The sequence below is a fragment of the Nocardia crassostreae genome (genome assembly GCF_001613405.1).
GTDB classification, from domain to species: Bacteria; Actinomycetota; Actinomycetes; order Mycobacteriales; family Mycobacteriaceae; genus Nocardia; species Nocardia crassostreae.
Window position 1 is genome coordinate 1 of record NZ_BDCH01000008.1, and the last position, 85,199, is coordinate 85,199.

Sequence of the window (85,199 nt, forward strand, 5' to 3'; positions counted from 1 at the left end):
ACGGCCAGCAGCAGGGCGGCTATGCCGACCAGGGCTACGGGCAGCAGCAGGGCTATGCGCAGCAGCCCGGGTACGACCAGGGCGGCTACGGCCAGCAGGGCTACGGGCAGCAGGGTTACGACCAGTACCCGGATCAGGGCGGCTACGCCGACGATCAGGCCTACGGTCAGCAGCAGGCCTACGGTCAGCAGGGCGGGTACGCGGCCCCGGCGGGCGGCTCCGGCTACTCGGCCACGCTGCAGCTGGACGACAGCTCCGGCCGCACCTACCAGTTGCGCGAGGGCAGCAACATCATCGGCCGCGGCCAGGACGCCCACTTCCGGTTGCCCGATACCGGGGTCTCGCGCCGTCATATCGAGGTCCGCTGGGACGGCCAGACGGCCATGCTCTCCGACCTCGGTTCGACCAATGGAACGCTGGTCAACGGGTCGCCGGTACAGGACTGGCAGCTCGCCGACGGGGATGTCATCCGCGCCGGGCATTCCGAGATCCTGATCCGGATCGTCTGATCCCGTAAGCTCGCGGTGCAGGTCACGATATGGCACGAGATTCCTCGGTCGTATCGTGATCGCAACCGGTCGACGGCCCTATGATGCTGCCAACACTCGCGGCGGCAGGCCGAAGCGCACCGGTTGGGGGTCACGGAGCTTTTTCCGTAACGACTGCCCGTACCTACGACACGGTCGAACAGGAGGTGGAGCACCGTGCAGGGACTGATCCTGCAATTGACCCGCGCGGGGTTCCTGCTGTTGCTCTGGCTGTTCGTCTGGGCGGTGCTGCGAACCTTGCGCAGCGATATCTACGCGGCCTCCGGCATCCGGGTCGCACCGCGCGCCGCAGGCGGTTCCGCGGTGCTCCCGTCCTTGCGCCGGGGCCAGAAGGGCGCCAAATATCTCGTGGTGACTCAGGGTTCACTCGCAGGCACCCGCATCTCACTCGGCTCACAGCCGGTGCTGATCGGGCGCGCGGACGACTCCACACTGGTCCTCACCGACGACTACGCCTCCACCCGCCATGCGCGCCTGTCGCCGCGCGGGGAGGACTGGTACGTCGAGGATCTCGGTTCCACCAATGGGACCTACCTCGACCGGTCGAAGGTCACCACCCCGGTCCGAGTTCCGCTCGGCACCCCCGTCCGTGTCGGTAAGACAGTGATCGAGCTGCGATCGTGACACTTGTTCTCCGCTACGCAGCGCGTAGCGACCGCGGTCTCGTCCGAGCCAACAACGAGGACTCCGTCTATGCGGGAGCGCGGCTGCTCGCGCTCGCGGACGGCATGGGCGGTCACGCCGCCGGTGAAGTCGCCTCCCAGCTGATGATCGCGGCGCTGGCGCATCTCGACGACGACGAACCCGGCCCGGATCTGCTGGGCAAGCTGGATCGCGCTGTCCGCGAGGGCAATGCGTCCATTGCCGATCAGGTCGAGGAGGAGCCGGAACTCGACGGTATGGGCACCACGCTCACCGCCATCTTGTTCGCGGGTTCCAAACTCGGCCTCGCCCATATCGGCGACTCCCGCGCCTACATGCTGCGCGGCGGCGAGCTCTCCCAGATCACCCGCGACGACACCTTCGTGCAGTCGCTGGTCGACGAGGGCCGCATCACGCCCGAGCAGGCGCACACCCATCCGCAGCGCTCGCTCATCATGCGGGCGCTCACCGGCAACGAGATCGAGCCCACCCTGGTGGTGCGCGAGGCGCGCGCCGGGGATCGGTATCTGCTGTGCTCGGACGGCCTGTCCGATGTGGTGAGCGATGAGACCATCGCAAACACCCTGCGCGAGGGCAGCACCGACGAGGCCGCCGACCGGCTCATCGAATTGGCTTTGCGCAGTGGCGGTCCCGACAATGTGACGGTCGTGGTCGCCGATGTCATCGATCTGGATTACGGCCAGTCCCATCCGATCGTGGCGGGCGCGGCCTCCGGCGAGGACGACGACACACCGCCGCCGAATACCGCCGCCGGGCGCGCCGCCGCCATGAGACCGCCGCGCGCCGCACCGCGCCGCGCGGTCAGCACGCCCGAGCCGGAACCGCCGAAGAAGAGCCACAAACTGCGCTGGCTGGTCCTGTCGCTAGCGCTGCTGGTGGCCGTGGGCGCCGGACTTACCGTGGGCTACAACATGATTCGCGGCAACTACTACGTGGGCGCCGACAACGGCCGGGTGGTGGTGCTGCGCGGGCTACCGGGCTCGGTGCTCGGCTACTCCATTCGCGATGTCGATCAGGTCGGCTGCGTCACCCGCACCGGCGACCTCCACCTGTCCGCCCCGGGCGCCGGTTTCCCGGCGGGCTGCCGGGAACTGAAGCTCACCGATCTCAAGCCCACCGGCCGTGATTCGGTCGACAAGGGTCTGCCGCCGGGCTCCCGCGACGATGCCGTCAAGCAGATGCAGGCGCTGGCGCAGAGCGAACTGCTGCCGCCGTGCGAGAAGGCCGCCCAGGGCCAGCCCACCACCCCGGCCACCGATCCGGGCCAGACCCCTCCCGCCACCACACCGGTCGCGCCGACCACCACCACCGTGCCGGGCGTGCCGGGCGCCGGTGAGCAGACCGGCGAGGGCCGTCCGCTGGAACCGCGTTCCCCGGGCGTCAGCGAGCAGCCGACGCCGCCGGTCACCACCACCACGACCGTGCCGCAGACGCCGGTTCAGAACTGCAGGGTGACGGACTGATGTCCGCGCCGGCACAACCGTCCGCTGGGGCCTTTCCCAGTCCGCCGGGCGGATTCGCACCCGCGCCGCCGCCGTCCACCCGGCGCAATGCGGAACTGCTGCTGCTCGCCCTGGCGGCGGTGGTCACCACGGTGTCGCTGGTGCTGGTCGAGGCCAGTCAGGAACTGTCCATCACCTGGGACATCGCCAAACTGGGCGCGTCTTATCTGGCCCTGTTCGGGGTGGCGCACCTGGCGGTGCGGCGCTTCGCCGCCTTCGCGGACCCGCTGCTACTACCGATCGTGGCGCTGCTCAACGGGCTCGGGCTGGTCCTGATCCATCGGCTCGACCTGTCCGAGAAACAGGATGCCGCGTTCTCCTCGACGCCCATCCCCTCCCCCGACGCCAATCAGCAGGTGCTGTGGACGGGGCTGGGGATGGTGGTCTTCATGGCGCTGCTCATCGTGCTGCGCGATTACCGCACGCTGGCGCGCTATGCCTACACCCTGGGTCTGATCGGGCTCATCGCGCTGGCCATACCGGCCGTGCTGCCGGACCGGTTCTCCATGGTGAACGGCGCGAAGATCTGGATTCGCCTGCCGGGCTTCAGCATGCAGCCCGGTGAGTTCGCCAAGATCCTGCTCATCATCTTCTTCGCGGGCGTGCTGGTCGCCAAGCGGGACCTGTTCACCGCGGCGGGCAAGCACGTGTTCGGCATGGAGCTGCCGCGCGCCCGCGATCTGGGCCCGATCCTGGTGGTCTGGGTGGTGTGCCTCGGCGTGCTGGTGCTCGAGAAGGATCTCGGCACCTCGCTGCTCATCTTCTGCACCGTGCTGGTGATGCTCTACATCGCCACCGAGCGGGTGGGCTGGGTGATCATCGGCCTCGGACTGCTGGCGCTGGGATTCGTATTCGCCTACAACGCCTTCGGGCATGTACAGGTGCGCGTCGAAACCTGGCTGCACCCCTTCGACGACTACAACAACACCGGCTACCAGATCTCGCAGTCGCTGTTCGGACTCGCCACCGGCGGTCTGGCCGGTACCGGGCTTGGCAGCGGGCGGCCCTCGCAGGTGCCCTTCGCCAAGACCGACTTCATCATCACCACCATCGGTGAGGAGCTGGGTCTCATCGGCCTGGCCGCCATTCTGATGTTGTTCTGCGTCTTCGTCATTCGTGGCCTGCGCACGGCGCTGGCGGTGCGCGACAGCTTCGGCAAACTGCTGGCCGCGGGCCTGTCGTTCACCATCGCCATCCAGTTGTTCGTGGTGGTCGGCGGTGTCACCAAACTGATTCCGCTGACCGGTCTCACCACGCCGTTCGTCTCCTACGGCGGTTCCTCGCTGCTGGCCAACTACGCACTGCTGGCACTGCTGATCAAGGTCTCCGACGCCGCCCGCGCACCCGCCCCGGTGCGCAAGCGGACGCCGGACCAGCCGATCGCGGACGCGCCCACCGAACTGGTGAAGCGGCCGCCGAAGGGGGGCGTCGCGTGAACACACCCCTGCGCCGGGTCGCCATGGCCGTCATGGTCATGATCGTCGCGCTGCTCGCCAATGCCACCTATGTGCAGGTCATCAAGGCCGACAGCCTGCGCAGCGATCCCCGCAATGTGCGCGTGCTGCTCGACGAGTACGCCCGCCAGCGCGGCCAGATCTCCGCCGAGGGCACCGTGCTGGCCAGTTCGGTCGCCACCGACGACCGCTACAAGTACCTGCGCACGTATCCGACCGATCCGCTGGCCTATGCCCCGGCGACCGGTTTCTACTCCATGCAGTACGGCAGCATCGGGCTCGAGCACGCCGAGGATTCGGTGCTCAACGGCTCGGACAATCAGCTGTTCGGGCGGCGGCTCATCGATATGGTCTCCGGCCGGGATCCACGTGGCGGCAATGTGATCACCACGCTCAACCCGGTCATGCAGAAGGTGGCCTACGAGCAGCTCTCCGCCAAGGGCTACACCGGTTCGGTGGTGGCCATCGAGCCGAGCACCGGCCGCATCCTGACCATGGTGTCCACGCCGTCCTACGACCCGAACCTGCTGTCCACCCACGACGGCACGGCGGCGGGCGAGGCCTGGAAGACGCTGCAGACCGATCCGCGCCAGCCCATGCTGAATCGCGCGGTGTCGCAGACCTATCCGCCGGGCTCCACCTTCAAGGTGATCACCACCGCGGCGGCGCTGTCCAGCGGTATCGCCCAGCCCACGGATCAGTTCACCGCGGCGCCCCGAATCACCCTGCCGGACACCACCACCACGCTGGAGAACTACAACGGCAGCCACTGTGGTCCCGGCGACGGCGCGACCGTCTCGCTGACCGAGGCGTTCAAGTACTCGTGTAACACGGCTTTCGTGGACCTCGGTATCAAGGTGGGGGCCGCGAAGCTCAAGGACGAGGCGGCCGTCTTCGGCATCGGCACGCATCCCAACATTCCGATTCCGTGGGCGGACAGCACCGTCGGTACCATTCCGGATAATGCGGCGCTCGGCCAGAGCAGCATCGGTCAGCGCGATGTGGCGCTCACCCCGCTGGACAATGCGGTCATCGCGGCCACCGTCGCCAATGGCGGCGTGCGGATGCAACCGCATCTGGTGGATCAGCTGCAGGCTCCCGACCTGTCCATCCTGGAGACCGTCAAACCCATGTCGGTCGGTCAGGCCATCAGCGCGCCGGTGGCCACCCAGCTGACCAATCTGATGATCGAATCGGAGAAGAACACGCAGGGAGGCTCACAGCCGCGTGGCTACCAGATCGCTTCCAAGACCGGCACCGCCGAGCACGGCAGCGATCCTCGCAACACCCCGCCGCACGCCTGGTACATCGCCTTCGCGCCGGCACAGAACCCGACGATCGCCATTGCGGTGATCGTCGAGAACGGTGGCGACCGGGCTTTGGCCGCCACCGGCGGATCGGTCGCCGCGCCCATTGCGCGCGCGGTGCTCGACGCCGGATTGCAGGGGGGCTGAACGATATGAACGTGCAAGGTAGACAGGGTCTCGAATGCTGAACAACGGTGCGATTATCGCGGACCGGTACCGGCTGCAGCGCTTGATCGCCACCGGTGGAATGGGCCAGGTCTGGGAAGCGCTCGACACCCGGCTGGATCGCCGGGTCGCGGTGAAGGTGCTCAAGGCGGAATTCTCCGCCGATCCCACCTTCCGGCATCGGTTCCGCACCGAGGCGCGGACCACCGCGCAGCTCAATCACCCCGGCATTGCCGGAATCTACGACTACGGCGAGACCCTGGACCCCTCCGGCGGCGAAACCGCCTATCTGGTCATGGAACTCGTCCAGGGCGAACCGCTGAACGCGGTGCTCAACCGGATGGGGCGGCTCTCGGTCGCCCAGGGGCTGGACGTGCTGGAGCAGACCGGCCGCGCGCTGCAGGTCGCGCACGCGGCGGGCGTGGTGCACCGGGATGTGAAGCCGGGCAATATCCTCGTCACACCGACCGGTCTGGTGAAGATCACCGACTTCGGCATCGCCAAGGCCGTGGACGCCTCGCCGGTCACCAAGACCGGCATGGTCATGGGCACCGCGCAGTACATCGCGCCCGAACAGGCCACCGGTGAGGAAGCCACCTCGGCGTCGGATGTGTACTCCCTCGGCGTGGTCGGTTACGAGGCGCTCGCCGGGCAGCGGCCGTTCACCGGCGACGGCGCGCTCACCGTCGCCATGAAGCATGTGCGCGACGCGCCGCCGCCGCTGCCCGCGGATCTGCCGCCGAACGTGCGCGAGCTCATCGAGATCACCATGGCCAAGGATCCGCAGCTGCGGTACACCAGCGGCGGCGAATTCGCCGATGCGGTGGACGCCGTGCGCTCCGGCCGCCGCCCGCCCGCCACCGGCGGCATTCCGACCGGTATTGCCACCGGCGCCACCCGCATCCTGCCGCCCGGGCCGACCATGGTGATTCCGGGCGCCAACAATGCCGACCAGGCCACCACGCGCTATCCCACGCCGCCGCAGCCCATGCGGCAGCCGCCGCCCCCGCCGCCCACCGGAGCGACGGTCATGATGTCGGGTCCGCGCACGCCCGTGGGCGGCCCGCCCGCACCCGCCAAGATCGGCGGGGACTCCGGCGGCGGCCGGTTCACCAATAGCCAGAAGGCGCTGGCCGGACTCGGTATCGGCGCCCTGATCCTCGGCGCCGCAGCCGCTTTCGTGCTGCTCAGCGGCGATCCGCCGGAATCGACGCCGACCACCAAGACCAGCGTCGTCGTCGCGCCGCCGCAGGTGCCGCCGAGCACCACCACGACCACGGTGCCGCCCACCACAAAGCAGCAGCCGCCGCCGGTGCAACCCACCTACGAGCCGCCGACGACGACCGAGGCGCCGCCGACCACGACACCTCCGCCGGTGACCACCACGGTGCCGCCGACCACCAAACCGGAGAAGACCACGACCGCCCCGCCGACGACGACGGTGGACAAAACCACCGTGCCGCCGACGACGACCACCGGTCGCTTCCCCGGGATCACCATTCCCTCGCTAACCTTTCCTGGGGGAATCGGAAACGGTGGCCGCGAACCCGCATCATCGCCGGACTACATCGCTCCCTCCAGCCCTCGAGGACTGCCATGACGACCCCGAAGAACCTCTCGTCTCGCTACGAGCTGGGCGAGATCATCGGGTTCGGCGGCATGTCCGAAGTGCACAAGGCGCGCGATCTGCGGCTCGGCCGCGATGTGGCGATCAAGGTGCTGCGCGCGGATCTCGCCCGTGACCCCACGTTCTATCTGCGCTTCAAACGCGAAGCCCAGAATGCGGCCGCGCTGAACCATCCGGCCATCGTGGCGGTCTACGACACCGGCGAGGCCGAGATCGACGGCGGGCCGCTGCCCTACATCGTGATGGAGTACGTCGACGGCGACACCCTGCGCGATATCGTGCGCGGCAAGGGCCCGCTGCCGCCCCTGCGCGCCATGGAGATCATTGCCGATGTGTGTGCGGCACTGGACTTCTCGCATCGCAACGGCATCGTGCACCGGGATATGAAGCCCGCCAACATCATGATCAACCGCGCGGGCGCGGTGAAGGTGATGGACTTCGGCATCGCGCGCGCCATCGCCGACAGCTCCAATCCCATGACGCAGACGGCGGCCGTCATCGGCACCGCCCAGTACCTGTCGCCCGAGCAGGCCCGCGGCGAGCAGGTGGACGCGCGCTCGGATGTGTACTCGGTGGGCTGCGTGCTCTACGAGATCCTCACCGGCGAACCGCCTTTCACCGGTGATTCGCCGGTCGCGGTGGCCTATCAGCACGTGCGGGAGAATCCGCGGCTGCCCTCGCACGTGCATCCGGGCGTCCCGCGCGAGCTCGACTCGGTCATTCTCAAGGCGATGAGCAAGAACCCGGCCAACCGGTACCAGACCGCGGCCGAGATGCGCGCCGATCTAATCCGGGTGCTGGGCGGGCAGAAGCCCACCGCGCCCATGGTCATGACCGAGGAGGAGAGCAGCAGCTTCCTCGACGACGAACTGCCGCCGCCGCGCACCTACCGCACCATCGAGCGCCGTGACGACACCACCGAACAGGAGATCGTCGAACCGGGTTCCGGCTCCCGGCGCACCGCGCTGGTCGCGGGCCTCGGCGCGGTCGCGGTCATTCTGATCGGCGCGCTGCTCTGGATGCTGGTCGGTCCCGGCTCGCGCCCGGATCAGATCGCGGTGCCGGATCTGGCCAATAAGAACGCGCAACTGGCGCAACGGGATCTGGAGAAGCTCGGCTTCAGCGTGGCCGTGCAGGACAAGGCCGACTCCAAGATCGCGCAGGGCAATGTCATCGCCACCCAGCCGCTCGGCGGCTCGCGCGTGGACAAGGGCTCCACCATCACCCTGCAGGTGTCCACCGGCCCGGCGCAGGTCTCGGTGCCGCGGCTGGCCGGGCTGACCCAGCAGCAGGCCGAGCAGTCGCTCAAGGCGCAAGGGCTGCAACTCAATCCGGATGTCAAGCGGGAACCGTCCAGCGCCGAGGAGAAGGACAAGGTCACCAACCAGGTGCCCGGCGAGGCGCAGAAGATCGATGCGGGCGGGCAGGTCACCATCACCCTCGGATCCGGACCGGAGAAGGTGCGCGTCCCGGATGTGGTGGGCCAATCCATCGATGTGGCCAAGCCGAACCTGGCCGACAGCGCGGGCTTCAAGGTCGTCATCGAGGAGGTGCCGAACTCCCAGCCCAAGGGCACGGTGGTCGACACTGATCCGGCCGCGGGCACCACGGCGGACAAGGGCTCCACGGTGACCGTGCAGGTCTCCACCGGCGATCAGATCTCCATGCCGGACCTGCGCGGGCTGACCCCGGCGCAGGCGGCGGATCTGCTCCGTCAGCGCGGCTGGGCCGGGCAGATCACCCAGACCACACAGAGCACGCTGAACACCGGTGAGGTCGGGCGCATCATCGCCCAGCAGCCGAGCGCGGGCTCCTCGCTGGGCAAGACACAGACGGTGACGATCACGACCGGCGTGCTGTCGCTCGGTCCGCCGTGAGATGTGGGGGTGTGGGGGCTAGGCCCCCACACCCCCATACCTACAGCCGCAGATGCCGGTTCATCGACATGGCTTCATCCGCGAGGTCGGGCAATTCGACCACTTCGACCCCGTGTTCGCGCAACCGCTCCACGCCCACGCAGTTGTCCACGAATGTGCCGGGCTCGCGCCAGGCGATAACCACGCGCCGGATTCCGGCCGCCAGAATGCGATCCGTGCACGGCGCGCGATCCTTGCTCCCTCGCACCGAACAGGGTTCCAGGGTGCTGTAGATGGTCGCGTACGGCAGGCGCGGATCATCGGATTCCAGCTTGTTCAGCGCGGATTCCTCGGCGTGGACCTTGTCGTCGGTCTCCCGGGACCAGCCGTGGGTGATCTCCACGCCGTCCGCGCCCACGATGACCGCGCCCACCGCGAAGGCGGTCGTACTACGCGGGCACAGTCGCGCCAGGCCGATGGCGTGCCGCATCCAGCCGCGATCCAGCCGGGCCTCATCCGACGACATTCGACTCCTCCTTCGGCAGATACGTCAGCAGCGCCATATCGCCGACCCGGCCGACGTCGGCCAGCCGCATGCGGTGTCGCGCGCCGCCGGGAAAATCTGCGGGCCCGAGAAAGCGGGGCGCGGCCGGATCGCCGACCGCGATCGGGGCGACGGCCATGCGGATCTCGTCGGCCAGACCGGCCGACAGGAACGCGGTGTGAATGGAGCCGCCGCCCTCCACCATGAGGCGCGCGATCTTGCGTATGGCGAGATCGTCCAGGACCGCCTCGAAATCGATTGCCGCGCCCAGGGATACCACCTCGGCCTCGCCGAATATCCATTCGTCGAGCCGCGCCGCGCCGGAATCGGTGGTGTAGATCAGCCGTTCGCCGCCGAAATGCCAGAACCGCAGATCCGGGTCGAGATCGCCACGCGCGGTGACGATCACCCGCAGCGGATACTCCGGCTGCCCGGCGGCAATGCGCCGCAGCCGCCGGTCCTCGTCATTGATCAGCAGCCGCGGATTGTCGCGCCGCAGCGTCTCCGCCCCGATGAGAATGGCGTCGGACTCCGCCCGCAATGCATCGACCCGATCGAAATCGGCGGCATTGGACAGCAGCAGCCGATCCGGCCCCGCATCGTCTATATAGCTGTCGATGCTCACCGCAACCGACAGCAGCACATGCGGTCTAGTCAGGCCCTTCACACCAGCGCCGCGACCTCCGCCTCCAGGGTCTGCACGAGCCCCTCGGCGGGTCGCTCGCCGCACACGCCGAGCCAGTTGGCCAGCATGCGATGCCCGCCCTGGGTGAGCACCGATTCGGGATGGAACTGCACGCCGTGAATGGGCAGCGTGCGATGGCGCATGGCCATGACGATGCCGGATTCGGTGCGGCCCAGCACTTCCAGCTCGGGCGGCATGGTCTCCTCGAGCACGGTCAGCGAGTGGTAGCGGGTGGCGGTGAAGGGATCCGGCAGACCGGCCAACACGCCCGCGCCGATATGGAAGACATCGCTGGTCTTACCGTGCAGCAACTCGGACGCCTTGGTGACGGTCGCGCCGAAGGCCGCGCCGATGGCCTGATGCCCCAGGCACACGCCCAGCAGCGGCGTTTCGTGCCGTGCGCAGGCCTTCACCAGTTCCATGCTGGCCCCGGCGCGCTCGGGGGTGCCCGGTCCCGGGCTGATCAATACGCCGTCGAAGTTCTGTACGACGGCGTCCAGATCCGCGAGTTGCGGGTCGTCATTGCGCCAGACCACCGCTTCGACACCCAGCTGTCCGAGATACTGGACCAAGTTGAAGACGAAGCTGTCGTAGTTGTCGACGACCAGAACACGCATATGTCGAGAGTAGTTGTCGCACCCGCGAACGTCGCACGCAATACCGCCGAACGGCTCCCCAAGTCGCCTTTCCCCAGGGTGCCCGGGATAACCTGTAACCAGACCACACGCCAAAAAAGAGGACGTCATGCCCAAGTCGAAGGTCCGGAAGAAGACCGATTACACCATCAACCCGGCCAGCCGGACGCCGGTGAAGGTGAAGGCCGGGCCGTCACCGGTCTGGTACGTCACCATCATGCTGGGCTTCATGCTCGCGGGCCTGGTGTGGCTGCTCGTCTACTACCTGGCGGCCGAGCAGATCACCTGGATGAACGATCTGGGCGCGTGGAACTTCCTGGTCGGTTTCGGCCTCATGGTCGTGGGTCTGATCATGACCATGCGCTGGCGATGAGTGCCTTACATCATTGTTATTCATACACATCTGTGGATGACCTTGTGGACAACTCGAGGATGGAGTGCGGACAGTGACGACGCCGACCGACTCACGTCTCTCCTGGTCCACCCCCACCGCGGCGGTTGTCGCCTGCGGAATCGGCGGCGTCGTACTCGCGGCGGCCGCCGTCCTCTCCAACGACGCCCCGGCCAAACTGCTCATCGGCCTGGCCGCGGCGGCCGTGCTCTTCCTGGCCTTCATGGGCGTGCGGCAGCGCCCGCGCCTGGCTGTCGAACCCGGTGATCCGGTCCAACTGGTGGTACGCGGGCTGACCGGGCCGCAGCGCTATACCGCCGATCAGGTCATGCGCGCCCGCGTGGTGCACTACCGGCGGCTGGGCCGCCGCCTGCCCATGCTGGAGCTGGATGTGGACCACGACGGCGTCGAGAAGCTGCTCATCTTCGGCCGCTGGGATCTGGGCACGCGGCCGGAGGAAGTCCTCGACACGCTGCGCACCCATCTCTCCGGTAAATAGCCGCTAGAAGATCAGCGTCGGCGCGCCCAGCACCATGATCACGACCGCGCCCACCGCCACGGTCGCCAGCACCGCCCAGCCGATCGCCGCGGCCGCGCCCTGGGTGCGGGCGCGCAGCCAGCGCGGCAGGTACAGGATTCCGGTCGTCGCAATGGTTCCGGCCACCAGGCCGCCCAGATGCGCCCAGATCGAGATGCCCGGCACCGAGAAGGTGATGATCAGGTTGATCACCAGCAGCACCAGGATCTGGGTGAGGTTCTGCCGCGTCCGCAGCATGATGATCGCGACCGCGCCGAACAGGCCGAAGATCGCGCCCGAGGCGCCCGCCGACGCCGTCAGCGGATCCGACAGCACGGTCACCGCCGCCGAACCGCCCAGCAGCGACACCAGATACACCGCGAGATACCGCGTCCGGCCCAGCGCCGCCTCACAGTAGGGGCCGAGCATGTACAGCGCGAGCATGTTCACCGCCAGGTGGATCGCGCCGTAGTGCAGGAATCCGGACCCGACCACCCGCCACCACTGGCCGTCGCCGACCAGCGCGGGCGCCAGCACCCAATCCATGAACAGGTCGGAGTACCGGTTCTCCATGACGCTGCGCGCCTGGAACGCGGTAATGGCGTAGACGATCACATTGAGCGCGATGAGCGTCCAGGTGACGAAGGGCTGCGCGAGGGTCGACGCCACCGCCCCGGCCTGATTGCGCACCGGCCGCACATCCTGGCGGCCCTGCCGCACGCATTCCACGCAGTGCTGGCCGACGGCGGCCGGGGTGAGGCATTCCGGGCAGGCCGGACGCCCGCACCGGGTGCACCCCAGGCCGGTGGTGCGGTCGGGATGGCGGAAGCAGGTCGGTGCGGGCTGGTACGGGTTCATATCGAATTCTCTTCGGGTCCGGCCGGATTCAGGAGATGGTGATTCCGGAGATCACGACCTCGTCCTTGGGCCGATCGTTGCGGTCGGTCGCCACCGCCCCGATCGTGTCGACCACCTTGCGCGAATCCGGATCGAGGACCTCGCCGAAGATGGTGTGCTTGCGATTCAGATGCGGCTGCGGGCCCAGCGTGATGAAGAACTGGGAACCATTGGTCGCCGGTCCGGCATTGGCCATGGCCAGCAGGTACGCGCGATCGAACCGCAGTTCCGGATGGAACTCGTCCTTGAACTCGTAGCCCGGGCCGCCGCGGCCGGTGCCGGTGGGATCGCCGCCCTGGATCATGAAACCGTCCATGACCCGGTGGAAGATCGCATTGTCGTAGAACGGGCCGGACTGGGCGCCGGAGGCGTTCTTCGTGGTGTACGGGGCGGAACCGTCGGCCAGGCCGAGGAAGTTCGCCACCGTGCGGGGAGCGTGGTTACCGAAGAGCGAGATCTTGATATCGCCGTGATTGGTGTGCAGCGTCGCCACGGCGGTCTGATTCGGTGAGGTCACGCCGCCCAGCTTAGGTGTGCGCGCGTTCCGGCTGGTCCACGGCACGCACCACGAGCAGCAGGAATGGCGTGCATGTGACTTTCTGCCCGAATTCGGGCAGAAATATTGGCGAAACCGCGATCATGCGGCAGGCTCGTGCGGGTGACTGACGGGGTTCCCCAGGATCTGATCCGCCATGTGGCGGCCTCCACAGGCCTGCCGCCTGCGGTCGCCGCCCGGGTGGTGGCCGATGTGGTCGGGTATTTCGACGAGTCCGCGGAGCAGTTCGTGCGCCGCAGGCATGCCGAACTACAGCGGCGGCAGGTGCGCAATGCCGAGATCTGGCAGCGCATCGCCGCCGAACTGGCGCAGCGCCGGGTCGCCGCCCCCGAATTCACCGAACGACAGCTGCGACGACTCGTCTACGGGTGACAGGAGACCGAACGCGCAATGTGTGGAATCGTCGGATACATAGGCCACCGGGATGCCGTCCCGGTGCTGCTGGAGGGCCTGCACCGGCTCGAATACCGCGGTTACGACTCGGCCGGACTGGCGGTGCCGCACCGCGGGCGGCTGCGGATCACCAAAACCCAGGGCCGGGTGCAGGATCTGCGCGACCGGGTGGACGCCGAGGGTGCGCGGCTGCGCGGCGCCGTGGGCATCGCGCACACCCGCTGGGCCACCCACGGTGAGCCCAGTGACGCCAATGCGCACCCGCACACCGATACCGCCGGGCGGATCGTCGTGGTGCACAACGGGATCGTGGAGAACGCCGAGCAGCTGCGGGCCGAATTGACGGCCGCCGGAGTGGAATTCGTCTCCGAGACCGATACCGAGGCCATCGCGCACCTCATCGCCGCCGCGCTCGACGAGGCCGAATCCCTGGAGGACGCCGTGCGCACGGCACTGCGCCGGGTGGAGGGCACCTACGGGCTGCTGGTGCTGGATCCACGCCGCGCCGACGAACTGGTGGTGGCCCGCAATGGCAGCCCCATCGTGCTCGGCGTGGGCGACGGCGAGATGTTCGTGGCCTCCGATGTGGCCGCGCTGGTGCACCACACCCAGCGCGTGGTGTTCCTCGACGACGGCGAGCTGGCCACCGTGCGGGCCGGTGAATTCCGCACCAGCACATTGGGACTCGAGGCCCGGCGCACCGACAAGACGCCGACCACCATCGATATGGCGGCCGAGGACTACGCGCTCGGCGGCTACCCGGACTTCATGCGCAAGGAGATGGCCGAACAGCCCGACGCCGTACGCCGCGCCCTGCGCGGGCGGCTCGACGAGCGCTTCGCCACCCCGGTGCTGGGCGGGCTCAATATGGACGCGCGCGAGCTGCGCGGAATTCGCAAGGTGGTCTTCCTGGGCTGCGGATCCGCCTACTACGCGGGGCAATTGGGCGCCCAGCTGGTGGAGGAGCTGGCCCGCATTCCCGCGGTGGCCGAACCCGCCTCCGAATTCCGCTACCGCAATCCGGTGGTCGATCCGGACGCCCTCTACATCGCCATCAGCCAATCCGGTGAAACCCTGGATACCCTTGCCGCCGTTCAGGAATTGCAGCGCAAGGGCGGCCGCGTCATCGGCGCGGTGAATGTGGTCGGCAGCGCCATCGCGCGCGAATGCGGCGCGGGCGTCTTCCTGCACGCCGGACCCGAGGTCTCGGTGGCCTCCACCAAGGCGCTCACCAATATGACCGTCTCCTTCGCCATGCTCGCCCTGCTGCTGGGCCGGGTCCGCGACCTGTCCACCGCGGCGGGCGAACGCGTCGTCTCCGGCCTGCGCGCCCTGCCCGACGCCATCGACGCGGTGCTCGCGAACGATGCCGCCATTGCCGAGATCGCCGCCCGCTATGCCAAGGCCCGCAGCATGTTCTACGTCGGCCGCGTGCGCGCCTGGCCGGTGGCCCGCGAGGGCGCGCAGAAACTCAAGGAGATCTCCTACATCCACGCCGAGGCGTACCAGGGCTCCGAACTCAAACACGGCCCCCTCGCCCTCATCGACCCGGATATGCCCAGCATCGTCCTGGTCCCCGACGACGAACTCCTCGCCAAGAACCTCACCACCATCGAGCAGATCAAGGCCCGCGGCGGCCCGGTCATCGCCGTCACCAACGCCACCCTCCCCGACGGCGTCGCCGACGACATCATCCGCGTCCCCACCATCGGCCCCGAGCTCGACCCGATCATCCTGACCATCCCCCTCCAATTGCTGGCCTACTACACCGCGCTGGCATTGGGCCGCGACGTAGACAAGCCCCGCAACCTCGCCAAGAGCGTGACCGTGGAGTGAATCGGACCTGGCGTTGCGAAAGGCGACGACTGATTTCGTGCCGCCAGGGGTACCTCGTCGGGTACGTCCAAAATCGGGTTGGCACCCGACCGCCGGCACGCGTGCAATACGGACCACGGCACCCAGCCGTGCGCTGAAGTTTCGGGGAGGCGGGCGGTGCGCGAATTGTCTTGCTGTGTCAGAGTGGTCGCATGGGCCTGGGTAGTTCTCGCACTCGATTGGTTTTGGCCGCACTACTCGCCGTCACCGGCGGGGTCGTGGCGTTCTTCGTGAGCCGCCGCCCGCAACCTCCGGCCCCGGCCGCGGAACCGCCGCGCCTCGGCTACTCGCGCAACGGTTCCGCTCCGTCTCCGGATTACTCAGCGGCTCACTGACCGCTTGTACTGGCGCACGGCCAGCGGCACGAAGATCACCAGGATCACCACGACCCACAGCAGGGTCGTCGCCACCGGATGCCGCATGGACCAGGTGTCCGGCGGCGGGAACGCCGGACTGGTATTGCCGAACAGCACGCGCGTGGCTTCGGTCAACGCCGACACCGGATTCCATTCCGCGAACACCTTGAGCGGACCGGGCAGATCGTTCAACGGCACGAAGGTATTGGCCAGGAAGGTGAGCGGGAAGATCACCATGAACACCGCATTGTTGAACACTTCCGGCGCCCGCACTATCAGGCCGATCACCGCCATGATCCACGAGACCGCGTGGGCGAACAGCAGTAGCAGCACATACGCCAGCACCGCGTCCAGGAACGAGCCGCGAATCCGCCAGCCGACCACCAGACCGGCCAGCGACATGACCACCAGGCTCACCACATTGATGACCACATCGGCGCCGGTGCGCCCGATAAGCACGGCCGCGGATTCCATGGGTAGCGACCGGAAGCGGTCGATGATCCCCTTCTGCATATCCTCGGCCAGGCTCAGACCGGTGAAGGTGCCGCCGAAGACCACGGTCTGGGCGAAAATGCCCGCGATGAGGAATTCGCGGTAACCGCCCTCCAGCCCGGGAACCTTGATGGCCGTACCGAATACGTAGGCGAACAGCAGCACGAACATGATCGGCGACAGCGTCGTGAAGATGAGCACGTCGGGCACGCGCTTGATCTTGATGACATTGCGCTTGGTAATGGTCAGGCTGTCGCTGACGAGCATGGCGGCCCGCTGTAGGAGCGAGGGCTTCTCGGCGGTGATCAGGGTGGCGCTCATCGGGCTCCTCCGTCCGTGGCCAGGTCTTCCGCACCCTTCGCGCCATTGATCAGTTCCTCGGCCTCGTGTCCGGTGAGGGTCAGGAACACATCGTCGAGCGAGGGGCGGCGCAGGCCGACATCGTGAATGGCCACCTCGTGTTTGGTGAGCTGCCCGATGGCGTCGACCAGTGCCTGCGAGCCGTCGTTCACCGGCACGATGATCCGGCGCAGACCGGGTTCGAGCCGGATCTCGCCGCCCGCCAGACCCGCCAGCGCGCGCTGCGCGACGGCCAGATTGTCGACATGGTCCACGACCAGTTCGATGCGGTCGCCGCCGACCATGGCCTTCAATTCGTCGGAGGTGCCCTCGGCGATGACGTGCCCGTGGTCGATGACCGCGATGGAATCGGCCAGCCGATCGGCCTCCTCCAGGTACTGGGTGGTCAGCAACAGTGTGGTGCCGCCCGCCACGAGTTCCTCGATGACATCCCAGAGATCAAGGCGCGCACGGGGATCCAGGCCGGTGGTGGGTTCGTCCAGGAACAGCACCGGCGGATTCGCGACCAGCGCGCCAGCGAGGTCCAGGCGACGGCGCATACCGCCGGAGTAGCCCTTCACCGGCCGATCACCGGCATCGCTGAGCCGGAAGCGTTCCAGGAGTTCGCGGGCGCGCTCCTTACTGCGCTGCACGCCCATGTGATAGAGCCTGCCCACCATTTCGAGATTCTCGAAGCCGGTGAGGTATTCGTCGACGGCCGCGTACTGGCCGGAGGTGCCGATGCGGGAGCGCAGCAACTGCGGATCCTTCAGCACATCGACATTGGCGACGGTGGCGCGCCCGGCGTCCGGGATCAGCAGGGTGGTGAGCACCCGGACCGCGGTCGTCTTACCTGCGCCGTTGGGGCCCAGCAGGGCGGTGACAGTTCCTTCTGGTACCGATAGGTCGAGGCCGTCGAGAGCGGCAACCTTGCCGTACCTCTTGACCAGACCCTCGGCGACTATGGCGTCGGGCATGATTCTCCTGATGTCTCGAAAGTTCGTCGTGGCAGGTGCCCTGAGCTGCATCGATGCTGCCGAACAAGACCGGACATTCCGAGCAAGTATCGCCCTTCGGACTTCGGTCGGTCATCCGAATTACCGGATGTGAAAAAGCTGTAATACAGCGAAGGCCGCATCCTGCTGGGGGTCCGGCGGTGCTCGGGGGTGCCGGTGCAGGATGCGGCCGATTCAAGTTTCCGCCCGGTCAGCGTGCGGAAACCCGAGTAGCTCACTACTCGACTTCGCTGGGTCGGAACCAGTCTCGCGGTCACCTCTGCATCCTCGCACCGGGGTACGACATCTTTTCCGCGAAAAAATCTTGGAACGCGATGCCCCGATGGCCACACAATCGCCCGCTGTCGCGTAGGATCGTTTTCGTCGGCCCCTCCCCCCCGGGCCGACCTTACGCGGGCCTCGGCTAACTCCCCCCCCCCTTCGCCGAGGCCCGCCCCTATTCCCGGACCCGGTCGTTGTCACCGAATCGGGTCGGCTCAGACCAGCGGTCGAATCTCATTCCGGCGCAGCACATATCCGTGCAGCCGATTGATACCTTTCACCCGCACGGTGCGCAGATTGCGCAATTCGAATTGCGCATCTCCGGCCACCGCCAGCGCCGCGCTCTCATCGATCAGAACGGTGCCCGGCCGCGCCACACCGGTGAGCCCGGCGGCCACGTTCACCACCGACCCGTAGAGGTCGCCGAACCGTTGCAGCACCTCGCCGTAGGCCAGCCCGAACCTCAGTTCCTGGGTGACGCCGTGCGAGGCGGTCGCGGCCTCCTGCACGGCCAGCGCGATGCGCGCACCGTCCTTGGCGGAATTGGCCGCGAACATGACTTCGTCACCGACGTTCTTGATCACCCACCCGCCGTTGGCGATGATCGCATTGCTGGTGGCGGTCTCGAATGCCTCCAGCAGCGCCGACAGTTCGTCCGGCTCCAGGTGCCGGGTCAGGCGCGTGTAGCCGACCATATCGGCGAAGCCCACCGCCAGCACCCGCATGGTGTCACCGGCGACCGCGCCCTCGTCGAGCGAGCGGGCCAGCGCCGCGCTCAGATGCCGCCGCCAGGCATAGGACATGAGCGCCTCGAAATCGGCGACCACCTCCTCGGTGGCCACCCGCGCCACCTCCTCCGGATCGGCCTTCGGATCCTCGGCGGTGCGCTGGGCAATGCGGTCCAGGATCTCCTCGGTGACCAGATCCACCTGCCACTCCGCCAGCCGCGCCATGGACCGCCCCAGCGTCCGTGCCGCCGTGGTCTGCCGGTGAATATCGGCCGAGGCCAGCACATTCAGCCGACTGAAGGTCTTGGCCGCCTCGATATCGGAATCGCTGTACTCCAGCGCGTGATCATCGGGATCGGCCGGAAAGCCCAGCGATACCCAGAGCCTTCTGGTCAGCGAGGTCGGCACCTTGGTCTTGGCCGCCACCTCCCGCCGGTTGTACTTGCGCTTACCGTTCAGCAGATACGGCTCCACCACCGCCTGAACCAGCTTGGAGATCTCAGTGGACGCCATCTCGCCACCTTACGTCCGGATCAGGCCGGAAAAGCGCGTGATGTCCCGTGTCACAGGGCTCGTTTCGTGTTCCTGTCCCGCTTCACCGTCGTCACGATGAGCACGACGATGCCCCCGAACAGGCCCACGAATCCCATGCCCAGAGCGGCCAGCAATCCGGTGACGAACGACGACCCCAGACCGGGTCCGATGGCGACCGCGATCCCCGAGGGCCCCTGCGTCGTCACCCGGTATTCGCCCGCCTGCTCGGCCTCGAACGAGAACACGGCCCGGCCGTCGTGCACGCCGATCGAATACTCCATGCTCGAGCCGTAGTCGCGCAGCGGCACCTCCGCACCCCGCGGATCGGTGAGCAGCACCCGCACCGTGCCGTCGGTATCCGCGCCCGGATACTCGAAATACACGGTGTATCCGCCGGATTCGCGCAACTCCACGGTCCCCAATCCCGGTACCGCGACCCGCTGGAAATCGTCGATCGTCGAGCTGAACCGCATCAGCCCGGCGACGCCCACCCCGACACCGCCGAGCACCCCGGCGATGCTGAGCAGCACGCCCACCGCGAACCACCACCGCGACGGTGTGACGCGCCGCGCATCACCCGGCAGCGGCGGTATTTCGTACGGCGAGTGGTCCACACGGCAAGGATGACAGAAAAAAGCCGCAGGCTTGTGGCCTACGGCTTCGTGAGTGTGGAGCCTAGGGGAATCGAACCCCTAACCCCTGCCTTGCAAAGGCAGTGCTCTGCCAATTGAGCTAAGGCCCCGGACGGGGTTGGTACCCCGAAGTTTTGATCAGCGGGTGGTGACCTCGTGCCAGAGGTCCGCGTCATTGCGCTGACGCAGTTTGCTGATTCCGAAGATCACCGCGGCGACAATACCGATCGTGAGGAGAAATTTCATGAATCCCACCCTACTGTGATTCTCGGGAGTGGGCCTAGGAGGACTTGAACCTCCGACCTCTTCGTTATCAGCGAAGCGCTCTAACCGCCTGAGCTATAGGCCCTAGTTCGGCTTCGGGGATGTTTCCCGAGCCGAGGCAAAAGGTTACCGGATCGGCCGAAGATAACCAAAACGGCCGGTCAGCGGCCTGCGAGCGCAGAACTGACCGGCCGTTCGGCACATCCCTAATCCGGGTCCGCGAGGGTGACCTGGATGCCGCCGACCAGATCGGTGCACTGGTTGTAGACAAAGACGCCGACCGTGGAGAGCGCGGTCAGCAGCACCACATTGATGAGGCCGATAACGCCCGCGTAGCCGAAGACCGTGCCCGCGTCGATGAGTGCGGTGGAGGAGCTGTCCGACACCATGTCGGTGAAGGTGGAATTCAGCCGCTCCCATACGCCCATGCCCTCCAGCACGAGGTACAGCAGGCCGACCGCGAGCATCCACACGAAGAACATGGCGACGCTGATGACCAGCGACACCTTCAGCGTGGACCACGGATCGATATGGCGCAGTTGGACTGTCGCGCGCAGCGGCTCCCCGGTGGCCGCGGCCTGCGCCACCGCCGCGGGGGCGGAGGGCGAGACCGGACCGGCCGGGGCAATGGGCTCCGGCGGCGGCAGCGGATGCCGCATTTCCGACAGATCCGGCAGATCCTTCACCAGTTCCGGCCGGGCGATACTGCGGGTGGGCCTGTCGATGCCGACGGACTTCACCATGGCGGCCTCCTTGCGCGCCGCCTTGGCCGCCAGATCGGCGGTGGTGCGGGCATTGGAGACACCGGCATTCAGGCCGCCCGACAGTCCGCCGGTGGGCCGCCCCTGCACCGGCGCCTGGCCGGGCCGGTACAGGTTGGACTGCGGTTCCCGCTGCGGCAGCTGCGACCAGCCGCCGTCCTGGTAGGGCGAACCCACCGGGGACTGCTGGTGCGGTTCGTCCACCGTCTCGGGTGCGGTCACTTCGGTCGGATCACTCATTCGCCCGGTGACCTCCGGCGCGAAATCACCGGACTTATCCGGCATTTCAGCATTCGGCGCCGGGTGCGACTGCGGAGCACCGCCCTCGCTCGCACCCGGGCGCGGAATGGGCCGCGGCGGAATCGGAGACGGGGCGATTCTCTCGGTCACACCGTTGGCGTGACCGCGCTGGTCATTCGGCTGATTCGTGGTCAATGGTGAATCCTTCGATTCTTGGTGCCGCCGCTGCTGTGGAGAAACTACTGCTTCGCCGAACCGCTGGTGTCATCTTCGCCAACCTGGTCGGGCTCGTCCGCGTTACGCGCGATCGCAAGCAACGTATCGCCCTCGCCCAAGTTCATCAATCGCACGCCCTTGGTTTGGCGTCCGGCTTTACGAACTTGATTCGCGGCGGTGCGGATGACGCCGCCGCCCGAAGTGATGGCATACAGCTCGTCGTCGTCGTTGACGATGAGCGCACCGACCAGACTGCCACGTTTCTCGTCGTATTGAATGGTCAATACGCCCTTTCCGCCGCGGCCCTGAGCGGTGTACTCGTCGATCGCCGTGCGCTTGGAGTACCCACCCGCCGTCGCGACAAGCAGATAAGTCTGATCTCCCTCGCGAACGACGTTGAGCGACAACAGTTCATCGCTGGCATTGAAGCGCATGCCCTGCACGCCGGAGGTGGCGCGGCCCATCGGGCGCAGCACCTCGTCATTGGCGGAGAAGCGAATGGACTGACCGTGCGCCGACACCAGCAGCAGATCGTCATCGGCCGAACACAGTGCCGCGCCGACCAATTCGTCCCCATCGCGAAGATTGACCGCGACAATGCCACCGGAACGATTGGAATCGAAATCGGTCAGGCGGGACTTCTTGACCAGACCATTGCGGGTCGCGAGCACCAGGTACGGCTGATCCTCGTAGGTCTTGAGCTGAATGACCTGGGTGATCTTCTCGTCCGGCTGGAAGGCGAGCAGATTCGCCACGTGCTGGCCGCGCGCGGTGCGGTTGGCCTCGGGCAGCTCGTACGCCTTGGCGCGATAGACGCGGCCCTTGTTGGTGAAGAACAACAGCCAGTCGTGCGTGGAACTGATGAAGAAGTGCCGGACGATATCGTCCTGCTTGAGCCCCGCGCCCTGCACGCCCTTGCCGCCGCGCTTCTGCGAGCGGTACAGATCGGTCTTGGTGCGCTTGGCGTAGCCGGTCTCGGTAATGGTGACGACCACGTCCTCGACGGCGATGAGATCCTCGTCGGCCACGTCGCCGTCGGCCGAGATGATCTTCGTGCGGCGATCGTCGCCGTGCTTGTCGACAATCTCCTGGAGTTCGTCGCGCACGATGGAGCGCTGCCGCTCCGGCTTGGCGAGAATGTCCTTCAGGTCCGCGATCTCCAGCTCGATCTTGGCCAACTCGTCCAGGATCTTCTGGCGTTCCAGAGCCGACAGGCGGCGCAGCTGCATATCGAGAATCGCGGTCGCCCGGATCTCGTCGATATCCAGCAACTGCATGAGGCCGGTGCGGGCGGTCTCGGTATCGGCCGAGCGGCGGATCAGGGCGATGACCGCATCCAGCTGATCGAGCGCCTTCACCAAACCGCGCAGGATGTGGGCGCGCTCCTCGGCCTTGCGCAGCAGGTACTTGGTGCGCCGGACGATGACTTCCAACTGGTGCGTCACATACAGCCGGATCATCTGATCCAGGCGCAGCGTGCGCGGCACCCCGTCCACGATCGACAGCATGTTCGCGCCGAAGGAGGTCTGCAGCTGGGTGTGCTTGTAGAGGTTGTTCAGCACCACCTTGGCCACTGCGTCACGCTTGACCGTGACCACGATGCGCATACCGACGCGGTCGGAGGACTCGTCGTGGATGTCGGAGACGCCCGCGATCTTGCCGTCCTTCACCTGCTCGGCAATGGCATTGATGAAGTTGTCCGTATTGACCTGGTACGGCAGCTCGGTGATGACGATGGTGGTGCGACCGCGGGTGTCCTCCTCGATCTCCACCACACCGCGCATCTTTATGGAGCCGCGACCGGTGGTGTAGGCGTCGTGGATGCCCTGGGTGCCCACGATCAGGCCGGAGGTCGGGAAGTCCGGACCCTTCACCCGTTCCATGCAGGCCGCGAGGGTGGACTCCTCGTCCGCCTCGTGATTGTCCAGCGCCCAGTAGATGGCCTCGGCCAGCTCGGTCAGATTGTGCGGCGGGATATTCGTGGCCATACCGACGGCAATGCCGTTGGCGCCGTTCATCAACAGCGCGGGCACGCGGGCGGGCAGGACGATCGGTTCCTGCGTCTTGCCGTCGTAGTTCGCCTGGAAATCGACCGTCTCGTGGTCGATCTCGCGCAGCATCTCCATGGCCAGCGGCGTCAGGCGGCACTCGGTGTAGCGCATGGCGGCCGCGCCGTCATTGCCGCGAGAACCGAAGTTGCCCTGACCGTCCACCAGCGGGTAGCGCAGCGACCACGGCTGCGCCATACGCACCAGGGTGTCGTAGATGGCCGTATCGCCGTGCGGGTGATAGTTACCCATGGTGTCGGCGACCGGGCGGGCGGACTTCACATAGCTGCGGTCGGGCCGATACCCGTTGTCGTACATCGCGTACAGAATGCGCCGGTGCACCGGCTTCATGCCGTCGCGCACCTCGGGCAGCGCACGGCCCACGATCACGCTCATGGCGTAGTCGATGTAGGAGTTCTGCATCTCCGCCTGGATGTCGACCGGTTCGATGCGGTCGCCACCCGACGGGGGCAAGGAGGTCTCAGTCATGAATTGGTCTCCGTGGGAAGTCTTTTGAGGTGGCCCTCGGGCACGGGTGGGTGCGTGCGGGCGGGGTCAGGGGTTCGATTCCCTTGGGCCCCACCTCCCTTACACGTCGAGGAACCGAACGTCCTTGGCATTGCGGGTGATGAAGCTGCGGCGGGCTTCCACGTCCTCGCCCATGAGAACGGAGAACAGCTCGTCCGCGGCGGCCGCGTCGTCGAGGGTGACCAGGCGCAGCACGCGAACCGCCGGATCCATGGTGGTCTCCCACAGCTCCTTCGGGTTCATCTCGCCGAGACCCTTGTAGCGCTGGATGCCGTCGTCCTTGTTGATCTTCTTGCCCGCCGCCAGGCCACGCTCCACCAGACCGTCGCGCTCGCGGTCGGAATAGGCGAACTCCGGCTCGGACCGCTGCCACTTGAGCTTGTAGAGCGGCGGCATGGCCAGATATACGTGACCCTGCTCGACCAGCGGGCGCATGAACCGGAACAGCAGGGTGAGCAGCAGCGTCGAGATGTGCTGGCCGTCCACGTCGGCGTCGGCCATGAGCACGATCTTGTGATAGCGCAGCTTGGCGATATCGAACTCGTCGTGGATACCGGTGCCGAAGGCCGTGATGATGGCCTGGACCTCGTTGTTCTTGAGCACCTTGTCGATGCGCGCCTTCTCGACATTGATGATCTTGCCGCGCAACGGCAGGATCGCCTGGTACATCGAGTCGCGGCCGGACTTGGCCGAGCCACCAGCGGAGTCACCCTCCACGATGTAGATCTCGGACTTGCTCGGATCCTTGGAGCGGCAGTCGGCCAGCTTGCCGGGCAGACCGCCCAGATCGGTGGCGGACTTGCGGCGCACCAGCTCGCGCGCCTTGCGGGCGGCCACGCGTGCCTGGGCGGACGAAACCGCCTTGGTCACAATGGTCTTCGCATCGGCCGGATTGGCCTCGAACCAGTGCGTCAGGTGCTCGTTGCAGGTGCGCTGCACGAAACCCTTCACATCGGTATTGCCGAGCTTGGTCTTGGTCTGGCCCTCGAACTGCGGATCGGCGATCTTCACGCTCACGATGGCGGCGAGGCCCTCGCGAATATCGTCGCCGGTGAGGTTGCCGTCCTTCTCCTTGAGGAGCTTCTTGTCCTTCGCGTACTTGTTCACCACCGTGGTGAGCGCCGCGCGGAAGCCCTCCTCGTGGGTACCGCCCTCATGGGTGTTGATGGTGTTGGCGAAGGTGTGCACGGACTCGGAGTAACCCGAGTTCCACTGCATGGCCACCTCGAGCTCGTGCCCGGTGCCCTTACCGCTGAACGACACGATCGAGTTGTGGATCGGCGTCTTGGTGCGGTTGATGTGCTTGACGAAGTCCTCGAGCCCGCCCGGGTAGTGGTAGGTGCGGGTCTTCACCTTCGGCGGGGCGGCCTCGGCGCCCTCCTCGGCGTGCTTGGGCGCCTCGGCGGTCTCGGACACCACCTCGTCGGTGACATCACCCTCGGACACCCGCTCATCGGTGAGGGTGATGGTCAGTCCCTTGTTCAGGAACGCCATCTCCTGCAGGCGGCGCGCCACCGTCTCGAAGTTGAAGGTGGTGGTCTCGAAGATCTCCGGATCCGGCCAGAACCGGATGGTGGTGCCGGTGCGCTTGGTCGGCTGGCCCTGGAAGAGCTTGCCCGGCTTGGAGTCCTTGTACTCCTGGGTCCAGTGGTAGCCGTCGTGGTCCACTTCGGCCTCGAGCCGGGTGGACAGCGCGTTCACCACCGAGATGCCGACGCCGTGCAGACCGCCCGATACGGCATAGGATTCGCCGTCGAACTTGCCGCCCGCGTGCAGCTGGGTCATGACCACCTCGATGGTGGGCACACCCTGCGCGTGCATGCCGGTGGGAATGCCGCGGCCGTCGTCGATGACTTCGACACCGCCGTCGGCCAGCAGTTTCACGTCGACCCGCGAGGCGTATCCGGCCATCGCCTCGTCGACCGAGTTGTCGACGACTTCCCAGATCAGATGGTGCAGGCCGCGCTCACCGGTGGAACCGATGTACATACCGGGGCGTTTGCGAACCGCTTCAAGGCCCTCGAGGACGGTGATGGAGTCGGCACCGTAGTTCTGCTTGCCCGAGGTAGAGCCGGATGCGTTGGAGTCCATGGCAGCCACTGGTCGGTAGCTCTCCTTACTTGCTGATCCTCCGGGCACCGGCGAGGTGCACACGTGGGGCCCCGAAGCCTGTCTGCTCGAGAGTTACGGGTCCACGCGCGAGGTGTCGCCGAACGCGCCGGGAGGTATCGCCGCTAGTTACTCCCCCATCCTACTGGTACACCCGACACAGAATGCACCTATGACACCCCTGAGTGGGCCGTGCGCGCGTGAAATCGAGCCAGAATATGTCCGGTCATGGGCGGCGGGTGTTCTGGGAGTCTCAGCGGGCGATCGCGCGAGCCGCTCCGGGGCGCGGAAAACAGCGCCGGGAAGTTTGCGACGGGTGGCGCCGCGATCTAGGTCGCGGCGCGCCTCGGAGACAGCGCGGAAAAAGCGGCTGATCACTTCCCACCCTAGTCGGCCGCACCGACAAAAACAGCACTGGTTCCACGTGAAACTGTCGGATGACCGGGGCGGGAGTATCTACCCGTAGGTGTCGCGGGGACCGCGGCCCTTGATGTGCCGTTCGCCGTGCCGCCAGCTCGGGGCCGTCGGGCCGTTGATGCGGACCGATGTCACCACCCCGTTCCCGACCGCGGCCGCGATCTTGGCCAGGATCTGGGACTGGAACATGCGCAGCTGGGTGGCCCACGCGGTGGACTCGGCTTGGATGCTCAGCACGCCGTTCTCCAAGGAGACCGGTTGCGCGTGCGAGGCGATGTCCTCCCCCACCACACTGGCCCAGCGGCCGAAGACCGTGCCCTCGGCGACCTTGCCCGACCAGCCGCGGCCCTTCGCCAACTTCATGGCCAGGCTCGACAGGGTCTGCGGGTCGCGATCGTCGGGGTGGGCGCCGGACCAGCCGGTGCGGCGGCGCAAGGCCCGGACGCCGCCCTTGCGCGGCGAGGCGCGGCCCTGGCCGACCGACTTACCGGCGGCACGGGCGGCGGCACGGGCTTCCTCCAGCGCCCGGCGGGCCAGATCCACACCGCGGAGTTCACCCTCCGGGCCGGTGGCGCCCGGGGCGGGATCGTGAGATTCCGGCTGCTCGGCCATCACTTTCCCTTTCGTCCGGTGCCAGTCAGTCTGGGAGATTCTGCCGCATCACCCCGACAGGATCGCCGCGCGCATACCGGTGTTGTCGCACTCACGCCATCCATCGGGCGTGTTATTCGGCGATTCGCGAGGTGCGGCGGTCGGCGTCGCCGGTGGTCTCCACGCGCAGCGGGTTGGCGTCGAGTTCGGCGGGCACGTCCTCGGGGACGGCGGCGGTAATGAGGACCTGTTCGGCGGTGGCGGCCACGGCGGCCAGGGCGGTGCGGCGGCGGCGATCCAGTTCGGCGAAGACATCGTCGAGGATGAGCACCGGATCGGTGCCCGCGGTGCGCAGCAGTTCGAAGGCGCCGAGCCGCAAAGCCAGTGCGAAGGACCAGGATTCGCCGTGACTGGCAAAACCCTTGGCCGGCGCGCTGCCCAGCATGAGCTCCAGATCGTCGCGGTGCGGACCGACCAGGCACACACCGCGTTCCAGCTCCTTGGGACGAGCTGTGGACAACTCGCGCAACAGGATTGCCTCGAGCACCTCGGCATCGTCGTCGCGGGGCGGCCGGGCCGGGTCCAGGAACTCCGGCGGCAGGCTCGCACCGCGGTAACCGATTGCGGCGGGCCGGGATTCGGGAGCGATGCCTGAATAAGCCTGTGCAAGATGTGGATAAAGTTCGTGCACCAGCCGCAGCCGCTGCGCCAGCAGCACCGCACCGTGCGCGGCCAGGTGGCCGTCCCATACGTCGAGGGTGCTCAGCTCCGCCCCGCGATTGCCCGAACGGGCATTGCGCCCAGCGGTTTTCAACAGGGCGGAGCGCTGCCGCAGCACCTTGTCGTAATCCGCGCGCACCCCGGCCAGCCGCGGCAGCCGGGCCGTGGCCAGCTCGTCCAGGAAGCGGCGGCGTTCGGACGGATCGCCGCGCACCAGGGACAGATCCTCCGGCGCGAACAGCACCGTTTGCAGAATCCCCAGGATTTCCCGGGGGCGGCGCACCGGCGAGCGATTGATCTGCGCCTTGTTGGCGACGCCCTGATTGAGCTCCATATCGACCCGCAGCTCGCGCCCGGAGTTCACCACGGTGGCGCCGATGCGGGCCCGGGGCGCGCCGAGGCGGATGAGCGGGGCGTCGGCCGCCACCCGGTGTGAGCCGAGTGTGGACAAATAGCCGACGGCCTCGATCAGGTTGGTCTTGCCGTTGCCGTTGGAGCCCAGGAAAACCGTTCGGCCGGGCGGTAATTCCAGCTCGGCGGCCTCCCAGGATCGGAAATCGCGCAGCGACAGCGTCCGCACGTACATCCGGTCAGTCCACGCCCTCTGTGCACAGTGTTGACAAACCTGTGAAAAACCCGGCGCGCGTAGCGGTTTCGCTGCGCACCCGATCAGCCTGGCAGCCGCACCGGCATCAGCAGGTAGATGTAGGGGCTGGCCAGGGCCGCGAAAGCGCCCGAGTCCAGCGGCTCCGGATCCTCCTCCGGCGCGGGCAGCAGCACCGCCGGACGGCTGGGGGTGGTGAATCCGAAGGTGACCCGATCGGTACGCAGCGCCGACAGACCGTCCACCAGGTAGCCCGGATTGAAGGCGATGGTCAGTGCCTCACCGCGGAATTCGGCGGTCAGCCACTCCTCGGCGCGTCCGGCATCGTCACCACCGGCCGAGAGCAGCAGGCCCTCGTCGGAGAACTCCAGCCGCACCTGGGCGCCGCGCTCGGCCACCAGGGCCACGCGCTTGATGGCCTCGGTCAGGGAGCTGACCGAGAGGGTGGCGATGGAGGTGTGCTCCTTGGGGAGCAACTGGCGGAACTTGGGGAATTCGGCGTCGAGCAGGCGGGTCGTGGTGCGGCGACCGCCGTTCACGATGCCCAGCAGGCCGTCGGTGCCGGTGCCGAAGGCCAGCTGCACCGGCTGATCGGAGGCGCCGAGGGTCTTGGCGGCTTCGGACAGGGTGCGGGCCGGAACCAGCACCGCGGTCTCCACATCGGCGCGGCCCGGCTGCCATTCCAGTTCGCGCACGGCGAGGCGGAAGCGGTCGGTGGCCGCGAGTACGACCTTGGGGCCCTCGATCTCGACCCGGATGCCGGTGAGCATGGGCAGCGTGTCATCGCGCCCGGCGGCGACGGCAACCTGGCCGACGGCCTCGGCGAAGACGTCCACGCCGAGTTCACCGGTCTGGGGAGGAAGTTCGGGAAGCTGGGGATAATCCTCGACCGGCATGGTGGGCAGCGAGAACTTCGCACTGCCGCAGGCGATCAGCACCCGGGTGCCGTCCACCGACACATCCACCGGCTTGTTGGATAGCGCCTTGGTGATATCGGCCAGCAAGCGGCCCGACACCAGCACCTGTCCGGGCCCGGCGACCTCGGCGGCCACGCGCATCTGCGCGGAGACCTCGTAGTCGAAGCCGGAGACCGTGAGGCCGTCCTCGTCAGCCACGAGGAGTACACCGCCGAGCACGGGAACCGGAGGCCGCGACGGCAGGCTGCGGGCCACCCAGGCTACGGATTCGGCGAAGTCCTCGCGGGCGACCCGAAACTTCATGCTTGCAAGCTCCATCGCCCGGTCTGTCCTCTCCTACGCGTCGGCTCATGTCGGAAAGCTCTGGAATCAGCCACCCCTGCGCAGTCTGGCACAGGCGACCGACACCAAACCGTACCCGCGCCCGGCCCTCTTGCCTACGCCGACCCTCCGGGGCATCGGATGAGCCGCCGGATCGGGGAGAACCGGATCCCCTCTTCTCCTTGCCTCTCGTTCGGGTGGGGAGGGGTTGCGAGCGAACCGTTGCCTCCCAACCCGAGTTTCCACACACCCTGTTTTAGAAGAACCTTTTCTAGAAGAAGAACTGAAGTAGTACTAGGGCCTGTTAGTTCTGTGGACTTCGCCCGTTCGCCCAGCTGAGAGGGTGTGGCGGCGTGGGGATGTCTCGAGGATGAACTCCGGATGGCTGTGGAGCAGACGCGGTAATTCACAGTCATCCTTGAGCCATCCTCGAGTTGCTCCCCGATTTCCGACGCCTCTGCCCACATCTGAGCGAAACCGGGGACAACTCGAGGATTCCTCGAGGAATCCCCAACCCCGAAAACAGAAGACCCCCACGTCAACCGACGTGGAGGCCTGTTAGCTGTGGATCAACGGGAGCGTTGCTTGATCCTGGCTGTGAGTTCTTGAACCTGGTCGTACACCCGGCGCCGCTCGGTCATCTCCTTGCGCACCTTCTTCTCGGCGTACATGACCGTGGTGTGGTCGCGACCGAAGGCCTGGCCGATCTTGGGTAGGGATAGGTCGGTGAGTTCGCGGCACAGGTACATGGCGATCTGCCGGGCCTGCGCCAGCGGCCGCGCCTTACCCGGCCCGGTCAGCTCCTCCAGGGGGGTGTTGAAGTACTCCGCGGTCACGGCCATGATCGTGGCCGCGGTGATCTCCAGCGTCGCGGTATCGGGCATGAGATCGCGCAGCACCACTTCGGCCAGCGACAGGTCCAGGGGCTGGCCGTTGAGCGAGGCGAAGGCCGTCACCCGGATGAGCGCGCCCTCGAGCTCGCGGATATTGCGCTCCACCCGGCTGGCAATGAGTTCCAGCACGTCGTGCGGTACGTCCAGGCGGTCCATGCGCGCCTTCTTGCGCAGGATCGCGATGCGCGTCTCCAGCTCCGGCGGCTGCACATCGGTGATGAGGCCCCATTCGAACCGGGTGCGCAGCCGCTCCTCCAGGGTGGCCAGCTGCTTGGGCGGCCGGTCGGAGGAGACCACGATCTGCTTATTGGCGTTGTGCAGCGTATTGAAGGTGTGGAAGAACTCCTCCTGGATGCCTTCCTTGCCCTCGATGAACTGGATGTCGTCCACCAGCAGGATGTCGGTTTCCCGGTAGCGGCGTTTGAACGCCACCTTCCGGTCGTCGCGCAACGAGTTGATGAAGTCGTTGGTGAACTCCTCGGTGGAGACGTACTTCACCCGCATGCCCGGGAACAGCCGCTGGGCGTAGTGCCCGGCCGCGTGCAGCAGATGCGTCTTGCCCAAACCCGAAGCGCCCCAGACGAACAGCGGGTTGTAGGCGCGCGCGGGCGCCTCCGCGATGGCCACCGCCGCGGCGTGCGCGAACCGGTTGGAGGCGCCGATGACGAAGGTCTCGAAGGTGTACTTGGCGTTCAGGCTGTTGGTGCCCGACGCGGGCGCGGTCTCGCGCTCGGGCGACTTGTTGAAGTACGTCGGCCAGGTATTGCGGACATTGACCACCGGCTCGTCGTCCTCGTGGTCCTCGTCCACCGGGCGGCGCGTGGCGGCCATGGGCGCGGGCTCGTCCTCGGGCTCCGGCGAGAACAGGGATTCCTGGCCGGGCGGGCGCGGCACGGCGCGGCGTTCCTCGCGCCGACGGGGCGCCATCTGGGGTTCGGGCGTGGGTACCGGCAACTCTTCGGCCATCGGCGGCTGCCCGAATTCCACAGGGGGATAACCCTCCTGCTCCGGGTAGTCGCCCGGATACTCCTGTGGAGGCAGATAGCGGGGCTGCCGGTACTCCGGCGGCGCCTGGTAGTGCGGCAGCTGGCGCTCGGGCGCGGGCGGCGGGGCGGCTGCGGGCGGATAGCCCACCGGTCCCGGTTCCGGCTCGCGCGGGCGCTCCGGACGCGAGGTCATCCGGGCGTGCCGCGGTTTGGGCGCCCGGTCGGCGGGGGTGTTCTGCTGGGCGGAGATCCGCACGCCCAGGCCCTCCACCTGCAACCCCCGGCGGGTGAGCGCGCGCAGGATGGGTTCGCGCAGATCGCGTTCGACGACCCCCTGGGCCATGGTCCCGGACACCGAGAGCAGGGCGAATCCCTGGGCGAGGGTGATCGGCTCGATCATCCGCAGCCAGGCCATGTGTGCCTTGCTGACCGGCTGGATCTCACCGTCGGCGGATCCGCCCGCGAGTTCGGCCACCACCTCTGGCCATACGCTGGTCAACACGTTCTGCTCGTCGTCCACGAACGTCCTCCTCCCCGGAGCTAGGTCGATAGGAGCAGACGGTCGGCACTGCTCGGCTCCCCCGGGAATGTTGACTGGAGACCAGGAAACCGGGCGTCGGCGAGGCACCGTCGGCCCTACGAATATGCCACTCCAGGGGTCTTTCCACACAATTATCCACAGATGTGGAAAACCTGGGGATACACATGACATTGCGTCGAATCCCCCGAATCGGGCGTGGACCTGCGGTTCTTCAGCAAACTTTCGGCAAAGATTCCCGCGGTGGCTCGGAAGTCGGTGTCGAACCCTCCGGCACGCCGGTTAAGGACCGTACACGAACCACCCCCGGCGACACGAACCCGCAGGAGACGGCGCCGCTGACCCCGAGTTTGACCCTCGTCCAGCAGATCAGTACCCTTCTACAGTCACCCTATGGTGCGGTGGTGGCTGCCTGCTGCCCGTGCCGACAAGGGTATTGCACCGAAGGATCATCCGATTCCTCGCGATGCAGCAGTTCCACCGATAAAGCTTCGGGCGTCACCGGACGCCCACCACCTAGAGGAGTGTTGACCGTGGCCAAGGGCAAGCGGACGTTCCAGCCGAACAACCGTCGTCGGGCGCGTGTCCACGGCTTCCGCCTCCGGATGCGCACCCGTGCGGGCCGCGCCATCGTCTCGGCGCGCCGTGGCAAGGGCCGCGCCAAACTGACGGCCTGATTCGGTAAGCAACGGATCTCAGGTGCTTCCTGAGCCGTTTCAGCTGCATCGGCGTACCGACTTCTCCCGGACGGTGCGCCAGGGCAGGCGAATCGGGAGGCGGGATCTCGTTGTGCACATACTGCTACACAACGACGATGAGGCGAGTGGATCCGACCCGGCAATCCGGGTGGGCGGTCCGCGTTTCGGCCTGATCGTCAGCAAGGCGGTGGGTCCGGCGGTGGTGCGCCACCGGGTGGCCCGCCGCCTGCGTCATATCTGCGCGAGTCTGGCGACCGAACTGCCCGACGGCGCGGACATTGTCATTCGCGCCCTGCCCGGCGCGGCCGACGCCCCATCCGCCGATATGCACCGGCAGATGCAGAGCGGGCTGCGCAAACTCGGTGTGGCTACCGCGGCGAGCCGTGAATCGGATACACAATGAAGGCCCTGCGCGCCGCTGCCCGGCTGCCGGCCAAAGCTCTGATATTTCTCATCGAGCTGTATCGGACCTATATCTCCCCCACTCGTATGCCGGTGTGCCGGTTCACCCCCACCTGTAGCGAGTACGCGGTGACCGCATTGCGCACGCGCGGACTGTTCGTCGGCCTCGGACTGGCAGCCGTGCGTCTGACCAAATGTGCGCCCTGGCACCCTGGTGGGTGGGACCCGGTACCGGAGCGTCCGTCACGACGTCACCGGCACCCGACACAAGCTTTTGAAGGGTCATCGCCCGCGGTGACCGGCGATACGAACGACGGGAGTGCATAGAGCCGTGCTCGACTTCATTTATTACCCGGTGTCGGCCATTCTGTGGTTCTGGCACAGGGTCTTCGGGTTCGCGCTGGGCAAGGACAATGGTCTGGCCTGGGCGCTGGCCGTGGTGTTCCTGGTCTTCACGCTCCGGCTGGTGCTGTACAAGCCGTTCGTGAAGCAGGTGCGCACGACTCGGCAGATGCAGGAGTTGCAGCCGCAGATCAAGGAACTGCAGAAGAAGTACAAGAACGATCGTCAGCAGATGACGGTCGAGATGCAGAAGCTGCAGAAGGACCACGGCTTCAACCCCCTCATGGGCTGCCTCCCGGTGCTGCTGCAGGTTCCGGTCTTCCTCGGTCTGTTCCATGTGCTGCGCTCGTTCAACCGCACCGGGCACGGCTTCGGCCAGCTCGGTATGACCCCGTACGAGAACGCGCACACCGCGAACTATCTCTTCAACCCGGATGATGTTCAATCCTTCTTGCGGGCGCGTATTTTCGGCGCGCCGCTGTCGTCGTTCATCACCGAGCCGCAGAGCGTGCTCAACTCCTTCGCCGACTACGGCGGCATTCCGGACAAGCTGAATATCGCCCTGGTCTCCATTCCGCTCATGGTGATCGCCGGTCTGGCAACGCATTTCAATGCCCGCGCCTCGGTGGCCCGGCAGAGTGCGGAGGCCGCGGCCAATCCGCAGGCCGCGCTGATGAACAAGCTGGCGCTGTGGGTGTTCCCGCTCGGCGTGCTCGTCGGTGGCCCGTTCCTGATGATCGCCGTCCTGATCTACTGGGTCTCCAACAACATCTGGACCTACGGACAGCAGCACCTCGTCTTCGGCGGCATGGAGAAGGAAGAAGAGGAGAAGAAGGCCGCCGCCCTGGAGCGCCGGGCCGCGAACGCCCCGAAGCCGGGGGCCAAGCCGGTCGATACGCGCAAGAAGCAGGACGCCAAGGTCGATGCCGACTCCGTTGCGGTCGACGGCGAGACGCCCAAGGCCGTCCAGAACGGCTCCAAGCCCGCGGCGGGCGCGCGCCCGGCGGGCGGCAAGAAGCGGTCCGGCAATCGCGGTCGCGCCAATCAGAAGCGCCGCCGCTGATCCTGCCGCGCACGCTCGACGGCCCTCAGAAGCTTCGACGGCGCAGTGCGCCGACAACTCCAGATGAAGGAAACAACCATGACTGTTGATACCGACGGAGGGGACCCCACAGTGACGGCAGCGACCGCGGCATCGGATACCGCAACAGACGCCGTGCAGGACACCGAGGAAGCGCTCATCGAAGAGGGTGAGATCGCGGGCGACTACCTGGAGCAGTTGCTCGATGTGCTCGACTTCGACGGCGATATCGATCTCGATGTCGAGGGCGATCGGGCCGTGGTGAGCATCGACGGTGGCAAGGATCCGACGAAGCTGGTCGGTCGTCGCGGTGAAGTCCTGGACGCGCTCCAGGAGCTCACCCGGCTGGCCGTGCAGCAGGCCACCGGCGTGCGCAGCCGCCTCATGCTCGATGTGGCCGGTTGGCGCGCCAAGCGCCGTTCGGAGCTGAGCGCGCTCGGTACCGAGGCCGGTAAGCGGGTCCTGGAAACCGGTGAGCGCGAGGCCCTCTCCCCCATGACCCCGTTCGAGCGCAAGATCGTGCACGACGCGGTCGCTGCCCTCGACGGTGTTGTCAGCGAGAGCGAAGGCGTGGAGCCGAACCGCAGGGTGGTCGTCCTCCCCGCCTGACACGCACACCGCTTCTAGCCAGGGCCCCCGCGTCGAACAGACCGGGGGCCCTACGCTTGTAATGAGTCCAGCCGCTCCCCTAGTTTTCGGAAGGATGTTTCACGTGGAACCTGGCACCGAGGTGACCGATCCGAATGGTCCGGTCGAGCCGCCAGCCGCGGCCGCGGTGGTCTTCGGGGACCGGCTGGATATGGCCCGGCGCTACTACGATGCGCTCGCGGGCGCGGGTGTGGAGCGCGGGCTGATCGGTCCGCGCGAGGTGCCGCGGCTGTGGGATAGGCACATCCTCAATTGCGCGGTCATCGGTGAACTCATCCCCCAGGGCGCCTCCGTGGTCGATATCGGCAGCGGTGCGGGACTGCCCGGCATCCCTCTCGCCATTGCCCGGCCCGATCTCCGGATCACCTTGGTGGAGCCGCTCTTGCGCCGCACAGTCTTCCTCGCTGAGTTCGTCAATGAGGTGGGACTGGACAACATCACCGTCGTGCGCGGGCGTGCGGAACAGGCGGGCGTGAAGAAGGAAGCGGGCGGCGCGGACTTCGTCACCTCCCGCGCGGTCGCGCCCCTGGCGAAGCTGGCCGGTTGGTCCATGCCGCTGGTGTACGAGCACGGACGGATGATCGCCCTCAAGGGAATCAGCGCCGCCGAGGAGTTGGAGCGCGATCGCGCCGAACTCACGAAGGCGGGCGCGGGTCATGCCGAAGTCATCGAGTGCGGTGCGGGCATTCTGGAGACCCCCACCTTCGTCATCCGCGCCGAGCGCCTCCCCCGCAGTGAACTCCGCGGCGCGAATCGCGCGGCCAAGCGCGCGGACCGCCCCAAGCGACACTGAGGCGTACTGGCCGAGACTATGTTTCACGGGAAACATCGTCACGGTGACGAAGCTGCGCTACTCTTCGTCCTCGTCCGGTCGGCATGTTTCACGGGAAACATCGACCGAAATTTCGTGCAAGGTGGACGATTTTGCGTGTCGCGTGAAGTTCGTTGCCGTTCAACTTCCGTATTGTGTCTCCTACTGGCAAGCTAGTGATCGTCGAGCGTGAGCGCACACCTGCGATGCCCGGCAGGCTCGAAATCGGCTGCACGTCAGTTGGGAACGGCGTCCGGAATGGGTATCGATCGCGCACCTCATACCTCCTCGGTTCCAACGCAGCGCTGCGTGTCGGAATGGCAGCGGCAGTCCCGCTCCCCCGGCACGTGCGCTGTCGCGGCTGCTGCCAGGTGCGGAAATCAGCTCGGCCACGTGTCTTTGAGTTCTCGGGGTTAGGAGCCTGTATGTCCAACGGTCCGGCGAATGTTTCACGGGAAACAACGTCCCGGGTTCCCGGCATGCTCGATACCGGTGCCTTCGACGTGGAGGAGTTCAGCCGCACTCCGTTCGGGAACATCTCCGCCAACGAGACTCCCATTGCCGCCGAAGCCCAGCGCGCCAGCCAGGTGCTGCACCCTGGCAATGCCTCCCTGCCGCGTCCGCGGGAGCAGCGCATCATCACCATCGCCAATCAGAAGGGCGGCGTCGGCAAGACCACGACCGCCGTGAATCTGGCCGCCGCACTTGCCATCCAGGGGATGCGGGTGCTGGTCATCGATCTCGACCCGCAGGGCAATGCCAGCACGGCGCTTGGCATCGAACACCACTCGGGTATTCCGTCGAGCTACGAACTCCTCATCGGCGAGTGCACGGTGCAGGAGGCCATTCAGCAGAGCCCGCACAGTGAACGGCTGCTGTGTATTCCGGCCACCATCGATCTCGCGGGTGCGGAGATCGAGCTCGTCTCCATGGTCGCCCGCGAGGGTCGGTTGAAGCAGGCCATCCAGGAGGCCAACCTCGCCGGGTACGACATCGACTACGTCATGATCGACTGCCCGCCCTCGCTCGGCCTGCTCACGGTGAACGCCATGGTCGCCGCCAAGGAGGTCCTCATCCCCATTCAGTGCGAGTACTACGCACTGGAGGGCGTGGGGCAGTTGCTGCGCAATATCGGACTGGTGCAGTCGCATCTGAATCCCGAATTGCATGTCTCCACCGTTGTTCTCACCATGTACGACGGCCGCACCAAACTGGCCGACCAGGTGGCCGAGGAAGTCCGCACGCACTTCGGCGATGCGGTGCTGCGCTCGGTCATCCCCCGCAGCGTCAAGGTTTCCGAGGCGCCCGGCTACGGCATGACGGTGCTCGATTACGATCCGGGTTCGCGCGGTGCGATGAGTTATCTCGATGCCGGACGGGAGATGGCGGCTCGTTCGGCGCGTCAAACCGGTGCGGGGACGCTGCCCAACGCAGAATCCGATATGTAGTGAATTTCCGGTGCGGTGAACAACCCGGTGTAGTTGGACAACGAAAGGGGTCGGTAGACCGATGAGTCAGGCGAAGAAGGGTGGACTCGGACGCGGTCTCGCCGCACTGATCCCGACCGGGCCCACGGCCACCCAGGGGCTGGGCAGTGCCGCCGCGAACGTCGTCATCGGTCTCGATCCGATCGGGCCGCAACCGGCTTCGGCCTTCCTGCACCGGGTCCCGGATCCGACGGATGTCGTCGACGGCGTCGATGCGGGCGCGGTGTACCGGGAGATTCCGCCGGGCGATATCGAGCCGAATCCCAAGCAGCCGCGCCAGGTCTTCGATGACGAGGCGCTCGCCGAACTGGTGCACTCCATCAAGGAATTCGGCCTCATGCAGCCGATCGTGGTGCGCCAGGTCGAATCCGGGCCGCAGCCGAAGTATCAGCTCATCATGGGCGAGCGGCGGTGGCGCGCGAGCCAGGAGGCGGGCCTGTCCGCCATTCCGGCCATTGTGCGCGAGACCGCCGATGAATCGCTGCTCCGGGATGCGTTGCTGGAGAACATTCATCGCGTCCAGCTGAATCCGCTCGAAGAGGCGGCGGCCTATCAGCAGCTGCTGGAGGAGTTCGGCGTCACCCACGAGGAACTGGCTTCCCGAATCGGCCGGTCCCGTCCGGTCGTGACGAATATGATTCGCCTGCTGAAACTTCCGATTCCGGTGCAGCGCCGGGTCGCGGCGGGCGTGCTCTCCGCGGGTCATGCTCGCGCGCTGCTCGGTTTGGAGGGCGGCGCCGAGGTACAGATCGACCTCGCCGAGCGGATCGTGAAGGAAGGCATGTCGGTCCGGTCCACCGAGGAGGCCGTCACACTGGCCAATCGGAATCCGGATGCGGCCGTCACTCCCCCGGCGCCCAAGCGGAAGCCGATTCAGATGCCGGGCCTCCAGGATGTGGCGGAGCGGTTGTCGGAGTCGTTCGATACTCGCGTCACGGTGAGTCTCGGCAAGCGCAAGGGCAAGATCACCGTCGAATTCGGTTCGATCGACGATTTGGAACGAATCGTAAGCCTGATGGAGCAGTCGAAGCTGTAGCGGAGCCCCACCCAGAGGGTCGGGGCCGAAACGTCACTGTGACGCGGGGCCTGATGCCCTCGACGTCAGGTCCTGACACTATGGAAGAGGCGTGATTGCTTTGATCGCTTATTCTTGCTGGCGAGTAGATATTGATGCGACGTGAGTGTGGATGAATCGGACAGCTGGAGGCTGAGCAGAGCGGTGTCGACCAGCGTTACCGCACTTACCCTCAGCGGACTCGACAAACTTCCGGGCCACGCGCGCCGATGCGTGTTCTGGGAGATGGATCCGGCCGTGGCGGCGGACTCCCGCAGTTTCAGTGACCCGGTCTTCGAGAAGGAGGCCTGGCTGTCCACCGTCATGCTCGAATGGGGCTCCTGTGGACAGGTGGCTCTCGTGGACGGGCAGTCGGCCGGATGCGCGCTGTACGCGCCGCCGCGGGTGGTGCCGCGCGCCGGGTTGTTCCCCACCTCCCCCGTCAGCCCGGATGCCGTCCTGCTGACCACGCTGCGGGCCGAAATGCCCTATCAGCAGACCGATGTAGCCCATCAGCTGATTCAGGCCGTGGTGGGCGATCTGATGCGTCGTGGCGTGCGGGCCATCGAGGCGTTCGGGATGCGGTGGGATCCGCCCACGACCGCCATGTCGGAGTGGGCCGGGTCCATGATGTTCCTGGAGCGCATTGCGCCCACTCCCCTGCGGGCGCCGCGCAGCCCCTCGCATGCGGATGGCTGCTTGCCCGAGGCGTGCATGATCGATGCCGATTTCCTCGAGGATGTGGGTTTCAAAGTGGTTGCCTCGCATCACCGGTTCCCCCGGCTGCGCCTGGAACTCGATAGTGACCATCTCTGGAAGGAAGACGTCGAACGGGCGCTCGATCAGCTGCTCGCCGCGGCGGAACTGACCATGCCCACGCGCATGGTCACCCTCTGATCGAAAAAAGGGGGTAGGAGCTGAAAAGCTCCTACCCCTTACTTCTTTCGTCTCACATACGGTCGGCGGCCGCCAACTCTTCGGCGAGCAGTTCCGCGAACGTGTAAGTGCCCGTGGGCTGATCGTCCTGGCCGAGCAGGTAGAGGCGCTTGACCGAGATGAGGATGGCTTCGGCGATCACATCGCGCATGCGCGGGTTGGTGAGGACCGAGGAGTCGTATTCGCTGGTGAGGTAACCGATGTCGACCTGGACGGTGGGCATCTTGGTGAGGCGCAGCAGATCCCAGGTGCGGGCGTGGGTCCGGCAGTCCTGCAAGGAGGTTCGGGCCACGATCTCGCGCTGGATGAAGCCCGCCAGGACCTGGCCGATCATCGAGGTGGAGCCGTGCGAATTGCCGAAGTGGAAGCTGGCGACGCCGCTGGCCGCACCGCTGGGGTTGCCCGCGCAGCGCAGCGAGATCATGAGGTCGGCGTCGAAAGTATTGGAGGTCTCGGCCCGTTCGGCATCGGAGGGGTTGGCGCCCCACGGCCGGGACAGGAAGGTCTCCATACCGGTGGCGGCCATGCGGCCCTCGAGTCGGCTGGCCAGATCCCACAGGATCTCCGATTCGTACACGTCGCCGAATTCGGTGGGCACGGCCGAGCCCTTGTCCGGGCCGCCCAGGCCCGGATCGATGACGATGCGCTTACCGGTGAGCTGCGGCCCGGCCCGGTGAACCACCTCTTCCTCGGCAATGCGATGCGGATTGCCGCCGGTCACCCTGGCGCCGAGCAGATCCAGCGAGCGCAGCGTGTCCGGACCGCAGATGCCGTCCGAGGACAGGCCGATCTCGCGCTGGAAGGAGGTGAGCGCGTCATGGGTGTGCGGGCCGAAATAGCCGTCCACGCGGTGCACGTAGAAGCCGAGGTCCTGTAGCCGCCGCTGCAGGGTGGCGACATCGTCGCCGTACAGCGGCGCCGACAGCTGATAGATGAGGGTGCGGGCGCCGAGCCGGTAGGACGCCTCTTTCAGCGCCCGATAGGTGGCCGGGCCGACCACGCCGTCCACGAGCAGGCCGCGATGCTGCTGGAAAGCGCGTACCGCGGAATCGAGATCGTGATCGAAGGTGGCGTCGGCGTCCTTCCAGTACTCCCCGTTCCCGGCGACCGGATCGGAATGGGGGTGTGTGTGCAGGAATCCGAGGCTTGCCAGGGTGCTCCGAACCTCAGCTACGGCTGGTCCAGTATCGCCGTGACGAAGTCGGTGCATGCGTAAGAGCCCTTTCCTTCCGCCAGCCCGGGTACCCACTCGCGCGCAGGTTCACACCTGCCCACGACCGGTGCGTCGGTCGATTGTCGCAGACCCGGACGGATTATCGGCAACTGTCGAGTGCAGGCATCCTATCCGGGCGCCAGCGTCAGGGGGCGGAGGCGGGAAGCTTGCGTAACCACGCAGGCCCCCGCTGGCGCCCACATCCTACACAGCGTCGTTAGAGCACACCTTCGAGTTCACGGAGAAGGGCGGCTTTGCCTTTGGCGCCGACGATCCGCTTGACTTCCTTACCGCCCTGGAACAGCACCATGGTGGGCAGGGACAGAATGCCGTAGTGCTTGGCGCTCTCCGGATTGTTGTCGGCGTCGACCTTGGCGATGGTGATCTTGTCCGAGTTGGTGGCGGCGATCTCCTCCAGCACCGGGGCCACCATCTTGCACGGACCGCACCAGGCCGCCCAGAAGTCGACCAGGACTGGCTTCTCGCTCAACAGCACGTCGTCGGCGAAGGAGGCGTCGGTGACGGTCTTCGTGGCGGTGGTCTTGGCGTCGGACATGGAGACTCCTCTTAGTTGTTCACTTCGACCGGCTGACCGGCGTGTTCGAGAGTATTGCTGGTGATGTCGCCCTGCTCGGCCAGCCAGCGTTCGGCGTCGATGGCGGCGCGGCAGCCGGTGCCCGCGGCGGTGATGGCCTGCCGGTAGGTGTGGTCGACCAGGTCACCGGCGGCGAAGACGCCGGGGATCGAGGTGTAGGTGGTCGGATCCTGGACCTTCACATAGCCGTCCGGATCCAGATCGACCTGACCGGCGACCAGTTCGCTGCGCGGATCGTGGCCGATGGCGACGAACAGGCCGGTGGCGGCCAGCTCGGTGACCTCGCCGGTGCGGGTATCGCGCAGGCTCAGGCTGGTGACACTGGAATCACCGTGCACTTCAACCACTTCCGCGTTCAGCACGAAGCGGATCTTGTCGTTGTTCTTGGCGCGGTCCAGCATGATGCGTGAGGCGCGGAACTCCTCGCGGCGGTGCACCACGGTGACGCTGGAGGCGAATTTGGTGAGGAAGATGGCCTCTTCCATGGCGGAGTCGCCGCCGCCGACCACCACGATGTCCTGGCCCTTGAAGAAGAAGCCGTCGCAGGTGGCGCAGGCGCTGACGCCGCGGCCGAGCAGCTTCTGCTCACCCGGGACGTTCAGGTAGCGGGCCGCGGAGCCCATGGCCAGGATGACGGCGTAGGCCTCGAAGGTCTCGTCGCCGACGGTGACCTTCTTGATGGCGCCGGAGAGGTCGAGGGCGTCGACGTCCTCGGTGCGGATGTCCGCGCCGAAGCGCTTGGCCTGCTCGCGCATCTCCTCCATGAGGTCGGGGCCCATGATGCCCTCCCGGAAGCCCGGGAAGTTCTCCACCTCGGTGGTGGTCATGAGCGCGCCGCCGAACTGGGTGCCCTCGAAGAGCAGGGGTTCGAGTTCCGCACGTGCCGCGTAGACAGCTGCCGTGTAGCCGGCAGGTCCGGAACCGACGATGATCAGGTCGCGAACAGGCGTACTCAAGGGACCCTCCGAGGAAGTTGTTGGACAAGCGTGTCGGTCAACAACAGGGTAAACGGCCTTGTTCCCCGGGTTGCGTCACGCCTGTTCAGCCGATATCGGAGCTGGCGAGGAGCTGCGGATTGCCCGTCGTGCAGCCTGCTCCCAGGACGGCGGCGGTGATCGTGGGGGCTTCCGGTCCGGCGAGCAGGACCAGGACCGCTTTCTGGCCGGAGTAGGTGACGTTGCGGGAGCCGAGGAGGGGGCGGTCCAGGTCGGTGGCGCGTAGGCAGTCGGTGAGGGCGTCGCCTTCGGCCAGGGGGCCGGTGATGTCGTGGCGGCCCATGGCGGTGAGTACGTCGGTGTGGGGTAGATCGGCGGCCAGTTGGAAGTCGGCGGCGGGGACGGGGGTGGGGGCGACCTCGCGGGAGCGGATGGCGTCGACGGCCACCACGGCGCCCGCCAGGAGGGCGACGGCGGCCGCGGCGGCGGTGAGCCAGCGCAGGCGGCGGGCGGTGCGTTCGTCGAATCGCGGTGGCTCGGGGGCGAATTCCGGATCGTAGGGTTCGTCGTCGAGGGCCCGGAAGTCGAGTTGCCCGGTATCGGCCAGCGCATTGGTGAGGGCGGGCATGGGCGCGGTGGGGGGCGGGGCCGGATGGGTGGAGCGGTTGGGGGCGCGGAACTGGTGCACGGTGCCGACCTGCTGTTCTCCGGTGGCGGTGAGGTCGGCGGTGACCAGATCGTCGATCATCCGCTCGAGTTTGGCCGCCACGGCCGGGGGCATGGGGTGGGCGATGGATTCGTCGCGGGCCAGGTCGTGCAGGCGGGTGTTCACCCGATCGAGCGAGGCCAGGTAGTGTATGGCGGCCGGATCGCGGCGGACCGCGGACCACAGCCGCTCGGACAACTCCGCCGGAATGTTCCCGGCGTGCAGATCGGCGAGCAGTTCGGGGGAGAACGGCGGGCCGGAGATCGTCCCGGCCGCCATCGCTCCTCCTGCGTTCTCGTCCATCGCCCCTCCAGATCGGGTCCGATAAGGAATTCAGCTGTACATGGAATTCAAGTGTGCTTCGAGGCGCTGGCGGCCGCGGGCGCACCGGCTCTTGACGGTTCCCACCGGAACTCCCAGGAGCGCAGCGGCATCCGCGACCGAATAACCCTCCAGTTCCACGGCGACCAGTGCGCTGCGCTGTTCGGCGGGGAGCGTGAACAGTGCGGCGTCGACGATCAGCGTGGTTTCCAGGTCCGCGAAATCGTCGCGGGCGTAAGGGCGTTCGGCTAGCGACTCTGCGGGCAACGTTACCGTGTGCCGGGTCTTGTTGTGGCGTATCCGATCCAGGCACGCGTTCACGACTATGCGGTGTAACCAGGTGCGGACCTCGGCATCGCCGCGATAGGAGGTGGCGCCGCGATGGGCGGACAACAGCGCGTCCTGCAGAGCGTCGGCGGCGTCCTCGGGGGCGCGGCACACGCGCAGGGCGGTCTGCCAGAGGTGATCGCGATGACGCCGCAATAGTTCGGCGAACGCGTGCCGCTCGCCGATGGCGTGCGCGGCCAGCAGTTCGCGGTCGGAGGCTTCGACCGTCGTCGTCCGGTACTCGTTCGCTGCCGACATACAACCCCTAGGACGGGCGCTGCTTCATTGCGTGAAAAACCAGGACCGGAGACGCGGATCCTGGGCGGTCCCCTACGAAGAAATCGGCAAGATCATATCGAGGATAACGATTCGGTAGCAATGGATTGGCCCAGAAAAGTGCAGCTAGCGGGGCTGCATCGGGCGAACCGGACTACTAGGGCGAGGCTTCGAAGCGCACTTCGGCAATGGCCGACTGGAACTGTCCCCCGTTGTTACCCAGAGCCGTGATCCAGACCAGTACATAGCGGGCGGGCTGATCGGCCTTCACCGTGATCTCGGTGAGCCCGTCGCCGAGGGTCGCCGACCCGATCAGCTGTGTCTGATCGAGGGTCGGCGAGGCGGTCGGCGAGGTGCGGATCTCGACCTGGGTGCCCGGCGCGGGCGAGTCGATGATCACCTTGGTGAGCTTGGACGGGCTGCCCAGCGTGGCCAGCACCCCCACGCCCTTCTTGAGCGCGGGGAACTGCTGGAAGTATGCGTCGGTGCGCCACACCGTGCTGGGGTTGTTGTCCAGCACGGCGCCGATGCTGCCGACATTGTCGGGCGTGCCCTCCGGCGAGAACACCATGGCCCCGGTCACCGGCACCGGCACGCCGCCCGCCGCGACCGCGGACGGGGAGGTCTCGGCCGGGCTGCTGCCGGGCACGGCCGGGGCCGAACTGGAGGTGGTCAGGCCGATATTGCGCTGCTCGTTGAGCGGTTCGCTGGAGGTGCCGGGCGCGAAAACGCTCAGCAGCCACCAGATGATGACGCCCACCACCAGCGCGGCCAGTACGCCGAGCCCGACCAGGATCCACATCATCCGCTGCGAGCGTTCCTTCTCGGCGGCGAGCAGTTCCGGATCGGCCAGGGTCTCGTCCGGCGCGCTCGGGGGCCGTTGGCCCAGTCGCAGCACCGGAATGAAATCGGTCTTCTGGTCCACCACCGACGCCTGTTCCAGCACGTGCTGGACGGTCGCGGCGGTGCGCACGCCCTTATTGGATTCCAGCGAGCGCACCGCGACAGCGGAGATCTCGAAGGGCACCTCGGGCCGAATCGTTCTGAGCTCCACCGGCGTTCCGTCCGGCCCGAAATCTGCTAGGGGCAGTCCGCCCACGGTGGCCGCGCTGCCGGTCAGTCCGCCGGTGCGGATCGGCCAGTGCGCGGTGATGAGCGCGTAGAGCATGGCGCCCAGGCCGCGCACATCCGATTGCGCGTCGGAGTCCGACAGCGTGCCCGGGAAGGCGAGCACGGCATCGCCGGTGGCGCTGATGCGCACCCGGTCCGGATGGTCGATGGACAGCGATCCGCCGCCGCGGTGCGCCATTTCGGCCGCCGCCGCCAGCGCCCGGATGGCGCGCGCCGCGCCGATGGGCGAGGGCACGGTATCGGCCATCTCCTTGAGCGAGCGGCCGGGCGTCCATTCGGCCACCACGATGCCGCCGGAGGAGCCGCGCACCACGTCGAGGACGCGGGCCAGGCCCGGCGAGTTGATCCGGCCCAGGCGCAGGGTGCGGGACAGGATCGCCTGCGGCCCATCGTGTCCGGAGTTGTCGGCGGCCTTCTGATCGGCGTCGACGAAGGTGAGAGCGACCTCGCGGTCGAGTTTCACATCCAGGGCCTGCCAGAACCTCAACCCGCGCGCACCGCCGTGACCGGCCAGCAGCCGGTAGCGGCCACCCGCCACCGAGGCGCCCGGAATCAGCTTGGGGCCGCGCTGGATTCGCTTGGTCGACTCCACCCGCATGGGCGGCATCATGGGCGAAACCGCCTCGTAGACGCCGGTTTCCGGACCACCGGTCGCGGGCTCGTCGTCCTCCGGTAGGTGCTCCGGTTCCCCGTGCTCGCCGGGATCCGCGGGACCGCTCGCGCCCCGGCCGACGGATTCGGGCGCGCCGCCCGGCTTTCCGGCTGCCGGAGGGGTATCCGTGGAGAGCCCGCCGCCCGCGGTCGCTGAAGATTCGGCGGCCGGGACACCGCCCGCCGCTTCGTCGCTCACCCTCGCTCCTCCTTCGCCGTGGTGTGTCGAAGACCGATAATTCGGGGCCGCAACCGGTTCGCCGGCATCCGACGGCGTGCGGGCACCGGCATCCGCGCGGGTGCCGGAGGCGCCGGATCCGGCGGTTGCGCTTCTCTGCGGAACAGGGTACGGGAACTCGCCCGTGCCGGTGATGTCAACCGCATCGGGTCGGATAACGGGCAGCACCATGGTCTGCGCGTCGAGATACGGATCGAAGCGGTAGTAGTACGGTGCGGCACGCAGATCCGGCTTCGGCAGCAGCGTGGTTTCGTGCAGGTCCTCGATCGGCTCGCCGTCGAGACCCAGATCGGGCTTGGGCGGCGTGATGCCCAGGCGGCGGGAGATGGCGACGGTGATGGCCACGATCTCCGGAATGCCCGCCAGGCGCATGAGCCCGAAGGCGACGGTGAACATGACGATGGCGTCGATGCCGACCCGGATGAACGAGCCGATGCCGCCGAAGGATTCCGACAGGCGGTCCAGCCCGATCACGGTGTCGGCGATGAGCATGACCGCGCCACCCGCCAGGGCGGCCAGGACGACGCGGGTGACGGTCTGGCCGACATTGGCCATGTGCAGATCGCCGAGGCTGCGGTGCAGCAACCAGCCGCCGATCACCGCGCCGGTGACGTAGCCGAGGCCATTGGCAACGCCGAGCGCGATCACCACGTGCTCGGCGGACACGAACGTCGGTGCCAGTACCGAGAGCAGGGTCTTGACGGCAGTGATGCCGAGGACGATCCAGGTTGGCGTCCAAGCCTGCTCGCGTGCGTAGAACACCCGCAGATGAATCAGCATCAGCGAGTACGGAATCAGAGTGAATGCCGACCATGACACCGCCTCGCCGAGGCGTCCGGCGCTGTCGGTGAACCGGCCGTAGCCGAGCAGGGCCTCACCGACCTGCGGTCCGGCGAAGGTCAGGAAGGTGACCACCGGGACCAGCGCGATCATGGTGAGACGGGTGGCGGTGCCGAGATCGTCCACCACGGCCGGAGTGTCGTCTGCGGCGGCATTGCGGCTCAGGCGCGGCATGATGGCCGTCAGCAGGGTCACGCCCAGCACGCCGTACGGCAATTGCAGCAGCAGCCAGGCATTTTGGTAGATGGCCGGTCCGGCGAGGTCGTGGCTGGACGAGACATTGGTAGCCACGATGAACCCGATCTGGCTGATCAGGACGTACAGGATGATGGCTGCGGCCATTCCGGCGAACTGCTTGAGCCGCGCGTCGATGCCCCACAGCGGCCGCAGGTCGATGCCCTCGCGGCGGATGGCGGGTACCAGGCTGACCGCTTGGACGATCACGCCGAGGGTTACGCCGATGCCCAGCACCAGCAGTTTTGGCTCGCTCATGCGGACCGGGTCGAGGGTGATCTCGCCCGGGGTCAGCGCATAGAAGATAAGGACGGTCAGGACCACGATGTTGTTCAGCACTGGTGCCCATGCGCCGGGCTTGAACACACCATGCGTGTTGAGGATGGCCATCAGCAGCGCCGACATGCCGTAGAAGACGATGGCGGGCAGCAGCAGGAAAGTCAGCGCGGTGGTCAGCTGCGTGCTGACCTGGCCATCCTCGGACAGGAAGATGTGTGTGGTGAGCACAGGCGCCGCGGCGGTCGCCAGGATGGTGCCGATCGCGAGCACGGTGAATGCGACGGTGAAGAGTCGCCGCACGAAGGCGGCACCACCATCGGCGTCTTCCTTCTCCGCGCGAACCAGAGTCGGGACGACGATCGCCGTGAGCACCGCGCCGAGCAGGAATTCCGAGATCATCATCGGAATCGTGTTGGCAACCGTGAAGGCCGAGGCGATGGCAGGGCCGAGCACCGCGAGCAGCAGCAGCTGTTTACCGAAACCGGTGATCCGGCTGATCAGCGTCGCGATGGCGATGGATCCGGTGTCGCGGACCAGCTTGGACTTCGAATTCTCGGCCCTCGCGGGCGCTTTCGCCCGCTGCGCCGTGGTCGTCGCCCCGGGCAGCTTGCGCGGTACGGGTTGCCGCTGCGGATTCGACATCGGAGGTGTCGGGTAGCGCTGCGGTCCCGGTCCGGGGGTCCGGTGCTGGTCCTGCGGTCTGCGATGTCCCCAGTGGTATCGCTCTTCGGGCTCCGGCGGGGCCGGTCGCTGGGGTCGCTGGGGCGGCATGGGGCGCTGCGGCGCTCCATGCCGCTGCATGATGGGCCCGGATTCGGAGGGGCGCGGTCCCCGCGCCGGTGGCGGACCGGACGGTTGACCCGATGGCGGGCGCCCGGGGGTCCCGTACGGATTTCCGGGCGGCGCTGGCGGAACGTTCCCGCGCGGGCCGGGTCCCTGCGGTCCGGGCCGGGATACGCCCGGAACCGGCCTGCCCGCACGGGGTCCCGGTTGCGGACCACCCGGTCCTGGTTGCGGACCACCCGGTCCTGGTTGCGGTCGGCCCTCTCCGGGTTGCAGTGGTTCCTCCCCTGGTTGCGGTGGACGCGGTCCGGGCTGTGGTCTCCGGGCGGGTTGCGGTCGCTGCCGCGGCCCTGGTTGAGGTGTCACGCCGCGTTCCCAGGGCGCGGAGGGCGCCCGGCGCGGTGGCGGCCCGTCGCTGCCTTCGGGTCGGCCGGATGAGCGTGGGCCGTCGCCGTACTCGCTCATCACGCCTCCTTTCGCAGCTCGCGTTTCCGCGCGCGCCGGAACCGGTTGACCCGGCGTCGGGTCTCCGGGTCGAAACCCTCATCGGCCGGGTCGGATTGGCCGCGGAAGCGGTGCCACAGCCGACGACCGGCCAGCAGGAGCAGCAGTGCGCCCGCGCACGCGGTAATTATTGCCAACACTTGACCGTAGGCGTTGGATCGCACCGATACCGATACGGCATTGCCGAGCGGCACCCCGTCGGGTGTGGTAAGTGCGATGGGGATCACCAGATTCCGGCTGTCCGACACTTCGGTCGGTATCTGGAAGGACCGGGTGCCCTTGGCCGGTAATACTTCCTCGCCGATATCTGCGATCTTCGTCTCGGCGGGCGCGCTGATCCGGAATTTCACCCGGATGGCGACGGGCAGGTCGTTGCGGGCCACCAGCAGCAGCGGGCTCTGTTCGGAGGCGAGGGTGTAGACGCCGCCGGGCGGCAGCACCGTCACCGAGCCGAAGAGGTCGGTCAGGGTGCGGGTGGTCTGATCGATCCGGCGTTGCGCGGTGGTGTCGGGCCCGCTGGATGCGGCCCGGCGATCGGACAGGGTGAGCGCCCGGATCAGATCGTCGCGCAGGGGATTGAGGAAGGCGCGCGGGCCCAGTTCCTGTTGCGGCACCTCGACCAGAGCGTTCATCAGTTCGGTAATGCGATGCGCCTGCTGCCGGACGGGTTCGGCGAAGTGCGCGGGCACCGCCTCATCGGCGGCCTGGGGTAAATAGTCCAGATCGTAGGGCTGCGGATCCGGCGGCTGGGCCAGCAGATCCGCGAAGGCGCGCGGGGTGGCGAGATTATTGCGGAAGAGCAGGTCGAGCTGGCCGAGCAGGGCGGTGGCCTCGTCCCGGTTGGCGCCCCACTGCTGCGGCGGCATGAGCAGGGCCGAGCGCGGCCGGTCGGGCTGGGCATCGAGCGCGCTCCAGGAGATGGCGCCGAGCGCGTCCTGCAGCCGGGCGGCGCGGGAGTCGTTGGTGACGTCGTAGTGCACCGTCTCCGGGGTGAACGGCGGGGTCGGCGGGTGCGAGCCGACGGCGGCGAGCGCGGTGGCGGACCAGATGTCGAAGGTGGCGGCCCGTAGTTCCGGCGCGGCGGGCGGCGGCGTGCCGTCGGTGGCGGGCGCCGGGCCGGTAATGCCCGCCAGCCGCACCACATCCGGGTACACCGGATCGGCGGGCTCGCCGGGGACCTTGGCGGCGGTGAGGTTCGACGTCGCCTCGCCCTGGCCGATCGCATTACCGGCCAGCACGGTGGTGGTGAAGCCGTGCGCGGCGAAGAGCGCGGCCGCCTCGTCGTCGATGGTCCCGGCGTCGGGAACGGCCACCCCGCGCACGGATTTCACCGACAGCAGCGAATCCACCAGGTCCGCGGGCCCGTTGAGCGCCCGGTCGGCCAGGGTGACATCGCCGACCGCGGCCAGCGCCGTCGGGTCGACCTGCGCGAACGGCAGGGCCACCACGCACATTCGGGAGGCCGTGGCGCGCAGTCGTTCCAGCCATTCGGTGGCGGCGCGGGCCCCGCCGCCCGCGCGGGTGGGCCCGTCCGGATCCGAGGGGCTGGCCAGCACCCGATAGCCGTTCACCATGTCGGACACCGTGATCAGCAGGTCCGGGTCGATGGCCAGGCACAGCGCGCCGCTCAGATTGCGATCGCGTCCGGTGCCCGGTTCGAGCGCGCTCTCGAGGGCGGAGAGCAGTTGGTCGAGCCGCCCGCCCGAGGTGAGCGAGGCGGCCAGATCGTCATCGGTGAGCAGGGCCTGCCCGTCGGGGGATCCGGGTCGCCCGGCCACCAGCCGCGGCCGGTCGGCCAGCGGCCACAGCATGGTGGTGGCCACCGGCGCGCTGGGCGGGGGCGTCGCCGGAACGGGCTGCGCACCAGGATCTTTCGGATCGGCCGCGGGCGGCGGCACGCCGAGCACCGGGAGCAGGAAGCGGGCGTCGTCGAGGCGGGCCTGGCTGCCGTAGGCGGGTTCGCCGTTGACATTGAGCAGCAGCGGGTAGACACCCGGATCGGTGATGTCGAGCGCGGAGATCTCGCCGGGCAGATCGGCGGCGGAGTGCAGGGCGACGGTGAGGCTGAACTGTTTTCGCTGCCCGGGCGTCAATTTCTCGGCAATGTCCTGGAATTTGCCGGTGACGTCGTAGTTGATCTGATCCAGGCGCAGGGTGGAGCGCAGCCTGCTCGGCGTCGAGACGGCGGCGGCGCGCTGGATGCGCACGCTGATATCCGAGACCGGGCGATCGCCGATATTGGTGACGGTGCCCGACACCACGAAGTACGGATCGCTGGCCGCGGTAATGGTCGTCGGCGTCACCGAATCCAGGGACATCTTCAGGAATTTCGGCCCGGACTGCTGGCCGCTGCCATTGCCCGAGCCATTGCCGGTGGGTTGCGCCACCGCGAGCGGCGGGCACACGGTCAAAACGGTCAGCACCACCGCGACCAGGGACAGCATCCAGCGGTGCAGAGTCCCCTCGGTCCGAGTCGAGTGTGCCGCCGCGGTGTCCCCGTCAGGATGCCAAGACCCCGCACGCGTCATTGTCTGCCGTTCTCCATCCGGTCGATCAGCCGGTTCGCGACTTCGGCCAGCCTCCGTTCGTCCGCGTAGGCGAGGCGGGAGTCGAGTTCGCTCAAGGGAACCCAGGCCACCTTGGTGACCTCCACGTCGGCGTCGGACAGTTCCCCGCCCAGCGAGCGCATGAGGTAGTGGTGCACGGTCTTGTGCACGCGGCGGCCCTCGGTGACGAACCAGTAGTCGATGCTGCCGAGTTCGGCGACCACGGTGCCGTGGATGCCGGTCTCCTCCTGGACCTCCCGGATGGCGGTCTGCTCGGCGGTCTCCCCCTCTTCGATGTGTCCCTTGGGCAGCGACCACAGCAGGCGGCCGCGGCGATCGGTGCGACCGATCAGCGCGGCGCAGCGCTTCTCGCTGGGACCGTCCAGTCCGTCCACCACGAGCCCGCCCGCGGAGGTCTCGCGGACGGTGCGCATGCGCGGTTTGGCGGCACCACTCTTCGCAGCACCACCGGCCGAACCACCACGGCGCCGGGGCTGGCGACGTCGACTGTTCGCGCGATCGGCCGGGGACACTGCGCCAGTCTAACGGTGAACCCCCGCCGTACCCGCCCACTGCGGCCGGGTGTGGGTGGGGAAAGGATTTGCCTCACTCAACTAAGCTGCATTTTCGTGGTTTCGCCGAAGTCCGAGGAAGCAAGCGTGGATCGCCGTACCCGATTGCTGGCCGCGGCGGCCATAACCGTCGGTCGGCTCTCCGAGGTGCTGACCCCGCTGGGAGAGTTGTTCGCCGCCCGCGGGCACGAGCTGTACCTGGTGGGCGGGACGGTGCGCGATGCCATCCTGGGTCGGCTCGGCACCGATCTGGACTTCACCACCGATGCGCGGCCGGAGGTCGTGCAGGAGATGATGCGCGGCTGGGCCGATCATCTGTGGGACACCGGCGGACTGGCGTTCGGCACGGTGAGCGCGTCCAAGGACGGCCAGCAGCTGGAGATCACCACCTTCCGCAGCGACAGCTACGACCGGGTGTCGCGCAATCCGGAGGTCACCTTCGGCGACACCCTCGAGGCCGATCTGGTGCGGCGCGATTTCACCGTGAACGCCATGGTGGTGCGGATCGGCGCGCTGGGCGAGCTGGAATTCGTGGACCCGCTCAACGGTATGGAAGCCCTGCTCGAGGGCGTGCTGGATACGCCCGCGCTGCCGCAGGATTCGTTCCAGGACGATCCGCTGCGCATGCTGCGCGGCGCGCGCTTCGTCTCGCAGCTGGGTTTCCGGCTGGCGCCGCGGGTGCGGGCGGCCATTGTGGACATGGCTGCGGAGATCGATCGCATTACCGCCGAGCGGGTGCGCGCCGAACTGGACAAGCTCATCGGCGGCGAATACCCCACCGACGGTATCGATGTCATGGTCGAGACCGGCCTGGCCGAGCGGGTGCTGCCCGAGGTGCCCGCCATGCAGCTGGATATCGACGAGCACCACCAGCACAAGGACGTCTACCAGCATTCGCTGACCGTGCTGCGGCAGGCCATCGACCAGGAGGAGGGCGATCCGGACCTGGTGCTGCGCTGGGCCGCGCTGCTGCACGACATCGGCAAGCCGCCGACCAAGCGGAACGAGCCGGGCGGCGGCGTGAGCTTCCATCACCACGAGGTGGTAGGCGCGAAGATGGTGCGAAAGCGCATGCGCGCCTTGAAGTATCCCAAGCAGTTCACCGAGGATGTGGCGCGGCTGGTCTACCTGCACCTGCGGTTCCACGGCTACGGCAAGGGGCAGTGGACCGATTCCGCGGTGCGCCGCTACGTCACCGATGCCGACGAACTGCTCCCCCGCCTGCACAAACTGGTCCGCGCGGACTGCACCACCCGCAACAAGCGGCGTGCCGCCCTGCTGCGATCCACCTACGACGACCTGGAAACACGCATCGAGAAGCTCCAGGAGCAGGAGGATCTGGCCAGGGTGCGCCCGGATCTGGACGGCAACGCCATCATGGAACTACTCGACCTGAAACCCGGTCCGGACGTCGGCAAGGCGTGGAAGTTCCTCAAGGAACTGCGCTTGGACCGTGGCCCCATGGATCGGGACGAGGCCGAGGCAGCGCTGCTCAAGTGGTGGCGAACCCGGAGTGACGGGTAGTCAGAAGACGATGAGCGTCGTCCCGGCGACGATGGCCGAACGTATCTGAGCCAGATCGAAGGAGCCGGTGAGGCCGGGGATGTCGGCGGCGAAGTGGATGTGCTCGCCCTGTCGTTCGGCGCGCAAGATGCGGATCTGATTCGGCATGTCCGTCAAGGGAATCGCCTCCAGCCGGGTCATGCGGCGCGGGGCGCGGACCTTGCGCCAGTGGGCGCTGTGCACCGTGATGTGCAGGACATTGTCGGTGATCTCGGCGGCGGCCAGGGCGCGTATGCGCCGTCGGCGATGTTGCGCCAGGATCAGGCCGTCGGGTGCGAGTTCCAGGCGCCAGTCGGGCTGCCAGGTATTGATCCAATCCAGCAGTGCGGCAACGGAGATGACGCCGGTGAGATCCAGTTGCGCGGTGCGAATCCTGGTCGGGACGCCGGGAATGAGCCGCACGTCGTGTGCGATGACGGTGAGTTCCTCGATCGGATGCTCATTCCAATGCAGCCCGGTGAGCACGGTTTTGGTCTGGAAGTTGGCCCCGCGCCTGCGGACCTTCAGGGTGTGCAGGGTGGCGCGCAGGTCGTGCCCGAGAACGGTGGCGCTCACCTCCTGCCCGCCGAATTGGCTGAGGATGCCCTCCGACAGCAGTGTCATGAGCACATCGGGCATGAGGGCGGTGACCGTACCCGCTCCGAAGTCGGCGACCGGATCCAGCCATGCGGTGGTGAAGCTGGTCCATTGCTCCACCCAGCTCTGATCGAACAGGCGTTTTCCCAGGTCCATGCCCAAGTCCACCGCCCGCAAAGGTGACCAGGCCTTCGGATCGAAATACGTGGCCATGACCCGATCGAGAGTACTGGCCGTTGGTGACATCTCCGAATACGCCGAAGTGAGCTGGGACACTCCCCGTCAGGCGGCGGCGAGCGCGCGCAGGCCGTCGGCGCAGGCCGGGTACCGCGGTTTCCAGCCGAGTTCGGCCTTGGCCTTGGTGTTCGCGACGCGCAGGCTGGTGCCGGTCACGGTGTACATGTACGACATCGGGCGCAGCAGCCAGCGGGGCGCGGTGAACGGCTTGGGGGTGCCGAAGGTTTCGGCCAGCAGCCGGATGTGCGCGCCGAAGCCCAGCGGGCTGTCGTCCACGATGTTGTAGGCCGCGCCGGGGGTTCCGCCTTCGACCGCGAGCGCGACGGCGGTTCCGGCGTCGACGAGGTTCACCCACGGCAGCACCCGGTCGTCGTCGCGAACCGTCGGCAGCTGACGTTTACGCAGCATGCCGACCAGATTCTCGGTGTCGCCGGGGCCGTAGAAGAGTCCGTAGCGCAGGGAGATCCCTTCGATGCCGGGTGTATTCAGCATGAGTTCCTCCTTGACCCGCATGCCTTCCAGATGCGGCGCCACGGCGGGGTCGCCGCCGCTGCCGAACGGGTCGTTCTCGGTGAGGACGTGCGCGCCGAAGTCGCGGTAGCCGTAGCCGAACACCATGGATTCGGCGATCATTCGCCGCGCGCCGACGAGCCCGGTGGCCTCCATCAGATTGGCGGTGCCGGTGGTGCGCAGTGCGTTGGTGGCGTACATGTCCCGGTGGCGCATGGGCGCCTTGGCCAGGGCGGTCGCCGCGTGCACGACGGTGTCGATCCGCTGTCCTTCGACCGCGCGCAGCAGCTGATCGCGATTCATGAGGTCGGCGGTGATATCGGCGCTCGCGCCGCGGCCCAGGGCCAGGACGGTGTACACGTGTTGGCGTAGCGCCGCGGCGATGTGGTGGCCCAGGACTCCGCTCGCCCCGGCCAGCAGTACCTTTTTCGTATCGGTCATGTTCATGGGACAGGTAATGCCCGCGGGACGTGACATCACACCGTGTGACGCATGCCACAATGCAGGGCAGGAGCTGGGAGGGACGATGAGCTTGGATCTGAACAGCGACCTGGGCGAGGGTTTCGGCGCGTGGACCATGGGCGACGATGCCGCCATGCTGGACCTGGTGACCAGCGCCAATATCGCCTGCGGCTTCCACGCCGGGGATCCGTCGATCATGCGCCGCACCTGCGCGCTGGCCGTGGAGAAGGGCGTCCGCATCGGCGCGCACGTCGGCTATCGCGATCTGGCCGGTTTCGGCCGCCGGGCGCTGGCGGTGTCACCGGCCGAATTGCGGGACGAGACCCTGTACCAGATCGGCAGCCTGGACGGCTTCGCCCGCGCCGCCGGTGACCGGGTGCGCTGCGTGAAACCGCACGGGGCGCTCTATCACGCGGCCGCCGCGGACCGGGCGCTGGCGGATGCCCTGCTGACCGCCGTGCGCGAATTCGACAAGCGCCTGGTCCTGCTGGGTCCGGCGCACACCGAACTGGAGGCCGCCGCCCGCGAGGCCGGAATCCGGTTCTTCGCCGAGGGTTTCGCCGATCGGGCGTACACCTCCGAGGGCCTACTGGCGCCGCGCGGTCTGGCGGGCGCGGTGCTGGGCGCGGACGAGGCGGTGGCGCAGGCCCTGTCGATCGCCCGCTCCGGCAAGGCGGTCACGGTCGACGGCGGCACGGTGGCGGTCGCCGCCGCCAGCGTGTGCGTGCACGGCGATTCCCCCGCGGCCGTGGATATGGCCCGCCGGATTCGCGCCACCCTGGACGAGTCGCGAATCCCGTTGCGGCCCTTCATCTGACGGATACGAGATGAGCGATTCCGGAACCACTCCCGCCGCGGGCGATATTCGCCCGGCGGGCGATCGCGCGCTGCTGGTGATCCCGCCCCTGCGCGCCATGCTGCCCGACCTGGTCGAAGCCTTGCACCCCCGGCCCGCCGGAGTGGTGGACGTGCTGCCCGCGGCCGAAACCGTGTTGATCACCCTGACCTCGCCCGCCGCGGCCGAGCCGGTGCGCAAACGGCTGGCCGCCCTGCTGGCTCGACTGGATTCGCAGGCCCGGGTAGCGACCGGCGCGCGGGGCCTGCCCGGGTGGCGGCCCTCGGCCGCCGATTATCCGGAGGAGACGGTGGGCGGCAATGGTTTCCACGGCGAACCCCTGGTGATTCCGGTCCGCTACGACGGCGCGGATCTGCCCGATGTGGCCCGCCATCTCGGTTTGACGACGGCCGAGGTGATCGCCCAGCACACGGGGACCGAATGGCGTTGCGCCTTTGTGGGTTTCGCCCCGGGTTTCGGATATCTGGAATCCGCCGACGGCCGCCTGACGGTCCCCCGGCGCACGCAGTCCCGCACCGCCATCCCCGCGGGCGCGGTCGCCCTGGCCGGTGGCTATTCGGCCGTGTACCCCCGCAGCAGTCCCGGTGGCTGGCAGCTCATCGGCACCACCGAACTGGCCATGTGGGATGTCGAGCGCGATCCACCCGCCTTGGTACGAGCGGGAACTCGCGTCCGCTTCGTGGATGCCGGGACGTCGGGGGTGACGTCGTGATCCGGGTGGAGCGCGTGGGTCCCCTGGCCACCATTCAGGATCTGGGCCGTCCCGGCTGGTTCGACTCCGGAATGGGAACGGCGGGCGCGGCGGATCGCGGATCGCTGCGCCTGGCCAACCGCCTGGTTGGGAATCCGGAGGGCGCGGCGGCCATCGAGGCGCTGCTGGGCGGTCTGGAACTGCTCGCCGAGCGCCATCTCACCCTCGCGGTCGCCGGCGCGTCCGCCCCCGCCGCCGTCGACGGCTGCCCGGTCGGCGCGGCCAGCGTCCTGGAACTCGAACCGGGCCAACGCCTTCGGCTGGGTCTGGCCGCCACCGGGCTGCGCACCTATATCGCGGTCCGGGGCGGTATTGACGTGCCGCCGGTGCTCGGTTCGCGCAGCCTGGACACCATGTCCGGTATCGGCCCGCGACCGCTGCGCTCGGGCGATCTGCTCCCGGTCGGCGCGCCGCCGCGCGAGTATCCGATCGTGGATGTGGCCCCGGTGGCCGCGCCCGTGGGCGGACGCCTCACCATCCGGGTGATTGCGGGCCCGCGCGCCGACTGGTTCGCGAATACCGCGGTCCTGTTCGAGGGAGAATGGACGATCTCCTCCGAGACCGACCGCATCGGCGCCCGCCTGGATCGCCGCGGCGGCCCGCCGCTGTGCCGCCGCGATACCGGTGAATTGCCCACGGAGGGTATGGCGCTGGGCTCCATCCAGGTACCGCCCAGCGGGCAGCCGGTGGTCTTCCTGGCCGACCATCCCATTACCGGCGGCTATCCGGTGATCGGGGTGGTGGTCGACGCGGATGTGGACCTGGTCGCGCAGGCCTGCCCGGGTCAGGCGCTGCGCTTCCGCCCGTACCGCTGAACTCAGCGGCCCGGATTCACCACCGCGTGCATGAGGTAGACGTTGTAGGTCGCCCAGTGCGACATGGTGAAGTACAGATCGGTGCCGGTGGACCACGGATGGATGAAGCCGCCGTAGGACGACGGATAGTCCGAGGTGTCGATGAGCGCGACCGGTTCGGTCCAGGCGCTCTGCGGTGAGGTGGCGGTGCGCAGCACGAATTCATTGCGCTGCAGGTCGAGATAGACCATCTGCCACAGCCCGCTGGACTGGTCGAAGCGGACCGAGAGCTCGCTGGCGGTGCCGGAAATCAGTGGGGTGGCGAACAATTCGCTCGGCCCGACCGCCGGAATCCAGGCGCCGGAGACCCAGTACTGATACGCGGACTTGTTGAGCACCTGGTCGGCTGGCACCCGGGCCAGGCCGATGGTGCCGAAGCGGCCGTTCGGGGTGCCGAACATGTACACATAGCCCTCGTGCGGGACCATGCTGGTCACCTGGAAGCGGCTCAGCCCGAAGAAGTTGTCCCAGCGCGCCCATTGGGATTTGGTCCAGGTGCGGCCGTCGTCGTCGGACCAGGCGAGGCCGCCGAGGTAGGTCCACCACATGCCGGGCTGGTAGCGGCTCCACCGGTTGATGGACATATAGCTGAGGTACTGGCGGCCATTGAGGGTGAAACCCGAGGTCGGGATGGTGGTGATCTCGAAGTTGTCGACCTTGCGGCTGTCCAGGATCTCGGCCGCGTGGCAGCGGCTGTTCTGCACGAAGGTGTCGAGGGTGAGCCCGTCGCTCAGATCCCGGTCGGTGCTGTAGGCGATGGTATTGCTGCGCCAGTCCTGATCGCCGTTGCCCGCGCCCGGGAACTGCCAGCCCTTGCCGAAGGTGTCGCCGAAGACCACGGCCAGCTCACCGGGCTTGTTCTCCCAGAACAGGCCGAGATCGGTGCCGTCCACCGACCAGCGCATATCGGTGCGATTGGTGGAGCCGTGCCCGGTGACCTGATTGACCAGGCGCACCGATTCGACGGCGGGCGGCACGGGAGCCGGTGCGGCGGGAGCGAATTCGGGCAGTTGAATGGCGAGCGGCGGCGCGGGCTGCGGTTCCGGGAATTCCCCGCCCGGCACCGGGACCGGGACGATCTCGGTCTGCGGGACGAGTTCGGCGGTGCGCGGCGGCAGCGGGCCGTCGGCGCCCGCGCCACTGGGTTCGGAGGTGGGGAACGGCGGTTCGGTGACGGCCGGTGCGGTCGTGGCGGTGACCGGTGCCGTGGACGGATCACCTTCCGGCAGTGTGGTTTCCGGGACCGGATTGGGAATGTCGCGAATATCCGGGCAGGGATTGCGGCACGGATCGGCCGGGAGCGGCTCCGGTTCGATGCGGGTGTTGTCCGGGAGCGGGCCGGGTACCTCGACGGGAACGAATTCCGGTACGGGATAAGGGATTCGAATGGTCGGATCGGGCTGTGGTTGCGCCTGCACCGGTCTGGTGTCGCGATCGCGATAGAGCGGATCGAATCCGAATTCTCCGCAATCGTTCACCGGCGGCACCCACGCGGCCTCTTCGGCCCCACTGCGAATGGCGGGCAGCAGGACGGCGCCGACGGTGAGGACGCCGGAGATGACCAGTGCGGCACGGATTCCGGGGCTTCCGGGGCGCGGCGTGTCGGCGAGCATCGCCCTCACCGTATCAGCGCTCGGCGTGGCGGCGAGTGTTGAGCGCGATGGCGGCGATACCGATCGCGTAAATTCCGGCGGCGGCGACCACCACGCCCGGTGAGCGCCCGTCGGCGGGTATCCACAGCGCGGTGCCCGCCAGCGCCAGCACATAGGTGATGTTGAAGACGGTGTCCTGGAGGGCGAAGACCTGACCGCGATGGCCGTCGTCGATATCGATCTGCATGGCCGCGTCACCGGTGAGCTTGATGGTCTGCCCGGCCAGGCCCAGCAGGAAGGCGGCCGCGAGCAGCAGCAGTTCCGCGCGCCGCTCGGCGGCGCCGGTGGCGATGGTGACCGGTGTGACCAGGGCCAGTTGCACCACGATCGCGGCGATCAGCCCGGCCACCACGGTCCGGGAGCGGCCCAGGCGTGGAATCAGGAAGGGCGCCACCACCGCCGCGGCGAGAATGCCCGCCCCGGTGGCGGTAATGGCGACGCCGAACCGGGCAATGCTGTCCGCCCCGTCGCCGCGGCGCAGCACCAGCACCATGAGCAGGGTGTCGGCGCCGAAAACCATGCGATGCGCGCCGATTCCGAGCATGGCCGTGGTCACCTCGCGTGAGTGCCAGGCTGCGGTCGCGCCCTCCCGCAGTCCGGCGGCGACGGCGCGCACCGAGCCGCGGGTGCGCTCGGCGAGTTCGGGACCCAGGGCCCGGGACCGGAACCCGGCGCTCGCGATTCCGCCCAGGATCGATCCGGACGCGGCGGCCGCCACGGCCACCGCGGAGCCGAGATCACCCGCGCCGATCAGCCCGATAATGCCGAAGGCCAGGCTGGCGCCGACAATGGCGCAGCCCGAGGCCACGGTGGCCAGCACCGAATTCATGGGCACCAGCCAGCGCTGCGCGATCACCTTGGGCAGGGCGGCCGAGACGCCCGCGCCCACGAATCGCGAGATGCCGACCACCGCCAGGGCCAGCGCCAGCAGCGGACCGGAGGGGATTCCCGCCAGCAGTCCGATCGCGGCCACGCCGATGAGCAGGGCGCGCAGCAGATTCGCCACCAGCAGCACCAGGCGCCGATCCCAGCGATCCAGCAGCGCCCCGGCATAGGGCCCGATGATCGAATACGGCAGCAGCAGCGCCGCGAAGCCGCCCGCGATGGCCAGCGGATCGGTCTCGCGTTCCGGATTGAACAGGATGGCCCCGGACAGGGCGGCCTGGAACATGCCGTCGCCGAACTGCCCGGCGAAGCGCACGATGCTCAGCCGCAGGGCGCCGGGATTCTCGCGCAGCCCGGTGCGCAGGGTGGACAGTGCGCTGCGCAGGCGCGGACCGGTGGGCACGGGCCGGGTATCCGGTTCGGGGAGTGGTTCCGCCGCGGGCGTGTTCACCGCGCCGGATGCGTGGTCACCAGGGCGAAGACCGCGGCGCGCATATCGTCGGCCATGGGCAGACTGTCCACGCCGTCGGCGTCGATCCACTGGAATTCGTCGTGCTCCCCCGGCGCCAGCAACACCTCCCCCGGTTCCACCTCCACCACGAAGCTGTATTTGCGCACCCGGGATTTGGTGCGGGTGGCGTAGTCGAAACCACCCAGCACATCGGTGATGCGGCGCACCCGCAGCCCGGTTTCCTCGAACAGTTCCCGTTCCACACAGTCGGCGAAGGTCTCGCCGGATTCCACTCCGCCGCCGGGCAGTTCGTACATACCCCCGTGGTAGTCGTCGGCGACACGCCGCACGACCAGGAGTTTCCCCCCGCGGAATACGGCTACGCCCACCACGAAGTGGCTGATCCCCCTCGCTGCTGGCCTGCTGCCGGAGTTCGCGTTCGATGCCCGCGAGTACCTCGGGTCGCATCCCCCTGCCCTCCTCCGGTTTCACTTGCGGCCCATCATGATACGGTCGCCGACCGGTCGCCACCGGGGGAGCGACACGCACCGATTCCGGTCGCCGGGTGATTGCCCGCCGCCGAGGGCGGTAGCGAACTGCCTGGTCGGCGGCGTGCGAGGCGGTTCTGCCCGCACGTTAGAATTTACCGGGAATTCAGGTTGACCCCCGGGAAGTGCCCCTACCCTGGATTCTGATCGGTGCTCGCCGGTGAGAGGAGTACGGCGGTGTCCACGCTCACGACACCACACATCGATATCCATCGTGCCGGCGACCGCATGAAAACCCGTGTGGCATGGCTGGATTCGAAGCATTCGTTCTCCTTCGGGGAACATTACGATCCCGACAACACCCATCACGGCCTGCTTCTGGTGAACAACGAGGACATCGTGCTGCCCGGTGAGGGATTCGAAACCCATCCGCATCGGGATATGGAGATCGTCACCTGGGTCCTGAGCGGCAGCCTGGTGCATCAGGATTCGCTGGGTCACAGCGGGGTCATCTATCCGGGCCTGGCGCAGCGCATGAGCGCTGGCACCGGAATCCTGCATTCGGAGAAGAATGATTCCTGGCGGATCAGCACGGCGCCCGAGCACGAGGAGCCGGTGCATTTCGTCCAGATGTGGGTGGTGCCGGACGAACCCGGCCTGACGCCCGGCTATCAGCAGTTGGAGATCGACGACGAATTGGCCGGTGGCGGGCTGGTGACGGTGGCCTCCGGGCTGCCCCGCTATCGCGACCGGACGGCCATCGCCATCAACAGCAGTCATTCCGCCCTGCACGTGGCGCGCATGGCGGGTCCGGCCGAGCCGTCGGAGGTGCGGTTGCCCGAGGCGCCGTACCTGCATGTGTTCGTGGCGCACGGCGAGGTCGAGATGGAGGGTGTGGGGACGCTCTACGAGGGTGATGCGGTGCGCATGGTCCGCAGCGGCGGACAGCGCGTGACCGCGAATCTGCCGTCGGAAATCCTGGTGTGGGAGATGCACGCGCGCCTCGGTGGTCAATAGTCCGGGCGGGGCAATAGCATCTACAGCGATTCGTGATGAACGCAGCTTTTGGGACGAATCGGGCACGTTAACGGTTCGTTCGCACGTTCGCGATACCGGGAGCACCACCGACGGAAGGACCCCGCATGTCGTATCCGCCACCGCCCTCCGGCCAGTACGGCGAGTATCCGGCCCCGCCGCCCGGCGGCTATCCCCCACCCGGCGCGCCCGGCGGTCAGCAGTACTGGCAGGAGTCCCCGAAGGGTAAGGGTCTCGCGATCACCGCCCTGGTGCTCGGCATCCTGGCGCTGCTGAGCTTCTGGACCATTCTGGGCGGGATTCTCTTCGGGCTGTTCGCTCTCATCTTCGGCATCATCGCCATGGTGAAGGCCAAGTCCGGCACCGCCGGAGGTTTCGGCATGGCGCTCACCGGTCTCATTCTCGGCCTTCTGGGCCTGGTGGGCTCGGTCACCTTCCTCATTGTCGGCTGGAGCATCTTCGAGGAGACCGGCGGCAAGGACTTCATCGAATGCGTCAGCAATGCGGGCAATGATCAGGCCAAACTCGATCAGTGTGAGCGCGATTGGAATCAGCGCGTGGAGGACAAGTTCAGCATTACGCTGACACCCCAGCCCACCAACTGAGTGATAGGGGGTGTGGGGGCCGGCTGATTGGGAAGCCCCCACACCCTTTCTCTTCGGGGGTTGGGCGGTGCCCCCTAGAGCTGGTGCCCCCTAGAGCTTCGGCGCTCCCAACGCCTCGGTGCGGGTCGCCCGGCAGACCCGGGTGGCGGCCACCACTTCCGCGAGCTCGGGCCGGAAGTCCCCCTCCGGCGGGCAGATCCAGAGTCGGTATCCGCTGTGCTCATCGGTCGGTGACGGCAGCACGATGTGGCTACCGGGCAGCGCCACCGCGGCGCAGTCGCGGAACAGATCGGCGAACAAGGCCACGTCGAGATAGGACCCGTCGGTCGGCCCGGTCAGGAAGGTCCAGCGGTGCGAGCGCGGATGGGCGATCACCGGACCGCAGCGATGCAGGCTCTTCAGGTGGTCGCGGACCCGTGCTCCGATATCGGCGGGCATGGTGACCGCCCCGACCGCGCCGACCTCGAGCATGATCCGCCCGAGCTGGGAGTCGACGACCCCGTACAGGCCGTGCTCCTTGCGGTAGCGTCGGCAGCGGGCCAGCGCTTCCTGGGTTTCGGTGTACGAGGATGGGTCCAGCGCGCTCATGGCGAACCTCCTGCTACCGACCCTATTCTCCGGCAATCGGTATGACAATAGTCACACGCCAGCGAATTATCGGCGTAGAGTCAGCAGTCATGGCACCCGTCTCGCCCACCGTCGCCAGGTGGGAGCTGGTGCTGCGCCTGCGCGAACTGCGGGAGCAGCGCGGCTTCGATTCGGCGACCTTCGCCAAACGCGTCGGCTTCACGCCGGCGAATTGGTCGCATGTCGAGAAGGGTCGCCGGGTACTCACCGTCAATACGCTCGGCCCGGTGCTCGAACTCCTCGAAGTCGATGGTGAGGAACGCGCCGATCTGCAAGAACTTCTGCTGGCGAGCAAGGAACGCGGCTGGTGGGCGAAAACTTCCGCGCTCATCGGCACGGAGTTGCAGCGTTATTACGGTATGGAATTCGGTGCGGAGAGTATCCGCAGCTACGACAGTCTGGTGATCCCTGGCCTGTTGCAGACCGAGGAGTATGCGCGGGCGCTCATCAGCGCCGACGTCATGATCCGACCGGTCCAAGTGGAACAACTTGTGGCCGTGCGCATGCGAAGACAGGAACGGCTACGCGGTGACGATCGCCTGGAACTGACCGCCGTGGTCGGCGAAGCCACCCTGTTACAGCAGATAGGCGGCCCGAAGGTGCTGCGCGGACAGCTCGAGCATTTGGCGAGCCTACTGGCGGAACAGGATTCGGTGACGGTGCGGGTGATTCCGTTCACCGCGCCGCGCGGTGCGATTCTGGGCGGCTCCAGTTTTCATCTGCTGGATTTCGCCGTGGAATCATTGCCCACCTTCGCGTGGGCCGAGAGCGCGGTTTTCGGCGGTGGCGTCGACGATTCCGAGCAGGTTCGCGATTTGGGGTTTGCATTCGTGCGTGCACTCGACCAATCCCTCAGCCGTTCAGAGTCTTTGGAGATGATCAGGAATTATTCGCAAGGGTAGGAGACACATGTGCGCGCGTAAAATGCTGCCCATGCTTACCACCGCGAAACACCAACCGGAATCCACCGGCTGGTTCACGTCGACTCGCACCAACAATGGAAATCAGTGTGTGGAGGTTCGTTTCGACGGTGATGCGGTGCTCATCCGTGACAGCAAGTACCGGCGTAACCCAGAACATCGCCCAGAGGCCGAGCCCATCATCACCGTCAGCGCGAGCGAATGGATGTCGTTCCTCGCCCTGGTGCTGGGTCGCAACGATGCGGCCGCCCCCACCGGCGACCTGACCACACACCCCGCCCCCGACGGCCACACCGCCCTGCGCCACGGTGAGATCACCCTGGTCTACACCCCTGGCGAATGGCGGGCGTTCCTGGCCGGAGCCGGGGGCGGGGGAGTTCGATCGGATTCCCGTGTCCGGCTGAGCGGAGCCCGGCCAGGTGCCGCCGGAGTGGGCATACTGGGGATCGTGACTTCGCAGCTGACGCCTCCCTCGGGAATCGACCTGTCCTTCCAGAACGCGGACGTGCGGGTGCAGGACGACCTGTTCGCGCATGTCAACGGCAAATGGCTGGACACGTACGAGATACCGGCGGACCGCGCGGTCGACGGCGCCTTCCGGACGTTGTACGACCAGGCCGAGAAGGATGTGCAGGCGATCATCCAGGAGGCCGCGGCCGCGCATGCGGCCGTCGGCAGCATCGAACGCAAGATCGGCGATCTCTACAACAGCTTCATGAACGAGGCCCAGGTCGAGGAACACGGCCTGGCTCCGATCGTGGGCGAACTGGCGGCCATCCGCCAGATCACCGATCGCGGCGCCTTCGCGGCCCTGCTGGGCGGCCTGCAGCGCACCGGCGTGGGCGGTGCGCTGGCGGTGTACGTCGACACCGACGACAAGAACTCCGAGCGCTACCTGGTGCACGCCACCCAGTCCGGTATCGGCCTGCCCGACGAGTCCTACTACCACAAGGACGAGTACGCGGAGATCCGCGAGAAGTACGTCGCCCATATCCGCCGCATGTTCGAGCTGGCCGATATCGACCACGACCCGCAGCGCGTCTTCGATCTGGAGGCCAAGCTGGCCGCCGGACACTGGGACGTGGTGCGTCGCCGCGATGCCGAGAAGAGCTACAACCTCACCACCTTCGCGGCGCTGGCCGCGGAGAATCCCGAATTCGACTGGGACGCCTGGACCGCCGCGCTGGCCGAGAGCCTGGACCGCCCGGGTGCGGAGCTGTTCGCCGAACTGGTCGTGCGCCAGCCCGATTACGTTCGCACCTTTGCCCGAGTGTGGGCCGAAGAGTCGCTGGAGGACTGGAAGGCCTGGACCACCTGGCGCGTCCTCAAGGCCCGCGCGCCCTATCTGACCGCCGATCTGGTCGAGCAGAACTTCGACTTCTACGGTCGCACCCTCACCGGCGCGCAGGAGAATCGCGAGCGCTGGAAGCGCGGCGTGTCCCTGGTCCAGGATCTGCTGGGCGAGGCCGTCGGCAAGCTGTACGTGGCTCGCCACTTCCCGCCGGAAGCCAAGGCGCGCATGGTGGAACTGGTCGAGAATCTCCAGGAGGCCTACAGCCGCAATATCTCCGAGCTGGAGTGGATGGGCCCGGATACCAGGCAGGCGGCACTGGCCAAGCTGGAGAAGTTCACGCCGAAGATCGGTTACCCGGACGAGTGGCGCGACTACTCGGCCGTGACCATCGACCCGTCGGATCTGGTGGGCAACTACCGCCGCGGTTATGCCGCCGAACACGATCGGGATCTGAACAAGCTCGGCGGGCCGGTGGACCGCGGCGAATGGTTCATGACCCCGCAGACCGTCAATGCCTACTACAACCCCGGCATGAACGAGATCGTCTTCCCCGCCGCCATCCTGCAGCCGCCCTTCTTCGACATGAACGCCGACGATGCCGCCAACTACGGCGGTATCGGCGCGGTCATCGGCCACGAGATCGGCCACGGCTTCGACGATCAGGGCTCCAAGTACGACGGCGACGGCAATATGGTCGACTGGTGGACCGAATCCGATCGCACCGAATTCGGCAAGCGCACCAAGGCGCTCATCGACCAGTACAACCGGTTCTCCCCCAAGGACCTCACCGCGGATCACAAGGTCAACGGCGAGTTCACCATTGGCGAGAACATCGGCGATCTCGGCGGCCTGTCCATTGCCCTGGCGGCCTACAAGATCAGCCGCAATGGCGATGAGGCGCCCGTCCTGGACGGCCTCACCGGCCTGCAGCGCGTCTTCTTCGGCTGGGCCCAGGTGTGGCGCACCAAGGCCCGTAAGGAGGAGGCCATCCGCCGCCTCGCCACCGACCCGCACTCGCCGCCGGAGTTCCGCTGCAATGGCGTGGTCCGCAACCTCGACACCTTCCACGAGGCGTTCGACGTCAATCCGGGCGACGAGCTCTATCTCGATCCCGCGGAGCGCGTGAAGATCTGGTGATCAGCGCAGGCGGAGTTCCGTCTCGGCGTCGAAGAAGAACAGCTCGTCCGCCTTGGGTGTGAGCAACAGGCGATCACCCAGGGCGACCTGGAAGCGCCGGTCGACCCGGGCGACAATGCGCCCGGAGCGACTGGACCACTGATCGGTGATGCCGTGCGAATAGAGGAAGGACTCCGCGCCCAGCTCCTCCAGGAGCTCGACCTCGACGGCCAGCGCATTGGTGGCGTCGGTGGTGACCTCCCAGGATTCCGGGCGGATACCGATGATCACCTTCTTACTGGTAATGGTGCGCGGCAACGGGATTCGCAGGGTATTGAGCACCGCGTGGCCGTCCTCGACCGGCGCGGTCAGCAGGTTCATCCCGGGTGAGCCGATGAATCCGGCCACGAAGGTATTGACCGGATTGTCGTAGAGCTCGCGCGGCGCGGCGATCTGCTGGAGCTTGCCGTCGCGCAGCACGGCCACGCGGTGACCCATGGTCATGGCCTCGACCTGATCATGGGTCACGTAGACCGTGGTGGTGCCGAGTCGTTTTTGCAGCGCGGCGATCTGGGACCGCGTGGACACGCGCAGTTTGGCGTCCAGATTGGACAGCGGTTCGTCCATGCAGAAGACCTGCGGCCGCCGCACGATGGCGCGGCCCATGGCCACCCGCTGGCGCTGACCGCCGGAGAGTTTGGCGGGCTTGCGGTCGAGCAGGTCCTCCAGCTCCAGCATGGCCGCGGCCTCCTTGACCCGAATCAAGGTGTCCGCCTTGCTCATACCGGCATTGCGCAGGGCGAAGCCCATATTGTCGGCGACGGTCATGTTCGGGTACAGGGCGTAGCTCTGGAAGACCATGGCCACATCGCGGGCCCGCGGCGGGAGCCCGGTGACATCGCGGTCACCGATGTGAATGCTCCCGCCGGTCACCGCCTCGAGACCCGCCAGCATGCGCAGACTGGTGGATTTGCCGCAGACGGAAGGGCCGACCAGGACCAGGAATTCGCCGTCGGCGATCTCCAGATTCAAGGTGTCGACCGCGGGGGCGGGCGCACCCGGGTAGGTGAGGGTCGCGCCCTCGAACTGCACAGTCGCCATACCGGCGGGTCTCCTCGTGTCTTACTTGGGCAGCTTGGGGGTGATCTGCCGGTCGATAATGGCCTGCAGCTGATTGGTCACATCGGCGAAAGCCGTTGCGGCATACCGGTTCTGCAATCCGATCTGCTCCATGCCGGTGCCGATGATCTGGTCCGCGCCCGGTACGAAGACGCGCGCGTAGTCCTGCGACCGGGTCAGCGCCAGCTGATCGATGGCGGTCTTGGACTTCGGGTTCTTGGTCAGGAACTCCTGCTCGCTGGGATCCTGCAGCGCCGACTTGCGCACCGGCATGTATCCGGTGCCCTGGGTGAAGTACGCGGTATTGGCGGCATTGGTGATGAACTCGATGAACTTGAGCGCATTCTCCTTGCGCTGGTCCGAGATTCGCGACGGGATGGCCAGGCCCGCGCCGCCGGTGGTGGCGCCCGGCCCGTTCGGGCGCGGCAGGAAGGCGGTGCCGAATTCCAGCTTGCCCTCGGCGTTCTTCTGAATGCCCTTCAGATCACCGGTGGAGGCGATGGTGGAGGCGATGATGCCGGTGCCGAAGTCGGTGGCGATCTGCGGGCGGATGCTGGCGTACTTCTTCACATTGATGCTGTCGCGCAGGTAGTTCCCCGCCGAGATGGTGGCGGCGTCATTGAATTTCAGCGTCCACTGATCGGAGTAGCGGCCGCCGAAGGTCCAGGTCGGTCCCTGGAAGGTCCAGGCCAGGTAGTTCTTGGCGTCGCCCCAGCCGTGCGCCCACTTGTCGGCGCCGACCACGGACTGGATCTTGGGGCCCCACTCGTCGAATTCGGCCCAGCTCTCCGGACCGCGGTCGGGCAGACCGGCCTTGGTCCAGACGTCCTTGTTGTAGTAGAAGATCTGCGTCGAGCGCGCGTAGGGCAGCGCGTAGTGCTTGCCGTTGAACAGGTAGTCCGCGGCGAGCGAGTCCACGTAGTCGTCGAGTTGCACTCCGGCGGAAGCGAAGTGGCTGTCGAGCGGCTCGATGGTGCCATTGAGCGCGTAGTTGAACCACCAGACGTCGGACAGCACCACGACATCGGGCAGTTCACCGCCGGACAGCGCCGCATTGAACTTCTGCGACACCTCCTCGTAGTTCTTGCCCGCGTCGACCAGGTTCACCTTCAGATCCGGGTACTTGGCCTGGAACCGGTTGATGAGCTCGGTCTCCAGCTCCTTGGAAGTGCCCGGGTGGTTGGACCAGAAGGTAATGGTCTTGCCGTCGCCCTCCTGCTTGCTGCCGCCACCGCTGCCCGCGCAGGCGGTCAGTGCGAGCCCGGCCGCGCTCGCACCGGCCAGGCCGAGAAACCCGCGTCGCGACAAAGCGGGGCGGTGCCCTTTGAGTGATTGTGATTCGGACACAGGGATCTCTCTTTCCGGATTAACCCTTGACCGCACCGGAGGTGAGGCCCTTGATCATGTGACGCTGCAGCGCCAGGAAGACGATGAGAATCGGCAGCATGGTGAGGATGGTTCCGGCCATGACCGGCCCCCAGTTGGTGACGCTGGGGTTCTCGGTGTTCTGCAGCAGCGTGAGGCCCACCGGCAGGGTGGCGACCTCGGGACCGTCCGCCATGAGGAACGGCCACAGATATCCGTTCCATTCGTTGACCAGCGTGACCACGGCGAAGGCCACCATGGTCGGCCCGGACATGGGCAGCACCACCCGGGTCAGCAGCCGCCACCAGCCCGCGCCGTCCATGCGCGCGGCCTCGATGACCTCACTGGGCAGCGACAGGAAGTGATTGCGCATGAGGAAGGTGCCGAAGGCGACGCCGCACAGCGGAACGATGATGCCCTGCAGGGTGTTTCGCCATCCCAGCTGGGCGATGAGCGCGTAGTTGGAGATGACGGTGATCTGGTTGGGCACCATGAGCGCCGCGATGATCACCAGGAACAGCACGGTCTTGCCCGGGAAGCGCAGGAAGACCAGCCCGTAGGCGCTGAACACGCCGAGCACGAACTTCACCCCGGCCACGACGCCGGTGACGATGAGCGAGTTCCGCAGGAAGGTCCAGAACGGCAGCGTGGTGGTGGCGTCGGAGTAGTTCTCCGGATGCCAGGCGCGCGGCCAGTACACCGCGGGCTGCACGTAGATATCGGGCCGGTCCTTGAACGAGGTGATCACGATCCAGAACAGCGGGACGCCCACGATGACGAGCACGCAGGCCATGGCCGCGTAGCCGAAGACCTTCGCCCAGATCTCCCGGTTGTGCTGCAGGGAGCCGAGTTTCACTGATAGCCCCGATCCATGACGCGTACCTGGACGAGGGTCACGATCAGCAGCACCAGGAACATGATGGTGGCCACCGTCGCGCCGTATCCGGCCCGGAAGTTGACGAAGGATTCCCGATAAACCTGCACGACCATGGTGGTGGTGCCGGTGCCCAGCGGCCCGCCGCGGGTCATGGTGTAGATGATGTCGAAGACCTGCAGCGAGTTCAGCAGCACGGTGATGGACAGGAAGAAGGTGGTGGGCCGCAGCTGCGGCAGCAGCACCCGGGTGAAGCTGGTCCAGCGGCTCGCGCCGTCGATCTCGGCGGCCTCCATGAGATCCTGCCGAATGCCTTGCAGCGCGGCCAGATAGATGACGAAGGTATAGCCGAGGTTCTTCCACAGATAGGTCACGGTCACCATGACCATGGCCCAGGTGGGGTCCTGATAGAAGTCCGGCACCTTCGCCACCCCGAGTTTGTGCAGTACGTCCTGCACCAGCCCGAAGCCGGGATCGAAGATGAACTGGAAGGCCACGCCGATGGCGGCGCCGGAGATGACGAACGGCGTGAAGATGGCCGAGCGGACCACATTGCGCCCGAACAGCTTCCGATCCAGCAGCAGCGCGAGGGCCAAACCCAGCACCATACTGCCGATGACGGCGGCAATGGTGAAGACCACCGTGTTGCTGACAACTTGCCAGGAGTCGTCCCGGCCCCACCACTCGGTGTAGTTGTCGAAGCCGACGAAGGTGGCGTTGGTATCGGAAATATTCCAGTCGAAGAACGACAGCCGGATGTTGTCAATGAGCGGCCGGTAAACAAACACCGACAGCAGAATGAGATTCGGTGCGACGAGCACGAAGAACAACGCGTAATCCGACCAGGGTCTACTGCGCCAGCCGCGCCCCCGGGGCTGCGGCAATACTCGTTCGGGGCTCGATCTCACTCGCGCAGCGTGTCGGTTGCGCGCGAATAGCCGGTAACGGTGGGATGCCTTGCGGTTGAATAGTCGGCGCGCGGGCGCAACCGTCTGTTCACCGGATGCATCCGCGAGCGGCGCTGACATGGGACGAATGGTAAGTCTGCCCAGTCTGTTTCAAGGTCGAAATCGCGGATAGCGTTGTGACCAGTGCGAACTCGGCCCGGAAACGACAACACCCCCCACCCGCGAGGGGTAGGGGGTGCCGTGCGGGAAATTCAGTTCCAGTCGCCGTAGCCGTCGGCGGGGTTCAGGGTGCCGCCCTTGGTGTTCTGCACGATGACCGGGTCACCGCGCTTCACGTTCTCCTGGAACCACTTCGCGTCCTCGGTGCTCACGTTCAGGCAGCCGTGCGAGGAGTTGGACTTGCCCTGCTGTGCCACCGACCACGGGGCGGCGTGCACGAAGATGCCGCTGTTGGACATGCGGGTCGCGTACTCGACCTCGAGCTTGTAACCCTCGGGTGCGGTCACCGGCACGCCGTAGGTGGAGGAATCCATGATCATCTTGCGATTCCGGTCGCTGACGATATAGGTCCCGTTCGGGGTCTCGTGCCCGGTCTTGCCCATGGAGGTCGGCATGACCCGGACGACCTCGCCATTGCGGGTCACGGTGATCTGGTGGGTGGTGTCGTCGGCGGTGGCGATGAACTCGTCGCCGATCTCGTAGGCGACCTTGGTGCCGCCCGCCTCGACGGTCACCTGGGAACCGGCGGGCCAGAACGACTCGGGCCGCCAGCGCACCTGCTTGTCGCCCATCCAGTAGAAGTGGCCGTCCACTTTATTGGTGGAGGTGATGCGGATGGCCTTCTCGGCGGCCGCGTGATCGCTCACCGGCTCCTTGAAGTTGATGATGACGGGCTGGGCTACGCCGACCACCTAGCCGTCACCGGGGGTGATATTGGGCGCGGTGAAGTTGGCGGGCGGCAGCGGCGAGCTCGCGCCGGGGGCGGTGGGCAGATCGCCCGGAACGGGTTGCGGCATGACGGCCGAGGGCACGCCCGGGATTTCCGGGCCGCCCGGCCATAGCGGGGCTGCCGATGCGGGCGCTGCCACCACGGCTCCGGTCGCCGCGATGGCGGCGAGGGCGATCAGTCCCGACTTCCGGTAGCGGGTAACGCGCACAGCTTTGGTCCTTCCGTGCCGCCTCTCCGTGACTTTGGCGCACGGCAGGGAGCCGTAAACGGCTGGGAACGCGTGGCGGCGGTTGGGGAGCAACCCGATTCTGGGCGTACCCCAGGAGTTACCCCGAACTTGCGAAATCAGTTCTTGCGACACCCATTACTACAGGGCGATCCGAGGTGTGCCAATTGCGTTCTGGCAGTTATGCATACCGACCTCGTGGCGTGGGGAGCGTCACATCACCGGGCGCGCACCTCTCGTGTGATGTGTATGCGCCGTTCAGGTCGGCGAGTCGGAATGTGGTCCCGGACCGTGCCAGATGTCCGGGCGTACCCGCCGCCAAACCTGGTTGTGATCGAAATCACCGGGGTCGCATCAGGGTTCGAGGACGTCGAAGGTTATTGCCGCATGCGGACCGGTCGCAATGTTGTGTGGCACGGTCAGTGGCGTCCGCCCGCGCGCGAAGCGCGGCGACAGCCGCAGCCGTACCGCGCCGAGCACGGTGGCCAGGACGATCCGCAACTCGTAGTCCGCCAGCGTCGCACCGACGCAGCGCCGGTGCCCGCCGCCGTAGGGCGCGAATTCGAATGGGCTGTACCGGCGTTCGAGGAAGCGCTGCGGCCGGACCCGCTGCGGGTCGGGCCAGACCGCCGGATCGGAGTGCAGCAGCGGCACCGCGATGCCCATGGTGTCGCCCGCCCGCAGCCGCGCCCCGCGCAACTCGAAATCTCCGGTGAGCCTGCGCAATACGATCGGCACCGGCGGGTGCAGACGCAGCGTCTCCTGGCACACCGCATCCAGATTGGGAAGTGTCACAAGGTCCAGCGGATCGGGATCGGGCCCGGCCGCGTCCAATTCCGCGCGCAACCGGCGCAGCGCCTCCGGTTCCCGGTGCAGCCGGTACAGCGCCCAGACCAGTGCCGTCGCGGTGGTCTCGTGCCCGGCCACCAGCAGGGTGCGCAGCTGTTCACGCAGGTCACAGTCGGTCATGGCGGTGCCGTCGTCATATCGCGTCGCCAGCAGCAGCCCCAGCAGGTCCGAACCGCCGCCACCGGCCGCGCGGCGGCGCCGGATTTCGCCGTCGATGAGTACGTCGAATCGATCGCGCGCCGCGGTGAATCGCTCCCATCCGGACAAAACGAACAAATTACGCCGTAATGCCGGAACCAGAAACAGCGTTCCCCCGAAAGAGTTCAGGAATTCCGTTGTCGCCGCAGTGTATTCGGCACGCCGCTCGGGGTCCTCGATTCCGAATACCGCTGCGAGAATGACGCGCAATGCAATTGCGCGCGCCGCGGCCCTCGCATCGATTCTGCTACCGGGCCGCCATACCGCCCCGGTGCGTTCACCGGCCAGCTCCGCCCGGGCGGCATCGCGAATTACAGTGCCGTACGCGCTGATTCGACTCCGATGAAATGCGGGGGTCAGCAGCGCCCGGTCCTGCCGGTGCTTGGCGCCGCGGGACAGGATGAGCGACGCCGGGCCGACCATGGGTTCGATGGGGTTGGGCAGCGGCGGCCGCAACATCTCCGGCGGCGCCCGGAACAGCTCGCGCGCGCCCGCGGGCGTCCCGGTGAACACCGCCGATCCGAAGCCCGGGAACCGCACCAGGAACGGGTCCCCGTCCCGGCCGTGCCGCCAGCGGAAATAGCGCTCGAAGTCGATTCCGGCCGCCATCGCGTGCAGCGGCACCAGCCGTGGTTCCCGGAGTGCGCCGGGTCCGGCGAGGGCGTCCGCCGCGGTGCTCATGTCCTCCTATACGAGGTCGCCGCACCCCCGGTTCGGTGGGCGGAACCGAGCCGACGCTGTCGGTGCGGGCGTGTAAGCATGTCGGCGTAAACCCGAAGATCAATTGAGGACTGCTTGTGTTGCGTCAGCAGATTTCCGCCCGGATCGCCGTACCGGTGATCTCCGCCGTCGCCCTGCTGATCGCGGGCTGCGGATCCACCATCAACGGCACCGCCGTCGCCGACGGCGATTTGGCCGCCGTGGTCTCGGCGACCACCCCGTCCACCACCAAATCCCGGCCCACCACCAAGGCCGCCCCCACCACCACGAATGCCGACAAGGGCGGCGACACCGACTTCCAGGCCAGCATCGGTGATTGCGTGAAACTGGGCGGCACCAGCGAGGACGCCACCATCACCGAGGCCACCCGCGGGAGCAAGGACTCCAATTACAAGGTGGTGGCCAAGGCCCGCACCAACGACCTGTGCCCGACCGATGTCGACCAGGCGTACTACGAAACCCTGGCCGGTGTGGAAACCGGCGCGATCTGACTGGATATCGACTGGGTCATCGGCGACTGCATCGATATGGGTGACCGTGACACCATGCCGAAGCGGATCGAATGCACCAGCCGGACGGCCATCGACGGCGTGAAGGTGCTCGAGATCGTCAAGAACTCCACCAGCGTGGACGACTGCACCCTGGGCGAACAGGGCCGCACCTAGGACGAGCGGAAGTTCGTCGTCTGCGTCAATACGCTCTAGCGTCCGGACGCGAAAGGGGCGGTGATCCTCGGATCACCGCCCCTTTCAGGCATTTTCGGCCCGGCTAGATGGGGTAGTACCCCGCCCCGATCCCGCCGCGCGCATTGATGTTGTCCATGATCGTGGACATGTTCGTCCCGACCTCGGGCCCGAAGCAGGCGATGGCCAGGTAGGCGTTCACCATGCCGACGAGGGTGCTGCCGACCACCACCGGCGCACCGGAATCGCCTTCCACCACGCACATCTGGCTCCAGGTCTCGATACCCGAGCCGAAGACGTCACCCCAGGACAGTCCGCAGGTATTGCCGGTGGTGCGGTCTTCCTTACAGACGATCATGGGGAATCCGGGCGGCCCGCCGAGTCCGGTGATGGTCACATTGCCGATGCGATTGACCGGAACGACCTTGTCCGGATCGAACTGGATCACCGCGTAATCGAGTTCGTGGTTGGAGTAGACGAACTTGCCGATCTCCCCGGTGCCGCGGGCGGCCTCCGCGTAGACCCGTGCGCCCGGATCGCCGCAATGCCCGGCCGTGAGACCGACGAGCCGACCCGCATTGTCGTGACCGATGGTGGTCACGGTGCACTCGTACATATCGTCGATGATGATCCCGGATCCACCACCGATGACTGCCGTGGGTTCGGCGTTCGCGGTTCCGGCGCTGAGCGCTACCGCGCTCAGGGCAAGGGCGAAGGCGCCGGCCACCCCGGCAAGTTTCCTGATCATGACCCTCCAGACGTCGGAAGCCGCTCGAATCAACCTGTTGCTGCACACATCCTGTCAGTATTCGTCCCCGGGTGCTGGTTGTACTGCCACATGTTGCCGAGCCGTGTCCTCCCGCGCCGGAGGTCCGATACCTAGTTGGATAGGAGTTATCGGAACAATCCCCGAGCCGGGTGGATTTCCGATAAATTGATTCCTATTAGTTCTTACCCGGCGGATGTTCACAATGCCGGATTGCTCTGACTCGGCATAGAGAACTAGAACAAGTTCTAGAATATCGCCAGGTTCTTTGGGCTGTAAACTAACCGTGATGTGGCTGTTCACAACAGATCGTCGAAAGTGATCCGGCTCTATGACCGGAACCACAAGGGCGTGATGTGTTTTTCCTAACTCCGTAGTAAGGTGCGTCAAGCAAACAGTCGCCGGAGGCGGGTTCCCGGCGTCGAGAGGGGTAGTCGGTGCAGTTGACCAAAAGCCTGGGTGGGCAGGGGAGCCCAACGGAATCACGGATGAATACGGCCGTGAACTGGGCCAAGGAGTACTGACAGGACCATCCCAAGCGGTCCTTCGAGACCGGTGGCCGGATGATGGTCATGGGCGTGGCGGCGGTGGCCGAGCTGTTCATCGCCATATTCCGCAAGCGCTTCCCCTTCGGCGAGTTCATCCGCCAGTGCGCCTTCATGGCCAATGTCGCCGCCGCTCCGACCCTGCTGGTGGCCATTCCGATCGCCGTCATCGTCTCGATTCAGGTCGGCTCGGTGGCCGGGCAGGTCGGCGCCACCTCGTTCATCGGCGCGGCCAATGGCCTCGGCATCATTCAGCAGGGCGCGCCGCTGGTGACCTCGCTCATGATCGCCGGTGCGGTCGGATCCGCCATCTGCGCCGATCTCGGCTCGCGCACCATTCGCGCGGAGATCGACGCCATGAAGGTCATGGGCGTGGATCCCATGCGCCGGCTGGTGGCCCCGCGCCTCGGGGCGGCCATGCTGGTGTCCGTACTGCTGTGCGGCTTCGTGGTTTTCGTCGGCTTCCTGACCGGCTACATCTTCAATATCTTCGCCCAGGGCGGCACCCCCGGCTCCTACATCGGAACCTTCTCCTCCTTCGCGGTGACCATCGACCTGTTCGTGGCGCTGCTGAAATCGCTCATCTTCGGGCTGCTCGCCGCCATCATCGCCTGCGATGCCGGGCTCAATGCCAAGGGCGGACCGGGCGGCGTCGCGAATGCGGTGAACACCGCGGTGGTCATGTCCGCCGTCATGCTCTTCGGCGTCAACCTGATCATGACGCAGCTCTACAACTCCTTCTTCCCCCCACAGATGGTCTGAGTCGTGTCAGCAACGTATGTTCCGCCGCTGCTGCGGCCGTTCCAGCGCATCAAGGGTGTCGCGCAGTCGCCGGTCGACTTCGTCGCGCGCATCGGCCACCAGGTCTTCTTCCTGCGGTCCGTTGGCTCCATGCCGATGGCCTTCAAGCACTACCCCAAGGAGGTCTGGCGGCTGCTGTCCGATGTGACCTGGGGCAACGGCAATCTCGTCGTCGGCGGCGGCACCATCGGCGTGGTGCTCATCCTGTCGGCGTTCGGCGGCATGACCGTCGCCATCCAGGGGTACACCTCGCTGAACCTGCTCGGGCTGAGCCCGCTGACCGGCGCCATCTCGGCCTTCGCCACCACGCGTGAGCTGGGCCCGATGCTCGCCACCCTGGCCTTCGCGGCCCAGGCGGGCTGCCGGTTCACCGCACAGTTGGGCGCCATGCGCATCTCCGAGGAGATCGACGCGCTGGAATCGGTTGCCATCCGGCCGCTTCCGTATCTGGTCAGCACCCGCATGATCGCGGCCATGATCGCCATCGTGCCGCTGTACTGCATCGCGCTGCCGCTGGCCTACATCTCCTGCTCGCTGACCGTGACGCTCATCGGCGGCACCGCGACAGGCACCTTCCAGCACTACTTCTATCAGTTCCTGATACCGCAGGATGTGCTGTACTCACTGCTGAAAGCGATCATCTTCGTCGCGATCACCACGTTCATCCAGTGCTACTACGGCTTTTTCGCCTCGGGTGGCCCGGAGGGCGTCGGCGTCGCGGCCGGTCGCGCGATCAAACTCTGCATCATCGCGGTGGTGTTCGCGGACCTGTTCATGACCTTGGCCATCTGGGGTGTGGACCCCGGCATCCGGATCTCGGGATAGGGGGCGCACACGATGATCATCGATCCGAGCGGGCGCGGCCCGACCATGCGGCAGCTCATCATTGCCGGACTCTGCGGGCTCGCGGTCATAGCCCTCGTGCTGGGCTTCCTGATGGCGCGCTATCAGGGCAAGTTCGTCGAAAAGGTGAACGTCACCGCGAATCTCACCACCACCGGTGACGGTCTGCCCGAGAAGGCGGACGTGAAGTTCCGCGGCGTGCTGGTGGGCGCGGTCAAGGATGTCTCGGTCGCCGCCAAGGGCGAGAAGCAGGAAGTGCACATCGAGATGAAGCCGGAGTACACCGGCGACATCCCGGCCAATGTGACCGCCCGCGTGGTGCCGTCCAACCTGTTCGCCGTGACCTCGGTCGAGCTCGTCTACAACGGGCCGGATTCGGTGTTCCTGAAGGAGGGTTCGCAGATCTCCGAGGACACCTCCAAGGGCACCATCGCGCTGCAGGACACGCTCACCACGGTGCGCAATATCCTCAGCAAGATCGATCCGGTGCAGTTCGGCCGGGTGCTGGGCACCCTGTCCTACGCCCTGGACGGCAGCGGCCGCATGCCCGGCTCCACCGTCGAACGGGTGGATCGGTGGCTGCTGGCCGTGGACGAGTCCATTCCGGATCTCGGCGTCATGCTGAGCGATTTCTCCACCGCCTTCCAGGCTTTGAACCAGTCCGCGCCGGAACTCATGGGGGTGCTGGCGGATTCGGTGCGCACCGCGCAGACCATCTCCGATCGGCGCGCCGAGCTCATCTCGCTCATTGCGGGCACCTCCAGCACGGTGGACAAGGTCAATGCCCTGTTCGCCCGGAATCCGGATGTGGGCAAGGAAGTCACCACCGGCACCAGCGCACTGTTCGGCGCCATGTCCGACGATCCGGGCGCCATCCCGAAGGCCATCGAGAACCTCAACAAGTCGATCCGCGCGCTGTCCACCACCTTCCACTGGGGTCCGCAGCGGCAGATGGTCTGGAACCTGGGCCTCACCTTCACGCCGTACAAGCCGTACACGCAGGCCGACTGCCCGCGCTACGGCGAGCCGGCCGCCCCGAGCTGCTACACCGCGCCCCTGGAATCGGATCCGGGCGTGCTGCCGGAATCGCTGCGCCCGCGGGCCCTCGAATCCGCGGCCGGGCTGCCGAGTCTGCCGGTGCCGGACGGGTTCCCGGTCATTCCGGGCATCAATTCCGGCGAGGCCACCGCACCCGGCGCGCAGCCGGGCAACCCGCTCTCGGGCACCCCGCTCGAGGATCTGTTCCCGAACCTGTTCGGCGTGCCGACGGTGCCGGGCGCGGCGCCGGAGACCAAGCCGAATCCGGAGGGCACGGTGCCCGCGGCGGCCGGGCCGATCTCGCTCAATACCGAGCAGGCCATTATCGCCATGCTGGGCCGCAAGCCCACCGCGGGTGAATACCTGCTGCTGAGCTCGATTCTGAGGGGTGGAACCTTGCAAGTGACCGAAAGCGGGGCGGCCAAGGGAGCTATCGCAAACCGCTGATCGGCTTCAGCCTCTTCGCGGTGGTGGCGATCCTGGTGACCGCGGTCATCTGGAATACCCTCGCCCGCACCGTGGAAGGCTCGACCAATACCTATTCGGCCACCTTCACCGATGTGCTCGGCCTGCGCGAGGGCGATGACGTCCGGATGGCCGGGGTGCGCGTCGGCAAGGTCGAGGGCATCGATCTCGACAAGCAGAACAATGCCAAGGTGACCTTCATCGTGCAGCGCGATCAGACGCTGTTCGGCGATACCAAGGCGCTGGTCCGCTACTAGAACCTCATCGGGCAGCGGTATCTCGCGCTGGCCCCGGACAAGAAGGGCGGCGATCACACGCCGCTGAAGAACAACGCGTCGATTCCGCTGGAGCGCACCGAGCCGTCCTTCGACATCTCGGGCCTGCTCAATGGATTCCAGCCGCTGTTCGAGGTGCTGCAGCCGGAACAGGTGAACAGCCTGTCCAATACCTTCGTCCAGGCGCTACAGGGCGACGGAGTCTCGTTGAGCACCTTCATCACCCAGGCGGCGGCGCTGGCGAGCAATTTCCAGCGGCGCGACGCCATCCTGTCCTCGGTGATCACCAACCTGTCCGGCGTCATGTCCGGCCTGGCCCGGCGCGGTGACGAACTGGAGACCCTGGTGACGCAGACCCGCGCGCTCATCGGCGGCCTGTACGCCCAGGGCCAGTCGCTGCAGGCCTCGACGGTGCAGATCGCCGACGCCACCACAGCGCTGGTGGCCATGATCGGGCAGATCCAGCCGAAGCTGGCCCTGGCCCAGAACGCCACCCGCGACGCCCTGACCCTGCTCATCGCCAATGGCGAGAAGCTCGATCGGGCGGCTGTGGACCTGCCCGCCATCCTCGCCGATATCGGCAAGTTCACCCAGAACGGCACGTACGCCAATGCGTACATCTGCTCTCTGGATGTTTCGCTGTACGGTGTCCTCTTCCCGCGCGGTCTGTTCAATCAGATCGGCGGCAACTCCCACTCGGCGGTGTGCCGGCCATGATCTCGAAACTCAAGTCCCGCTTCGATTCCAACCGCAACTTCTGGCTCGGCGTCCTGGGCGCCGCGCTCATTGTCGGGCTGCTCGTCGCCTCCAGCACCTTCCGCATGCTGGGGGTCGGTGAGCAGTCCATCAAGGCCGAATTCGCCCAGACCGCGGGCGTCAAGGTCGGCGACAAGGTGGACGTCTCCGGCGTTCCGGTGGGCCGGGTCGCCGCCGCCGAACTCGAGGGCGATCACGTGCTGCTCACCCTCGCGGTCAGCCATGACGTGAAGCTGGGCCCGGACGCGCGCGCCTCCATCAAGATGGCGACGCTGCTGGGCGCCCGCTTCGTGGACCTGGATCCGGGTGACGGCTCCGGGCTGCCGGACGATCGAATCCCCAAGTCCAATACCGCCGTTCCCTACAACCTGGCCGATGTGGTGCAGGAGGGCACGCCGAAGTTCGAGGCGCTCGACACGCAGAAGCTGGCGCAGTCGCTCGATCTGATCAACCAGCAGCTGGGTGACACCCCGGCGCTGACCGTGCAGGCGCTCGACTCCATCGGCGCGCTGGCCAAGACCATGAACGACCGCAAGGACGCGGTGGACCAGCTGCTCAAGGATCTGGACCGGGTCACCACCATCCTGGGCGACAACCGCAACAGCGTGCTGCTGGTGATCACCCAGGGCGAGGCCATCGCCAATCGGGTGATGGAACGCCAGGCACTGCTGCGTTCGCTGCTGGACAATATCGCCACCCTGAGCGGGCAGCTGCAGGCCATCGGCGCCGAGAACAACGATCAGTTCGGCCCGACCCTGACACAGCTGCAGACCATGGCCGAGGGCCTGCAGAAGAACAAGGACAATCTGGATCGGCTGCTGTCGATCATGCCGGTGTCCTTGCGCACCTTCAACAATGTCTTCGGCAACGGCAACTACGGCGAGGTCGCCCTGCCGTGGCTGTTCCCGGACAACTGGCTGTGCTTCGCGCAGGTGAATGAGGGGTGCCAGTAATGCGAGCCATCAATACGTCCACCCTCGCCCGAATCGCCAAGGGCGCGTTCATCGGCGCCGCGGCACTGGCCGTGGGCAGCTGCTCGATCGTGCCCCTCGGCGTGAAGGACGCGGCCGGGCAGACCCAGCACTTCACCGCCGACTTCCGCAATATCGCGGGCATGTTCGAGGGCAATCCGATCACCGTGCTCGGGCTCGAGGTCGGCGAGGTCGACAAGATCGTGCCCAAGGGTGAGTACGTCGAGGTCCACATGACCGTCGACAAGGGCGTGAAGATTCCCAAAGACGTGGTGGCGGCGCTGATCTCGCCGTCCATCGTGACCGATCGGCACATCGAGCTGAGCCCGGTCTACACCGGCGGTGAAACCCTCAAAGAGAACGCGCACCTCACCACCAGCCAGACCAAGACCCCGGTCGAGCTGGACACCATGATCAAGACCATCGACGCCTTCGCCGCGGCGCTGAAACCGCAAGAGGGACAGGAGGGCATCGGCCCGCTGTCCGGCCGGGTGCTGTATCCGATGATGGACGGCAATGGCGAGAAGATGCGCGAGGTGCTGAACTCGCTGTCCGGCGCGCTGAAGGTCGGCGTGGACAACAAGGACGCGGTTGCCACCATCATTATCAAGCTGAACGAGCTCACCACCATGCTGGCCGAGAACGACCAGTCGGTGCGCGATTTCAGCAACAAGCTCACCCAGATGAGCACCCTGCTCGCCGACCAGGCCCCGGGCCTGCAGGCCACGCTGGATCAGCTGAACGGTTTCCTGGCCAATACCTCCGGCGTGTTCTCGCAGTACTCCGAGCAGCTCAACGGCACGCTCACCGGTCTCACCAATGTCACCAACCAACTGCGCGCCAACGCGGCCGGGGTGGTCGAGATCGTCGATATCGCGCCGCTGCTCATGCAGAACCTGGACCGGTCGGTCAACAAGGAGAAGGGCTTCGTCCGCCTGCACGGCATTCTCGGCACCGCGTTCTCCGGCGAGCTCATCAGCCTGTTCTGCGAACGCATCCAGATGAAGGCCGATGGCTGCCGCACCGGCAAGATCGAAGATATGGGTCCGGACTTCGGTCTGACCGCGGCCATGTTGGGACTGACGCGATGAGCAATCGATTCCAGCGCGCCCGGCGCGCCACCCTGGCGCTGGCGGTCACCGCGGCCCTGGCGGCCTCGGGCTGCGGTCTGACCGTGGAGAGCCTGCCGCTGCCCAAACCCGGTGCGGGCGAGGACACCTACACCGTGCACGCGGTATTCGAGAACGCGCTCAACCTGCCCGATCAGGCCAAGGTCAAGATCGGCGGCTCCGATGTCGGCGTGGTCTCCAAGATCGAGACCAAGAACTTCCAGGCTCTGGTGGATCTGGAGATTCGCACGGATATCGAACTGCCCGCCAACTCGACCGCCGAACTGCGGCAGGCGACTCCGCTCGGCGATGTCTTCGTGGCCGTGTCCAAGCCCAAGGACGCGCCCGGCCAGCAGATGCTGAAAAACGGTGACACGCTGACCAATACCTCGGCCGGAGCCACCGTCGAGGAACTGTTGCTGTCGATCTCGCTGCTGTTCAATGGCGGCGGTATCGCGGCGCTGTCCAAGCTCACCGCCGAAATGGACTCCATTGTCGGCGGGCGCGGGCCGCAGCTGGCGCATCTGCTCACCGAGATGACCGGCGTGGTCGGCAGTCTCAACAACAACAGCCAGAACATCGACGCCGTGCTCGCACAGTTCGGTGCGCTGGCCACCACCATCGAGGGCAATCACGATCAGCTCGGCCAGGTGGCCGACAGCCTGCCCTCCATGATCGGCGCCATTGCCGAGAACAATCAGGCCATCGGCGAGCTGCTCACCAAGATCTCGACAACCAGTGCGGCGCTGGGCGATTACGCCAACACCACCACCGACGATCTGGCCAGCCTGCTCGACAATGTGCATCAGCTCATGAACGCGCTGTCGCAGACCGAGGCCAACCTCGGACCCGCACTGGATGCCCTGAGCGAGCTGCGGCCCGCGGTGGACGCCTCCTTCAAGGGCAATACCCTCGCGGTGGCGGCGACCCTGACCATGCTCGATATCGGCCTGATCACCGATCCGGCCAATAGCAAGTTCCCGGATGGGCACGATTTCGCGGACTTCGCGGGCAGCCTGATCCAGGTGCTGCAGATCGTGTACAGCCGGATCAACGGGGGCCACAGATGAACTGGGTGAAGCAGCACAAGAACCTGGTGTCGAATACGGCGCTGGTGCTGATCCTGCTCCTTGGCGCGGCGTATCTGGCGGTGAGCGTGATGCGGGTGAATCCGCTGCGCGAAACCTATGCGGTGACCGTCAATCTGGATCGCTCCGGCGGTCTGCAGCCCGGTAACGATGTGACCCTGCGCGGCTACCGGGTCGGCAAGGTCACCGAGATCAAGCTGGTGGACAATGGCGCGGCCATCGCGGCCACGGCCCAGATCGACACCAAATACCGGATTCCGGCCGATACCTAGATCTATGTCGGCGCGCTCTCCGGTGCGGGCGAGCAGTACATCGACTTCCGGCCGAATACCGATCAGGCGCCGTACCTGCACGACGGTTCGGTGGTGCAGTTCGACAAGGAGAATGTGAAGACGCCGACCCCGGTGTGGTCGGTGCTCGACAATTCGGTGGAACTCATCGCGCAGATCGATCCGGACAAGTTCCAGGTCATTCTCTCCGAACTGGATACCGCGCTCTCCGGCGGTCAGGACCAGCTGCGTTCGCTCATCGACGGCATCAGCATCGCCACCACCGGGCTGGACAATCTGCTGCCGCAGACCACCAACCTGATCAAGAACCTGCAGACCATCAATGCGACGACCTCGCTCGCGCAGCCGGATCTGGGTACGCTGACGGCCAACTCGTCCGTTCTGTTCCAACAGTTCAACGATGCCAATGCCGAACTCCAGCGGATCCTGGAGCAGGCACCCGGGCAGATGCAGGCCCTCGGCGCGGTGCTCGACAAGACCGCCGATCCGATGACCAGCCTGGTCACCAACTTCGTGGCCATCACCAAGGCCGCGCAATTGCGGGTCCCGGCCCTGCGGGCGCTGTTCCCGGCGCTGGTGGTGGGTTCGGAGGCCATGGGCGCTCCGGCGCACGACAACGAGTTCTACACCATTCTCGATGTCTGGCCGCGTACCTGGTGCGACTACTCGACCAAGAAGGTGCGCAACGAGGCCGCCACCGAGGCGACCCTGCCGCGGTGGGCCAGCTACTGCGCGAATCCGCCGTTCGATCAGCAGATTCGCGGTTCGGGCAATGCACCGCGCCCGGATGTGCCCAACAATGGCGCGTTGCCGCCCGCCGACGCCGATCCGAACGAGCGGACGCTGCCGCCCATCAAGTGAAGAGGGTGAAACAAACCCGGTCCCGGCGGCGTATCCGCCGGGTCGGCATACTCGCAGACGGAACCGAATCGGCGCGCCCGCGGCGCGCCAGAAAGTGTGGGGACTGATTCATGTCGGATGACGCCACTAAGAAAACTGAAGACGAGGCCGGGAAGGCCGAGGCGACACAGCCTGGGGGGCGCTGCCGATGAGTCCGCCACGACGGACCTGAGCGATAAGCAGGACGCACCCGCCGCGAAACCGGACCTCGCCAAGAAGTCCGATGCCAAGGACTCCGATGCCAAGGACAAGGCGCCCAAGGCCGCTCCGGCCAAGGCCGCCAAGCCGGTTGCCGCCGGTGCCGCCAAGCCCGCCTTCCCGCTGGTCCCCGTGATCGCCGCCTTCGCCGCGGGCGTGGTCCTGGTCGCCGCCGTGGCCACCGGAGTCGTGCTCTGGAAGAAGGGTTCCGACAACCAGAAGGAACTCGACGCCCGCGACGGCGCCACCGCCGCCGCCTGCGATTTCGGCAAGGCCGTCTCCAACTACGACGCCAAGAACCTCGACGACTACTTCACCCGCGTCAAGGATCTCTCCACCGGCCAGTGGCTGGAATTCTTCGGCGGCGCCTCCGACGCCCTCAAAGAAGCCATGGCCAGCGTCCAAGCCAAATCCACCCTCGACGAGATCCACTGCGCCTGGGAATCCGGCAGCGACGACAAAGCCAAGGTCGTCCTCATCCTCACCCAGGTCCGCTCCAATGGCGTAACCCCCACCTCCGACATGCTCACCGTCCCCGGCGTAGCCGACATGGTGAAAGAAAACGGCAAGTGGAAAGTCGCCAACTTCGACTCCCCCGCCATGAAGGGCCTCACCGGCGGAGGCGGCACCCCCGCCCCCACCACC

General features: G+C 66.9%; 74 protein-coding genes, 2 tRNA genes and 3 pseudogenes. 39 read left to right on the plus strand and 40 right to left on the minus strand.

Annotation, left to right across the window (positions count from 1 at the left end):
• From NC4_RS04065 to pknB, 7 genes are all read left to right on the plus strand, one after another.
• Positions 1–509 (plus strand): FHA domain-containing protein (locus NC4_RS04065; RefSeq protein ID WP_157554260.1); only part of this gene is annotated, 509 nt, incomplete at its 5' end.
• Between the two features lie 195 nt (positions 510–704).
• Positions 705–1,172: an FHA domain-containing protein FhaB/FipA gene (locus NC4_RS04070; protein WP_067532462.1), complete on the plus strand. Its 468-nt coding sequence runs from the start codon at positions 705–707 to the stop codon at positions 1,170–1,172.
• Positions 1,169–2,674 carry a PP2C family protein-serine/threonine phosphatase gene (locus tag NC4_RS04075; protein ID WP_067532465.1) on the plus strand — a complete coding sequence of 502 codons (1,506 nt, stop codon included), beginning with the start codon at positions 1,169–1,171 and terminating at the stop codon, positions 2,672–2,674. Before NC4_RS04070 ends, NC4_RS04075 begins: the two co-directional genes overlap by 4 nt.
• Entirely contained in the window at positions 2,674–4,149 is a 1,476-nt protein-coding gene (locus tag NC4_RS04080; protein WP_067532468.1) for an FtsW/RodA/SpoVE family cell cycle protein, read from the plus strand. Before NC4_RS04075 ends, NC4_RS04080 begins: the two co-directional genes overlap by 1 nt.
• A complete protein-coding gene (locus NC4_RS04085; RefSeq protein ID WP_067532471.1) occupies positions 4,146–5,621 on the plus strand; it encodes a peptidoglycan D,D-transpeptidase FtsI family protein in 1,476 nt (491 codons plus the stop codon). Before NC4_RS04080 ends, NC4_RS04085 begins: the two co-directional genes overlap by 4 nt.
• A gap of 34 nt (positions 5,622–5,655) precedes the next feature.
• The gene (locus NC4_RS04090; RefSeq protein ID WP_067532474.1) at positions 5,656–7,239 is read left to right on the plus strand and encodes a serine/threonine-protein kinase; all 1,584 of its coding nucleotides are present in this window, start codon (positions 5,656–5,658) and stop codon (positions 7,237–7,239) included.
• Positions 7,236–9,143: a Stk1 family PASTA domain-containing Ser/Thr kinase gene (gene pknB / locus NC4_RS04095; RefSeq protein WP_067532477.1), complete on the plus strand. Its 1,908-nt coding sequence runs from the start codon at positions 7,236–7,238 to the stop codon at positions 9,141–9,143. Before NC4_RS04090 ends, pknB begins: the two co-directional genes overlap by 4 nt.
• A 40-nt stretch (positions 9,144–9,183) precedes the next feature.
• On the opposite strand, the gene NC4_RS04100 is transcribed toward pknB, so the two are convergent.
• From NC4_RS04100 to NC4_RS04110, 3 genes are read right to left on the minus strand one after another with little or no spacing between them, the layout of a single operon-like run.
• Positions 9,184–9,648 carry a dCMP deaminase gene (locus NC4_RS04100; RefSeq protein ID WP_067532480.1) on the minus strand — a complete coding sequence of 155 codons (465 nt, stop codon included), beginning with the start codon at positions 9,646–9,648 and terminating at the stop codon, positions 9,184–9,186.
• The gene (locus NC4_RS04105) at positions 9,635–10,333 is read right to left on the minus strand and encodes a RibD family protein (protein WP_245721482.1); all 699 of its coding nucleotides are present in this window, start codon (positions 10,331–10,333) and stop codon (positions 9,635–9,637) included. Before NC4_RS04105 ends, NC4_RS04100 begins: the two co-directional genes overlap by 14 nt.
• The gene (locus NC4_RS04110; RefSeq protein ID WP_067532483.1) at positions 10,330–10,968 is read right to left on the minus strand and encodes an aminodeoxychorismate/anthranilate synthase component II; all 639 of its coding nucleotides are present in this window, start codon (positions 10,966–10,968) and stop codon (positions 10,330–10,332) included. The genes NC4_RS04105 and NC4_RS04110 overlap by 4 nt, the downstream gene beginning before the upstream one ends.
• A gap of 127 nt (positions 10,969–11,095) precedes the next feature.
• Between NC4_RS04110 and crgA the strand changes: the two genes are divergently transcribed.
• The gene (gene crgA / locus NC4_RS04115; RefSeq protein ID WP_067532487.1) at positions 11,096–11,359 is read left to right on the plus strand and encodes a cell division protein CrgA; all 264 of its coding nucleotides are present in this window, start codon (positions 11,096–11,098) and stop codon (positions 11,357–11,359) included.
• A gap of 73 nt (positions 11,360–11,432) precedes the next feature.
• Positions 11,433–11,876, plus strand: coding sequence for a PH domain-containing protein (locus tag NC4_RS04120; RefSeq protein WP_157554262.1), 444 nt, complete (start codon positions 11,433–11,435; stop codon positions 11,874–11,876).
• A 3-nt stretch (positions 11,877–11,879) separates the two neighbouring features.
• Here the strand turns inward: NC4_RS04120 and NC4_RS04125 are convergent, their stop codons facing one another.
• Both NC4_RS04125 and NC4_RS04130 read right to left on the minus strand, forming a co-directional pair.
• Positions 11,880–12,752: a rhomboid family intramembrane serine protease gene (locus NC4_RS04125; RefSeq protein WP_067532493.1), complete on the minus strand. Its 873-nt coding sequence runs from the start codon at positions 12,750–12,752 to the stop codon at positions 11,880–11,882.
• Between the two features lie 28 nt (positions 12,753–12,780).
• The gene (locus tag NC4_RS04130) at positions 12,781–13,308 is read right to left on the minus strand and encodes a peptidylprolyl isomerase (protein WP_067532496.1); all 528 of its coding nucleotides are present in this window, start codon (positions 13,306–13,308) and stop codon (positions 12,781–12,783) included.
• A gap of 141 nt (positions 13,309–13,449) precedes the next feature.
• Here NC4_RS04130 and NC4_RS04135 point away from each other — a divergent pair, with 141 nt between their 5' ends.
• Both NC4_RS04135 and glmS read left to right on the plus strand, forming a co-directional pair.
• Complete coding sequence (locus NC4_RS04135) at positions 13,450–13,719, plus strand: hypothetical protein (RefSeq protein WP_067532635.1); 270 nt, start codon at positions 13,450–13,452, stop codon at positions 13,717–13,719.
• A gap of 18 nt (positions 13,720–13,737) precedes the next feature.
• A complete protein-coding gene (gene glmS / locus NC4_RS04140; protein WP_067532499.1) occupies positions 13,738–15,576 on the plus strand; it encodes a glutamine--fructose-6-phosphate transaminase (isomerizing) in 1,839 nt (612 codons plus the stop codon).
• 359 nt (positions 15,577–15,935) lie between these two features.
• Here the strand turns inward: glmS and NC4_RS04145 are convergent, their stop codons facing one another.
• The 14 genes from NC4_RS04145 to dnaA all read right to left on the minus strand — a co-directional run bounded on the left by NC4_RS04145 (position 15,936) and on the right by dnaA (position 32,108).
• Positions 15,936–16,784, minus strand: a complete 849-nt coding sequence (locus NC4_RS04145; RefSeq protein WP_084528463.1) for an ABC transporter permease — start codon at positions 16,782–16,784, stop codon at positions 15,936–15,938.
• Entirely contained in the window at positions 16,781–17,779 is a 999-nt protein-coding gene (locus NC4_RS04150) for an ATP-binding cassette domain-containing protein (protein ID WP_067532502.1), read from the minus strand. The genes NC4_RS04145 and NC4_RS04150 overlap by 4 nt, the downstream gene beginning before the upstream one ends.
• Positions 17,780–18,294: 515 nt before the next feature.
• Positions 18,295–19,320 (minus strand): adenylate/guanylate cyclase domain-containing protein, encoded by a 1,026-nt coding sequence (locus NC4_RS04155; RefSeq protein ID WP_067532505.1) that lies wholly within the window; start codon positions 19,318–19,320, stop codon positions 18,295–18,297.
• 50 nt (positions 19,321–19,370) lie between these two features.
• Entirely contained in the window at positions 19,371–19,955 is a 585-nt protein-coding gene (locus NC4_RS04160) for a hypothetical protein (RefSeq protein WP_067532508.1), read from the minus strand.
• Positions 19,956–20,010: 55 nt separating this feature from the next.
• A tRNA-Ala gene (locus NC4_RS04165) sits at positions 20,011–20,083 on the minus strand.
• 28 nt (positions 20,084–20,111) lie between these two features.
• Positions 20,112–20,219 carry a DLW-39 family protein gene (locus NC4_RS41445; RefSeq protein WP_218020906.1) on the minus strand — a complete coding sequence of 36 codons (108 nt, stop codon included), beginning with the start codon at positions 20,217–20,219 and terminating at the stop codon, positions 20,112–20,114.
• Between the two features lie 29 nt (positions 20,220–20,248).
• A tRNA-Ile gene (locus NC4_RS04170) sits at positions 20,249–20,322 on the minus strand.
• A gap of 121 nt (positions 20,323–20,443) precedes the next feature.
• The gene (locus NC4_RS04175; protein WP_067532511.1) at positions 20,444–21,433 is read right to left on the minus strand and encodes a DUF3566 domain-containing protein; all 990 of its coding nucleotides are present in this window, start codon (positions 21,431–21,433) and stop codon (positions 20,444–20,446) included.
• Between the two features lie 44 nt (positions 21,434–21,477).
• Positions 21,478–23,991, minus strand: coding sequence for a DNA gyrase subunit A (gene gyrA / locus NC4_RS04180; RefSeq protein ID WP_067532514.1), 2,514 nt, complete (start codon positions 23,989–23,991; stop codon positions 21,478–21,480).
• A gap of 99 nt (positions 23,992–24,090) precedes the next feature.
• Entirely contained in the window at positions 24,091–26,121 is a 2,031-nt protein-coding gene (gene gyrB, locus NC4_RS04185) for a DNA topoisomerase (ATP-hydrolyzing) subunit B (RefSeq protein ID WP_067532517.1), read from the minus strand.
• Between the two features lie 474 nt (positions 26,122–26,595).
• Positions 26,596–27,168 carry a DUF721 family protein gene (locus NC4_RS04190; protein WP_067532520.1) on the minus strand — a complete coding sequence of 191 codons (573 nt, stop codon included), beginning with the start codon at positions 27,166–27,168 and terminating at the stop codon, positions 26,596–26,598.
• Positions 27,169–27,280: 112 nt separating this feature from the next.
• The gene (gene recF / locus NC4_RS04195; protein ID WP_067532523.1) at positions 27,281–28,453 is read right to left on the minus strand and encodes a DNA replication/repair protein RecF; all 1,173 of its coding nucleotides are present in this window, start codon (positions 28,451–28,453) and stop codon (positions 27,281–27,283) included.
• 83 nt (positions 28,454–28,536) lie between these two features.
• Positions 28,537–29,706: a DNA polymerase III subunit beta gene (dnaN, locus tag NC4_RS04200; RefSeq protein ID WP_067532526.1), complete on the minus strand. Its 1,170-nt coding sequence runs from the start codon at positions 29,704–29,706 to the stop codon at positions 28,537–28,539.
• Positions 29,707–30,278: 572 nt separating this feature from the next.
• Positions 30,279–32,108, minus strand: a complete 1,830-nt coding sequence (dnaA, locus tag NC4_RS04205; protein WP_067532529.1) for a chromosomal replication initiator protein DnaA — start codon at positions 32,106–32,108, stop codon at positions 30,279–30,281.
• A 551-nt stretch (positions 32,109–32,659) separates the two neighbouring features.
• On the opposite strand from dnaA, the gene rpmH reads away from it, so the two are divergent.
• The 9 genes from rpmH (at position 32,660) to NC4_RS04245 (ending at position 39,546) form a co-directional block, all read left to right on the plus strand.
• Complete coding sequence (gene rpmH, locus NC4_RS04210; RefSeq protein ID WP_033085250.1) at positions 32,660–32,803, plus strand: 50S ribosomal protein L34; 144 nt, start codon at positions 32,660–32,662, stop codon at positions 32,801–32,803.
• 22 nt (positions 32,804–32,825) lie between these two features.
• A complete protein-coding gene (gene rnpA, locus NC4_RS38655; RefSeq protein WP_084528465.1) occupies positions 32,826–33,227 on the plus strand; it encodes a ribonuclease P protein component in 402 nt (133 codons plus the stop codon).
• A complete protein-coding gene (gene yidD / locus NC4_RS38660; RefSeq protein WP_084528467.1) occupies positions 33,224–33,553 on the plus strand; it encodes a membrane protein insertion efficiency factor YidD in 330 nt (109 codons plus the stop codon). Before rnpA ends, yidD begins: the two co-directional genes overlap by 4 nt.
• A 4-nt stretch (positions 33,554–33,557) precedes the next feature.
• Positions 33,558–34,631: a membrane protein insertase YidC gene (yidC, locus tag NC4_RS04220; RefSeq protein ID WP_067532533.1), complete on the plus strand. Its 1,074-nt coding sequence runs from the start codon at positions 33,558–33,560 to the stop codon at positions 34,629–34,631.
• Positions 34,632–34,709: 78 nt separating this feature from the next.
• Positions 34,710–35,258, plus strand: a complete 549-nt coding sequence (locus NC4_RS04225; protein ID WP_067532644.1) for a Jag family protein — start codon at positions 34,710–34,712, stop codon at positions 35,256–35,258.
• Positions 35,259–35,352: 94 nt separating this feature from the next.
• On the plus strand, positions 35,353–36,090 hold the full coding sequence (rsmG, locus tag NC4_RS04230; RefSeq protein WP_067532536.1) for a 16S rRNA (guanine(527)-N(7))-methyltransferase RsmG: 738 nt from the start codon (positions 35,353–35,355) through the stop codon (positions 36,088–36,090).
• Between the two features lie 497 nt (positions 36,091–36,587).
• On the plus strand, positions 36,588–37,556 hold the full coding sequence (locus NC4_RS04235) for a ParA family protein (RefSeq protein ID WP_439957477.1): 969 nt from the start codon (positions 36,588–36,590) through the stop codon (positions 37,554–37,556).
• A gap of 61 nt (positions 37,557–37,617) precedes the next feature.
• Complete coding sequence (locus NC4_RS04240) at positions 37,618–38,631, plus strand: ParB/RepB/Spo0J family partition protein (protein WP_067532542.1); 1,014 nt, start codon at positions 37,618–37,620, stop codon at positions 38,629–38,631.
• Between the two features lie 183 nt (positions 38,632–38,814).
• Positions 38,815–39,546, plus strand: coding sequence for a hypothetical protein (locus NC4_RS04245; RefSeq protein ID WP_067532545.1), 732 nt, complete (start codon positions 38,815–38,817; stop codon positions 39,544–39,546).
• A 52-nt stretch (positions 39,547–39,598) separates the two neighbouring features.
• On the opposite strand, the gene NC4_RS04250 is transcribed toward NC4_RS04245, so the two are convergent.
• The 8 genes from NC4_RS04250 to NC4_RS04285 all read right to left on the minus strand — a co-directional run bounded on the left by NC4_RS04250 (position 39,599) and on the right by NC4_RS04285 (position 51,697).
• A complete protein-coding gene (locus NC4_RS04250; RefSeq protein WP_067532548.1) occupies positions 39,599–40,795 on the minus strand; it encodes an N-acetylmuramoyl-L-alanine amidase in 1,197 nt (398 codons plus the stop codon).
• 220 nt (positions 40,796–41,015) lie between these two features.
• Entirely contained in the window at positions 41,016–41,354 is a 339-nt protein-coding gene (trxA, locus tag NC4_RS04255; RefSeq protein WP_067532551.1) for a thioredoxin, read from the minus strand.
• Positions 41,355–41,365: 11 nt separating this feature from the next.
• The gene (trxB, locus tag NC4_RS04260; RefSeq protein WP_067532554.1) at positions 41,366–42,349 is read right to left on the minus strand and encodes a thioredoxin-disulfide reductase; all 984 of its coding nucleotides are present in this window, start codon (positions 42,347–42,349) and stop codon (positions 41,366–41,368) included.
• An 85-nt stretch (positions 42,350–42,434) separates the two neighbouring features.
• Entirely contained in the window at positions 42,435–43,337 is a 903-nt protein-coding gene (locus NC4_RS04265; protein WP_067532557.1) for an RsmA family anti-sigma factor, read from the minus strand.
• 30 nt (positions 43,338–43,367) lie between these two features.
• Positions 43,368–43,940, minus strand: a complete 573-nt coding sequence (gene sigM, locus NC4_RS04270; protein WP_067532562.1) for an RNA polymerase sigma factor SigM — start codon at positions 43,938–43,940, stop codon at positions 43,368–43,370.
• 175 nt (positions 43,941–44,115) lie between these two features.
• Complete coding sequence (locus tag NC4_RS04275) at positions 44,116–47,973, minus strand: lipid II flippase MurJ (protein WP_245721487.1); 3,858 nt, start codon at positions 47,971–47,973, stop codon at positions 44,116–44,118.
• Between the two features lie 605 nt (positions 47,974–48,578).
• The gene (locus NC4_RS04280) at positions 48,579–51,062 is read right to left on the minus strand and encodes a DUF6049 family protein (protein ID WP_067532565.1); all 2,484 of its coding nucleotides are present in this window, start codon (positions 51,060–51,062) and stop codon (positions 48,579–48,581) included.
• 80 nt (positions 51,063–51,142) lie between these two features.
• Positions 51,143–51,697: an NUDIX hydrolase gene (locus tag NC4_RS04285; RefSeq protein WP_084528471.1), complete on the minus strand. Its 555-nt coding sequence runs from the start codon at positions 51,695–51,697 to the stop codon at positions 51,143–51,145.
• A gap of 126 nt (positions 51,698–51,823) precedes the next feature.
• Between NC4_RS04285 and NC4_RS04290 the strand changes: the two genes are divergently transcribed.
• Positions 51,824–53,260, plus strand: coding sequence for a CCA tRNA nucleotidyltransferase (locus NC4_RS04290; protein ID WP_157554264.1), 1,437 nt, complete (start codon positions 51,824–51,826; stop codon positions 53,258–53,260).
• Here NC4_RS04290 and NC4_RS04295 read toward each other — a convergent pair whose 3' ends face one another.
• Together NC4_RS04295 and NC4_RS04300 are read right to left on the minus strand one after the other, a co-directional pair.
• Positions 53,261–54,088: a hypothetical protein gene (locus tag NC4_RS04295; protein WP_067532573.1), complete on the minus strand. Its 828-nt coding sequence runs from the start codon at positions 54,086–54,088 to the stop codon at positions 53,261–53,263.
• A gap of 69 nt (positions 54,089–54,157) precedes the next feature.
• Complete coding sequence (locus NC4_RS04300; protein ID WP_067532649.1) at positions 54,158–55,063, minus strand: NAD-dependent epimerase/dehydratase family protein; 906 nt, start codon at positions 55,061–55,063, stop codon at positions 54,158–54,160.
• A gap of 85 nt (positions 55,064–55,148) precedes the next feature.
• Between NC4_RS04300 and NC4_RS04305 the strand changes: the two genes are divergently transcribed.
• From NC4_RS04305 to NC4_RS04315, 3 genes are read left to right on the plus strand one after another with little or no spacing between them, the layout of a single operon-like run.
• Positions 55,149–55,901, plus strand: a complete 753-nt coding sequence (locus NC4_RS04305) for a LamB/YcsF family protein (protein WP_067532576.1) — start codon at positions 55,149–55,151, stop codon at positions 55,899–55,901.
• Between the two features lie 10 nt (positions 55,902–55,911).
• Positions 55,912–56,652: a 5-oxoprolinase subunit B family protein gene (locus tag NC4_RS41450; RefSeq protein WP_067532579.1), complete on the plus strand. Its 741-nt coding sequence runs from the start codon at positions 55,912–55,914 to the stop codon at positions 56,650–56,652.
• On the plus strand, positions 56,649–57,506 hold the full coding sequence (locus tag NC4_RS04315; protein ID WP_067532582.1) for a 5-oxoprolinase subunit C family protein: 858 nt from the start codon (positions 56,649–56,651) through the stop codon (positions 57,504–57,506). Before NC4_RS41450 ends, NC4_RS04315 begins: the two co-directional genes overlap by 4 nt.
• Before the next feature lie 2 nt (positions 57,507–57,508).
• On the opposite strand, the gene NC4_RS04320 is transcribed toward NC4_RS04315, so the two are convergent.
• The 3 genes from NC4_RS04320 to NC4_RS04330 are packed head-to-tail and all read right to left on the minus strand — an operon-like array spanning position 57,509 to position 60,883.
• Positions 57,509–59,158, minus strand: coding sequence for a glycoside hydrolase family 183 protein (locus NC4_RS04320; protein ID WP_067532585.1), 1,650 nt, complete (start codon positions 59,156–59,158; stop codon positions 57,509–57,511).
• A gap of 13 nt (positions 59,159–59,171) precedes the next feature.
• The gene (locus NC4_RS04325) at positions 59,172–60,485 is read right to left on the minus strand and encodes an MFS transporter (RefSeq protein WP_067532652.1); all 1,314 of its coding nucleotides are present in this window, start codon (positions 60,483–60,485) and stop codon (positions 59,172–59,174) included.
• 44 nt (positions 60,486–60,529) lie between these two features.
• On the minus strand, positions 60,530–60,883 hold the full coding sequence (locus NC4_RS04330) for an NUDIX hydrolase (RefSeq protein WP_245721485.1): 354 nt from the start codon (positions 60,881–60,883) through the stop codon (positions 60,530–60,532).
• Positions 60,884–61,258: 375 nt separating this feature from the next.
• On the opposite strand from NC4_RS04330, the gene NC4_RS04335 reads away from it, so the two are divergent.
• A complete protein-coding gene (locus tag NC4_RS04335; protein ID WP_157554266.1) occupies positions 61,259–62,038 on the plus strand; it encodes a pirin family protein in 780 nt (259 codons plus the stop codon).
• Positions 62,039–62,163: 125 nt separating this feature from the next.
• Complete coding sequence (locus NC4_RS04340) at positions 62,164–62,661, plus strand: DUF4190 domain-containing protein (RefSeq protein WP_067532588.1); 498 nt, start codon at positions 62,164–62,166, stop codon at positions 62,659–62,661.
• Positions 62,662–62,751: 90 nt separating this feature from the next.
• On the opposite strand, the gene NC4_RS04345 is transcribed toward NC4_RS04340, so the two are convergent.
• A complete protein-coding gene (locus NC4_RS04345) occupies positions 62,752–63,249 on the minus strand; it encodes a hypothetical protein (RefSeq protein WP_067532591.1) in 498 nt (165 codons plus the stop codon).
• Positions 63,250–63,377: 128 nt separating this feature from the next.
• On the opposite strand from NC4_RS04345, the gene NC4_RS04350 reads away from it, so the two are divergent.
• Both NC4_RS04350 and NC4_RS04355 read left to right on the plus strand, forming a co-directional pair.
• Positions 63,378–64,190, plus strand: a complete 813-nt coding sequence (locus tag NC4_RS04350) for a helix-turn-helix domain-containing protein (protein WP_245721486.1) — start codon at positions 63,378–63,380, stop codon at positions 64,188–64,190.
• A 31-nt stretch (positions 64,191–64,221) separates the two neighbouring features.
• A complete protein-coding gene (locus NC4_RS04355; protein ID WP_218020908.1) occupies positions 64,222–66,639 on the plus strand; it encodes a M13-type metalloendopeptidase in 2,418 nt (805 codons plus the stop codon).
• Here the strand turns inward: NC4_RS04355 and NC4_RS04360 are convergent, their stop codons facing one another.
• The 6 genes and pseudogenes from NC4_RS04360 to NC4_RS04385 form a co-directional block, all read right to left on the minus strand.
• Positions 66,640–67,719, minus strand: coding sequence for an ABC transporter ATP-binding protein (locus NC4_RS04360; protein ID WP_067532597.1), 1,080 nt, complete (start codon positions 67,717–67,719; stop codon positions 66,640–66,642). It lies immediately after the preceding gene.
• Between the two features lie 21 nt (positions 67,720–67,740).
• Positions 67,741–69,045 (minus strand): ABC transporter substrate-binding protein, encoded by a 1,305-nt coding sequence (locus NC4_RS04365; RefSeq protein ID WP_067532601.1) that lies wholly within the window; start codon positions 69,043–69,045, stop codon positions 67,741–67,743.
• 58 nt (positions 69,046–69,103) lie between these two features.
• Positions 69,104–69,895 (minus strand): carbohydrate ABC transporter permease, encoded by a 792-nt coding sequence (locus tag NC4_RS04370; RefSeq protein ID WP_245721488.1) that lies wholly within the window; start codon positions 69,893–69,895, stop codon positions 69,104–69,106.
• A 59-nt stretch (positions 69,896–69,954) separates the two neighbouring features.
• Complete coding sequence (locus tag NC4_RS04375; protein ID WP_067532607.1) at positions 69,955–70,884, minus strand: carbohydrate ABC transporter permease; 930 nt, start codon at positions 70,882–70,884, stop codon at positions 69,955–69,957.
• A gap of 251 nt (positions 70,885–71,135) precedes the next feature.
• Positions 71,136–72,041 (minus strand): annotated as a pseudogene (locus NC4_RS04380) (L,D-transpeptidase).
• Between the two features lie 372 nt (positions 72,042–72,413).
• Positions 72,414–73,787: a cytochrome P450 gene (locus NC4_RS04385; RefSeq protein WP_067532610.1), complete on the minus strand. Its 1,374-nt coding sequence runs from the start codon at positions 73,785–73,787 to the stop codon at positions 72,414–72,416.
• 116 nt (positions 73,788–73,903) lie between these two features.
• Between NC4_RS04385 and NC4_RS04390 the strand changes: the two genes are divergently transcribed.
• Positions 73,904–74,317, plus strand: a complete 414-nt coding sequence (locus NC4_RS04390) for an LppU/SCO3897 family protein (protein ID WP_084528476.1) — start codon at positions 73,904–73,906, stop codon at positions 74,315–74,317.
• 277 nt (positions 74,318–74,594) lie between these two features.
• Here the strand turns inward: NC4_RS04390 and NC4_RS04395 are convergent, their stop codons facing one another.
• A complete protein-coding gene (locus tag NC4_RS04395; RefSeq protein ID WP_067532613.1) occupies positions 74,595–75,257 on the minus strand; it encodes a chymotrypsin family serine protease in 663 nt (220 codons plus the stop codon).
• Positions 75,258–75,763: 506 nt separating this feature from the next.
• On the opposite strand from NC4_RS04395, the pseudogene NC4_RS04400 reads away from it, so the two are divergent.
• The 10 genes and pseudogenes from NC4_RS04400 to NC4_RS04440 form a co-directional block, all read left to right on the plus strand.
• A pseudogene (locus NC4_RS04400) lies at positions 75,764–76,582 on the plus strand (MlaE family ABC transporter permease).
• A 3-nt stretch (positions 76,583–76,585) separates the two neighbouring features.
• On the plus strand, positions 76,586–77,446 hold the full coding sequence (locus tag NC4_RS04405) for an ABC transporter permease (protein ID WP_067532616.1): 861 nt from the start codon (positions 76,586–76,588) through the stop codon (positions 77,444–77,446).
• 12 nt (positions 77,447–77,458) lie between these two features.
• On the plus strand, positions 77,459–78,949 hold the full coding sequence (locus NC4_RS04410; protein WP_067532619.1) for an MlaD family protein: 1,491 nt from the start codon (positions 77,459–77,461) through the stop codon (positions 78,947–78,949).
• A pseudogene (locus tag NC4_RS04415) lies at positions 78,946–79,959 on the plus strand (MCE family protein). The gene NC4_RS04410 and the pseudogene NC4_RS04415 overlap by 4 nt, the downstream one beginning before the upstream one ends.
• Positions 79,956–80,951, plus strand: coding sequence for an MCE family protein (locus NC4_RS04420; RefSeq protein WP_067532661.1), 996 nt, complete (start codon positions 79,956–79,958; stop codon positions 80,949–80,951). The pseudogene NC4_RS04415 and the gene NC4_RS04420 overlap by 4 nt, the downstream one beginning before the upstream one ends.
• Complete coding sequence (locus tag NC4_RS04425) at positions 80,951–82,060, plus strand: MlaD family protein (RefSeq protein ID WP_067532622.1); 1,110 nt, start codon at positions 80,951–80,953, stop codon at positions 82,058–82,060. Before NC4_RS04420 ends, NC4_RS04425 begins: the two co-directional genes overlap by 1 nt.
• Positions 82,057–83,148 carry an MCE family protein gene (locus NC4_RS04430; protein WP_067532624.1) on the plus strand — a complete coding sequence of 364 codons (1,092 nt, stop codon included), beginning with the start codon at positions 82,057–82,059 and terminating at the stop codon, positions 83,146–83,148. Before NC4_RS04425 ends, NC4_RS04430 begins: the two co-directional genes overlap by 4 nt.
• Positions 83,145–83,438 carry an MlaD family protein gene (locus NC4_RS44370; protein ID WP_369690666.1) on the plus strand — a complete coding sequence of 98 codons (294 nt, stop codon included), beginning with the start codon at positions 83,145–83,147 and terminating at the stop codon, positions 83,436–83,438. The genes NC4_RS04430 and NC4_RS44370 overlap by 4 nt, the downstream gene beginning before the upstream one ends.
• A 75-nt stretch (positions 83,439–83,513) precedes the next feature.
• Positions 83,514–84,317 carry an MCE family protein gene (locus NC4_RS04435; protein WP_369690667.1) on the plus strand — a complete coding sequence of 268 codons (804 nt, stop codon included), beginning with the start codon at positions 83,514–83,516 and terminating at the stop codon, positions 84,315–84,317.
• A gap of 117 nt (positions 84,318–84,434) precedes the next feature.
• The coding region (locus NC4_RS04440) for a hypothetical protein (protein ID WP_067532628.1) at positions 84,435–85,199 on the plus strand (765 nt) is incomplete at its 3' end.

What these genes read in the sequence shown, in the direction of transcription:
- crgA (WP_067532487.1), top strand. Translation starts at nt 11,096, where the DNA reads ATGCCCAAGTCGAAGGTCCGGAAGAAGACCGATTACACCATCAACCCG.
- NC4_RS04355 (WP_218020908.1), top strand. Translation starts at nt 64,222, where the DNA reads ATGCTTACCACCGCGAAACACCAACCGGAATCCACCGGCTGGTTCACG.
- NC4_RS04150 (WP_067532502.1), bottom strand. Translation starts at nt 17,779, where the DNA reads ATGCCCGACGCCATAGTCGCCGAGGGTCTGGTCAAGAGGTACGGCAAG.
- recF (WP_067532523.1), bottom strand. Translation starts at nt 28,453, where the DNA reads ATGTACGTGCGGACGCTGTCGCTGCGCGATTTCCGATCCTGGGAGGCC.
- NC4_RS04090 (WP_067532474.1), top strand. Translation starts at nt 5,656, where the DNA reads ATGCTGAACAACGGTGCGATTATCGCGGACCGGTACCGGCTGCAGCGC.
- NC4_RS04370 (WP_245721488.1), bottom strand. Translation starts at nt 69,895, where the DNA reads ATGGCCTGCGTGCTCGTCATCGTGGGCGTCCCGCTGTTCTGGATCGTG.
- NC4_RS04110 (WP_067532483.1), bottom strand. Translation starts at nt 10,968, where the DNA reads ATGCGTGTTCTGGTCGTCGACAACTACGACAGCTTCGTCTTCAACTTG.
- NC4_RS04240 (WP_067532542.1), top strand. Translation starts at nt 37,618, where the DNA reads ATGAGTCAGGCGAAGAAGGGTGGACTCGGACGCGGTCTCGCCGCACTG.
- NC4_RS41450 (WP_067532579.1), top strand. Translation starts at nt 55,912, where the DNA reads ATGAGCGATTCCGGAACCACTCCCGCCGCGGGCGATATTCGCCCGGCG.
- NC4_RS04145 (WP_084528463.1), bottom strand. Translation starts at nt 16,784, where the DNA reads ATGAGCGCCACCCTGATCACCGCCGAGAAGCCCTCGCTCCTACAGCGG.
- glmS (WP_067532499.1), top strand. Translation starts at nt 13,738, where the DNA reads ATGTGTGGAATCGTCGGATACATAGGCCACCGGGATGCCGTCCCGGTG.
- gyrA (WP_067532514.1), bottom strand. Translation starts at nt 23,991, where the DNA reads ATGACTGAGACCTCCTTGCCCCCGTCGGGTGGCGACCGCATCGAACCG.
- NC4_RS04225 (WP_067532644.1), top strand. Translation starts at nt 34,710, where the DNA reads ATGACTGTTGATACCGACGGAGGGGACCCCACAGTGACGGCAGCGACC.
- dnaN (WP_067532526.1), bottom strand. Translation starts at nt 29,706, where the DNA reads ATGGAGCTTGCAAGCATGAAGTTTCGGGTCGCCCGCGAGGACTTCGCC.
- NC4_RS04430 (WP_067532624.1), top strand. Translation starts at nt 82,057, where the DNA reads ATGAGCAATCGATTCCAGCGCGCCCGGCGCGCCACCCTGGCGCTGGCG.
- NC4_RS04100 (WP_067532480.1), bottom strand. Translation starts at nt 9,648, where the DNA reads ATGTCGTCGGATGAGGCCCGGCTGGATCGCGGCTGGATGCGGCACGCC.
- NC4_RS04080 (WP_067532468.1), top strand. Translation starts at nt 2,674, where the DNA reads ATGTCCGCGCCGGCACAACCGTCCGCTGGGGCCTTTCCCAGTCCGCCG.
- NC4_RS04425 (WP_067532622.1), top strand. Translation starts at nt 80,951, where the DNA reads ATGCGAGCCATCAATACGTCCACCCTCGCCCGAATCGCCAAGGGCGCG.
- rsmG (WP_067532536.1), top strand. Translation starts at nt 35,353, where the DNA reads ATGTTTCACGTGGAACCTGGCACCGAGGTGACCGATCCGAATGGTCCG.
- NC4_RS04125 (WP_067532493.1), bottom strand. Translation starts at nt 12,752, where the DNA reads ATGAACCCGTACCAGCCCGCACCGACCTGCTTCCGCCATCCCGACCGC.
- NC4_RS04155 (WP_067532505.1), bottom strand. Translation starts at nt 19,320, where the DNA reads ATGGCGTCCACTGAGATCTCCAAGCTGGTTCAGGCGGTGGTGGAGCCG.
- NC4_RS04235 (WP_439957477.1), top strand. Translation starts at nt 36,588, where the DNA reads ATGCTCGATACCGGTGCCTTCGACGTGGAGGAGTTCAGCCGCACTCCG.
- NC4_RS04190 (WP_067532520.1), bottom strand. Translation starts at nt 27,168, where the DNA reads ATGGCCGAGCAGCCGGAATCTCACGATCCCGCCCCGGGCGCCACCGGC.
- NC4_RS04320 (WP_067532585.1), bottom strand. Translation starts at nt 59,158, where the DNA reads ATGCTCGCCGACACGCCGCGCCCCGGAAGCCCCGGAATCCGTGCCGCA.
- NC4_RS04420 (WP_067532661.1), top strand. Translation starts at nt 79,956, where the DNA reads ATGATCTCGAAACTCAAGTCCCGCTTCGATTCCAACCGCAACTTCTGG.
- NC4_RS04410 (WP_067532619.1), top strand. Translation starts at nt 77,459, where the DNA reads ATGATCATCGATCCGAGCGGGCGCGGCCCGACCATGCGGCAGCTCATC.
- pknB (WP_067532477.1), top strand. Translation starts at nt 7,236, where the DNA reads ATGACGACCCCGAAGAACCTCTCGTCTCGCTACGAGCTGGGCGAGATC.
- NC4_RS04265 (WP_067532557.1), bottom strand. Translation starts at nt 43,337, where the DNA reads ATGGACGAGAACGCAGGAGGAGCGATGGCGGCCGGGACGATCTCCGGC.
- NC4_RS04360 (WP_067532597.1), bottom strand. Translation starts at nt 67,719, where the DNA reads ATGGCGACTGTGCAGTTCGAGGGCGCGACCCTCACCTACCCGGGTGCG.
- NC4_RS44370 (WP_369690666.1), top strand. Translation starts at nt 83,145, where the DNA reads ATGAACTGGGTGAAGCAGCACAAGAACCTGGTGTCGAATACGGCGCTG.
- trxA (WP_067532551.1), bottom strand. Translation starts at nt 41,354, where the DNA reads ATGTCCGACGCCAAGACCACCGCCACGAAGACCGTCACCGACGCCTCC.
- yidD (WP_084528467.1), top strand. Translation starts at nt 33,224, where the DNA reads ATGAAGGCCCTGCGCGCCGCTGCCCGGCTGCCGGCCAAAGCTCTGATA.
- NC4_RS41445 (WP_218020906.1), bottom strand. Translation starts at nt 20,219, where the DNA reads ATGAAATTTCTCCTCACGATCGGTATTGTCGCCGCGGTGATCTTCGGA.
- NC4_RS04395 (WP_067532613.1), bottom strand. Translation starts at nt 75,257, where the DNA reads ATGATCAGGAAACTTGCCGGGGTGGCCGGCGCCTTCGCCCTTGCCCTG.
- NC4_RS04300 (WP_067532649.1), bottom strand. Translation starts at nt 55,063, where the DNA reads ATGACCGATACGAAAAAGGTACTGCTGGCCGGGGCGAGCGGAGTCCTG.
- NC4_RS04275 (WP_245721487.1), bottom strand. Translation starts at nt 47,973, where the DNA reads ATGTCGAATCCGCAGCGGCAACCCGTACCGCGCAAGCTGCCCGGGGCG.
- NC4_RS04305 (WP_067532576.1), top strand. Translation starts at nt 55,149, where the DNA reads ATGAGCTTGGATCTGAACAGCGACCTGGGCGAGGGTTTCGGCGCGTGG.
- NC4_RS04345 (WP_067532591.1), bottom strand. Translation starts at nt 63,249, where the DNA reads ATGAGCGCGCTGGACCCATCCTCGTACACCGAAACCCAGGAAGCGCTG.
- sigM (WP_067532562.1), bottom strand. Translation starts at nt 43,940, where the DNA reads ATGTCGGCAGCGAACGAGTACCGGACGACGACGGTCGAAGCCTCCGAC.
- NC4_RS04280 (WP_067532565.1), bottom strand. Translation starts at nt 51,062, where the DNA reads ATGCTGTCCCTGGTCGCGGTGGTGCTGACCGTTTTGACCGTGTGCCCG.
- NC4_RS04295 (WP_067532573.1), bottom strand. Translation starts at nt 54,088, where the DNA reads ATGGCCACGTATTTCGATCCGAAGGCCTGGTCACCTTTGCGGGCGGTG.
- NC4_RS04385 (WP_067532610.1), bottom strand. Translation starts at nt 73,787, where the DNA reads ATGAGCACCGCGGCGGACGCCCTCGCCGGACCCGGCGCACTCCGGGAA.
- NC4_RS04250 (WP_067532548.1), bottom strand. Translation starts at nt 40,795, where the DNA reads ATGCACCGACTTCGTCACGGCGATACTGGACCAGCCGTAGCTGAGGTT.
- NC4_RS04340 (WP_067532588.1), top strand. Translation starts at nt 62,164, where the DNA reads ATGTCGTATCCGCCACCGCCCTCCGGCCAGTACGGCGAGTATCCGGCC.
- gyrB (WP_067532517.1), bottom strand. Translation starts at nt 26,121, where the DNA reads ATGGACTCCAACGCATCCGGCTCTACCTCGGGCAAGCAGAACTACGGT.